This window comes from Bradyrhizobium monzae (genome assembly GCF_021458635.1).
Classification (GTDB): domain Bacteria; phylum Pseudomonadota; class Alphaproteobacteria; order Rhizobiales; family Xanthobacteraceae; genus Bradyrhizobium.
On the sequence record NZ_JAIRDQ010000001.1, the window covers coordinates 498,415 to 611,062 of the forward strand.

Annotated in this window: 114 protein-coding genes and 1 riboswitch (2 of these 115 running past the window's edge); of the genes, 56 read left to right on the forward strand and 58 right to left on the reverse strand. The window is 64.2% G+C overall.

What is annotated here, in order from left to right; genetic code table 11:
* From K3F49_RS02610 to K3F49_RS02625, 4 genes are all read right to left on the reverse strand, one after another.
* Positions 1–524: the 5' portion of a metallophosphoesterase family protein gene (locus tag K3F49_RS02610; RefSeq protein WP_234679292.1), read on the reverse strand. It extends 217 nt beyond the left edge of the window; 524 of the gene's 741 nt are visible here — the first part of the coding sequence; it begins with the start codon at positions 522–524; its stop codon lies off the left edge, out of view.
* 117 nt (positions 525–641) lie between these two features.
* Positions 642–1,247 (reverse strand): hypothetical protein, encoded by a 606-nt coding sequence (locus tag K3F49_RS02615; protein WP_234679294.1) that lies wholly within the window; start codon positions 1,245–1,247, stop codon positions 642–644.
* Positions 1,240–1,926: a hypothetical protein gene (locus tag K3F49_RS02620; RefSeq protein ID WP_234679296.1), complete on the reverse strand. Its 687-nt coding sequence runs from the start codon at positions 1,924–1,926 to the stop codon at positions 1,240–1,242. The genes K3F49_RS02615 and K3F49_RS02620 overlap by 8 nt, the downstream gene beginning before the upstream one ends.
* A complete protein-coding gene (locus tag K3F49_RS02625) occupies positions 1,923–2,693 on the reverse strand; it encodes a MotA/TolQ/ExbB proton channel family protein (protein WP_234679298.1) in 771 nt (256 codons plus the stop codon). The genes K3F49_RS02620 and K3F49_RS02625 overlap by 4 nt, the downstream gene beginning before the upstream one ends.
* A gap of 181 nt (positions 2,694–2,874) precedes the next feature.
* Between K3F49_RS02625 and K3F49_RS02630 the strand changes: the two genes are divergently transcribed.
* Positions 2,875–4,242, forward strand: coding sequence for a sensor histidine kinase (locus tag K3F49_RS02630; protein WP_234679299.1), 1,368 nt, complete (start codon positions 2,875–2,877; stop codon positions 4,240–4,242).
* A 7-nt stretch (positions 4,243–4,249) separates the two neighbouring features.
* Entirely contained in the window at positions 4,250–4,900 is a 651-nt protein-coding gene (locus K3F49_RS02635) for a response regulator (RefSeq protein WP_234679302.1), read from the forward strand.
* Positions 4,901–5,319: 419 nt separating this feature from the next.
* Here K3F49_RS02635 and K3F49_RS02640 read toward each other — a convergent pair whose 3' ends face one another.
* Positions 5,320–5,907: a TetR family transcriptional regulator gene (locus K3F49_RS02640; protein WP_234679304.1), complete on the reverse strand. Its 588-nt coding sequence runs from the start codon at positions 5,905–5,907 to the stop codon at positions 5,320–5,322.
* A 552-nt stretch (positions 5,908–6,459) separates the two neighbouring features.
* Between K3F49_RS02640 and K3F49_RS02645 the strand changes: the two genes are divergently transcribed.
* The gene (locus K3F49_RS02645) at positions 6,460–7,632 is read left to right on the forward strand and encodes a M20 aminoacylase family protein (RefSeq protein ID WP_234679306.1); all 1,173 of its coding nucleotides are present in this window, start codon (positions 6,460–6,462) and stop codon (positions 7,630–7,632) included.
* Positions 7,633–7,761: 129 nt separating this feature from the next.
* Here K3F49_RS02645 and K3F49_RS02650 read toward each other — a convergent pair whose 3' ends face one another.
* Complete coding sequence (locus tag K3F49_RS02650; protein WP_234679308.1) at positions 7,762–9,087, reverse strand: LVIVD repeat-containing protein; 1,326 nt, start codon at positions 9,085–9,087, stop codon at positions 7,762–7,764.
* A gap of 77 nt (positions 9,088–9,164) precedes the next feature.
* Positions 9,165–11,072: an acyl-CoA synthetase gene (locus K3F49_RS02655; RefSeq protein WP_234679310.1), complete on the reverse strand. Its 1,908-nt coding sequence runs from the start codon at positions 11,070–11,072 to the stop codon at positions 9,165–9,167.
* A gap of 249 nt (positions 11,073–11,321) precedes the next feature.
* Between K3F49_RS02655 and K3F49_RS02660 the strand changes: the two genes are divergently transcribed.
* Both K3F49_RS02660 and K3F49_RS02665 read left to right on the forward strand, forming a co-directional pair.
* Positions 11,322–12,401 carry a SecDF P1 head subdomain-containing protein gene (locus tag K3F49_RS02660; RefSeq protein ID WP_234679311.1) on the forward strand — a complete coding sequence of 360 codons (1,080 nt, stop codon included), beginning with the start codon at positions 11,322–11,324 and terminating at the stop codon, positions 12,399–12,401.
* A 262-nt stretch (positions 12,402–12,663) separates the two neighbouring features.
* The gene (locus K3F49_RS02665; protein WP_234679314.1) at positions 12,664–13,470 is read left to right on the forward strand and encodes a Crp/Fnr family transcriptional regulator; all 807 of its coding nucleotides are present in this window, start codon (positions 12,664–12,666) and stop codon (positions 13,468–13,470) included.
* 44 nt (positions 13,471–13,514) lie between these two features.
* Here K3F49_RS02665 and K3F49_RS02670 read toward each other — a convergent pair whose 3' ends face one another.
* Genes K3F49_RS02670 through K3F49_RS02680 form a run of 3 tightly spaced genes read right to left on the reverse strand, consistent with a single transcriptional unit; the run spans position 13,515 to position 15,835 of the window.
* The gene (locus K3F49_RS02670) at positions 13,515–14,258 is read right to left on the reverse strand and encodes an SDR family NAD(P)-dependent oxidoreductase (RefSeq protein WP_234679316.1); all 744 of its coding nucleotides are present in this window, start codon (positions 14,256–14,258) and stop codon (positions 13,515–13,517) included.
* Positions 14,259–14,304: 46 nt separating this feature from the next.
* Positions 14,305–15,051, reverse strand: coding sequence for an SDR family NAD(P)-dependent oxidoreductase (locus K3F49_RS02675; RefSeq protein ID WP_234679318.1), 747 nt, complete (start codon positions 15,049–15,051; stop codon positions 14,305–14,307).
* Positions 15,052–15,088: 37 nt separating this feature from the next.
* Positions 15,089–15,835: an SDR family NAD(P)-dependent oxidoreductase gene (locus K3F49_RS02680; RefSeq protein WP_234679319.1), complete on the reverse strand. Its 747-nt coding sequence runs from the start codon at positions 15,833–15,835 to the stop codon at positions 15,089–15,091.
* Positions 15,836–16,027: 192 nt separating this feature from the next.
* Here K3F49_RS02680 and K3F49_RS02685 point away from each other — a divergent pair, with 192 nt between their 5' ends.
* On the forward strand, positions 16,028–16,933 hold the full coding sequence (locus K3F49_RS02685) for a LysR family transcriptional regulator (RefSeq protein WP_234679321.1): 906 nt from the start codon (positions 16,028–16,030) through the stop codon (positions 16,931–16,933).
* A gap of 18 nt (positions 16,934–16,951) precedes the next feature.
* Here the strand turns inward: K3F49_RS02685 and K3F49_RS02690 are convergent, their stop codons facing one another.
* On the reverse strand, positions 16,952–17,593 hold the full coding sequence (locus K3F49_RS02690) for a glutathione S-transferase family protein (protein ID WP_234679323.1): 642 nt from the start codon (positions 17,591–17,593) through the stop codon (positions 16,952–16,954).
* A gap of 414 nt (positions 17,594–18,007) precedes the next feature.
* Positions 18,008–18,559 carry a cytochrome b gene (locus K3F49_RS02695; protein WP_234679325.1) on the reverse strand — a complete coding sequence of 184 codons (552 nt, stop codon included), beginning with the start codon at positions 18,557–18,559 and terminating at the stop codon, positions 18,008–18,010.
* A 170-nt stretch (positions 18,560–18,729) separates the two neighbouring features.
* On the opposite strand from K3F49_RS02695, the gene murI reads away from it, so the two are divergent.
* From murI to K3F49_RS02740, 9 genes are all read left to right on the forward strand, one after another.
* A complete protein-coding gene (gene murI, locus K3F49_RS02700; RefSeq protein WP_234679327.1) occupies positions 18,730–19,527 on the forward strand; it encodes a glutamate racemase in 798 nt (265 codons plus the stop codon).
* 61 nt (positions 19,528–19,588) lie between these two features.
* The gene (locus K3F49_RS02705) at positions 19,589–20,362 is read left to right on the forward strand and encodes an HpcH/HpaI aldolase family protein (RefSeq protein ID WP_234679329.1); all 774 of its coding nucleotides are present in this window, start codon (positions 19,589–19,591) and stop codon (positions 20,360–20,362) included.
* Positions 20,363–20,433: 71 nt separating this feature from the next.
* Complete coding sequence (locus tag K3F49_RS02710) at positions 20,434–20,817, forward strand: cupin domain-containing protein (protein WP_234679331.1); 384 nt, start codon at positions 20,434–20,436, stop codon at positions 20,815–20,817.
* 106 nt (positions 20,818–20,923) lie between these two features.
* Positions 20,924–21,691 (forward strand): acyltransferase, encoded by a 768-nt coding sequence (locus tag K3F49_RS02715; RefSeq protein WP_234679333.1) that lies wholly within the window; start codon positions 20,924–20,926, stop codon positions 21,689–21,691.
* 198 nt (positions 21,692–21,889) lie between these two features.
* On the forward strand, positions 21,890–22,507 hold the full coding sequence (rpsD, locus tag K3F49_RS02720) for a 30S ribosomal protein S4 (RefSeq protein ID WP_092228027.1): 618 nt from the start codon (positions 21,890–21,892) through the stop codon (positions 22,505–22,507).
* A 69-nt stretch (positions 22,508–22,576) separates the two neighbouring features.
* Complete coding sequence (locus K3F49_RS02725; protein WP_234679335.1) at positions 22,577–22,792, forward strand: hypothetical protein; 216 nt, start codon at positions 22,577–22,579, stop codon at positions 22,790–22,792.
* The gene (locus K3F49_RS02730) at positions 22,785–22,994 is read left to right on the forward strand and encodes a type II toxin-antitoxin system RelE/ParE family toxin (protein ID WP_234680608.1); all 210 of its coding nucleotides are present in this window, start codon (positions 22,785–22,787) and stop codon (positions 22,992–22,994) included. Before K3F49_RS02725 ends, K3F49_RS02730 begins: the two co-directional genes overlap by 8 nt.
* Positions 22,931–23,080, forward strand: coding sequence for a type II toxin-antitoxin system RelE/ParE family toxin (locus tag K3F49_RS02735; protein WP_234679337.1), 150 nt, complete (start codon positions 22,931–22,933; stop codon positions 23,078–23,080). The genes K3F49_RS02730 and K3F49_RS02735 overlap by 64 nt, the downstream gene beginning before the upstream one ends.
* Positions 23,081–23,095: 15 nt before the next feature.
* A complete protein-coding gene (locus K3F49_RS02740; RefSeq protein WP_234679339.1) occupies positions 23,096–24,163 on the forward strand; it encodes a threonine aldolase family protein in 1,068 nt (355 codons plus the stop codon).
* Positions 24,164–24,226: 63 nt separating this feature from the next.
* On the opposite strand, the gene K3F49_RS02745 is transcribed toward K3F49_RS02740, so the two are convergent.
* Genes K3F49_RS02745 through grxD form a run of 4 tightly spaced genes read right to left on the reverse strand, consistent with a single transcriptional unit; the run spans position 24,227 to position 27,705 of the window.
* Positions 24,227–25,489, reverse strand: coding sequence for a serine hydrolase domain-containing protein (locus K3F49_RS02745; protein WP_234679341.1), 1,263 nt, complete (start codon positions 25,487–25,489; stop codon positions 24,227–24,229).
* A gap of 1 nt (position 25,490) precedes the next feature.
* A complete protein-coding gene (locus tag K3F49_RS02750; RefSeq protein ID WP_234679344.1) occupies positions 25,491–26,777 on the reverse strand; it encodes a serine hydrolase domain-containing protein in 1,287 nt (428 codons plus the stop codon).
* 46 nt (positions 26,778–26,823) lie between these two features.
* Complete coding sequence (locus K3F49_RS02755; protein ID WP_234679346.1) at positions 26,824–27,375, reverse strand: O-acetyl-ADP-ribose deacetylase; 552 nt, start codon at positions 27,373–27,375, stop codon at positions 26,824–26,826.
* Between the two features lie 3 nt (positions 27,376–27,378).
* Positions 27,379–27,705, reverse strand: a complete 327-nt coding sequence (gene grxD / locus K3F49_RS02760; RefSeq protein WP_234679348.1) for a Grx4 family monothiol glutaredoxin — start codon at positions 27,703–27,705, stop codon at positions 27,379–27,381.
* Positions 27,706–27,944: 239 nt separating this feature from the next.
* Here grxD and egtB point away from each other — a divergent pair, with 239 nt between their 5' ends.
* Both egtB and egtD read left to right on the forward strand, forming a co-directional pair.
* Positions 27,945–29,243, forward strand: coding sequence for an ergothioneine biosynthesis protein EgtB (gene egtB, locus K3F49_RS02765; RefSeq protein ID WP_234680558.1), 1,299 nt, complete (start codon positions 27,945–27,947; stop codon positions 29,241–29,243).
* A 49-nt stretch (positions 29,244–29,292) separates the two neighbouring features.
* Complete coding sequence (gene egtD / locus K3F49_RS02770; RefSeq protein WP_234679351.1) at positions 29,293–30,264, forward strand: L-histidine N(alpha)-methyltransferase; 972 nt, start codon at positions 29,293–29,295, stop codon at positions 30,262–30,264.
* 198 nt (positions 30,265–30,462) lie between these two features.
* Here the strand turns inward: egtD and K3F49_RS02775 are convergent, their stop codons facing one another.
* Together K3F49_RS02775 and K3F49_RS02780 are read right to left on the reverse strand one after the other, a co-directional pair.
* Positions 30,463–31,656, reverse strand: a complete 1,194-nt coding sequence (locus tag K3F49_RS02775) for a low temperature requirement protein A (RefSeq protein ID WP_234679353.1) — start codon at positions 31,654–31,656, stop codon at positions 30,463–30,465.
* 39 nt (positions 31,657–31,695) lie between these two features.
* Complete coding sequence (locus tag K3F49_RS02780) at positions 31,696–31,932, reverse strand: BolA/IbaG family iron-sulfur metabolism protein (protein WP_014494139.1); 237 nt, start codon at positions 31,930–31,932, stop codon at positions 31,696–31,698.
* A gap of 199 nt (positions 31,933–32,131) precedes the next feature.
* Between K3F49_RS02780 and K3F49_RS02785 the strand changes: the two genes are divergently transcribed.
* Entirely contained in the window at positions 32,132–32,491 is a 360-nt protein-coding gene (locus tag K3F49_RS02785; RefSeq protein ID WP_234679355.1) for a DUF427 domain-containing protein, read from the forward strand.
* A 74-nt stretch (positions 32,492–32,565) separates the two neighbouring features.
* Here K3F49_RS02785 and K3F49_RS02790 read toward each other — a convergent pair whose 3' ends face one another.
* Positions 32,566–32,739: a DUF1328 domain-containing protein gene (locus tag K3F49_RS02790; protein WP_148742381.1), complete on the reverse strand. Its 174-nt coding sequence runs from the start codon at positions 32,737–32,739 to the stop codon at positions 32,566–32,568.
* Positions 32,740–32,928: 189 nt separating this feature from the next.
* Here K3F49_RS02790 and K3F49_RS02795 point away from each other — a divergent pair, with 189 nt between their 5' ends.
* A complete protein-coding gene (locus K3F49_RS02795; protein ID WP_234679357.1) occupies positions 32,929–34,119 on the forward strand; it encodes an acyltransferase family protein in 1,191 nt (396 codons plus the stop codon).
* Positions 34,120–34,134: 15 nt separating this feature from the next.
* Here K3F49_RS02795 and purL read toward each other — a convergent pair whose 3' ends face one another.
* Positions 34,135–36,345, reverse strand: coding sequence for a phosphoribosylformylglycinamidine synthase subunit PurL (gene purL / locus K3F49_RS02800; RefSeq protein ID WP_234679360.1), 2,211 nt, complete (start codon positions 36,343–36,345; stop codon positions 34,135–34,137).
* A 184-nt stretch (positions 36,346–36,529) separates the two neighbouring features.
* Here purL and K3F49_RS02805 point away from each other — a divergent pair, with 184 nt between their 5' ends.
* Positions 36,530–37,009, forward strand: coding sequence for a PaaI family thioesterase (locus tag K3F49_RS02805; RefSeq protein WP_234679362.1), 480 nt, complete (start codon positions 36,530–36,532; stop codon positions 37,007–37,009).
* Between the two features lie 129 nt (positions 37,010–37,138).
* Here K3F49_RS02805 and K3F49_RS02810 read toward each other — a convergent pair whose 3' ends face one another.
* A complete protein-coding gene (locus K3F49_RS02810) occupies positions 37,139–38,110 on the reverse strand; it encodes a tripartite tricarboxylate transporter substrate binding protein BugD (protein WP_234679364.1) in 972 nt (323 codons plus the stop codon).
* A complete protein-coding gene (gene purQ / locus K3F49_RS02815) occupies positions 38,107–38,808 on the reverse strand; it encodes a phosphoribosylformylglycinamidine synthase subunit PurQ (protein ID WP_234679366.1) in 702 nt (233 codons plus the stop codon). The genes K3F49_RS02810 and purQ overlap by 4 nt, the downstream gene beginning before the upstream one ends.
* Before the next feature lie 169 nt (positions 38,809–38,977).
* Here purQ and corA point away from each other — a divergent pair, with 169 nt between their 5' ends.
* Positions 38,978–39,994, forward strand: a complete 1,017-nt coding sequence (corA, locus tag K3F49_RS02820) for a magnesium/cobalt transporter CorA (protein WP_234679368.1) — start codon at positions 38,978–38,980, stop codon at positions 39,992–39,994.
* Between the two features lie 22 nt (positions 39,995–40,016).
* Here the strand turns inward: corA and purS are convergent, their stop codons facing one another.
* Entirely contained in the window at positions 40,017–40,256 is a 240-nt protein-coding gene (gene purS / locus K3F49_RS02825; RefSeq protein WP_148773046.1) for a phosphoribosylformylglycinamidine synthase subunit PurS, read from the reverse strand.
* Between the two features lie 12 nt (positions 40,257–40,268).
* Complete coding sequence (gene purC, locus K3F49_RS02830; RefSeq protein WP_172782948.1) at positions 40,269–41,036, reverse strand: phosphoribosylaminoimidazolesuccinocarboxamide synthase; 768 nt, start codon at positions 41,034–41,036, stop codon at positions 40,269–40,271.
* A gap of 321 nt (positions 41,037–41,357) precedes the next feature.
* Here purC and K3F49_RS02835 point away from each other — a divergent pair, with 321 nt between their 5' ends.
* Positions 41,358–41,681, forward strand: a complete 324-nt coding sequence (locus tag K3F49_RS02835; protein ID WP_234679370.1) for a DUF1476 domain-containing protein — start codon at positions 41,358–41,360, stop codon at positions 41,679–41,681.
* 92 nt (positions 41,682–41,773) lie between these two features.
* A complete protein-coding gene (purB, locus tag K3F49_RS02840) occupies positions 41,774–43,216 on the forward strand; it encodes an adenylosuccinate lyase (protein ID WP_234679372.1) in 1,443 nt (480 codons plus the stop codon).
* A gap of 58 nt (positions 43,217–43,274) precedes the next feature.
* Here purB and cynS read toward each other — a convergent pair whose 3' ends face one another.
* Together cynS and K3F49_RS02850 are read right to left on the reverse strand one after the other, a co-directional pair.
* Positions 43,275–43,766: a cyanase gene (gene cynS / locus K3F49_RS02845; protein ID WP_234679374.1), complete on the reverse strand. Its 492-nt coding sequence runs from the start codon at positions 43,764–43,766 to the stop codon at positions 43,275–43,277.
* 75 nt (positions 43,767–43,841) lie between these two features.
* Positions 43,842–45,386 carry an alpha/beta fold hydrolase gene (locus K3F49_RS02850; RefSeq protein WP_234679376.1) on the reverse strand — a complete coding sequence of 515 codons (1,545 nt, stop codon included), beginning with the start codon at positions 45,384–45,386 and terminating at the stop codon, positions 43,842–43,844.
* 136 nt (positions 45,387–45,522) lie between these two features.
* Here K3F49_RS02850 and mddA point away from each other — a divergent pair, with 136 nt between their 5' ends.
* The 4 genes from mddA to K3F49_RS02870 all read left to right on the forward strand — a co-directional run bounded on the left by mddA (position 45,523) and on the right by K3F49_RS02870 (position 51,211).
* Positions 45,523–46,290: a methanethiol S-methyltransferase gene (gene mddA / locus K3F49_RS02855; RefSeq protein ID WP_234679378.1), complete on the forward strand. Its 768-nt coding sequence runs from the start codon at positions 45,523–45,525 to the stop codon at positions 46,288–46,290.
* Complete coding sequence (locus K3F49_RS02860; RefSeq protein ID WP_234679380.1) at positions 46,287–47,264, forward strand: NADPH:quinone oxidoreductase family protein; 978 nt, start codon at positions 46,287–46,289, stop codon at positions 47,262–47,264. The genes mddA and K3F49_RS02860 overlap by 4 nt, the downstream gene beginning before the upstream one ends.
* A gap of 34 nt (positions 47,265–47,298) precedes the next feature.
* Positions 47,299–48,054, forward strand: a complete 756-nt coding sequence (locus K3F49_RS02865; RefSeq protein ID WP_234679382.1) for a PaaI family thioesterase — start codon at positions 47,299–47,301, stop codon at positions 48,052–48,054.
* A 481-nt stretch (positions 48,055–48,535) separates the two neighbouring features.
* Positions 48,536–51,211, forward strand: coding sequence for an autotransporter outer membrane beta-barrel domain-containing protein (locus K3F49_RS02870; RefSeq protein ID WP_234680559.1), 2,676 nt, complete (start codon positions 48,536–48,538; stop codon positions 51,209–51,211).
* Positions 51,212–51,313: 102 nt separating this feature from the next.
* On the opposite strand, the gene K3F49_RS02875 is transcribed toward K3F49_RS02870, so the two are convergent.
* Positions 51,314–52,513, reverse strand: a complete 1,200-nt coding sequence (locus K3F49_RS02875; RefSeq protein ID WP_234679383.1) for a TrmJ/YjtD family RNA methyltransferase — start codon at positions 52,511–52,513, stop codon at positions 51,314–51,316.
* 287 nt (positions 52,514–52,800) lie between these two features.
* Between K3F49_RS02875 and K3F49_RS02880 the strand changes: the two genes are divergently transcribed.
* From K3F49_RS02880 to K3F49_RS02895, 4 genes are all read left to right on the forward strand, one after another.
* Positions 52,801–54,528, forward strand: a complete 1,728-nt coding sequence (locus tag K3F49_RS02880) for an alpha/beta hydrolase family protein (protein ID WP_234680560.1) — start codon at positions 52,801–52,803, stop codon at positions 54,526–54,528.
* 218 nt (positions 54,529–54,746) lie between these two features.
* The gene (locus tag K3F49_RS02885; RefSeq protein WP_234679384.1) at positions 54,747–55,958 is read left to right on the forward strand and encodes an NADP-dependent isocitrate dehydrogenase; all 1,212 of its coding nucleotides are present in this window, start codon (positions 54,747–54,749) and stop codon (positions 55,956–55,958) included.
* 98 nt (positions 55,959–56,056) lie between these two features.
* Positions 56,057–56,563 carry a DUF3455 domain-containing protein gene (locus K3F49_RS02890; RefSeq protein WP_234679385.1) on the forward strand — a complete coding sequence of 169 codons (507 nt, stop codon included), beginning with the start codon at positions 56,057–56,059 and terminating at the stop codon, positions 56,561–56,563.
* A 122-nt stretch (positions 56,564–56,685) separates the two neighbouring features.
* On the forward strand, positions 56,686–57,720 hold the full coding sequence (locus K3F49_RS02895) for a hypothetical protein (protein ID WP_234679386.1): 1,035 nt from the start codon (positions 56,686–56,688) through the stop codon (positions 57,718–57,720).
* Between the two features lie 40 nt (positions 57,721–57,760).
* Here K3F49_RS02895 and alaS read toward each other — a convergent pair whose 3' ends face one another.
* Positions 57,761–60,442: an alanine--tRNA ligase gene (alaS, locus tag K3F49_RS02900; RefSeq protein ID WP_234679387.1), complete on the reverse strand. Its 2,682-nt coding sequence runs from the start codon at positions 60,440–60,442 to the stop codon at positions 57,761–57,763.
* 233 nt (positions 60,443–60,675) lie between these two features.
* Positions 60,676–60,764, forward strand: a riboswitch (glycine riboswitch).
* Between the two features lie 146 nt (positions 60,765–60,910).
* Between alaS and gcvT the strand changes: the two genes are divergently transcribed.
* The 3 genes from gcvT to gcvP are packed head-to-tail and all read left to right on the forward strand — an operon-like array spanning position 60,911 to position 65,324.
* Entirely contained in the window at positions 60,911–62,059 is a 1,149-nt protein-coding gene (gene gcvT / locus K3F49_RS02905; RefSeq protein WP_234679388.1) for a glycine cleavage system aminomethyltransferase GcvT, read from the forward strand.
* Positions 62,060–62,070: 11 nt separating this feature from the next.
* Positions 62,071–62,439: a glycine cleavage system protein GcvH gene (gene gcvH, locus K3F49_RS02910; RefSeq protein ID WP_234679389.1), complete on the forward strand. Its 369-nt coding sequence runs from the start codon at positions 62,071–62,073 to the stop codon at positions 62,437–62,439.
* A gap of 17 nt (positions 62,440–62,456) precedes the next feature.
* Positions 62,457–65,324, forward strand: coding sequence for an aminomethyl-transferring glycine dehydrogenase (gene gcvP / locus K3F49_RS02915; protein WP_234679390.1), 2,868 nt, complete (start codon positions 62,457–62,459; stop codon positions 65,322–65,324).
* 126 nt (positions 65,325–65,450) lie between these two features.
* Here gcvP and K3F49_RS02920 read toward each other — a convergent pair whose 3' ends face one another.
* The 4 genes from K3F49_RS02920 to recA form a co-directional block, all read right to left on the reverse strand.
* A complete protein-coding gene (locus K3F49_RS02920) occupies positions 65,451–66,428 on the reverse strand; it encodes a hypothetical protein (RefSeq protein WP_234679391.1) in 978 nt (325 codons plus the stop codon).
* 57 nt (positions 66,429–66,485) lie between these two features.
* Positions 66,486–66,974: a hypothetical protein gene (locus K3F49_RS02925; RefSeq protein WP_234679392.1), complete on the reverse strand. Its 489-nt coding sequence runs from the start codon at positions 66,972–66,974 to the stop codon at positions 66,486–66,488.
* Between the two features lie 10 nt (positions 66,975–66,984).
* Positions 66,985–67,965 (reverse strand): hypothetical protein, encoded by a 981-nt coding sequence (locus tag K3F49_RS02930; protein WP_234679393.1) that lies wholly within the window; start codon positions 67,963–67,965, stop codon positions 66,985–66,987.
* Between the two features lie 104 nt (positions 67,966–68,069).
* Positions 68,070–69,158, reverse strand: a complete 1,089-nt coding sequence (recA, locus tag K3F49_RS02935; protein ID WP_234679394.1) for a recombinase RecA — start codon at positions 69,156–69,158, stop codon at positions 68,070–68,072.
* A 1,031-nt stretch (positions 69,159–70,189) separates the two neighbouring features.
* Between recA and K3F49_RS02945 the strand changes: the two genes are divergently transcribed.
* Together K3F49_RS02945 and K3F49_RS02950 are read left to right on the forward strand one after the other, a co-directional pair.
* Positions 70,190–70,357: a hypothetical protein gene (locus K3F49_RS02945; protein ID WP_234679396.1), complete on the forward strand. Its 168-nt coding sequence runs from the start codon at positions 70,190–70,192 to the stop codon at positions 70,355–70,357.
* An 882-nt stretch (positions 70,358–71,239) separates the two neighbouring features.
* The gene (locus K3F49_RS02950) at positions 71,240–71,428 is read left to right on the forward strand and encodes a hypothetical protein (protein ID WP_148751438.1); all 189 of its coding nucleotides are present in this window, start codon (positions 71,240–71,242) and stop codon (positions 71,426–71,428) included.
* A 28-nt stretch (positions 71,429–71,456) separates the two neighbouring features.
* Here K3F49_RS02950 and K3F49_RS02955 read toward each other — a convergent pair whose 3' ends face one another.
* Positions 71,457–71,711, reverse strand: coding sequence for a hypothetical protein (locus K3F49_RS02955; RefSeq protein ID WP_234679397.1), 255 nt, complete (start codon positions 71,709–71,711; stop codon positions 71,457–71,459).
* A gap of 99 nt (positions 71,712–71,810) precedes the next feature.
* Complete coding sequence (locus tag K3F49_RS02960; protein ID WP_234679398.1) at positions 71,811–72,107, reverse strand: hypothetical protein; 297 nt, start codon at positions 72,105–72,107, stop codon at positions 71,811–71,813.
* 347 nt (positions 72,108–72,454) lie between these two features.
* On the opposite strand from K3F49_RS02960, the gene K3F49_RS02965 reads away from it, so the two are divergent.
* Positions 72,455–72,919: a PaaI family thioesterase gene (locus K3F49_RS02965; RefSeq protein ID WP_234679399.1), complete on the forward strand. Its 465-nt coding sequence runs from the start codon at positions 72,455–72,457 to the stop codon at positions 72,917–72,919.
* Positions 72,920–73,036: 117 nt separating this feature from the next.
* Here K3F49_RS02965 and K3F49_RS02970 read toward each other — a convergent pair whose 3' ends face one another.
* Entirely contained in the window at positions 73,037–73,330 is a 294-nt protein-coding gene (locus tag K3F49_RS02970; RefSeq protein ID WP_234679400.1) for an HdeA family protein, read from the reverse strand.
* 182 nt (positions 73,331–73,512) lie between these two features.
* Here K3F49_RS02970 and K3F49_RS02975 point away from each other — a divergent pair, with 182 nt between their 5' ends.
* The gene (locus K3F49_RS02975) at positions 73,513–73,755 is read left to right on the forward strand and encodes a PilZ domain-containing protein (protein ID WP_234679401.1); all 243 of its coding nucleotides are present in this window, start codon (positions 73,513–73,515) and stop codon (positions 73,753–73,755) included.
* Between the two features lie 44 nt (positions 73,756–73,799).
* Here the strand turns inward: K3F49_RS02975 and K3F49_RS02980 are convergent, their stop codons facing one another.
* Both K3F49_RS02980 and K3F49_RS02985 read right to left on the reverse strand, forming a co-directional pair.
* The gene (locus K3F49_RS02980; RefSeq protein ID WP_234679402.1) at positions 73,800–75,833 is read right to left on the reverse strand and encodes a pyrroloquinoline quinone-dependent dehydrogenase; all 2,034 of its coding nucleotides are present in this window, start codon (positions 75,831–75,833) and stop codon (positions 73,800–73,802) included.
* Between the two features lie 13 nt (positions 75,834–75,846).
* Complete coding sequence (locus tag K3F49_RS02985) at positions 75,847–76,080, reverse strand: hypothetical protein (RefSeq protein ID WP_234679403.1); 234 nt, start codon at positions 76,078–76,080, stop codon at positions 75,847–75,849.
* 152 nt (positions 76,081–76,232) lie between these two features.
* Here K3F49_RS02985 and K3F49_RS02990 point away from each other — a divergent pair, with 152 nt between their 5' ends.
* Positions 76,233–76,637, forward strand: coding sequence for a hypothetical protein (locus K3F49_RS02990; RefSeq protein ID WP_234679404.1), 405 nt, complete (start codon positions 76,233–76,235; stop codon positions 76,635–76,637).
* A 112-nt stretch (positions 76,638–76,749) separates the two neighbouring features.
* Positions 76,750–77,085, forward strand: a complete 336-nt coding sequence (locus K3F49_RS02995; RefSeq protein WP_234679405.1) for a hypothetical protein — start codon at positions 76,750–76,752, stop codon at positions 77,083–77,085.
* Positions 77,086–77,142: 57 nt separating this feature from the next.
* Here the strand turns inward: K3F49_RS02995 and K3F49_RS03000 are convergent, their stop codons facing one another.
* Together K3F49_RS03000 and K3F49_RS03005 are read right to left on the reverse strand one after the other, a co-directional pair.
* Complete coding sequence (locus K3F49_RS03000) at positions 77,143–77,610, reverse strand: YeeE/YedE family protein (protein WP_234679406.1); 468 nt, start codon at positions 77,608–77,610, stop codon at positions 77,143–77,145.
* A gap of 5 nt (positions 77,611–77,615) precedes the next feature.
* Complete coding sequence (locus K3F49_RS03005; RefSeq protein ID WP_276575357.1) at positions 77,616–78,077, reverse strand: YeeE/YedE family protein; 462 nt, start codon at positions 78,075–78,077, stop codon at positions 77,616–77,618.
* Positions 78,078–78,217: 140 nt separating this feature from the next.
* Here K3F49_RS03005 and K3F49_RS03010 point away from each other — a divergent pair, with 140 nt between their 5' ends.
* Positions 78,218–79,381, forward strand: coding sequence for a GNAT family N-acetyltransferase (locus tag K3F49_RS03010; protein WP_234679408.1), 1,164 nt, complete (start codon positions 78,218–78,220; stop codon positions 79,379–79,381).
* A 7-nt stretch (positions 79,382–79,388) separates the two neighbouring features.
* On the opposite strand, the gene K3F49_RS03015 is transcribed toward K3F49_RS03010, so the two are convergent.
* Both K3F49_RS03015 and K3F49_RS03020 read right to left on the reverse strand, forming a co-directional pair.
* A complete protein-coding gene (locus K3F49_RS03015; protein ID WP_131871351.1) occupies positions 79,389–80,054 on the reverse strand; it encodes a DsbA family oxidoreductase in 666 nt (221 codons plus the stop codon).
* Between the two features lie 83 nt (positions 80,055–80,137).
* Positions 80,138–80,959: a helix-turn-helix domain-containing protein gene (locus K3F49_RS03020; RefSeq protein WP_234679409.1), complete on the reverse strand. Its 822-nt coding sequence runs from the start codon at positions 80,957–80,959 to the stop codon at positions 80,138–80,140.
* Positions 80,960–81,059: 100 nt separating this feature from the next.
* Between K3F49_RS03020 and K3F49_RS03025 the strand changes: the two genes are divergently transcribed.
* From K3F49_RS03025 to K3F49_RS03045, 4 genes are all read left to right on the forward strand, one after another.
* The gene (locus tag K3F49_RS03025) at positions 81,060–81,290 is read left to right on the forward strand and encodes a hypothetical protein (protein WP_234680561.1); all 231 of its coding nucleotides are present in this window, start codon (positions 81,060–81,062) and stop codon (positions 81,288–81,290) included.
* Positions 81,291–81,338: 48 nt separating this feature from the next.
* Positions 81,339–81,737 carry a hypothetical protein gene (locus tag K3F49_RS03030; protein WP_234679410.1) on the forward strand — a complete coding sequence of 133 codons (399 nt, stop codon included), beginning with the start codon at positions 81,339–81,341 and terminating at the stop codon, positions 81,735–81,737.
* A gap of 865 nt (positions 81,738–82,602) precedes the next feature.
* Positions 82,603–82,773 carry a hypothetical protein gene (locus K3F49_RS03035; protein WP_234680609.1) on the forward strand — a complete coding sequence of 57 codons (171 nt, stop codon included), beginning with the start codon at positions 82,603–82,605 and terminating at the stop codon, positions 82,771–82,773.
* A 142-nt stretch (positions 82,774–82,915) separates the two neighbouring features.
* Positions 82,916–83,086 (forward strand): hypothetical protein, encoded by a 171-nt coding sequence (locus tag K3F49_RS03045; RefSeq protein ID WP_234680610.1) that lies wholly within the window; start codon positions 82,916–82,918, stop codon positions 83,084–83,086.
* A 61-nt stretch (positions 83,087–83,147) separates the two neighbouring features.
* Here K3F49_RS03045 and K3F49_RS03050 read toward each other — a convergent pair whose 3' ends face one another.
* Positions 83,148–83,714 carry an SET domain-containing protein gene (locus tag K3F49_RS03050; protein ID WP_234679412.1) on the reverse strand — a complete coding sequence of 189 codons (567 nt, stop codon included), beginning with the start codon at positions 83,712–83,714 and terminating at the stop codon, positions 83,148–83,150.
* 188 nt (positions 83,715–83,902) lie between these two features.
* Complete coding sequence (locus K3F49_RS03055; protein ID WP_234679413.1) at positions 83,903–84,640, reverse strand: TetR/AcrR family transcriptional regulator; 738 nt, start codon at positions 84,638–84,640, stop codon at positions 83,903–83,905.
* A gap of 106 nt (positions 84,641–84,746) precedes the next feature.
* On the opposite strand from K3F49_RS03055, the gene K3F49_RS03060 reads away from it, so the two are divergent.
* From K3F49_RS03060 to K3F49_RS03080, 5 genes are all read left to right on the forward strand, one after another.
* Positions 84,747–86,144, forward strand: coding sequence for a carotenoid oxygenase family protein (locus tag K3F49_RS03060; protein ID WP_234679414.1), 1,398 nt, complete (start codon positions 84,747–84,749; stop codon positions 86,142–86,144).
* 133 nt (positions 86,145–86,277) lie between these two features.
* Positions 86,278–86,760: an MAPEG family protein gene (locus K3F49_RS03065; protein ID WP_234679415.1), complete on the forward strand. Its 483-nt coding sequence runs from the start codon at positions 86,278–86,280 to the stop codon at positions 86,758–86,760.
* Positions 86,761–86,835: 75 nt separating this feature from the next.
* Positions 86,836–87,411, forward strand: coding sequence for a hypothetical protein (locus tag K3F49_RS03070; RefSeq protein WP_234679416.1), 576 nt, complete (start codon positions 86,836–86,838; stop codon positions 87,409–87,411).
* Between the two features lie 13 nt (positions 87,412–87,424).
* The gene (locus tag K3F49_RS03075; RefSeq protein ID WP_234679417.1) at positions 87,425–87,979 is read left to right on the forward strand and encodes an inner membrane-spanning protein YciB; all 555 of its coding nucleotides are present in this window, start codon (positions 87,425–87,427) and stop codon (positions 87,977–87,979) included.
* Positions 87,980–88,098: 119 nt separating this feature from the next.
* Positions 88,099–88,395, forward strand: a complete 297-nt coding sequence (locus K3F49_RS03080) for a hypothetical protein (protein WP_148751416.1) — start codon at positions 88,099–88,101, stop codon at positions 88,393–88,395.
* A gap of 130 nt (positions 88,396–88,525) precedes the next feature.
* On the opposite strand, the gene K3F49_RS03085 is transcribed toward K3F49_RS03080, so the two are convergent.
* A complete protein-coding gene (locus K3F49_RS03085; protein ID WP_234679418.1) occupies positions 88,526–90,181 on the reverse strand; it encodes a fumarate hydratase in 1,656 nt (551 codons plus the stop codon).
* A gap of 245 nt (positions 90,182–90,426) precedes the next feature.
* On the opposite strand from K3F49_RS03085, the gene K3F49_RS03090 reads away from it, so the two are divergent.
* From K3F49_RS03090 to K3F49_RS03100, 3 genes are all read left to right on the forward strand, one after another.
* Positions 90,427–90,906 (forward strand): hypothetical protein, encoded by a 480-nt coding sequence (locus tag K3F49_RS03090; protein ID WP_234679419.1) that lies wholly within the window; start codon positions 90,427–90,429, stop codon positions 90,904–90,906.
* A gap of 126 nt (positions 90,907–91,032) precedes the next feature.
* On the forward strand, positions 91,033–91,200 hold the full coding sequence (locus tag K3F49_RS03095) for a hypothetical protein (RefSeq protein WP_234679420.1): 168 nt from the start codon (positions 91,033–91,035) through the stop codon (positions 91,198–91,200).
* Between the two features lie 116 nt (positions 91,201–91,316).
* Positions 91,317–91,991, forward strand: coding sequence for a methyltransferase family protein (locus K3F49_RS03100; RefSeq protein WP_234679421.1), 675 nt, complete (start codon positions 91,317–91,319; stop codon positions 91,989–91,991).
* A 1-nt stretch (position 91,992) separates the two neighbouring features.
* Here the strand turns inward: K3F49_RS03100 and K3F49_RS03105 are convergent, their stop codons facing one another.
* From K3F49_RS03105 to flgB, 10 genes are all read right to left on the reverse strand, one after another.
* The gene (locus K3F49_RS03105) at positions 91,993–92,700 is read right to left on the reverse strand and encodes a glutathione S-transferase (RefSeq protein WP_234679422.1); all 708 of its coding nucleotides are present in this window, start codon (positions 92,698–92,700) and stop codon (positions 91,993–91,995) included.
* A gap of 186 nt (positions 92,701–92,886) precedes the next feature.
* Positions 92,887–93,567, reverse strand: a complete 681-nt coding sequence (locus K3F49_RS03110; RefSeq protein WP_234679423.1) for a lectin — start codon at positions 93,565–93,567, stop codon at positions 92,887–92,889.
* Between the two features lie 146 nt (positions 93,568–93,713).
* Positions 93,714–94,718 carry a Tim44 domain-containing protein gene (locus K3F49_RS03115; RefSeq protein ID WP_234679424.1) on the reverse strand — a complete coding sequence of 335 codons (1,005 nt, stop codon included), beginning with the start codon at positions 94,716–94,718 and terminating at the stop codon, positions 93,714–93,716.
* A 208-nt stretch (positions 94,719–94,926) separates the two neighbouring features.
* A complete protein-coding gene (cckA, locus tag K3F49_RS03120) occupies positions 94,927–97,506 on the reverse strand; it encodes a cell cycle histidine kinase CckA (protein WP_234679425.1) in 2,580 nt (859 codons plus the stop codon).
* Positions 97,507–97,660: 154 nt separating this feature from the next.
* Entirely contained in the window at positions 97,661–98,740 is a 1,080-nt protein-coding gene (gene flhB, locus K3F49_RS03125) for a flagellar biosynthesis protein FlhB (RefSeq protein WP_234679426.1), read from the reverse strand.
* Positions 98,741–98,749: 9 nt separating this feature from the next.
* Entirely contained in the window at positions 98,750–99,520 is a 771-nt protein-coding gene (fliR, locus tag K3F49_RS03130; RefSeq protein ID WP_234679427.1) for a flagellar biosynthetic protein FliR, read from the reverse strand.
* Positions 99,521–99,537: 17 nt separating this feature from the next.
* The gene (fliQ, locus tag K3F49_RS03135; RefSeq protein ID WP_234679428.1) at positions 99,538–99,801 is read right to left on the reverse strand and encodes a flagellar biosynthesis protein FliQ; all 264 of its coding nucleotides are present in this window, start codon (positions 99,799–99,801) and stop codon (positions 99,538–99,540) included.
* Between the two features lie 174 nt (positions 99,802–99,975).
* Complete coding sequence (fliE, locus tag K3F49_RS03140) at positions 99,976–100,284, reverse strand: flagellar hook-basal body complex protein FliE (RefSeq protein WP_200473261.1); 309 nt, start codon at positions 100,282–100,284, stop codon at positions 99,976–99,978.
* 17 nt (positions 100,285–100,301) lie between these two features.
* Entirely contained in the window at positions 100,302–100,727 is a 426-nt protein-coding gene (gene flgC, locus K3F49_RS03145; protein ID WP_234679429.1) for a flagellar basal body rod protein FlgC, read from the reverse strand.
* A gap of 18 nt (positions 100,728–100,745) precedes the next feature.
* Positions 100,746–101,150 carry a flagellar basal body rod protein FlgB gene (gene flgB, locus K3F49_RS03150; RefSeq protein ID WP_234679430.1) on the reverse strand — a complete coding sequence of 135 codons (405 nt, stop codon included), beginning with the start codon at positions 101,148–101,150 and terminating at the stop codon, positions 100,746–100,748.
* 363 nt (positions 101,151–101,513) lie between these two features.
* On the opposite strand from flgB, the gene K3F49_RS03155 reads away from it, so the two are divergent.
* Positions 101,514–102,464 carry a flagellar biosynthetic protein FliO gene (locus K3F49_RS03155; RefSeq protein WP_234679431.1) on the forward strand — a complete coding sequence of 317 codons (951 nt, stop codon included), beginning with the start codon at positions 101,514–101,516 and terminating at the stop codon, positions 102,462–102,464.
* Positions 102,461–103,237, forward strand: coding sequence for a flagellar type III secretion system pore protein FliP (gene fliP, locus K3F49_RS03160; RefSeq protein ID WP_148778219.1), 777 nt, complete (start codon positions 102,461–102,463; stop codon positions 103,235–103,237). The genes K3F49_RS03155 and fliP overlap by 4 nt, the downstream gene beginning before the upstream one ends.
* A 14-nt stretch (positions 103,238–103,251) precedes the next feature.
* Here fliP and K3F49_RS03165 read toward each other — a convergent pair whose 3' ends face one another.
* From K3F49_RS03165 to K3F49_RS03180, 4 genes are all read right to left on the reverse strand, one after another.
* On the reverse strand, positions 103,252–103,488 hold the full coding sequence (locus tag K3F49_RS03165; protein ID WP_234679432.1) for a hypothetical protein: 237 nt from the start codon (positions 103,486–103,488) through the stop codon (positions 103,252–103,254).
* A gap of 80 nt (positions 103,489–103,568) precedes the next feature.
* Positions 103,569–107,249 (reverse strand): tetratricopeptide repeat protein, encoded by a 3,681-nt coding sequence (locus K3F49_RS03170; protein WP_234679433.1) that lies wholly within the window; start codon positions 107,247–107,249, stop codon positions 103,569–103,571.
* Between the two features lie 265 nt (positions 107,250–107,514).
* Positions 107,515–108,378, reverse strand: a complete 864-nt coding sequence (locus K3F49_RS03175) for a tetratricopeptide repeat protein (RefSeq protein ID WP_234679434.1) — start codon at positions 108,376–108,378, stop codon at positions 107,515–107,517.
* Positions 108,379–108,464: 86 nt separating this feature from the next.
* Positions 108,465–109,157 carry a FecR family protein gene (locus K3F49_RS03180; RefSeq protein ID WP_234679435.1) on the reverse strand — a complete coding sequence of 231 codons (693 nt, stop codon included), beginning with the start codon at positions 109,155–109,157 and terminating at the stop codon, positions 108,465–108,467.
* Between the two features lie 346 nt (positions 109,158–109,503).
* Here K3F49_RS03180 and K3F49_RS03185 point away from each other — a divergent pair, with 346 nt between their 5' ends.
* Positions 109,504–112,648 carry the 5' portion of a VCBS domain-containing protein gene (locus K3F49_RS03185; RefSeq protein ID WP_234679436.1) on the forward strand. The gene runs 200 nt beyond the window's last position, so 3,145 of the gene's 3,345 nt are visible here — the first part of the coding sequence; it begins with the start codon at positions 109,504–109,506; its stop codon lies off the right edge, out of view.

Here is a 112,648-nt window from a genome sequence, read left to right on the forward strand (position 1 = left end):
GACACATCGGTCCTGGGCACGAGGCCCGTCATCTTCGCCGTCACCGACATCGAATAGAGCGCGGGACGGTGAATGTGGCCGCAGAAGGTCACGTGGGCGGGGGTCGATATCAGACTCTTGGCGGCGTCCGCCGTCGAGCGAATGTAATGCCAGCGCCGCGGTTGAGAGGCTTCCGCGTGCACGAACAGACGGTCGCCGTCCTCGACGAGTATCGGCAGCTCGGCGAGAAACCGGCGCTGCGCGACGTCGAGCCGCCCACGCGTCCACTCGATCGCAATCTGGGCCTCATTGTTCATGGTTTCGGACGAGGAGTTCACCGCCTGGTCGTGATTGCCGCGGACGGCGACGGCGCCCCGGGCCACCAGCTCCATCGCGGTATCCACGACCCATTCCGGATCGGCACCATAGCCGACGAAATCACCGAGCATGACGAACCGCTCCGCGCCCTTGGCGCGGGCCGCCTTCAGGCACGCCTCGAACGCCTGCCGGTTGCCGTGGATATCCGAGAAGACAGCGAGAAGCACGCACCCTCCACCCTCAAATTCTCAATTGACGCCGATAAAGCCAATTTGAGGGAGGCGGACAAGATGCGCCAGCGCGGGGCGGTTGACCAGCGCCACGCCAGCACAATGGTGAAGAGGCTATTGCTCGTCCTTGGGCGGCATCCGGGGCGGCGGCAGCGGCGTGAAGACCGCTCCTTGCGCGCCGGCCGGCGGGGCGTTGAACTCCCCGGTCGAGGAATCGCCACCGCTGGTTTCCAGGATGACCTTGGGCGTCACATATTCCCGGACCATGTCGATCAGGCTGCCCTCGCCGCCGCCGAAATCCGCCGCACGCCCGCCTTGCGCATGCCCCGCCGCGATCTCGTTCTCGGCTGCGTGGGTCTTGTCGGCCAGGGTGTCGTTGTAGGGGACGCGGAAGGCGCGTGGGATGCCGCTGGGCCGATGATCCTCGTCGAGTTCTTCGACCCACAGATAGATCGAGCCGGGATCGCCCTCCAGCGAATGCGGCTCGACGATGCGCGCCGCGAGCAGCTTGAACGCGGTCGGCATCCTGTCGGTGCTGGCCCAGCCCAGCAGCCCGCGCATTTCCGTGAAGCTAACGATATAGAAGGCGCTGGTCACGACCACCGCGATCGCCTTCAGCGACCAGTGCAGCCGCGCATAGACCAGCACGACCAGCAGCAGCCCGCCGATCACGGCATAGGCGACTGACAAAGTGAGGATGACCGTCTGCAGATTAATCACGGCGCACCCTCGTCGCGTTCTTGCTCACACCGGTCCTCGGGTCGAGATCGGCGCCGTTGCGCCAGGTGCTTCGGAAGGTCTCCAGCAGCGATTTCGGCCGCTGGTCCACATTGATCACCTTGCCTTCGGCGTCGAGCCGGAACCGCACCGCAGTCTTCTCGTCACCGGTGTGGTCGAGCGTGAATTTGTTGTCGAAGACCACCTGCGCGGTCGGATTGAGTTTCTGCACCTTCACATTGGCCGTCACCGGCTCGCCGGTCGTGGCGACGAAATGCGAGACGTTGACGGTGTATTCGCCGGCGACGATGCCGCGCACCGTCACGATCTCCTCGCGGATGGGCGAAGCGATCTTCTTGCCGTTGACCATGATGAAGTCGTTGGCCCCGCCGCGATCGTCGCGATCGAGCGTAAGGAATCCGGCCTCGCGGTGGCGGTACCAAGCGATGTTGCCGGCGGGATCCTGCACGAACAGGTCGAGATCGTCAGGATGATTGTCCGGCCAGTCCAGCGTGATCATAAACTCGGCCTTGGAGTCGATCTTGCCCTCCTTGGCATCGGGAGAAACCGCGAGCAGCGCGAGGAAGAACAGGAAGGCGACCACCTGGAGCGCCTTGAACAGCATCACGCCCAGCGGATCGAACGGCTCCTCGCGCGGATAGAGACCGAAATCATCCATCATGACGTCGTTCCAGCGCCCTTGCGCTCGAGAACCGGCGTCACGTAGGTCTCGGTAAGCACGACGGCATCCGAGAATACCCGCTGGGTCGCTGAATCCAGCATGTAGTACTGGATGCGGACCAGGATGGAACCGACGAGGCCCGCCAGTGTCGTGTACATCGCGACCGCCATGCCGTCGCTCATCAGTCCCATCGAGGAGCGCATCGCGACCTTGTCGGCGGCATCCAGTCCGGCAATCGGCGCCAGCATGATGATGAAGCCGATGATGGTGCCGAGCAGGCCGAGCTTCATCAGCGTATCGGAGACGAAGGCACCGAACCCGTTGGAGCCGCGCAGGCGGTCGGCCAGCGTCCGCAGCAGCAGCGTCTGGTCGACCGGGCGATAGTCCTGCGCGGCCGCTTTCGTCACGAGGCTGTCGATGTGATCCCGCACCAACCCACGCGGCAGCGCGGTCGCGCTCGCATCGAGCACCTTGCTGCCGTCGGGCGCCGCCAGCACCGCGCGGCAGCGCCGTGCAGCCGCCCCCTCACGCGCGATCGCCCGTGTACGCAGGAAGCAATGACCGCAGGTCAGGATGTAGAGCACCGCGATCACGCTCGAAATATAGGTCCGGTCGGAGGTCAGCATCAGATGGATCAGGCCGAATCGCCACAGCAGCACGACGGCAAAGATCGATAGCCCCGTAAAAATCATCCAGAACAGCAGCGCGCTGCGCTCGGATGGGTCGGTCGCGGTGGTCGCGATCGGTCCAATCGTCATCGAACTCATGCTGCACTGCTCCTGACCTGCAATTCCACCCTGATTAGATCAAAGCCGCCGCTCCCGGTCCAAAGACCCATGCCCAATCCGGCTTGGGAAATTTGCCCGAGCTGCGTTCCTGCCATTCCGTGCAATTGGCAAGGTGCGGCGACGTTGTTAGGCTGAGCTTACCAAACTTTGGGGTGATCGCATGCGCCTCGTGCTTCAGCTTGTCGCCCGTCTGCTTCTCATCGTTGCGCTGTGTCTGGGCGCGGCGACCGTGTGGGCTACGTTCGATGCCTATCGCAGCGTCGACCGGGCGACTGCGGCGTCCGCACAGCGGGTCGCGCAGGCGCTTCAGGGCCTATACTGGCACGAACTGTTGCTGCGCAGCAGCAGAACGCGTGAGCATCTCGTGCCGGTTCCGGAGTGGCGGACGCTGGAGACGATGAAGCTGATCTCGCCCGGTGTCTGTGTCGAGTTCCAGCCGGCGACCGCATTCGAAAAGCCGCTCTGCGGGCAGAGCCAGGGGATCGGCAGGACGCCGCCACGCTGGTTCGCCGCCGTCGTACCGACCTTCCTCGGCAGCCACGCCGAGGTGGTGCGGCCCGTCAGCCCCCGCGCCGCGGCCGCCGGAACGGTGGTCGCGACGCCGGATGAAGCGGCCGCAATCTCGCTCGCCTGGGAGTACATTCTCAACGTGATCGACGTCGCGCTGTTGATGGCGGCGGCGATCGCCCTGCTCGCTTCGCTCGCGATCGCGCACACGCTGGCGCCGGCGCAGGCCATTGTGCTTGCCCTGCAACGCGTGGCGCGCGGCCAGTACCGTACCAAACTGCCGCGCTTCCGCTCCATGGAGCTTGGGATGATCGGCGGCGCCGTCGAGAAACTCGGCAGCCGGCTGGAAGAATCCGTCGAACAACGCGCGGCGCTGACACGGCGCCTGATCGAGATCCGCGACGACGAGCGCCGCGCGCTCGCCCGCGAGTTGCACGACGAGTTCGGACAAAATCTGTCCGCGATCCTGGCTTTCGCCAACACGATCGAGACGGCGAGTACGAAAGGCGGGGATCATGGCATCGCGCAGGACGCGCGCATGATCTCGCAGGCCACGCACCATCTGATGGCCTCGCTGCGCGATGCGCTGGAGCGGCTGCGCCATCCCCTGCCCGAGGAGCTTGGGCTGGAAGCCAGCCTCGTCAACCTCGTCGACAGCTGGCGCTCGCAGAGCGCGACGCAGCCGACGATCCAGCTCGACCTCAAGGGCGATCTCACCGACATCAGCGGCCCGGCCGCCACGACCGCCTATCGCGTCGCCCAGGAATGCCTGACCAATGCACTGCGCCACGGTGCGGCGCGCGAGATCTCGTTGCACGTCGAGCGGTGCGCGGGCGAGGACGATGCGCTTCGGATCCGCGTCGAGGACGACGGTGGCGGCGATGCGGCACGCGTGGCGCGCTCAGCCGGCTTCGGCCTCACCGGCATCCGCGAGCGTGTCGCAGCCGCCGGCGGATCATTGTCGATCCTGCCCGCCAGTCGCGGGCTCAGCGTCGCCGCGACGATCCCTCTTGCTGCATGAGGCCGCCATGAGCGATGTCGCAGCAACAGGCATCTCGGTGCTGCTGGTCGACGACCATCCGATCGTCCGCCAGGGCTACCGGCGCGTGCTGGAGAGCCAGGGCGATCTCCACGTTGTGGCGGAAGCCGACAACGCCGCGGATGCCTACGGCGCCTTCAAGACGCATGACCCCGACGTCGTGGTGATGGACATCTCGATGCCCGGCGCCAGCGGCCTCGAGGCAATCCGCAACATCCGCGCACGCAATCCGCGGGCGCGGATCCTCGTCTTCACCATGCACAACGAGGCTGTGCTGGTGAAAGCCGCCTTCAGTGCCGGCGCCTCCGGCTTCGTCACCAAGAGCAGCGCCCCCTCCGCCGTCGTCAACGCCATCCGCAGCGTCGCCCGCGGCGAGCGCGCCATGAGCGACGACATCGCGCATGTGCTGGCCGAGGACAGCCTGTCGACAGGCTCAGCGCTGGATCAACTGGGCGAGCGCGAGATCGAGATCTTGCGCCAGTTCGCCGGCGGCGCCACCACCGAAGAGATCGCGACGCATCTCAATCTCAGCGTCAAGACGGTCCAGAACTACCACTATCTGATCAAGACCAAGACCGGCGCGCGCACGGATGCCCAACTCGTGCGGCTGGCCGCGACTTGCGGGTTGACGAAGATCTAGCAGCGTGGCTGTCGAAAATCCGGGGACTGCAATTTGCAGAACGGATTGGAACGCGGGGCATCCAACTCCGGTTAATAGCGGCGTGGAGGAGTAAAACGCCATGAGTAAGGCTCATCACAAAGCAGCCGACCATCCCCCGATCATCACGGTAGGTGAGCTCATCGACCAGCTTTGCCGCTTGCCTGACACGGCCGTTGTCCACTTTCGCTGTCCTGTGCTCGATCAGGAGCTGACATTCTACCGCCTTCGAAGGCGGTCGAAGGACGTCGTCGAAATCGCGGTCGGCGCATATCCGGATAGCCCGCCGGTCGTGCCCTCGTCCGACGGCGATCCTCACCCGCGAAAACACGCCACATCCTCGCCTGCGATTCGCGATGGAGCCGTGCTTCAAGGCAAGAGGGTAAGCTAGAAGGGGTGCTTTAGGCCGCCTTCAACCCGCGCAACAACAGCGCGAGCGTCGCATCGACACGCGCGGGCAGCTCGGTGTCCTTCCACTCGTCGGCATGGGCCGGATGATGGAAGCGGCAGGTGGCATCGAACAGCGCACGTGCCGTGGTCTTGACGTCGTCCACGGCGAATACGCCCTGCTTCACGCCGTCGGCCAGGATCGCCGCGATCTGGTCGATCATGGTGTCCTTGTGACACTTGACCGCCGCGCAAGCCTCGCGGGCCAGCGTCAGATAGGTCTCGAACATTTCGGGGTCGTCGAGCACGCGCGAACGCTTCGCCGCGAACAGCGTGCGCAACCAGCGATCGAGCCTGTCAGGCGCCGGGCCCTGCTCCCTAGCGATCGCCAGCAACGGCGCATCGATGCGGTCGAGCCAGCGTTTGGCGACGGCCTCGCGCAGCGAAGCCTTGCTCGGGAAATGGCGATAGACGCTGCCGTGGCTGACATCGAGCGCACGGGCAACGTCGACCACCGTGGCCTTGGCAAGTCCGTAGCGCCGCAAAACGTCCTCGGTCACTTCGAGGATCCGCTCCGGCGTCAAGACAACGGCTTCGTTCATGCCAGCACCATGTTCCCGTTCAGGGCCCAGTTACCCGGCGATGGATGCTTACCGAAGCGCCCATACCGGTCGGTTCGGAAAGCTCTCGCCTTAATGAGGCAGTTTTGCAGCCTGCGCCGCGATCTGGCGCGCAACCAGTAAATTGAGCCAATGCCCAATCGTCCCGGTGAGATGGATGATTTCGGTCGTCATTGTCGTAAGTCTCCAATCATTGGCGGTCCCCGTTGTTCAATTTCGGCCCTTGATCCCCATTTCCTGGGACGTCGGGCTTCCGGGATGCCGCCAGACGCCCAATCGGAGCGTCCGAGAACGGATATACACGTCTCGCTGACAGATTTCAATATCTGTTAGTCAACGATCCGTGATTGACAGCTAATATTTGTGGATGCCCCCGTCACCTTGCCGCGCCGCTTGTTTCACCCTCCCGCTCCGACAAATCCCGGCGTAAAAAGCATTCTGGCCGGCGCGCCCTCCCTAGGCCGCCGCCCTCCTCCTCCTCGGCGGGGCACGGCTGCGTCCACCCGCCCTACGAAGAAGAAACGGATCCTCTCCATGCCCATCGTCAACCGCATCGCCGCCCTCTCCGATGAAATGGCCGCCTGGCGCCATGACTTCCACGAGAATCCCGAGCTGCTCTACGAAGTCCACCGCACCGCCGGCATCGTCGCCGACAAGCTTCGCGAGTTCGGCTGCGACGAGGTGGTGACCGGCATCGGGCGGACTGGCGTGGTCGGCGTGATCCGCGGCCGCAAATCAGCCTCCGGCAAGGCCATTGGGCTCCGCGCCGACATGGATGCGCTGCCCATCATGGAAACCGCCGACGTGCCCTATGCCTCGAAGATCCCGGGCAAGATGCACGCCTGCGGCCATGACGGTCACACCGCGATGCTGCTGGGTGCCGCAAAATACCTCGCCGAGACGCGCAATTTCGACGGCACTGCGGTCGTGATCTTCCAGCCCGCCGAGGAAGGTGGCGGCGGCGGCAAGGCCATGGTCGAGGACGGGCTGATGACGCGCTGGAACATCGACCAGGTCTACGGCATGCACAACATGCCGGGCCTCGCCGAGGGCCATTTCGCGACCACGCCGGGTCCGCTGCTCGCCTCCTCCGACAACATCCGCATCACGGTGCATGGCAAGGGCGGCCACGCCGGTGCCACCCCTCACCAGGCGATCGACAGCGTCCTGATCGGCTCACAGATCGTCAACGCCTTGCAATCGATCGTCGCGCGCAACGTCAATCCGCTGCAGTCGGCGGTGATCTCGATCACGCAGTTCCACGCCGGCACCGCCTTCAACATCATCCCCGAGACAGCCGAGCTCAGCGGCACCGTGCGCACGCTCGATCCTGATGTGCGCGATCTCGTCGAGCGCCGGATCGGCGAAGTCGCCGAGAGCGTCGCCCGTGCCTATGGCGGCTCGGCGGAGACGAAATACACGCGGATGTATCCGGTAACCCTGAATCATGCGCGCGAAGCCGGCGTTGCTGCCGACGTCGCCCGTGACATCGTCGGCGCCGACCGCGTCAACGACAAAATCATCCCGATGATGGGCGCGGAAGATTTCTCTTTCATGCTGGAAGAGCGCCCCGGCGCAATGATTCTGGTCGGCATGGGCAACAGCCCAGCGTGCCACCACCCGGCCTATGTCTTCAACGACAACATCCTCGGCCACGGCGCCTCGTTCTGGGTGCGCCTGATCGAAACCGCGATGCCGGCGGGGTAACGTCGGTCTCGATCTCTCAAGGGTGGGCAAAGCGTAAGCGTGCCCACCGTCCGCAAATCGTGAGAGATGGTGGGCACGGCGCTACGCGCCTTTGCCCACCCTTGTATTAGCGTCGCCTCGGCTGACACTTCACCCCTGATATTGCAGCACGTGCATGCCGGCGTTCCAGTCGCTGACGAACATCATGCCGTCGGGCCGGACATAGGCGTCACACGTCTTCGCCGCGAGCGCGACGTTCGGGCGGGGGTCGACGAGCTTCTTCGGCGTCGGGGGCACCCAATAGGCGAGCTCCTTCGGCGCAAAGGCATCCCTCACGTCGAACACCCTCACGCCGGCATTGTTGTAGGACGCGAAGATCGTGTCCTCGCTCTGGAACGCGCCGGGGCGGTTCTCGTGCAGATTATGCGGACCGAAGGTGCCGTTCGTGCAGAAATCGCGATCGCGCGGCGTCGGCAGGGTTGCGATCGGCACCGGATTTTCCGGCGCGCGCACGTCGAGCACGAATGTGTGGAACAGGCCCTTGGCGCATTGGTCCGCGTTCGCTTCATCCGCGACGATCGCGAGCTGACGCTTCGGCAGCGGTAGCGGCGTATGCGTGCCGCCAGCGAAGGGCGGCGACCAGTTGATGTGCGACAGCAGCTTTGGATTGGTGGGATCGCTGATGTCGTGGATGGTAAAGCCGCCGTCGCGCCAGGCCGCATAGCCGCGATCGCCCGCCGTGATCATGTGATGCAGCGCGAAGCGCTTGCCCTTCGGCGTCGCCGGCTCGCCGCCCGCGCGGTTCATCCCCGGCAGCCACCATTTCGCGACGATCTCCGGCTTGGTGATGGTCTTGAGATCGACCACGCAGAGGATGTGATCGGTGAAGCCGTCGAAATGCGCCGACACATAGGCATAGCGGCCGCCCGGCCACCACAGACGGTTGATGCCGAAGCCCGGCATTTCGAGGAATGCGATCTCGCGCATCTCGCCGGGCTTGGAGATGTCGTGGATCGAGAGGCCCGAGCGGAATTTCTTCGCCTTGGTGATACTGTCGACCAGCGTGTTCTCGAAATAGCCGCGCATGTTGTCGTAGGACTGCATCGCGACGATATTGGCGCCGTTCGCCAGCAGCAGCGTGTCTTCCGCCACCTGGAGATGGTGGGTGCGGGTGTATTGCCCCGCGGTGAAGAAATTGACCGGCTTCAGCGCCCGCGGATCGGACGCGTCCAGAATCGTCACGCCATCGCTGAACATGTGGCCGACATAGATGTGCTGGCGATTGAACATCACCTGCACGCTGTCGGGCCGCCCGCCGATGTCGCTGTAGGAGATGTGCTGGATGCCCTTGCCGATGCCTTCAGGCGGAATGTCCGGCTCTGCGGCCCGCGCCGGTCCCGACCAGCCAGAGAGCGCGGCGGCTCCGAACACACCCGACAATTGCCGAAGGTGACGGCGGCGAGAGACTCCAGGCATCGCGTTTCCCCAAGTGTTTTTGGGGATGATGCGCGCTTGCGGCCAAGCACGCAAGCCGGGAGTCGCGCGCCCTTGAGCTATGCCTGCACCACCTCGTGCCGCATCACGAATGGCGCGAGCAGCGTGTGCACTTCGCCGGCGACGATGTCGCGCTGATCCGCGGGCAAGCCTGCGAGCGTCACGGTTGCGATCGAGCCGTGGCTGCCATGGGCACCGACCTTCACCTTGCAGTCGATGCCCCGCGCGACCAGCGGCGTCAGAACCTTGGTGAACACGCGCTGCGCCGCGTCCCAGCGCAGTTGCGGCTTGAACACCTTGCCGACGCCGGTCACCGGCATCGGATCGATCGGAATGACCTGCACCGGAACGGCAGCACGCTCCGGCGTGCGCTCGCGCACCCACGTCTCGAGTTCGCCGGGCTCGACGGACGCGCCGGGCTTCAACTGCACGTAACCCACCGGCAGCTCGCCGGCATAAGCGTCGGGCTGGCCGACTACCGCGGCGAAGCCGACGGCGGGATGACGGAACATGATCTCCTCGATCGGCGCCGGATCGATATTGTGACCGCCGCGGATCACGAGATCCTTGGCACGTCCGGTGATCCACAGATAGCCGTCGGCATCGAGCCGGCCGAGATCGCCGGAATTGACCCAGACCTCATCGACAAAAGCCCCCTTGTTGTGGGCGTCGTTGAGATAGCCGCCGAACACGCCGGGCCCGGCCATGATGACGACCCCGATCTCGTCGGGCTTGCAGTCGCGGATCAGGTTGCCGTCGGCGTCGAGCTGCACGATGCGGACACGCGCGTAAGGCATGGGCAGGCCGACCGAGCCGAGCCGGATCGGTCGGCTGGGATAGGCGAGCGTGTGCACGCTCGAGGTCTCGGTCATGCCGTAGACCTCGACCACCGGCAGCTTGAGTTTTTCCTGAATCGCCGATCCCACCGCGACCGGAATCGCCGAGCCGCCGCCGGCTGCATATTTCAGGCTGGAGATGTCGGCATTCCCGGGCGGCACCGCGAGCGTTGCCGCGAGCACCGTCGGCACGCTCGACAGCGCCTCCGGCTTGAAGCGCTCGACCAGGCCCCAGATGTTCTTCACCGCATTCGGGTTGCGCCAGCCGCTCGGCGACAGCACGACCAGCGAGCCGCCGGCGGACAGCGTCAGCAGCACCTGCGTCAGCGATCCGCCGACGTGAAACAGCGGCATGCCGAACAACATGTTCGCACCCGGCTTCGATCGCAGCATCAGATTGAGCGCCCAGGCCTGATAGACTTGGTTGGCGTGGGTGTGCCGCACCAGCTTCGGTGTGCCGGTGGTGCCGCCGGTGTGGAAATAGGCGGCGATGTCGCTGCCCAAAATCTTGCGCCCGCTGATAAGTCGGTCGGACGGCTGCTGCTTGATCAGGTCGTTGAACGCAAAAATTCCGTTGGCGGGATCGCCGCCGCCGGCCACCTGCACGATCGCCTTGAGGTGCTTGAGCTGCGGGCGGATCTGCTCGACCTTTTGCCAGATGTCGGTGCCCGGCATCGGCCCGAGCGCCACCAGGATTTTCGTGTTCGCCGCCTCCAGGATTTCCGCGATCTGGTGTGGCTCGAGCAGCGGGTTGACGGGATTGGCGATGCCGGCGGCCTCCGCACCGAACAGCGTCACGAAGGCATCGGGCAGCAGCGGCAGCATGAAGGAGATGACATCGCCCTTTTCCGCGCCGAGCGCGTGAAACATGTTGGCGGCCTGCGTCACACGCGCGATGAAGTCACGGTAGGTGACCACGAGCGGCGTATCCGATGGATCGGCATTCTGCAGAAACTGGATCGCCGGCCCGTCGGGATTGCGCGCAGCCCCGAGCTTGATGGCATCATAGGTGCTCTCGGCCGCGACACGGTCCGCGTAGGGGACCTGCTCGAAGGCCCGGACCTCCTCGTCCGTCAAAAGCTCCGGATAGTCGTTGCCGATGAGCCGATCGAGCGCGTGGATGCCCGCCATGGAATTCCGTCCTCCCTCAGATGCATTCCCTCGCCGCCTGTCTTTTTGACATTTTGGTTCGGCGAGACCCCGACCGGTAGCCGGTCGGGCGCGAACAGAATGATGGATGATTTGGCGTTCGTCCATGGCCTAACGGCTACGGTCGTAGCACTCGTATTCGAGGCCTTTGAACCTCCGCGCCCGATTCGGGGACCAAGAACATGCGTCGGATTCGCCCGCCAGCGTCCTGCCGCAAGACTTGAGGTGATCATGACCACCCCCCCGCGGGACCGCGCCACACGGCTGATCGTCGCCCTCACCATGGCAATGGTGATCGCCCATCCGCGCGCCGCGCTCGCCGACGACCAGTTCGACAAGATGCGTGCCAAGATCGTGGCCTTCGTCGGCGACAAGATGGAAAAGCTGGGCGGCTCACGCATCATCTACAAGGTGGACAGCTCAGGCCTGCGCGAGAGCGTCGTCGCGGATCTGCGCGACGACGTCTACAAGACCTTGCACGACGGCCATATCGCCTTCTCCAATCTTGCGATCCGCGACGGCGGGGTCGATGTGAAGATCGCGGACGCCAAAGGCCGTGATCAGCTCGGGCGCAAGCTCGCCTCAGCCGCGGACGGATTGCCCTCGCATGCGCTCGCCTTGACCGACGGCAGCGATGGAGCGGTCAGGCTCACGTCGACCGATGCCGCCTCCGCGGCACGGCTGAATGAACTCGTCGAAGATTCCATCGCCATGATCGAGCAGCGCCTCAAGGATTCCGGCGTCAAGCTCGTCAGCGTCGTCCCCGACGGGACCGACCGCATCCGCATCTTCCTGCCTGGCGTGACCGACCCCGAGCACATCACCGCGATCTTCGGCCGGAAGGTCAAGGTCAGTTTCCGCCTGGTCGATGCCTCGATGTCACCGGAGCAGGCGCAATCCGGCACGCCGCCCGAAGGCACCGAAGTCCTGCTCGGCTTCAAGGACAAGCGGCCCTATCTGGTCGCCAAGGACAGCGTGCTCGACGGCGACGACATCAACTATGCGGCGCCCGGCTTTGCGGCCGGCACCAAAGACCCGGTCGCCTCGTTCCGCTTCAACGGACGCGGCACGCGGCGCCTCGCCCATGTCACGGCAGAGAACGTAGGCAGATCCTTCGCCATCGTGCTCGACGAGAAGGTGATCGCCGCCCCCGTGATCCGCGAGCCCATCACCGGCGGCTCGGTCCAGATCTCGGGCAATTTCATCCTCGAGGAGGCCAACAGCGTGGCCATGCTGCTGCGTGCCGGCGCGCTCCCGGGGCACCTGACCCTCGTCGAGCAGCAGGTCATCCAGCCCGGCGCCAAGCCCTGAGGCGGAGATAGCTCCGGGCTCCCGCCGCACCCAAATCCGTCCAAGACGTCCCAGAAGATACCCGCCCGCGCCCCGACGGCCCCGAATCATGGCTCGCACCGAGGCCATACGCGCAACCAACGGGCAATTGCCGAAATGCCCGATCAGGCTAAAATTTGCCTCTTGCAGCCTGACGGCCGAAGGCTTCATTCAAGCGGTCGTCATTCGATTTCGGCTATACGAATACCGAGCAGGACTGAAAGCCTTACGCAGGGATAGTACCATGCCGTCCGGCAGCGCAGACATTTCCTCGATCCTCGACCGCATTCTGGACGCGGCCACGGATAACCTCAGGATCGCGAAGATCCTGGTCCAGATGGGCCTCGACCCCAACAATGTCACCTACGACGCGATCTTCAACCGGTTGCTGGAGATCTTCGTCCATAACATCACGCTGGCCAACATGTTCGCTACAGTCGGCGCCGGCTTCTTTGTCGCAACCTTGCTGATGCGGACGATGGTTCCGCTGCGCGTCGCCAACATGATCGGCTGTGCGTTCTTCGCCATTTTCGGCGCGCTCTCCGCAAATGTCTCGACGTTCGTCCTATATCTGCTGCTGTTGCCGATCAACGCCATCCGCCTCCGGCAGATGCTCAAGCTGGTGAAGAAGGCGCGCCATGCGGCCGAAGGCGACATGTCGATCGAATGGCTCAAGCCATTCATGACCGAGCGGAAATATCGCACCGGCGACACGCTGTTCAAGCTGGGCGACCCAGCCAAGGATATGCTCCTCACGGTCACCGGCAAGTTCCTGGTCAAGGAGATCAACGTCGAGATCGGGCCCGGCGCGTTGATGGGAGAGCTCGGTTTCCTCACGCCCGACAACCGGCGCACCGGAACGATCGAATGCATCGAAGACGGCCAGGTGCTGACGATCACCTATGACCGGCTGCTCGAGATCTACTTCCAGGACCCGCAGTTCGGCTATTATTTCCTGGTGCTGACCAGCCAGCGCCTTTTGCAAAACATCGATCGCCTGCAGAAGCAGCTGACCGCAGCGCGGGCGACGACCACGAACAGGACTGCGTGACCGGGCGGCGAATTCGGCCGCCCGATTTCCGATTTATCCCGCGGTCAGGCGTTGGTGCCGCCGTCCACCGTGAGATTCGCACCCGTGATATAGGACGCCTCCGGGCTGGCGACGAAGGCGACCAGTGCGGCCACCTCCTCCACCTTGCCGTAGCGGTTGAGTGCAGTCGCCGCCTTCTGGGGAGCCGCCCAGTCGCCGGCAGCGGGGTTCAGATCGGTGTCGATCGGCCCGGGCTGGACGTTGTTGACGGTGATGCCGCGGTCGCCGACTTCACGCGACAGCCCCTGCGTGAACATCCGGATCGCAGCTTTGGTCGCCGAGTAAGGCACTAGGCCGGGCGTCATCATGCGCTCGCCGACGCATGAGCCGATCGAGATGATGCGGCCATTGTCGTTCATCTGCTTCAGCGCGGCCTGCGTGGCAATAAACACGCCGCGGATGTTGAGGTTGATCACCTGGTCGAGCTCAGCCAGCGTGGTCTCCTCGAACTTCTTGGGGATCGCGGTGCCCGCATTGTTGACGAGCACGTCGAGCTTGCCGAGCGCGCCGACGGTCTTGTCGACCGCCGCCTGCACAGCCTTGGGGGCGGTGGCATCGGCCTGGATCGCGATGGCCTTGCCGCCCGCGCCCTCGATCGCCTTGACGATTGCGGCTGCAGCGTCCGCTCCCCTGCTATAGGTGATGGCGACCTTGGCTCCGTCAGCAGCAAGCCGCTTGGCGATGGCAGCGCCGATTCCGCGCGAACCGCCGGTGACGAGTGCAATCTTGCCTTCTAGTTTCTTTGACATGTTGGACTTCCTTTGTGAGGTCGGGAGAGAGACTACGGCGGCGGCCTCAGAGCCTTGAGCCGCCGTCGACGCGGATGGTGTCGCCGGTGATCCAGCGCGCATCGGGAGAAGCAAGAAAGGCGATGGCGTCGGCGATGTCGTCGGGCTCGGCGATCCGCTTCAAGGTCTGCATACCGAGCGTGTAGTCGCGCCCCGCGTCGGTCTTGGTGAAGGACGACATCTCGGTCCCCACCACGCCGGGCGCCACCGCGTTGACGCGCACGCCGCGCGCGCCGAGCGCTGCCGCAAAATGCTTCACCAGCGTGTCGATCGCTCCCTTGGTCGCGGCATAAGCCGGCAGCGTGCCGACCACCGCATGCGCAGCCAGCGAGGAGACCAGCACGACGCTGCTGCCCTCATGCAGGATGGGCAGCAATTGCTGCACCAGGAAGAACGGCGCTCGGACGTTGACGGCGAACAGCCGGTCGAAATCCTCGACCGTGGTCTCCTCGATCACGGCCGCCTTGGCGACACCGGCATTGGCAACAAGAATGTCGAGCCGGTCGCCGACGATGACGCGCGCGCGGCTCGCCAACTGATGCGGCCCATCAGGCGCGCCGAGATCGGCCCCGACGGCGTCGGCGCGGCCGTCGTTCTTGCGAATCTCGGCGACGACGGCTTCTGCCTCCTTGGCACCTTGGCCGTAGTGCACCAGTACCTGCGCGCCGCGCTTCGCGAGCGCCAGCGCCGAGGCGCGGCCAATGCCGCGCGAGGCGCCGGTGACGAGAGCGGTCTTTCCCTTGAGGTCAGTCATGGTTCTTTCTCTTTCTCTAAAGTGGTCTGGAAGCGACTTAGCTGGCGGTCTTGCCGCCGTTGACGCGAATGATCTGGCCGGTGACGAACGAGGCCTGCTCCGATCCGACGAACAGCACCGCGTTCGCGATCTCGTCCGGCCTTGCGCCCCGCTTGAGCGGCACGGCCGCGTAGAACGCCGCCTTCTTGTCCGGCGACCCGGTCAGGCGGTCGAGCATGGCGGTATCCGTCGGACCGGGGGCGACCGCGTTGACGCGCACGCCGAAGGCCGCAGCTTCCAGCGCCGCCGACTTGGTCAGGCCTTCGACGGCATGCTTGCTTGCGGAGTAGAGCGCCAGATTGGCCGCGCCTCGTTCGCCCATGGTCGAGGAGATGTTGACGATGCTGCCCGCGCCCTGCACCTTCATCACACGCAGCTCGTGCTTGATGCTGAGCAACGTCCCGAGCACGTTGGTGTTGAAGACGTCAGCGTAGCTTTGCTCGGTCTGCTCCCACACCGGGCCGGGAGTGCCTTCGACGCCGGCGTTGTTGACCGCGATCTCGAGGCGGCCGAACCGCCTGACTGTTCTGTCAACGAGATCGCGGATGTCGGCTTCATCGCGGACATCGGCCTTGACGAATTCGGCCTCCGCGCCAAGATCGCGCAGCTCGGCGACCAATGCCTTCCCGGCATCGTCCCGGCGGCCGGACACCACCACCCGGTGACCGGATCGCGCGAAGGAAACGGCGGTCGCCCGGCCGATGCCGGTGAGCGCGCCCGTGATCAATACGACCGGCAAGGTCATGGAAATCCCTCGTTTCGTGCTTCTTCGACGCCTCCCGATCGATCGGGTCCAGCAGCGTCGCTTCCGTGAGATAGGGAAAGGCCCTTTGCGTCGCCAAGACTTTGTTAGTTGCCCTTCATGCCTGATAGGTATGGGATGGTCGCAAGCGGCGCCTTTGCCATGGGCCGCAAACCTGTTGAGAGGCATTTGGTTATGGAGCTGCGCCACCTCCGTTACTTCGTCGCCGTCGCCGAGGAAGGCAGCTTCACGGTCGCTGCCGAGAAGCGGCTGCGCACCGCGCAGCCCTCGCTCAGCCGCCAGATCCGCGACCTCGAATATGAGGTCGGCGTGCCTCTGTTTGCGCGCAGCGTGCACGGCGTCGAGCTGACAGTTGCCGGAAAGACCTTCCTCGATCACGCACGCCTGGCGCTGACGCAGGCCGACGCGGCCATCGAGGCGGCGCGGCGCGCCGGCCGCCCCGAAAAGTCACGCTTTGCGCTCGGCTTCCTCACCGGGCAGGAGATCGACTGGTTGCCGGAGGCGATGCGCGTGCTGCGCGACGAGTTGCCGAACATCGACGTGACAGTGACGAGCGATTTTTCGTCCGTGCTGGCGGAGGGACTGACGCGCGGCAGACTCGACCTCGCCTTCATGCGGCGCGAAGCAGGCTCGACCGATCTCGTCTACCAGACCGTGATCAAGGAGACACTGGCCGCTGTGCTCCCGAGTGACCACCCCCTCGCCAAGCTCGACCGTGTCGAACTTGCAAAGCTTGAGGGAACGCCCTTCATCAACGTTTCCGACACCGCGCCTGCGCTTCTCGAGATCATCAACAACCATCTGCGCGAAGGCGGGTTCGGCATCGCTACGGCCCATGAAGCCGACAACATCGTCATGGCGGTGTCGATGGTCGCCTCCACCCATGGCTTCGCGCTGCTGCCGAGCTATGTGAAGAACTTTCTGCCCTGGTCGGTCGTCAGTCGCCCGCTCAAGGGCAAGGCGCCGACGATCGACCTCGTCGTGGGCTACCACAAGGCCAATGCCTCAACAATCCTGGCGAAATTCATCTCACGGTTGGGCGACCTGATCGAGCGCGCGACCAAGCATGTACCGAGGTGATCGCGGCCAGCGCGCAACTCAGCTCAGCAGCAGCGCCATGCCAGGATCGCCCTTCTCCATCGCGCGCCGGTAGGCCGATCGCGCACCGATACGGCCGAGATATTTGACCACGTTCGGGCAGCGCGCGAAATCGTAGGGCTGGAAATAACGCATCGTCGTGAGCGAGAAGCCTATCATGATGTCGGCCGTGGTAAAGCTGCTGCCCGCCAGATATTCCGCATCGCGCACGCGCGCATCGACCAGATCGAAGGCACGATCGACGCGCGTCCTGATCGCGGCCAGCATTGGATTGTCCTCGGCGAGCTTGAGCCGGTTCAACAGCATCAGCCGGCCCATGCCGGCTTGCAGCGTGCCGTTGGCAAAGTGAAACCAGTACAGGAATTGCGCGAAGTCGGGCGCGTCCGGGCCAAGCGCGAGGCGACCCTTGCCGTACTTGGCCATGATGTAGTCGACGATGGCGCCGGATTCGGCGAGCACGAGATCGCCGTCGACGATGACGGGCGCCGCCCCGATCGGGTGCAACGCCTTGTAGTCCGGCGGCGCCAGCATGGTGACGGAATCGCGTGCATAGCGCTTCAGCTCATAGGGAATCCCGAGCTCCTCGCAGAGCCAGACGATGCGTTCGGATTGCGATTTGCCAAGATGATGGACGGTGAGCATGAGCGTCTCCTGCGGGCAGAATTCCGCCCGTCTCTAGCATAGAGCGGAAGACGTGTCGGCTTGAAGACTGCGCGATGGAGGATGGAGCCTTCGCAGCCTGCCGTCAGGCGACCAGACTGCGTAGCGCCCCAATCATCTGGTCCGGCGCATAGGGCTTGTTGAAAGAAGCAGCTCCGCTCCGGAAGCTCAGCATGTTCGACCAGACCTGCGTCCTCGACGACGAGCACGACGAGCTTCGCTGTCACTTCAATCTGCCCCTCCACTGTACGCCTGCAAGGCCGCGAGGGCGCAAGCGGGTCACGGCGGCGTGACTCGAAGGACAAAATCACGCGCGAGTATGTCTGCGAGTTGAACGTGCATCGGAGAATCGCGATGCCGCTGCTTGCTCGGTCATTGCGGAGAGTGAGCTCCCCCCTACCCCACCTCGTCCGTCACCATGCGCGCCACGACGCGGTCGCGGCGGATGAAGTGGTGCCAGAGGGCTGCAACCACGTGGACCGCGATCAGCGCGAGCAGCACATAGGCAAAGAAGATGTGGCGGTCCTCAAAGGCATCCGCGGCCGCTTTGTCCGGAGCGGTGAATTGCGGCACGTGAAACAGGCCGAAGAAGTCCGAATAGTTGGTCGCGCGCGCGCCGGAATGCGCCCAGCCCAGCATCGCGACCAGGATGACGACGAGATAGAGCGCGCCGTGGCTGACATGGGCCGCGATCTTCTGCCAGCGCGAGGTCTCGGCCGGCAGCGCCGGCGTCGGGTTGATGGCGCGCCAGACCAGGCGCAGCACGGTGAGCAGCAGGATCACGTAGCCGATGTCGGCGTGGATCGAACGGTAGAAGAACCGATCGGGCCGTGCGGGAAAGTGGTTCATCCACCAGCCGAAGGCGATCATGCCGAGGATCGCCAGCGCCAGGCCCCAGTGAAACCACCGGGCAACGCTCCCCCAGCCCGATCTCGTGTTTCTGATCATGTCGGCTCCCGAAAATTTGCGGATGTCCCAACCGCAGCGCAGCACGGCTGCAAATAGCGGGAACATGCGACAAAGGTGAAATTGAATCGTTCCAAACTGGCCACCGGCCATCCCCGCCGCAAAACCGCCAAAAAAACCGAATGGTAACCATGGCGCCTTAAGGTAACGACGTGACCAATTCTCCGACGATCCTGGTATTCGACTCCGGCCTCGGCGGCCTCACCGTGCTGCGTGAGGTCGTGGCCGCGCGCCCGGACGCGCATTTTACCTATGTCGCCGACGACGCCTTCTTCCCCTATGGCCATCACAGCGAGGACGAGATCATCGCCCGCGTGGTGCCGCTGATGGGGGAGCTGATCGGCACCCATGATCCTGACCTCGTCGTCATCGCCTGCAACACCGCCTCCACCCTGGTCCTATCGCGTCTGCGGGCCGCTTATTCCGTGCCCTTCGTCGGCACGGTGCCGGCGATCAAGCCGGCCTGCGCGCGATCGAAGACCCGCCGCATCTCGGTGCTCGGCACCAAGGGCACGGTGAAGCGCGAATACACCAAGGCGCTGATCCGCGATTTCGCGCTCGGTTGCGAGGTCACGCTGGTCGGCTCGCCCGAGTTGGCCTCGCTTGCGGAGCGCGAGCTCAGCGGCCAGGCGATCAGCGACCGCGATGTCCTCGCCGAGCTCACCCCCTGCTTCGTCGGCGATGCCGCCGATTCGACGTCGCGGACCGACACGGTTGTGCTCGCCTGCACGCATTATCCGCTGCTGCTCGACCGGCTGGTGCGGCTGGCACCCTGGCCGGTCGAGTGGATCGATCCTGCACCGGCTATTGCTCGCCGCGTCTCGGATCTGCTCGGCCCGCACATCGACGGCGTCGCGCAATCCAGCGCCGAGATGATTTTTACATCAAATCGCGCACATGGGCTCGGGGCGATCCTGACGCCGTTCTTCGGCGGCCGCGCGCTAGCCTGACTTTTCGCAGACGCGGCGCGCTGCTAGGCTTGGCCGTCGTCATCTCGCGCAAGGTCATCACATGTCGGTCCCCGCAACGCCGCTCAATCGCCTCCGCCAATTGTGGAGCGAAGGCCGCCCCGCCTTCGGCGCGATCGCAACGATCCCGAGCGTGCAGCTGGTGCAGATCATGGCGCGATCGCTCGACTGGATCATCGTCGATCTCGAGCACGGCCCGATTGGATTGACCGAAGCCCATGCGATGATCGCCGCGACGACGGGCACGCCGTGCACGCCGCTGGTGCGGATCGCGGCGAACGAACCGTGGCTTGCGAAGGCGCCGATGGACATCGGCGCCTTCGGCATCAATTTCCCGATGATCACCAACCGCAGCGAGGCAGAGAAGGCCGTGCGCAGCGTACGCTATCCGCCAGGCGGCGATCGTCTGTGGGGCCCATTCCACGCGCCGTTCCGCTGGGGCCAGTCGATGCCGGACTACATGGCGTCAGCCGATGACGAGATGATCTGCATGATCACTATCGAGCATGTCGATGCCGTCGACCGCATCGATGAGATCATGGCGACGCCGGGCATCGACGTCGCCGTCATCGGCCCCGGCGATCTCGCCACCTCCATCAACAAGCGCGGACAGATGGACGATCCCGAGTTACTTGAGTTGGTCGCCCGCGCGGAAGCCGGCATCCTCAGAAGCGGCGTGCCGATCGGCGGCGTGGCCCGCACCGCCGACCAGGCCAACGCCCTGATCGACCGCGGCTACCGCGCGATCGCGCTGGGCTTCGACTGGTCGCTGTTCCAGCGCGGCATCATGGCGGCGTTCGACGGCATCAAGCGCTGAACAGGCCGATTGCCACCTTGTCGGGAACGGCGGCGCTGCTAGGGTCGGCCGTTCCAGGGAGGAAACAATCGATGCTCAAAAAGAGCCTGCTCGTTCTCGCTTTCACCAGCCTCGCCGTCGCCGCCTTCGCCCAGCAGACCGGCATCAAGCGCACCCCGCTCCAGAAGGTCGAGTTCCCGGATGGCTACAACACCATCACGGCCATCGCGGAAGTCCCGGCGGGCGGCGCGGCCGGACGCCACACCCATCCTGGGATCGAGACTGGTTACGTGCTGGAGGGCGAGCTCAATCTCCTGATCGATGGGCAGCCGGAAAAAACCCTGAAAGCAGGTGATTCCTACCAGATTCCAGCCGGCGTCGTGCATGACGCCAAAGCTCATGGCGATAAGGTTATGAAAGTGCTGGGAGTTTACATCGTCGACAAGACCAAGCCGCTGGCCTCGCCGGCACCCTGATCGGGCCGAACCGAGACGCCCCCAGGCGGTTGGTTCGTGCTAGAGCAGACGGCGAGCGGGCTCCCCTCGCCGTCGCTCATTTTCAATCCGCAGGAACGGGAGAACGATGCGCGGTCAACCTAAGAACATTTCGCTGCCGCGCCGCCTGATTATCGACCTCATGCGCGCCTCGATGGGCGTGCCGTTCGTCTCATTGTCCCGCCCGCTCGATATCCGGCCCCTGCTGGAGGCCCGCGCGGGCGCAATGGCGCCAGCCGGCTGGGCCGCGATGTTCGTCAAGGCGTTCGCCCTGGTCGCCAGGGACGAGCCGGTCCTGCGCACCGTCTATGCCAAATGGCCCTGGCCGTCGCTGTACGTGCTGCCGAAGAGCGTGGCGCTGATCGCCATCGCCCGGGTCGAGGACGGCGAGGAATGCGTGATGCCGCAGCGAATCGCGGCCCCGGAGACCATGGCGCTGGCCGCGGTCGACGCCGAAATCCGGCGCGCCAAGACCGCGCCGATCAACGACGTCCCGATGTTCCGCAAGATCATGCGGGCGACCCGCCTGCCGCTGCCGCTGCGGCGGCTGTCCTGGGCGGTGGGCTTGAATTTCGGCCGACAGCGGGGCAATTGGTTCGGCAGTTTCCAGGTGAGCTCCGTGGCGGCCTATGGCGGCGGTGAGCTCCACCCTGTGACGCCCGGCCCCTTCATCGTCAGCTACGGCCTGGTCGAGCCCGACCAGACCATCCATGTCGTGATCCGCTGGGATCACCGGGTCACCGACGCCGCCCCGATCGCCCGGGTCCTGACCCGGCTGGAACAGGTGCTGAACACTGAAATCGCTGCCGAATTACGGGCGGCCGGCTGCAAGGCGATCCGGGCCGTCGGGACCTGATTTCGGGGCCATTCGCATTGACAAATCGGCCCGAACTCTCCTAAAAGCCCCTTGCTCGCGGGCCGATTTCGGCCCGCGAAGCGTTTCGCGACCCGTGGTCCTCTCCCTTAAGCTTTGGGGATCGGACCTGTCAGTGCCGGGCTAGCCCGTCACCCAGGAGGGCGCGTTTCCTCAAACCATGCAACCGAAGAGGACGCGATGACTAAGCGCAGTGAGGCGAAGTACAAACTCGATCGCCGTATGGGCCAGAACATCTGGGGCCGCCCGAAGAGCCCCGTGAACCGCCGCGAATACGGCCCCGGCCAGCACGGCCAGCGCCGCAAGGGCAAGCTCTCCGACTTCGGCGTGCAGCTGCGCGCCAAGCAGAAGCTGAAGGGCTACTACGCCAACATTTCCGAGCGTCAGTTCCACGGCATCTATGTCGAGGCGAGCCGCCTCAAGGGTGACACCGGCGAGAACCTGATCGGCCTGCTCGAGCGTCGTCTGGACGCGGTCGTGTACCGCGCCAAGTTCGTCTCGACGATCTTCGCCGCGCGCCAGTTCATCAACCACGGCCACATCAAGGTGAACGGCCGCAAGGTCAACATCTCGAGCTACCAGATCAAGGTCGGCGACGTGATCGAGGTCAAGGAAGCCTCCAAGCAGCTCGCCCACGTTCTCGAAGCGAGCCAGCTCCCCGAGCGCGATACGCCCGACTATCTCGAAGTCGACCACGGCAAGATGACCGCAAAATACGTGCGCATCCCCGGCCTCTCCGACGTGCCGTTCCCGGTGCAGATGGAGCCCCATCTGGTCGTCGAATTCTATTCGCGCTGATAGTTTCGGCAGAACGACATTCAAAGGCCCCGGTTTCCGGGGCCTTTTTGTTGTGGTAAAGTCCTGTCGATGGCCCAGACGACCGATCAGCTCGCTAACATCACTCCATCGGCAACGCCTTCCGAGGCGGAGCTTAAGGCATGGGCCCAGCTGCCCCGCGACGAGCAGGTCCGCCGATATCAGGCACTATTCGCCCAGCCCGATTGCAACACTTTCACATCGGACACGCCGGACGAAATCCTCGCCGTCGCGCGCCAACGCGTTGCGCAGCGCCGCCATGGCTGAGTACCGGCTATCGGAGCGTACCCGAGCCGATCTCATCGACATCTACGACTTCACTGAGAGTCGATTCGGTAAATATCAGGCAGAGGCCTACTACGCCGGTCTGATCCGCTCCTTCGGGCTTATTGCCGACTTCCTCTCATGGGCCAGCAAGTGGATGAACTTGCAGTCGGCTATCGACGTTTCCGCTTCCAATCTCATCTGATTTTCTACACGGTGCAACCCGACCATGTTGAAATCCGTGCCATCCTTCACGGCGCGCAAGACATCAGACCGCAACTATTCGACTAGATGACGAGAACAGCCATGCTCTACACCCCTCCCCCGATCGATCCCAAGGCACCGCCGGTGCGCATCAATCTGCTCTCGGATACGCAGACCAAGCCGACGGCTGCAATGCGCGAGGCGATGGCGCGGGCCGAGGTCGGCGACGAGCAGGTCGGCGACGATCCGACTGTGAACGCGCTGTGCGAGCGCGTCGCTGAACTGATGGGTAAGGAGGCCGCCGTCTACATGCCCTCGGGCACGATGTGCAATGTCACCGCGACGCTGGTGCATTGCCGTCCCGGCGACGAGATCCTGGCACACGAGACCGCCCACATCATCGCCCGCGAAGGCGGCGCGCATGCTGCGATCGGCGGCTTCCAGGTGACGCAGCTCAAGGGCCCCGACGGCCAGTTCACGCCGGAGACGTTCCGGAAAGCTCTGCATCCGCGCACGCGCTACCAGCCGACGCAGACGGTGGTCAGTGTCGAGCAGACAGCCAATATCGGCGGCGGCACGATCTGGAAGAAGGCCGCGCTCGACGAGATCGTCGCGATCGCCAAGCAGCACGGCCTCGTCACGCACATGGATGGGGCGCGCCTGTTGAACGCCACCGTGGCAAGCGGCATCTCCCCGCGCGACATGACGGCGGGCTGGGATTCGGCCTGGATCGACTTCTCCAAGGGCCTGGGTGCGCCGATCGGCGGCGTGCTCGCCGGCACCCGCGAATTCATCGACGCAGTCTGGCAATGGAAGCAGCGCCTCGGCGGCTCGATGCGGCAGGCCGGCGTCTGCGCGGCGGCCTGCATCTACGCGCTCGACCATCACGTTGACCGCCTTGCCGACGACCACGCCAACGCGCGCACCCTCGCGCGCGGGCTGTCGCAGATATCGGGCGTCGAGGTGCAGGAGCCCGAGACCAACCTCGTGTTCTTCAAGCCCGATGGCGCCGGCGTTGCCGGTGACAGGATGGTCGCCGCGCTGCGCCAGCGCGGCGTGACGCTCGCGATGATGGACGGCCGCATCCGCGCCTGCACCCATCTCGACGTCAATGCGAGCCAGATCGAGGAGATGATCGGACACGTCAGGGAAATCGTGCGTGGGGCGTAGTCAGGGCGTTTTCGAGCGAAGTGGATACCGGTTCGCGTAAAGAAAACGCGTCAAAACCAAAATCTATCGCCCCATCGCCTCATAGATCAGCGTCTTCAGCGCCAGTTGAATCCGGCCGCGCTGTGACGGGGTCTGCACCATGAAGATCCCGAACAGGTCGTCCTCGGGATCGATGAAGAAGAAGGTGCCGCCGACGCCGTCCCAGCGATATTCACCGAGCGGCCACGACGTACCGGGCGGCACCGAGGTGCGCACGGCGACGCCGAGACCATAGCCGGAGTTCTCGCCCGGGTAATAGTTCCTGTCGCGCTCAACGTGGGTTTCGGGACCGACGTGATCCGACGCCATCAAGGCGATGGTTTCCGGCTTGAGATAGCGCCGGCCTTCATAACTGCCGCCGTTGAGCAGCATCTGTGAGAAGCGCGCATAGTCGCCGACGGTGCCCACCAAACCGCCGCCACCCGACTCCCACCTCAGCGGTTTTCGGGGATCGCGGACCTGCGTCATCGGACTGATCGCGCGATCCTCCGGCATCGGCTCGGCGATGCGCGGCCACTTGGCGCGATCGGCAACATAGAACGCGGTGTCCTTCATCCCGAGCGGATCGAGCAGCCGCTCCTTCGCAAATTGGAACAGCGGTTTCCCCGATATCACCTCGATGATGCGGCCGAGCACATCGGTGGAATGGCCGTAGTCCCAGATCGTGCCAGGCTGTTCGGCAAGCGGCAGCCCAGTGATCTTCGCGACCAGCTCGGCATTGGTCGAATCCTTGTTGTCGAACAGACCGGCGTCGGCATAGGCCTTGTTCACCAGGCCCCCGCCGTAATAGCCGTAGGGGATCCCGGCGGTGTGGCGCATCAAATCCTCGATCGTCACCGGACGCTTGAGCGGCTCCAGCTCGAGCGAAATCTTGTCGTCCTCGGCCTTCTTCTCGACACCGACCTTCATGTTGGCAAAAGCGGGAATGTATTTCGAGACGGGGTCGTTGATCGCAAGCCTGCCATCCTCGACCAGCATCATCGCAAGGACACAGGTGATCGGCTTCGACATCGAATAGAGCCGGAAGATCGTGTCCGCGCTCATCGAGATCTCGGTTGCGACGTCGCGCACGCCGAAATTCTCGTAATAGACCGGCTTGCCGTGCTGCTGGAGCAGCAGGATCGCGCCCGGAAACTTGCCGGTCGCGATCTCGTTCCTGATGTAGTCGGAGACTTTCGCCAGGCCCTCGGGCGTGAAGCTGCGCGCGCGGCCCTCGGAGCCCGCTCGCGCACCGACAACACCAAACAAAAGAACGAGCGCCGCGATCAGCGCGCGGCGCCCGCGCATGTCAATTCTCCATGGCTTCATAGACCAGTTGCTTCAATGTCCGCTGGATGCGCTGCCGTTCGGTCGGGGTCTGCTCCAGCAGCACAAAGAACATGTCCTGCTTGGGGTCGATGACGAAATAGCAGCCGGAAGCACCGTCCCACTTCAATTCCCCGAGATCGCCGGGTGGCGGCGGTTTTGCGTTGCCGGGATCGGTGCGGACTGCGAGCCCGAGGCCGAATCCGAAACCGTCGCCGGGGAAGTAGAAATAGTCACGATCGACGCCGGAACCAGGGCCGACCTGATCGGTCACCATCAGCTTGAACGTCTCGGGCTTGAGGATGGTCTTGCCGTCGAGCGTGCCGCCGTTGAGCAGCATCTGCGCGAAGCGCTCGTAATCGGCCATGGTCGTCACCATGCCGCCGCTGGCGAACTGGATCTTCTTGACGACCGTCGGATCGTTGATGCGGCCAACCCGGAAATCGCTGTCGTTCGGCACCGGTTGCGCCAGGAGCTTCTGCTTCTCGGGGTCGGTGACGAGGAAGCCGGTGTCGACCATGCCGAGCGGACCGAGCAATGTCTCCCGCTCGATATCGAGCAGCGGCTTGCCCGCCGCGACCTCCATCACGCGCGCCAGAATGTCGGTGGAATGGCCATACTGCCAGAGCGCGCCCGGCTGATTGTGCAGCGGCAGCTTTGCGATGCGCTCGGCGAACTCGGCGAGGTCGAAATCACCGGCATAGATATTGGCGTCGCGATAGGCCTTGCGGACCAGGGTATCGCCATAAAAGCCGTAGGTGACGCCCGATGTGTGCGTCATCAGGTCCTTCACGGTCATCGGCCGGTTTGGCGGCACGAGCTCGAGCGACTTGGTGCCGTCGTCGGCCTTCTTCTCGACGCCGACCTTCACATTGGCAAAGGACGGGATGTATTTCGAGACGGGATCGTCGAGCTTGATCTTGCCGTCCTCGAGCATTTTCATCGCGGCCACCGCGGTGATCGCCTTGCTCATCGAGAACAGGCGGAAGATCGTCTTGTCGGTGATCGGCGCCTTGCTGACCACGTCCTGCACGCCGAAGGCCTCGTGGTAAACCGGCTTGCCGTGCTGCTTGATCAGCACGGTTGCGCCCGCGATCTTGCCGGTCGCGACCTCGTTCTTGAAGAACTCGCTGATCTTGGCCAGCTTGTCCTGATTGAAATGCGCGCCGGCCGGAATCTCGTAGGTGCCTTCCGCGCGCACGAGCGACGTCGTGCCGAGCGAGACAAGCGCGCCGCAGAGCAATGCACATCGTCCAAAACGTAAAATCATATCCCCTCCCCGGAATATAGCCGGGCGGAGTGTACTGACGGCGCCATCAGGCACAAGGGCCGCCGTGTCGCGCGAGCGCCTCGGCATGGAGTTTGGCGCTTGGCTCGGAGAAGCAGCAGAAAATGACCCGACCAACGGATGGCACGGCGGGCAACATTTCGACCGTCGTACGGACGGCGATCTCGGCCGCCCGGTCGGCGGGAAAGTGATAGATGCCGGTCGAAATCGCAGGGAATGCCACCGAGGTCAGCTTGTGCTGTCCGCACAATTCCATCGCGCGGCGATAGCAGGAGGCGAGCATATCGTCCTCGCCGATCGTGCCGCCGTTCCAGACCGGCCCAACGGTATGGATCACATGCGCAGCCTGGAGCCGATACCCTTTGGTGATCTTGGCGTCGCCGGTCTTGCAGCCCTGAAGAACGCGGCATTCGGCGACGAGCTCGGGCCCGGCCGCCCGATGGATCGCGCCGTCCACGCCGCCCCCGCCAAGGAGCGACGCGTTGGCGGCGTTGACAATGGCGTCAACGCCGAGGGTCGTGATGTCAGCAACAGAGATGTCGAGCTGGACGGCGCCGATCCGGCGCGTCAGCACCGTCACCGATCAGGCCGCGACGGCGACGCCCTTCTCGGAGAAGAGCTGCTGCAATTCGCCGGCCTGGAACATCTCGCGGACGATGTCGCAACCGCCGACGAACTCGCCCTTCACGTAGAGCTGCGGAATCGTCGGCCAGTTCGAGAATTCCTTGATGCCGTTGCGGAGCTCGGCGGATTCGAGGACGTTGAGGCCCTTATAGCCGACGCCGATGTGGTCGAGGATCTGGACGACCTGGCCGGAGAAACCGCACTGCGGAAATTGCGGCGTACCCTTCATGAACAGAACCACGTCGTTCGACTTCACTTCGTTGTCGATGAATTCCGCGATGCTCATATCCGTGTCCTTCTGGGGCAGAGCCCTCACCTGTCATTCCGGGCCGGCTCAGCCGATCTAACCCGATACCTGGCTATATATGTAGCCCAAACCGTTGTGCATCCAAAGTAAAATGGCGGCGAACAGCCCCTGGGCGGCCCGGCCTGATGGCCCCGGCCCATTGCATGATGGGACGAATATCATCACCTGGGAGGACTTTCATACCGTAACGGAGCCCCTATCTAGGACGAACCTTGGTTTTGGAACCGGGTATCGCCAACAACGTTCTCTTGTCTTGTCTGGAGAAAAACGTGACGAAACAAGCCTCCGCTACGGCCAGTCCGCCGCTTTCGTCACCCTCCCTCGACCAGGGCAGCCTCGCCCAACGGCTCGAGGTTGCCTTTCTCGCGGTCCGCAACGAGACCGAGCGCCGGGCCGCGCCGCTCTCGCCGGAGGACCAGCAGATCCAATCCATGCCGGACGCCAGCCCGGCCAAATGGCACCGGGCGCATACCACCTGGTTCTGGGAGCAATTTCTGCTTGGTGAGCACGCTCCCGGCTACCGGCCCTTCCACCCCGACTTTGCCTTCCTGTTCAATTCCTATTACGTCAGCGCCGGCCCGCGCCATGCCCGCAATCACCGTGGTGACATCACCCGCCCCAGCGCCAACGAGGTCGGCGCCTATCGCAACCATGTCGATGCGGCGGTCGTCAAATTCTTCCGGAAGGCTGGCGAAGACAAGCTCCGCGCTCTGGCGCCACTGGTCGAAGTCGGGCTGAACCACGAGCAGCAGCATCAGGAATTGATGTTCGCCGATATCCTGCACGCCTTCGCGCAGAACCCGGTCTATCCAGCCTACGATTCCGACTGGCGCTTCCCGGCCGCGACGCGCACGGGTGAGGATTGGCTGACGCTGAACGAGGGCATCCACACCGTCGGCCATGTCGACGACACCTTTCATTTCGACAACGAGAAGCCCGCACATCGCGCCCTCGTCGGCCCCGTGAAAGTCGCCCGCAATCTCGTCACCAATAGCGAATGGCTCGCCTTCATGCGCGACGGCGGCTACCGGACCGCAACGCTGTGGCTGATGGACGGCTTCGCCGCGGCCAGCAAGGACGACTGGCAGGCTCCGGGCCATTGGCGCGAGGTCGATGGCGCATGGCAGGTGATGACGCTCGCCGGCGTCAAGCCGGTCGATCCCAACGCGCCGGTCTGCCACGTCAGCTATTACGAGGCCGATGCGTTCGCGCGCTGGGCCGGAAAGCACCTGCCGACCGAGATGGAATGGGAGGTCGCAGCCCGCGCGGGCCAGCTCAACGACGCCTTCGGCATCGTCTGGCAGTGGACGCGTTCTTCCTATTCACCCTACCCCGGCTACCGCGCGATCGAGGGCGCGCTCGGCGAGTACAACGGCAAGTTCATGGTCAACCAGCTGGTGCTGCGCGGCTCCTCGCTCGCGACGCCGGACGGTCACAGCCGTGTCACATATCGCAACTTCTTCTATCCGCACCACCGCTGGCAATTCACGGGGTTGCGGCTCGCCGACTACGAATAAAATTATCCGACGACAAATACGCGCCGGACAGCGCGTTCAGGAGAGTATCATGAATGTGCACGCCAGCGCTTTGGCCGAAGCCCATCTCCCCGACGAGCAGACGACCGCCTTTGCCCGCGAGGCCATCGAGGACCTCTCGCAGCAGCCGAAAAAACTGTCGCCGAAATATTTTTATGACGCGACCGGATCGGAGCTGTTCGAGGCAATCACGCGCCTGCCGGAATACTATCCGACGCGCACCGAGCTCGCGATTCTGAAGGAGCGCGGCAGCGAGATCGCAAAGATCATTCCCGAAAATGCCGCGCTGGTCGAGTTCGGCGCCGGCGCGACCACAAAGGTCCGTCTGCTGCTGAATCAGTCCAGGTTCGCGGCCTATGTCCCCGTCGATATCTCCGGCGATTTCCTGAAGGCACAGGCCAACGGGCTGAAGCGGGATTTTCCCTCACTCGGCATCTATCCGGTGGCCGCCGACTTCACCACGCCGTTCGAGCTGCCCAAGGCGGTGGCGACGATGCCCAAGGTCGGCTTCTTCCCGGGCTCGACCATCGGCAATTTCGAGCCGCATGAGGCGCAGGCCTTCCTGAAAAGCGCGCGCGCTATTCTGGGCCGGGGCGCGCAGATGATCATCGGCGCCGACCTTGAGAAAGAAGAGCGTCTGCTCCACGCCGCCTATAATGATGCGGCCGGCGTCACCGCACGGTTCAACCTCAATGTGCTGGTGCGGATCAACCGCGAGCTCGGCGGCAATTTCGATCTCTCCGCCTTCACCCATGGCGCGATCTACAATCACGATCGACACCGTATCGAGATGCACCTGATCAGCCGAAAGAGCCAGACCGTGCGCCTGCTCGGCACCAGCTTCTCGTTCAAGCCGGGCGAGAGCATCCACACCGAAAACAGCTACAAATACAGCCTCGAGCGCTTTGCCGCGCTGGCGAAGAGCGCCGGCTGGCGCGTGCGCGAGAGCTGGACGGATGCAGCAAAGATGTTCTCGGTGCACGCGCTGGAGGCGGCGGAGTAAGGCTCCGGCGCTTCGCGTTTCAGTGCCGTTTCGTGCGGCGCATCCTTCGAGACGCCCGCCTTAGGCGGGCTCCTCAGGATGAGGGCGGAGTATGTAGCGGCAGCTCTAGGGGGCACCGACAATGGTCAGCCTGATCCTGAGGAGACCGCGCAGCGGTCGTCTCGAAGGACGAGGCGGTTGCCCAGACTGCTCCCAGATTCAATGCTCCTCGGCCTCTTCCGGCTTCGATCCCAGCGACACCGACTCCCACGCCGCGACGATGATCATGATCACGCTCGTCGCGACCGACAGCCATAAGGGTGAGAGATCGGCGGCGAACCACCACAGCGCCATCAGCAGGATGATGCCGATGCCGTGGGAGAGCTGGAGGAAGCCGCGGATCGCGTGCTTGAACAGGATGGTGCCGACCAGAAACACCAGCGGGCCGCCGATCGTGCTCACGATGGTGCGGACGTCGGAATGGCCGGTCGGATGTTTCAGCACCAGTTCGTCCGAGACCGCGGTCAGGATGATGCCGGCGACGATCGGCATGTGCAGATAGGTGTAGGCGAGCCGCGCCAGCCGGCCCGATTCGGCGCTCTTCGAGATCCGCTCGGAGCCAGCTTCCGCGCCCTTGTGGAAGTAGACCCACCACATCGCGATGCTGCCGACCAGGCATGAGAGGAAGGCCAGGATGTTGTCTGCGGTCCAGTCCAGCTCGGCAAAGGTCGCGCCGTTGACGACGACGGCTTCGCCGAGCGCAATGATGATGAAGCCGGCGCAGCGCTCCGCCATGTGGTTGCCCTCGACCGCCCAGGCCTCCACCGACGAGAAGCCCAGCTTCGGCACCCAGAAGCGCACCGCGGGCGAGACGTATTCGATCGTCAGCGCCACGATCCAGAACCACAGCCTCTCCTCGCCATGGGCCAGACCACCGAGAATCCAGAAGATTGCGGAGCCGCAAAGCCAGACCAGAATGCGCATCGCATTATGCCGCACGGCGGTGCGATGGCGCGGGGTCGCGAACAGCCAGAAGGCGGTGCGTCCGACCTGCATGACCGCATAGGCGATCGCAAACCACAGGCCGCGCCCCTCGAACGCGCCCGGGATGGTCGTCGACAGCACGAGGCCGCCGAGCATCATCAGGAAGATCAGGATGCGGACCGGCGTCAGCTCGGGGTTGAGCCAATTGGTGACCCAGGCCGTGTAAACCCACACCCACCACACCGCCAGGAACAGCAGTGTGACCTCGACCGCCCCGAGCGGCGTGAAGTGGTGCAGCAGCGTGTGTGAAATCTGGGTGACGGCGAAGACGAAGACGAGGTCGAAGAACAGCTCGGCATTGGTGACGCGGCTGGGCTGGTTCGGCAGGATGACACGAAACAACGCACCGCGCTGACTATCCGCAGCCATCATCGTCCCCGTCGCGCGGTCAGGTCAGGTGCCCGCAGGTCAAGCGCCCGGCACACCGGTTTGCAGTGCCAGCGCGTGCAGCACGCCGCCCATCTGGCCCTGCAGCGACCGATAGACGATCTGGTGCTGCTGGACGCGGGATTTACCGCGGAAGGATTCCGAGATCACGGTCGCGGCATAATGGTCGCCATCGCCGGCGAGGTCACGGATGGTCACCTCGGCATCGGGGATTGCGGCCTTGATCATCGCCTCGATATCGTGGGCGTCCATGGGCATTCGGGTCTTGCTCCTTGTGTCGGCTGCGATGCAGCCTCGGCCGGGGTCCGGATCTGTAAAGCCAAACCTTGCCGGCAGGCCAAACTTAGCGTGAACGGCCTTCTACGTCACGCCTTCAGGCACTATATCCCTGATCCCATCAGGATAAAGGCACGACAAAGTGCCGCGCGCGGCGGATTGAACGAAAAGGCGTGAAATCATGAAGCTTCCCGGGCCAGACCACCCCATCACCATCACCCAAAACCCCCGGCGCGTCCGCGTCACGGCGGGCGATATCGTGATTGCCGAAAGCACCAAGGCGCTGACGCTCAAAGAGGCCAAATATCCGGCGGTGCAATATGTACCGCGCGCGGACGCCAACATGGCGCTGCTGGAGCGCACCGACCGCACCACCCATTGCCCCTACAAGGGGGACGCCAGCTATTACAGCATCAAGGCGGACGGCAAGACGCTCGACAACGCAATCTGGACCTACGAGACGCCCTTCCCCGCGATGACGGAGATATCAGGCCATCTCGCCTTTTACCCGGACAAGGTGAAGATCGAGGAAGTGGGGTAGGCTCGCGCTCTACGTCACCGTCATGGCCGGGCATGTCCCCGGCCATGACGATTGAGGATGCTGACGGCGCTCGGCTACGCCCGGAAGATCGTGAGCCCGAGTATCAGCAGCACCAGGAAGATCACGACGAAAATATAGAACAGGAAGCGGGCGACGTCGGCGGAGGCGGCCGAGATGCCGGTGAAGCCGAGCACGCCGGCCACGATCGAGATCAGCAGGAAGATCAGTGCCCATTTCAAGATTGTCATCGCCAGCTCCGACGCGTCTATGCCGCCTTTTGGCGGGCGGCCCTCAACCATTTCGTGAACGCTAACTTGGCCACACGGAACTGGTTCCTGAGGACGCCGGTCGGTGCAACGAATGGCATAAACTGCGCTTGCTGAATTCGGTTCCTGGCAGCAGAGTCGTGCAGGGACAGAGGCACAACCGGGGCAACCATGAGCACGATGTCACATTCTGCGACGATGGGCGCAGAGGCGCATACCCAGCCGAAGGCCAAGGTGCGCAATTTATCGCTCGACCGCGCCCGCACCTTCCTGACGCTGGTGGTGCTGCTGCACCATGCCGTTATCCCCTATACCTATTTTGGTCACACCGACCCGAAGTACTTCTTCGGCTTCGACATGATCGTGCTCGCCACCGACAGCTTCTTCATGGCGATGTTCTTCTTCCTGTCGGGCTTGTTTGCATGGTCAGGCATCGCCCGAAAGGGAGCGCCGAGCTATTTGGCAGATCGGCTGCTGCGGCTTGGGCTGCCGTTCGTGATCTGCGCATTCACGATCATTCCGCTCGCCTATTACGCGATCTCGCTCCGGCACAATCCCGAGATCGGCTTCTCGGAATACTGGTGGAATATGGTCACGAAGGGCCCGTGGCCGAGCGGGCCGATCTGGTTCCTCTGGGTCCTGTTCGCCTTCGACGTGGTTGCCTGCATCCTGCATCGACTGTCACCCAACCTGCTCGATCCGATCAATCGCCTGTCGCTGCACGGCCGCCGCCGGCCGGCGGTGTTCTTCGCGGTCATGCTTGCCATCACTGCAGCGTTCTATGTTCCCGGACTGATGTACTTTGGACCAAGCAGCTGGTTCGAGTTCGGGCCCTTCTCGGTGCAGCACGGGCGCGTGATGCTTTACGCGAGCTACTTCTTTTTCGGGGCCGGCATCGGCGTCGCGAATATGGACCGCGGACTGCTCGCGGCTGACGGCCGAATGGCGAAGGTCAGTTGGGACTGGATGGTCTTGGCGATCGTTCCGTATTGCCTGCTCTGGGTACTGATCTTCATCAAGCGCGAAATACTGGGAAATCCATCACCGCTGCCCAACTGGTATGAGGGGCTCTATGCCATCTGCTTCGCTGTCTTCAGCGTGGCCATCATGTTTCTCATCCTGGCCTTCTTCCAGAGGTTCAAACAATCGGGTTCGGCCAGGCTACTCGATCCGATGCAGGCGGACGCCTTTGGCATGTTTCTGGTGCACTACCCGATCGCGCTTTGGCTGCAATACTGGCTGTTCGACTATAACCTGCCAGCGATCGTCAAGGCGACGATTGTATTCGTGCTGACGGTCGCGTTGAGTTGGGCGCTGACGCGCGCCTTGCGCCAAATCCCCGGGGCAACGAAGGTGCTGTGAGTTTGTGAAGGCGGCTTACGCCGCCTTGCCGCCCATATAATCCGGCAACCAGCGCTCGTGCGACGTGCGCAGCGCGTCGATCGTAACTGGCGTCTCGCCCGCGATCGCGATCGCATCGCCACCGGTGGTGCCGATGCGCACGCAGGGCACCTCGCAGCCGCGCATCTTGGCGAGCACGCGGCCGGCTTCCGTTTCCGGCACGGTGACGAGATAGCGCGCCTGGTCCTCACCGAACCAATAGGCCTGCGAGACAAGCGAGGTGGGCGCCGCCAGCAGCTTGGCGCCGATGCCGCTCGCCATTGCCATCTCGGCCAGCCCGATCAGCAGGCCACCGTCGGAGAGGTCATGCACGGCGGTCGCGGTGCCCGCATGGATCATGCCGCGCACGCAGTCGCCGTTGCGCTTCTCGGCAGCAAGGTCGACCGGCGGCGGCGCGCCCTCCTCGCGACCGCAGATGTCGCGCAGATAAACCGACTGGCCGAGCCAGCCATGGGTGTCGCCGATCAGCAGGATCGCCTCGCCCTCGGCCTTGAAGGCGAGCGACGCGGACTTGGTGAAGTCGTCGAGCAGGCCGACGCCGCCGATCGAGGGCGTCGGGAGGATCGCGCGGCCGTTGGTCTCGTTGTAGAGCGAGACGTTGCCGGAGACGACCGGGAAGTCGAGCGTACGGCAGGCTTCCGAAATGCCCTTTAGGCAGCCGACGAACTGGCCCATGATCTCGGGCCGCTCCGGATTGCCGAAATTGAGATTGTCGGTGATGGCGAGCGGCTTGCCGCCGACCGCGGTGATGTTGCGCCAGGCTTCCGCCACCGCCTGCTTGCCCCCCTCGAACGGATCGGCCTCGCAATAGCGCGGCGTGACGTCGACGGTCAGCGCCAGGCCCTTCGGCCCGTCCTGCACGCGTACGACCGCGGCGTCGCCGCCGGGGCGCTGCATGGTATTGCCGAGAATGACGTGGTCGTACTGCTCCCAGACCCAGCGCTTGCTGCACATGTCGGGTGTGCCGATCAGCTTCTCCAGCGCCGCACCGAGCGGCATCGGCGCCGGCACGTCGCGCGCATGCACGGTCGGCAGCGCGACGGAAGTAACATGCGGACGGTCATAGAGCGGTGCCTCGTCGCCGAGCTCCTTGATCGGCAGATCGGCCATGACGTCGCCGCCATGCTTGACCACGAAGCGCTTGCTCGGCGTGGTGTAGCCGACGACGGCGAAGTCGAGGCCCCATTTCTCGAAGATCGCCTCGGCTTCCTTTTCCTTCTCGGGCTTGAGCACCATGAGCATGCGCTCCTGGCTCTCCGAGAGCATCATCTCGTAGGCGCTCATGCCGGTCTCGCGGGTCGGCACCGCGTCGAGATCGAGGTCGACGCCGAGGTCGCCCTTGGCGCCCATCTCGACCGCCGAGCAGGTCAAGCCCGCCGCGCCCATGTCCTGGATCGCGATGACACAATCGGCTTCCATGATCTCGAGGCAGGCCTCGAGCAGAAGTTTTTCGGCGAAGGGATCGCCGACCTGCACGGTCGGACGCTTCTCCTCGGACTTGTCGTCGAATTCGGCCGACGCCATCGAGGCGCCGTGGATACCGTCGCGGCCCGTCTTGGAGCCCAGATAGACGATCGGCATGTTCACGCCGGAGGCAGCCGCATAGAAGATCTTGTCGGCATCGGCGAGGCCCACGGCCATCGCATTGACGAGGATGTTGCCATCGTAGCGGGTGTGGAAGCGCATCTGGCCGCCGACCGTCGGCACGCCGAAGGAATTGCCGTAGCCGCCAACACCGGCGACGACGCCGGACACGAGATGCCGGGTCCTGGCGTGCTCGGGTGCGCCAAAGCTCAGCGCGTTCAGGCAGGCGATCGGGCGCGCGCCCATGGTGAAGACGTCGCGCAGAATGCCGCCGACGCCGGTGGTCGCGCCCTGATAGGGCTCGATGTAGCTCGGGTGGTTGTGGCTCTCCATCTTGAAAACCACCGCCTGGCCATCGCCGATGTCGATCACGCCGGCATTCTCGCCGGGACCCTGGATCACCCAAGGCGCCTTGGTCGGCAGGCCCTTCAGATGGAGGCGCGAGGATTTGTACGAGCAGTGCTCGTTCCACATGGCCGAGAAGATACCGAGTTCGGTGAAGGTCGGCTCCCGCCCGATCAGCTTCAGGATGCGCTCGTACTCGTCGGGCTTGAGCCCGTGGGCGGCGATCAGCTCGGGGGTGATCTTGGGTTCGTTCTTCATGGATTCGGGGCTTTCGGCGGGCGTTTGGCCGTTCTTAGGAACATCGGAGGCTCACGAAAAGCCCTTTATGACGCATTTTCCCGCTGTCCCACGTTTTGCAAGGAGGGTCGGCGGGAACGGGAATTGCAAGGCGCTGACGGATCGGATTTAAGAGCTAAAGACCCGTAATTGAAGGCCCATTTCCTTGCACGAATTGACCAAAGTCCCCTCCACCCGCCGCCCAGACCTGCACGTCGCCACCGAGGGCGAGTTTAAGGGTTGGCGGACATGGATTCGCGACAGTTTTGAGAGCCATATCGGCCCGTTCTGGCACAAGATCGAGGATGACGGCAGCGTCCGCTCGGCGTTCCGGGTCGAGAAAAAGCACCTCAACGGCTCCGGGAACGTCCATGGCGGCTGCTTCATGGCCTTCGCGGACTATTGCCTGTTCGCAATCGCCACCCACGAGCTGGACGGCCCGGCCGTGACCACCAATTTCGCCTGCGATTTCCTCGACGCGGCGCGCGAGGGCGAGCTGGTCGAATGCACAGGTGAAGTCTCCCGCGCGGGCGGCTCGCTGATCTTCCTGCGTGGCAAGCTGACCTCGGCCGGCCGGCCGCTGTTCACCTTCTCCGGCACGATCAAGCGGGTGAAGCGGAAGCCGGCATTGCAGGCAAACGCATAGCCCCGCAGCTTCACGTTTGGTGCGTTCTCGCTTGGACTTCCGACAAGCGCTGTCGCACCGAGGACGACGACGAGGAGTCAGTCGCGTCGGACGCAATGCAGGTTCAAGACCCCCAGCCAAACGCTGCTGCTACTTGGCATCGTCCGCCAGCATCTTCCGGTATTTCTCGACGTCGCGCGTCACGAGCTTTTGCAGAACCTCGGGCGTGTGCTCGTCGGGATCGGGCGCGACGGTCGAGAGGTCAGCAAAGCGCTTCTTCACCGCGTCGGTTTCCACCGCCGTGCGTGCGGCTGCATTCAGCTTGGCGATGATGGCCGGCGGCGTCCCCTTGGGCGCAAACAGGCCGTTCCAGCCCTGCGCCTCGAATTCCGGCAGGCCCGCTTCGGCGGATGTCGGCAGATCAGGCAACGTCGTGAGCCGCACGGTCGAGCCGACCACGAGCCCCCTCACCAGCTTTTCGTTGATCGACTGCGATACCGAGGCCGCCGCGTCGCAGACGCCATCGATCTGGCTGCCGATCGCGTCGGTGAGCGCGGGCGAAGCACCACGATAGCCGACCAGCGTCGCGTCGACGCCGGCAGCCGTGACAAAGCTCTTGCAGATGAGATAGTTCGACGAGCCGACGCCGGCGTGGCCGAGATTGATCTTGCCGGGATTGGCCTTGGCGTAGGCGATGAACTCCTTCAGATCCTTCGCCGGAAAATCCTTGCGGATCGCAATGATACCGAAGGTCTTGGCCACCATGCCGATCGGCGCGAAAGAGTCCGGCGTGAACGGCAGCTTCGGATAGATCGTGTAGGTCGCAGCATTGGTGCCGGCATTGCCGATCGCGATCGTATAGCCGTCCGGCTCGGCGCGGGAGGCGCGCGCAAGCGCAGTCGAGCCGCCGGCGCCCGCAACATTCTCGATCACGATGGACTGGCCAAGCGCCACGCCCATCTGCTCGGCCACCGTGCGCGCGATCACGTCCGACGTGCCGCCGGCTGCGAACGGCACGATCATGGTGATCGGATGCTTGGGAAAATCCTGCGCGAATGCAGCGCTCGTGAGCGACAACGCTGCGAACGCAGCGAGCGCACGCTTCACCACGAAGGAGATCACGCGGCCTTTTCCAGATGCGCGGTGAGGCCTGCGAACAGGTCGCGGCCATCGGTGCAGCCCATGATGTCTTCGACGTGGTTTTCCGGGTGCGGCATCATGCCGAGCACATTGCCCTTGTCGTTGAGAAGGCCCGCGATGGAATGCGCCGCGCCGTTGATGTTGTGGCTCTCGTCGACCGCACCATCAGCCGAGCAGTAGCGATAGAGCACGCGCCCCTCGCCTTCGATCCGCTTGATGGTCTCTTCGTCTGCCTCGTAATTGCCCTCGCCATGCGCGACCGGCACGCGGATCACCTGGCCGGCATTGTAGCCGCGGGTGAACGGCGTATCGGAGCGCTCGACGCGCAGATGCACGTCCTTGCAGATGAATTTCAGCCGCGCATTGCGCATCAGCACGCCCGGCAGCAGGCCGGATTCGCAGAGGATCTGGAAACCGTTGCAGACGCCGAGCACGAGGCCGCCCTTGGCCGCATAATCGCGCACCGCATCCATCACGGGCGCCCGCGCCGCAATGGCGCCACAGCGAAGGTAGTCGCCGTAGGAGAAGCCGCCGGGCACGACCACGAGATCGGTGCCTGATGGCAGCGAGGTCTCGGCGTGCCACACCATCGCCGGCTCATGGCCCGAGATCAGCCTCAGGGCGCGCGCCATGTCGCGCTCGCGGTTGATTCCGGGAAAGACGAGGATGGCGGCTTTCATGATTCAGGTTCCGACGGGGTGGCAGGAATCGGGTTGGCCCACGGGCCAAATCGTGAAGAGACATAGCCATTTGACGGGAATTTTACCAGTGCTAGCCTCGCCGGGCGGCCTTGTACACAGGCCATAGCCACGGCTGTTTTGCCGAACGATTTTGCCCGGGATTGAAGCCATGAATGTCCCGTCGCGACCCGCATCCCAGTCCGAACCGGTGTCCGCCGCGGGCGTCGTCGCGGCCGGCGCCTATGTCGATGGCCGGCGCGTCGCCAACATCGCCATCAGCGAGGCGTCGAGCTGGCGGGCCAAGCCCGGCCATGTGGTCTGGATCGGGCTGCACGAGCCCGACATGACGCTGCTCGGCGCGGTGCAAAAGCAGTTCGACCTGCATGAGCTCGCCATCGAGGACGCCAACAACGCCCATCAGCGGCCCAAGATCGAGCAATATGGCGAGGCCCTGTTCATCGTCGCGCGCACGGCACAATTGATCGAGGGCCGCATCGCCTTCGGCGAGACCCACATCTTCATCGGGGACGGCTATCTGGTGACGGTCCGTCATGGCGCCTCGACCTCCTACACGGCGGTGCGCGAACGCTGCGAGAGCTGCCCGCGGGCGCTGGCGCGCGGCGAGGACTATATCCTCTATGCGATCCTCGATTTCATCGTCGACAACTACTCTCCCGTGCTCGAGAGCATTCACGAGGAGGTCGAGGAGATCGAGGATTACGTGCTCGCGAATGCCATCACCAAGGCGCAGATCGAGCGGCTGTACATGCTGCGCCGCGACCTGTTGCGCCTCCGCAATGCCATCGGGCCCCTGGTCGAAGTCTGCCGCCGGCTGGAGCATGACGAGCTGTCGATGGTGCGACCGGCAATGCAGACCCTGTTCCGCGACGTCACCGATCACGTCCGCAACATCCAGGAGCGCATCGATTCCATGCGCGAGGTGCTGGCCTTCGCCTTCGAGGCGAGCCTGCTGGTCGGCCAGGCGCAGGAGACGGCGGTGTCGAAGAAGCTCGCCTCCTGGCTCGCGATCCTCGCCGTGCCCACCGCAGTCGCCGGCATCTACGGGATGAACTTCAAGTACATTCCCGAGCTGCAATGGGAGTACAGCTATTTCGTCGTCATGGGGATGATGGCGCTCGCCTGCCTTGCATTGTACTGGCGCTTCCGCCGCGTCGGGTGGCTCTGACGCCAGCGCCGGCGCGCTGACGTCAGACGATCTCGACCCGATAGTTCTCGATCACAGTGTTGGCGAGCAGCTTGTCGGCGGCGTCCTTCAGCGCGGCTTCCGCCTTGGCCTTGTCGGCGCCGGCGAGCTCGATGTCGAACACCTTGCCCTGGCGGACGCTGGCGACGCCGTCGACGCCGAGCGACTTCAGCGCGCCTTCGATGGCCTTGCCCTGCGGATCGAGGATGCCGGTCTTCAGGGTAACGGTAACACGTGCCTTCACGTCAAATCCCTCTTAGCTCTTCACCAGCACCGGACCGGTGCCCTGCGGACGCTCGTTCTCCATGAGGATGCCGAGACGTTTTGCAACTTCCGTGTAAGCCTCGAGCAGCCCGCCCAGGTCGCGGCGGAAACGATCCTTGTCGAGCTTCTCGTTCGACTTGATGTCCCACAGCCGGCAGCTGTCCGGCGAGATCTCGTCGGCGACGATGATGCGCATCATCTCGTTCTCGAACAGCCGGCCGCACTCCATCTTGAAGTCGACGAGGCGGATGCCGATGCCGAGGAAGAGGCCGGTGAGGAAGTCGTTGACACGGATGGCGAGCGCCATGATGTCGTCGATCTCCTGCGGCGTGGCCCAGCCGAAGGCGGTGATGTGCTCTTCCGACACCATGGGGTCGTTGAGCTGGTCGTTCTTGTAGTAGAATTCGATGATCGAACGGGGCAGCTGGGTGCCCTCCTCGATGCCGAGGCGCTGCGACAGCGAGCCGGCGGCGACGTTCCGCACCACCACCTCGAGCGGCACGATCTCGACCTCGCGAATCAACTGCTCGCGCATGTTGAGGCGGCGGATGAAGTGGGTCGGCACCCCGATGTCGTTGAGGTGCTGAAACAGGTACTCCGAGATCCGGTTGTTGAGGACACCCTTGCCCTCGATGACCTGATGCTTCTTCGCATTGAACGCGGTGGCGTCATCCTTGAAGTGCTGGATCAGGGTACCGGGCTCCGGACCTTCGTAAAGAACCTTTGCCTTGCCTTCATAAATGCGACGCCGACGGCTCATTGGGATGTACCGTGTTTTGTTGAAATCCATGTATTTGGTGTGCTCCGGTTACCAGGTTACGACCCACAGCGGAGCTGCCGTGAACGGCCTGGAACCCCATCCGAATCCTTGGAAACAGAACGGGAACCAAGCCTTTAGGCAACCTATCCGATTGGCTGTCCCAGCACAATCGATCCGGCCCATCCGACGCTGACTTATACCATCTTGCCTGCGGCTTTACGGCTCGTTGTTTCACCGATTCGTGCCCCCTATCTAGGCATGCGCCGGGCCTCTCGCAACGAGGGCGCCACGCCCCAGTCAGCTTAAGGAATTGGAAGACGCATGAGCGAATTCGACAAGCGCGAGGAAGGCTTTGAGAAGAAGTTCGCCCTCGACGAGGAGCAGAAATTCAAGGCGGGGGCCCGCCGCAACCGGCTGCTGGGGCTGTGGGCGGCCGAAAAGCTCGGAATCACCGGCGAAGCTGCCACCGCCTACGCCAAGGAAGTGGTCGCGGCCGATTTCGAGGAAGCCGGCGACGGCGACGTCCTGCGCAAGGTCATGACCGATTTCGCCGCCAGGAACGTCGCCCTCACCGAACAGGCGATTCGCGCCAAGATGAGCGAATTGATCGCGGTCGCGGCCGCCGAGGTGAAGGCCGGGAAGTAAGCTTAACAGCGGGCGGTGGATGGCCTTGGAAGGCCTCCGCCGCTCGCCCTCTCGGGCTTGCAGCCGGCTCCTGGCAATGCCAAATGGGCGGCATGTCCCAAGAAAACCGCCAAGATCACATTTCCAACGTCCTCGCCCAACGCTATGCCTCGCCCGCCATGCGCGCCATCTGGAGCGGTGAAGGCAAGGTTCGCCTCGAACGCGACTACTGGATCGCCGTGCTGAAAGGCCAGCGCGATCTCGGTATCCCGGTGCCCGATGGCGTGATCGAGGCCTACGAGCGCGTGAAGGACCAGGTCGACCTGGACTCCATCATGCGGCGCGAGCGCATCACCCGCCACGACGTCAAGGCGCGGATCGAGGAGTTCTGCGATCTCGCCGGTCACGAGCACCTGCACAAGGGCATGACCAGCCGCGACCTCACCGAGAACGTGGAGCAGCTGCAGGTCTATCGCGGGCTGCAGCTGATCGAAACCAAGAGCATCGCCGCGCTCATTCGCTTTGCGAAGCACGCCAAGCAATTACGCGACATGCCTTTCACGGCGCGCACGCACAACGTGGCCGCGCAGGTCACGACGCTCGGCAAGCGTATCGCCATGTTCGGCGAGGAGATGCTGGTTTCGCATCAGAGCCTGGTCAACGTGCTCGACACCTATCCCGCGCGCGGCCTGAAGGGCGCGGTCGGCACCCGGCTCGATCAGATCACGCTGTTCAATGGCGATGCCGGCAAGGCGCGCGCGCTCGAACAGCAAATCCTCAAGCACCTGGGTCTGCCCAAGAGCTTTGATGCGGTCGGCCAGGTCTATCCGCGCAGCCTCGACTTCCGCGCGGTCAGCGTCCTCACCGAGCTCGCCAGCGGTCCCGGCAATTTCGCCAAGACCATTCGCCTCATGGCGGGCCACGAGCTCGCCAGCGAAGGCTTTGCCAAGGGCCAGGTCGGCTCGTCCGCGATGCCGCACAAGATGAACAGCCGCTCCTGCGAGCGCATCAACGGCCTGCATGTCGTGCTGAAGGGCTATCTCGCCATGGCCGCAGGCCTCGCCGGCGATCAATGGAACGAAGGCGACGTCTCCTGCTCGGTGGTCCGTCGCGTGATGCTGCCGGATGCCTTCCTCGCCATGGACGGCCTGCTCGAGACCCTGCTCTCCGTGCTCGACCAGATGGAAGTGTTCGACGCCGTCGTCGCGACCGAGCTCAACCGCTATCTCCCTTTCCTGCTGACCACCACGGTGATGATGGAAGCGGTGAAGAAGGGCTCGGGGCGCGAAGGCGCGCACGAGGCGATCAAGGAGCACGCGGTCGCCGCCATTCGCGACCTGCGCACCGGCAAGATCGCGCAGAACGATTTGCTGCAGCGACTCGCCGCCGATCAGCGTCTCGGCTTGAGCGAAGCCGAGCTGCAGCGCGTGCTCGATCACGGTCGCGCCAATTCCGGCGATGCCGGCGCCCAGGTCGACTACTTCGCCGAGCAGGTTGACGCGCTGGCGAAAGCGAAGCCTGAAGCGGCCAAGTACACGCCGGGCGCGATCCTGTAAGCGAATGGTGAGCAGCGAATAGCGAATGGAGCTGATTCCATTCGCTACTCGCAATTCGCTATTCGCCCTCTTTGAAGCCGTACTCCGGCACGTTGCCGCTGGCGCCGTAATATTTGTACGGCAGGAATTTGCCTGACATCGTGATCTTGACGCGATCGCCCTTCGGGTTGGCGACGCGCTCGATGGCCATATCGAAGTCGATCGCCGACATGATGCCGTCGCCGAACTCTTCCTCGATCAGCGCCTTCCAGGCGGGGCCGTTCACCATCACCATCTCGTAGAAGCGGTAGATCAGGGGATCGGTCGGCGGCATCGGCGTGCCGGTGCCGCGCATGGGCACCTCGTTGAGCATCGCAGTCTCGGTCTTCGACAGGCCGAACAGCTCGCCGGCATTCGCAGCTTGCGGCTTCGTCAGCTTCATCTGCCCCATGATCGCGCCGACGATCAGCACCTCGGAGTAACCGCCGATCTTCTCGCAGATGTATTTCCAGCTCCAGCCCTTCTCGCGCTTGATGTCGAGCAGCTTCTCGGTGAGGTCTTCGCGTTTCATGTCAGGGTCTCCCTTGGTCAGGCATGTGACGGGCCTGCCGCTTTCGGAGGCACGAAACGTGCCAATAAATGAGGCTTAGGGTTTCAGAGTTTCCGTAAACCGCCTGATCGCCTTCAGCACCGGCTGCTGATCGCCGGCAAAGAACCAGTGATCGTTGCCGTCGAGCTCGACGAATTGCGCATCCCTGATCCGGCTCGCCACGTCGCGGCCGGCCGCGATGCGCACGGCCTTGTCGTCGCGCCGGTGCAGCACCAGTGTCGGCACGGCGATTTGCGGCAGCAGAGCACGCACGTCGGCGTCGCGAAATGCCTCGAGCACAGCCGAGATGCCGCCGGGACTGGATGCGGCGCGCAACAGCCCCGCCCACCAGGCGCGCGCCTGCGGATCGCCTGCAAGGCTCGGCGCAAAGGCTTCGATCCCGACCGGGCCGCCCCATTGCGCGATGAGATGCTTGCACCAGGCATCATATTGGCTGGCGCGCAGCGCATGCGGATAGTCTTCTGCCCAGCAGCCTTTTGCCAATGCGCCGAACAGAATGAGCCCGGCGACGCGGCTGGGATCATCGACCGCAAATTTGATGCAGGCCGGCCCGCATTCGGAGGCGCCGAACAGCACGACGCGGCGCGAATTCACCGCGCTCAGCACCGTTCCTATATCCTCCGCAGTGACATCGATATTCGGCGCCGAGCCGACGCGGTCGGACAGCCCGATGCCGCGGCGATCGAACACGATGAGGCGCCCGAGCTTCATCAACGATGCCAGGAAGGTCCGGCTCGCGGGATGCTCCCAAGCACGCTCCACATGCGAGACGAAGCCGGGCATGACCAGGATATCGAGCGGACCGCTGCCGTAAGTCTGATACGCCAGGTGCACGCCCGCGCCCTTGACGTAGCGCGTCGTCGGAACCGCATGCGGTGCAGCCGCGCGGCTCATCAGCGCTTCGGTCTCGGCTTCCGGCGCAACGCCAAGCTCGTCGCGCAGCCGCTGCGTCAGCGCCGCGTGGTGCCGTTCCGCCGCGCTGCGGTCGCCGGCCAGCAGCAGGCTGCGGATCAGGTGCCGGCCATAGACTTCGCTGAGCGGATCGAGCTCGACCAGGCGTCCCGCATGCGCGGTCGCCGCAAAATGATCGCCGGCGGCATTCTTGTCCTGCACGAGCCGCTCCAGCGCATGCACGAGTCGCCCCCGCAGCGCCTCGCGGCGAAAGAACGCCCAATCGTCGAATTCGGCAGAGTCCTCCGGCGAGAAGCCCGCCAGGAAGTCGCCGCGATAGATCTGACAGCCTTCTTCAAACGCACCGCGGTCGCAGGCGTTCTCGAACAGATGCGTGTCGACCTTCAGCTCGATGTCCGGCGACCATCGCACGCTGGTGCGGTCGGTCTCGAAAACTGGCTGGCCGAGCGCAAGCTCGATGCGATGAAGCAAGCGCCGCAATCGTGCCAGCCCGGTCTCGCGGTCAGCCTCGGGCCACAGCCACGTGGCCATGACATCCCGCGCAACGGCGCCCCTGGCCTCCGCGAGATAGACCAGCAGCGCGAGCCCCTTGCGCAAAGCCAGCTTGATCGGTCGACCGTCGGCATAGACCTCGGGGAACCCGAACGTCCCAAGCAAGAAAGCCGTCATGGAATCCTTCCTCCGCTCGGGGGACGCACAGGGGACGGTCGCGCGTTAGCCATCGGCCCAGATCGAGTCCCTTCGCCTGCGGGCGGTTCAAGCTCCTGCATGCGGCCCCGCTGCTTCAGGCACAATAGGAAAAAACATGGTCTCGCGCGCCCTGATCCTGCTCTACGCCCTCGTGAGCTACGCTCTGTTCACGATCTCATTTCTTTATTCGCTCGGTTTCGTCGGCAATTATGTCGTGCCCAAGTCAATCGACAAGTCGATCGACGCCGGCCCCCCCTCGAATTTGGCCGCGGCCATCATCGTCAATTTGCTGCTGATGAGCCTGTTTGCCATCCAGCACAGCATCATGGCGCGTCCTGCGTTCAAACGATGGTCGGCCAAATTCCTTCCCGCTTCCTGCCAACGCAGCACCTATGTGCTGCTCTCCAGCCTGATCCTCCTTTTGCTGTTCTGGCAGTGGCGCCCGATCCCGACACCGATCTGGCAGACGAGCGGACGTGCGGCCTGGTTGCTGATCGCCGTGCATTGGCTCGGCTGGCTGATTGCGTTCGCCTCGACCCACATGATCGATCATTTCGATCTATTCGGCCTGCGCCAGGCCCTTGTCGCGTGGCGCGGGACCGAGATGCCAAGCCAATCGTTCAGAACGCCGCTGCTCTACAAGATCGTGCGGCATCCCCTCATGCTGGGCTTCCTGCTCGCGTTCTGGGCCACGCCCGAGATGACAGCCGGCCATCTCTTGTTCGCGCTCGCCAATACCGCCTACATCCTGGTCGCGCTCCAGTTTGAAGAGCGCGATCTGATCGCCGAGTTCGGTGCGACCTACCAGGACTATCGCCGGCACGTTCCCATGCTGGTGCCGCGTCTGTTCGTGCGCCGCCAGACGGAAGGAGCGCCGCGATGAGAGCGATTCTTTGCAAGTCTTTCACCGGACCGGTTGACCTGCGCGTCAGCGAGATCGACGAGCCGAAGCCGGCCGATGACGAGATTCTCATCGAGGTCCATGCAGCGTCGGTGAGCTTCATGGACCAGCTGCTGGTTTCGGGCCTTTATCAGATGCGGCCGCCTCTGCCGTTCGTGCCGGGCACGGAGGCCTCCGGTGTCGTCGTCGCCATCGGCGGGAAGGTCACTCGATTCGCCCCCGGCGATCGTGTGGCGTGCAGCAGCTGGACCGGCGGCTACGCCGAACGGATGATCGCCAAGGAGTCGAAGAGCGTACGTTTGCCTGATGGCGTCGCGTTCGAGGCAGCCGCGACGGTGCTGCACAATTACGGCACCGCCTATTACGCGCTGGTCGAGCGGGCACGGGCACAACGCGGCGAGACCGTTTTGATCACAGGCGCCGCCGGCGGTGTCGGGCTCGCTGCCGTCGACCTCGGCCGTCATCTCGGCCTGCGCGTCATCGCTGGCATCGGCTCCGACGACAAGGCCGCGCTGGTGCGCAGCTATGGCGCCAGCGAGGTCATCAATTATCGCAGCGAGGATCTGCGCGACCGGATCAAGTCGATCACATCTGGACAAGGCATCGATGTCGGCTTCGACAATATCGGCGGCGCGATCCTCGAGCAGATGGCCCGGCTGATGAACTGGGGTGGGCGGCTGATGCCGATCGGCTTCACCAGTGGCATTATTCCGTCGATCCCGATGAACCTGCCGCTTCTCAAGAACTATGCCATCATCGGCGTCTTCGTCGGCGCCTGGGCGGAGAAATTTTCCGCAGAGGCCGCGCGCATGAACGACACGTTGATGCAATTGCTGGCCGACGACCGCATCCGCCCGCACCTCGACCGCATCCTCCCTTTGGAGGAGGCCGCCGAAGCCATGCGCGCCGTGGCCAATCGAACGGTTCAGGGAAGAATTGTGCTCAAGATCCGATAGAATGCGCGTGAACGAGCAAGACAGGAAGACAGGTTTGACCGAGATCATCATCGACAAGCGGTTTTGCGGTCCGCCAAACTCCGGCAATGGCGGCTATGTCTGCGGCCGGCTGGCCCAGCATATTCCTGGCGGCGCCGAGGTGACGTTGCGCGCGCCGCCGCCGCTGGACACGCCGCTCGCTGCGATCGCAACGGACGACGGCACATGGGAGCTTCGCGATGGCGCCAAAGTCGTCGCGACCGGACGGGCGGTGAGTGTCGAGCTTGTTCGGCTGGAAACCGCCAGTTTTGATGAGGCCTGCGCCGCCGAACTGCTGACGCCGGTCAAGCCGCACGAGCATCCGCTGCCGACCTGTTTCGTCTGCGGCCCTGCCAGAGCGAAAGGAGACGGCCTGCGCATTTTCGCCGGACCGCTCGGACGCCATTCGCAGAGCCCAGTTCTCGCAGCGAGCTGGACGCCGGATCCAAATCTCGCCGCGGAGGACGGCCTGGTTGCGCCCGAATTTCTGTGGTCCGCACTCGACTGCCCCACCGGCTTCGCCTGCAATTGCGACCCGCAGAGTAATGCCGTCGACAAGACGCCACTCCTGCTCGGCCGGATGTCAGCGCGGATCGAAGCCCGCCCGCGCCCCGGCACGCGCTGCATCATCACGGCATGGCCAACCAGCCGCGACGGCCGCAAGCGCGCCGCCGAGGCCGCGCTGCGCGATGAAGGTGGAAGGTTGCTGGCCGTCGCGAAGACGACATGGATTGCAGTCGAGCGTGACGTGCAGCTGGGGCACCCTTCGTAGGGCCCTACGGCATGTGTCGTATGGCAACAGCGCGTGGGGCGGGTTAGCGTCGCGTAACCCGCGCCCTCCGTGCAACACGGTGATCCTGAATGGCGGACTACGCTGCTCATCCGCCGCCGCCGTGAGGCGGCGCATGCCGGCGATGTGCCGTTTCGTCCCTACGACAAGGCCTCTTTGCTGTGGACCTCTTGCAACAGTCATTCGCAAAAACACAACCTGAAGGCGCTGTCTGCCCATCGACGAGGCAATACGCGCTTCGTTGGGCACACGGTGTCATGGAATCCTGCTATCCGTGGCCATCCGGGCGCCCGCAGGACGGCATATGGCGGGCATTCCCTGATATCGACGACAGCGTGAACCGGTCCGTTGCGAACAAGGCCGGGCGCTGCAGAGCGGGTGGGCGGGCATGCTGTTTGGCTTGAGGTCGCTGCGGCGGCAAGCGGTTGGATCGGCGTCCGCAGGTTTTTTCATCTTGATCGCAATGGCCTCGGCCCATGCGGATTGTACGCCGGCCTCCGCCAATGGCGTGACGGCGAGCTGTACCGGCACCACCACCAACCAGGGCGGCGGCGCACCGGGCACGAGTGCCGGCACCGCCGGCTACGGCACTGGCAACGAAACCGGAATCACCGTCAATGTCGGCAGCGGCGCCAGCGTCACCGGCACCGTCAACCATGGCATCTGGATCGCGGCCGGAACGGTCACCAACAACACCGGGGGCAGCATCAGCGGCGCGGACGGAATTCTTGCCGCCACCGGCTCCGCCGACGTCACCAATTCCGGCAGCATCACCGGTACGAGCAACACCGGCATTGGCGCCACCACCGCCGCGAAGGTGGTCAACAACGCCGGCGCCAGCATCACCGGCAGACAGTACGGAATTCATGCCCTCGGCACCGCCAACGTGACCAATTCCGGCAGCATCACCTCCCAGTCGCTTTCACCCGTTACTGCCGCCATCAGTGCCGCCAGCGGCGCGACGGTGATCAACAACGCAGGCGGCGTCATCACCGGCGGGAGATTCGGCGTTACGAGCCACGGCGTCATCGATCTCACCAACTCAGGCACCATCTCCGCCAGCGCTGGCGGCGTCGGCTACGCCGTTTCTGCTGACAGCGGCGTAGCAGTGACCAACAATGCCGGCGCCAGCATCGCAGGCTTAACGTACGGGATTTTCAGCAGTGCCGGCGGCTCGTCGGTCGTCAACGCGGGCACCATCAGCGGCGGCACGGCGGCGATTGCGTTCGCCGGCACCGGCAACACGCTGACGCTGCTGCCCGCCTCGGTCATCTCGGGCCTCGTGCTCGGCACCGGCAGCGATACGTTCCAGCTCGGCGGCACGGGGGCGGCAAGCTTCGACATCTCGCAACTCGGCGCAGCCGCGCAGTATCAGGGCTTCGGCACCTTCAACAAGATCGACAGCTCGGTGTGGACGCTCACCGGCACCAGCACCTTTGCAGGGCCCCTCAACGTCAATGGCGGCATTCTAAGCGTCAACGGCGATCTCACCTCGGCGTCGAGCCTGACGGTGAACGCGGGCGGCACGCTTGGCGGCAACGGTACGGTCGGCACCACGCTGATCAATGGCGGCACGCTGGCGCCGGGCAATTCGATCGGCACCTTCACCGTGAGCGGCAGCCTGACGCTCACCGCGGCCTCGACCTACCTGGTGCAGGTGTCGGGCAGCAGTGCCGACAAGACCATCGTCACCACCACCGCCAATCTCGCCGGCAAGGTGGTGGTGGATCCGCTGGCGCGGGTGTCGGCGACGACGACCTATACGATCATGACGGCGGGCGCGGTGAACGGCGCCTTCTCCGGCGTGGACTTCCTCACCGCCTCCAGCTTTGCGCGCAACGCGCGGCTGACCTATGTCGGCAACGACGTGCTGCTGACGCTCGATGCCGGGCTGCTGTCGCCGGCCCTGCTAGGCAACGCCAACATCAATCAGAGGAACGTTGCCGCGGGCATCGACAACGCGCTGACCGGCGGCGCGACCATGCCGGCCGCCTTCAACGCGCTGTTCGCGCTGTCGGGTCAACCTCTGCTCAATGCGCTGACGCAGGCCTCGGGCGAGACGGCGACCGACACGCAGCAGACCACCTTTGATGCGATGAACCTGTTCATGGGCGTGCTGACCGATCCGTTCGTGGCCGGGCGTGGCGACCCGCGTTCGTCGTCCGGTGGCGCAACGGGTTATGCGGCCGACGAAAGTGATGCGCTCGCTTATGCCGGCAACCGCAAGCGTGCCGGCGCCGAGCGCGAGGCCTATGCCGCGATATATCGCAAGACGGCTCCGCTCTCCGAGTCACCCTGGAACGTCTGGGCGGCTGGCTTCGGCGGTTCGCAAACCACCGACGGCAACGCGACGCTCGGCTCCAACTTTGCCACCAGCCGCATCGCCGGCGGCACGGCCGGTGCGGATTACTGGTTCTCGCCCTATACCGTCGCGGGCTTCGCGCTCGCCGGCGGTGGCACCAGCTTCTCGGTGGCGAACGGCGGCACCGGCCGCTCCGATCTGTTCCAGGCCGGCGCCTTCGTCCGCCACAACAGCGGCCCCGCCTATGTCACCGCGGCGCTGGCCTATGGCTGGCAGGACGTGACGACCAATCGCACCGTCACCATCGCCGGCATCGATCAATTGCAGGCGCGCTTCAACGCCAACACCTGGTCCGGTCGTCTCGAAGGCGGCTACAGATACATCGCGCCGTGGACCGGCGGCGTTGGCCTGACGCCTTATGCCGCGGCCCAGTTCACCACCATCGACCTGCCGGCCTATGCGGAGCAGGCGCTCTCCGGCACCAATGCCTTTGCGCTAAGCTACGCTTCGAAGAGCGTCACCGCCACGCGCTCCGAGCTAGGCCTGCGCGCCGACAAGTCGTTCGCGTTCACCGATGCAATCCTGACCCTGCGCGGCCGCGCAGCGTGGGCGCACGACTTCAACGCCGACCGCGCCGTCGCCGCGACCTTCCAGGCGCTGCCGGGCGCGAGCTTCGTGGTCAACGGCGCGGCGCAGGCACACGACGCGGCGCTCACCACTGCATCGGCGGAGGTGAAGCTCGCAAACGGCCTGTCGCTCGCAGCCACCTTCGAAGGCGAATTCTCCGACGTCACCCGCAGCTACGCCGGCAAGGGCACCGTGCGCTACGCCTGGTGAGGGGCGTGCAACGGAGCAGGCCCTGCAATGGATGAGCTCTGAGGCGTGGTGTCGACAGCAAGACAATTCAGCGCATCGGGGTAGTTAGTTGCGGGTCCGGGCTCAGGTCGATTGCGCAATCACCCCCTCGAGCCGCACCAACTCGGCCTCGATATCTCGCTCGACATCGGCGGCCCGGATCTCCATCACCCGATAGTCCCGCGCCTCCAGCCACGTCCGCCTTGCCGCACGATCAGCAGCAATCGTCTCACCTTCGCCCGGGTTGACCAGCTCGATCGCGATCCGGTGCGGGAAGGAAACGAAGTCCGGGATGTGGCGGCCGACCGGGGTCTGGCGCTTGAACCCACCTGCGAAGCGGCGATCACGTGTCAGTGCCTGCCAGAGCAGGCGCTCGGCATCGGTCGGGTTGCGACGGAGCAGGCGCGCGAGCCCGCGCACGGTCGAGCCGCTGTCGGGCACGCCGCCGCCCTGCCCGTGCTCGGCCAGCAGCGCGCGCAGACGCGTGGCCTGCTCGCCGTCGAGCACGCCGCCCTTGGCCGGGCCCTTGCGGCCTTCCGCGATCGCCATCACCACCCCGTGGAGGGTGTGCATGTCCTGTTTGGTCGGCTCCATCCGGCTAAAGATGTTGCGCAGATTGACGAGCATGGTGTCGCGCTTCTCTGCGGGCCGCAAAAACTCGACGCGATCAAGCTCGCGGATGAGGTTGTCGAAGAAGGCCTGCATCTGATGTTGCGAGGCGCGTTCGGAACGCTCCGGCATGGCGTGCGGCAGCTCGCCCGAGGTCGCCCGCTTGAACCATTCGTAGCCGACCAGGAGCACGGCCTGGGCGAGGTTGAGCGAGGCAAAGCCGGGATTGACCGGGAATGTGATGATGCGGTTGGAGAGCCCAACCTCTTCGTTGGTCAGGCCCCAGCGCTCGCGGCCGAACAGGATGCCGGCCTTGCCGCCGGTGGCGACGTGCCCCGAAATCTCGGCCGCGGCGGCCTCGGGCCCCACCACCGGCTTGGCCTGGTCGTGGGGGCGCGCGGTCGTGGCGAACAGCAGATCGAGATCGGCGACGGCCTCGCCGACCGTGTCGAACAATTCCACCTTTTCCAGAATGTGGTCGGCGCCGGCGGCCGCCCGCTGGGCGGCGATGTTGGGCCAGCCGTCGCGCGGGTTGACGATGCGCAAGCGGCTCAGGGCAAAATTGCCCATGGCGCGCGCAGCCATGCCGATGTTTTCCCCGAGCTGCGGCTCGACCAGGATCACGATGGGACCGTCGAGGGCGAGGCCCGCCTTGGTCTTGTCGGTGCCGGACATCTCATTCCACTTTCTGCTTTAGCCTTCGGCTTCCGAAGAGCTTGAACGTCTGTCCGAAGACGCTGATCCAGACCTTCATCGATGCGGCCCGCCCGTCTTCCGCGCGGCGCAATTTCTCAAGGGAGATAACAGGGTTAGCGCCGTTTGCGAAACCGCAATCGCACCTCAATTGGGGACGATTTCACCGCTCGGCTTGCGCGCGCATTGCTTTCGGATATGGCTATCAACCACAACTAAAGCGAAGCCGAAAGAGCAGAGCTAAAGTCGCAGTTCAGGGGGGAATCGTGATGCGCGGTCGATGGACGTTGGCAATTCTGGGAGCGGTCTTGATCGTGGTGGGCGGCCTCGTCGCCCATCTGACGCAGACCGCCGGCGGCATCCGGATCCAGGATGTCAGGTTCAAGGGCGCCAAGGGCAACACCATGAGTGCCCTGCTCTACATCCCCCAAAATGCCACCGCGCAGACCCCGGCACCGGGCATCCTCGCCGTTCACGGCTATATCAACTCGCGCGAGACCCAGGACGGCTTCGCCATCGAATTCGCCCGCCGCGGCTATGTCGTGCTGGCGCTGGACCAGACCGGCCATGGCTATAGCGACCCACCCGCCTTTGCCAACGGCTTTGGCGGCCCTGACGGCCTCGCTTATCTGCGCAGCCTCGACATCGTCGACAAGGCCAATATCGGCCTCGAGGGTCACTCGATGGGCGGCTGGACGGTGCTGGCCGCAGCCACCGCGATGCCAAATGACTACAAGTCGATGGTGCTGGAGGGCTCCTCGACCGGCAAGCCATTTGCGGCCGACGGCACCACGAGCTGGCCGCGCAATGTGGCGCTGGTGTTCGCCCAGTACGAGGAATTCTCCATCCTGATGTGGGGTGTCGATCTCGCCCGCGATGTCACCAAGAGCCCCAAGCTCTGGGCAATGTTCGGCACGCAGGGGCCGGTCGAGCCGGGCAAGGTCTATGGCGACCTGGCGGCCGGGACCGCGCGGGTGCTGTACACGCCCGCGATCACGCACCCGGCCGAACACATCTCGCACGAGGCGATCGGCTACAGCCTCGACTGGTTTGCCAACACGCTGCAGGGCGGCACGCCGCGGCCGGCCGACGACCAAATCTGGTTCCGCAAGGAGCTCGGCACACTGATCGCGTTTGCCGGTTTCGTCGCGCTGTTGATCGGCACTTTCGACGGCCTGCTCGAGGCGCAGATGTTCTCCCGTCTGCGCCTGCCCACGGTCGCCGACGGCACCATGCCGCCGCATCATGCCGCCACCGGCCAGCGCTGGGTCGCGGCGTTCATCCTGTCCGCCTTCATCCCGGCGCTGACTTACTACCCGGCCTTCGCGCTGGGCGGCAGCTTCGTGACGCCGACGGCATTCCTGCCGCAGGGCATCACCAATCAGATCCTGGTCTGGGCCATCATCAATGGCCTGATCACGCTGGCGCTGATGCGCTTGGCCCCGAAGCGCACTGCCCGGACCGGACTGGTTGGCCAATCATTGGCGATCGCGATCGCTTCGGTCGCAGTCGGCTATGCCGCGCTGTGGCTCGCCGACCTCGCCTTCAAGATCGACTTCCGCTTCTGGATCATCGCGCTGAAGCTGATGAACCCGAAGCAGTTTGTGATCTTCCTGATCTACTTGATTCCGTTCACGGCGTTTTTCGTCGTGGCGCTGCACGTGCTGCACCGGAATTTCTCGACCATGGAGGCGCCGCGGCTCGCGCTCTATGTGACCAATATCCTGGCGCTGACGTTCGGCTTCATCGTGCTGCTGGTCCTGCAATACGGCACCCTCTGGCTGACCGGAAAGCTTTTCAACCCGCTCCCCGACCCCGGCTTCGTGCCGCTCTCGACCATCGTCGCCATCCAGTTCGTGCCGCTGCTCGCGATCGTCGCCGTGATCGCGACCTTTACCTGGCGACGGACCGGATCGAGCCTGCCGGGTGCCTTGATGTCCGGCCTGTTCGTGACCTGGTACATCGTGGCGGGCACGGCCACCCAGGCCGCCTTTTAGAGGCGTTCTCGAACGGCGCCGGTTCGCTCGCGGGACAGGTGCCCAAACAAGGCGCGACAACCGTCATTCCGACCTCAGGGAATGGCGGTTCTCGGCGAAAAGATGGGCTGAAACTGCATAACCGCTCCGCTTCCGCCCGCCCCCGGGCGGTGCTATAGGCGCGGGAGATTTCCACCGCGGCCGTCAAAAGCGCCGTTCCCAAGAAGGCTTCCCCGATCATGGCAAAAATCAAGGTATCCAATCCCGTCGTCGAGCTCGATGGCGACGAGATGACCCGGATCATCTGGCAGTACATCAAGGACAAGCTGATCAACCCGTTCCTGGATGTCGAGCTGCAGTATTTCGACCTGGGCATGGAGTACCGCGACCACACCAACGATCAGGTGACCATCGACGCCGCCGAGGCGATCAAGAAGGTCGGCGTCGGCGTCAAGTGCGCCACCATCACCCCGGACGAGGCGCGGGTGAAGGAGTTCAACCTCAAGCAGATGTGGAAGTCGCCGAACGGCACCATCCGCAACATTCTCGGCGGCGTGATCTTCCGCGAGCCGATCATCTGCAAGAACGTGCCGCGCCTGGTTCCCGGCTGGACCAAGCCGATCATCATCGGCCGCCACGCCTATGGCGACCAGTACCGCGCCACCGACATCAAGTTCCCGGGCAAGGGCACGCTGTCGATGAAGTTCGTCGGCGAGGACGGCACCGTGATCGAGAAGGAAGTGTTCAAGGCTCCGGGCGCCGGCGTCGCCATGGAGATGTACAATCTCGACGATTCCATCATCGACTTCGCCCGCGCCTCGCTGAACTATGGCCTGCTGCGCAACTACCCGGTCTATCTCTCGACCAAGAACACGATTCTGAAGGTCTATGACGGCCGCTTCAAGGACATCTTCCAGGACATCTACGACCGCGAGTTCAAGAAGGAATTCGAGGCCAAGGGCTTGACCTACGAGCACCGCCTGATCGACGACATGGTGGCCTCGGCGCTGAAATGGTCCGGCGGCTACGTCTGGGCCTGCAAGAACTACGACGGCGACGTGCAGTCCGACACGGTCGCGCAGGGCTACGGCTCGCTCGGCCTGATGACCTCGGTGCTGCTCACCCCGGACGGCAAGACCGTGGAAGCCGAAGCCGCCCACGGCACCGTGACCCGCCACTACCGCGAGCACCAGAAGGGCAAGGAGACCTCGACCAACTCGATCGCGTCGATCTTCGCCTGGACCCGCGGCCTGTCACACCGCGCCAAGCTCGACAACAATCCGGCGCTCGCCAAGTTCGCGAACACGCTGGAGAAGGTCTGCGTCGACACGGTCGAGGAAGGCTACATGACCAAGGACCTCGCGCTCCTGGTCGGCGCCGACCAGCGCTGGCTCTCGACCACCGGCTTCCTCGACAAGGTCGCGGAGAATCTCACGAAAGCGTTGGCGTAAGCCTCCGCATTATTCTCGCCCGATCGGGGTTAGACATGATTATGGGCCGCGCGCAGGCGCGGCCCATTCATTTTGACCCCATCGTGCGGAGGCCTCCCATGACCATCACCAAGTTCGCCGTCCCCTGCCTGTTGCTGCTCGCCGCCATGGCCGGGCCCGCCTCCGCGGCCGAGGCGCTGCCCGACGCCATCACTGCCGCCGGCGAGAGCGTCGTCCTGAGCGTCCACGCCGAGGGCGCGCAGGTCTATGAGTGCAAGCTAGGCGCCGACGGCAAGCTCGCCTGGGCGTTTCGCGAGCCGATCGCGACGCTGCTCGTAGAGGGCAAGACCATCGGCCGGCACTATGCCGGGCCGAACTGGGAGTACGCCGACGGCAGCGCCGTGGCCGCCAAGGCCTCAGGCAACGCGCCGGGTGCAACGGCTGCCGATATTGCCTGGCTGAAGCTGGAGGTCACCACCCATCGCGGCAGCGGCGTGCTGACGCCGGTCACCACGGTCCAGCGCATCAACACCCATGGCGGCAAGCTCGACGGCGCATGCGACAAGGCCGGCGAGTTCAAAAGCGCGCCGTATTCGGCCGAGTACGTCTTCCTGAAGAAGGGCTAGGGCCGCCATCAGCCGGTTGGTAAACGCATCCTATCGGCAGGCCGGGACAACCGCGCCTGCCTCTTTACCGCGCTCTCATGAACTACATCTAAGAGTTGTCCCCAGGTTCAAGGAACAACTCCGTGACGGCCAATCTCCTTCTCTTCTTAACTGCCGTTGCCCTGATCCCGTACGCGATCCCCGCGCTGATGCCGACGTGGCGCTGGTGGCTGGGCGTGACGTGCATCTTCGGCGCCATGATAGCCGCATTGTGGATCGAGCATTGGATCGTGTCGTCCCGCCTCGACTACAACGAGGGCCCCGGCGGCGGAATCGGAGTGGCATTCTGGGCGCTCGTGACCACCGGATTCGCAACCGGCGTTGTCGTCCGCGGCTGTACCCTGCTGTTCGCGGCTTACGGACTCCGGTTGCGCTACCTGCTCGCGATCGGCATTTTGGGATTTGCGATCGTGCCCGCCCTCATCGTCGTCCCGACCTGGTGGTATGACTGGAAGATGCGGCCCGCCTCCGAGGCTTGCCGCAGCACAACGTTCCACGTGACGATTGCCAACGGTGTTCTTTCAATTCCTGCCGCATCCTTTTGGAACATCTATCTCGGCAGGACTTCCAGCCGTGATGCGTACTACCTCGAGCAGAAGGTCAGCCTGCGGGAGTTCTGCGACGTGAACGATGATGGCAAACGTCCCGTCAAGGCCACGAACATGTGGCTCAAATTGCGCAACTTCGGCCTGGTGACACCAGCGCTTTGCACGGGCGCAGTCGCGGATTGGGCCAAGACCTATTGCGATGCTCACGCTGCTGCCAAGCGTGGCGGAGACAACAAGCTCGACTTCCCGACCAACATCTATGTGTTTGCGCCGGACGAGGTGATCCTAGGTGAGTTCGGAGGGACACGCTCGACCTACCAGGATTCCCTCAAGACGGCATCGCAGTCAGGCGACGTCTACATCACGTCGGACGCGCCTTCCGGGAAGGAGCCCCTCACCTTTCGCTGCCGCCAAATTAACCCCGGCTATTGGTGTGGCGCATTCTATCCGTGGCGCGACGGCGCACATCTCGGCTACACGTTCCAGTCGGCTCGTGAGGAGATTGCCGCGCGCGGAGGCCGGATGGACGCTGAAACACGCAAGTTCCTGTCGGGCTTTGACTCGCACTGACTTATCGGAGCGGAGCCTTCAGGCCGCTCCGCATGCATCCTTACGCGCCTGCCATGGCTTTTTCGATCGCCGCGAGCGCCTCGGACGCCTTGGCGCCGTCGGGGCCGCCGGCCTGCGCCATGTCGGGCCGTCCGCCGCCGCCCTTGCCGCCGAGCGCTTCGGAGGCGACCTTCACCAGATTGACCGCATTGAAGCGCGAGGTGAGATCGGCGGTCACGCCAACCACGACGCCGGCCTTGCCGTCCTCGGTGACGCCGATGATCGCGACCACGCCGGAGCCGATCTGCTTCTTGCCGTCGTCGGCCAGGCTCTTGAGATCCTTCATCTCGATGCCCTCGACCGCACGCGCCATCAGCTTCACGTTGCCGACCTCGCGCACACCGGAAGCTGCACCATTGCTACCGGCCGACGCGCCGCCGCCCATCGCGAGCTTCTTGCGGGCGTCGGAGAGCTCGCGCTCGAGCTTCTTGCGCTCCTCCATCAGCGCGGTGATGCGCGCCGGGACGTCTTCGATCGAGGTGCGGAGTTCGCTCGCCGCCGTCTTCGCCAGCGCCATGGTCTCGTTGGCGTGTTTTCGCGCGTAGTTGCCGGTTAAAGCCTCGATACGGCGGACGCCCGAGGCCACCGCGCTCTCGCCGGTCAGCGTGATCAGGCCGATATCACCGGTGCGCCGCACATGGGTGCCGCCGCAGAGCTCGACCGACCAGCCGAGCGCATTGACGCCGCGCTCGCGCGCGGTCTTGCCCATCGAGACGACGCGGACCTCGTCGCCATACTTTTCGCCGAACAGCGCGCGCGCCCCGGCCTCGCGGGCCTCGTCGACGCCCATGACGCGGGTGGTGACCTCGTCGTTCTCCAGCACCACGTCGTTGGCGATGTCCTCGACGCGGGCAAGCTCCTCTGCCGTGATCGGCTTCGGATGCACGAAGTCGAACCGCAGACGATCCGGCGCAACCATCGAGCCGCGCTGGGCGATGTGATCGCCGAGCACCTGGCGCAGCGCCTCGTGAATGAGATGCGTCGCCGAGTGATGCGCGCGGATCGACGAACGCCGGCCGTGATCGACCTCGAGCTGCAGCGCCGTGCCGACCTTCAGTTCGCCGCTCTCCAATGTGCCGACGTGTACGAAGAAATCGCCGAGCTTCTTCTGCGTGTCGGTAACGCGGAACTTGATGCCGCCCTCACCCGTCAGCACACCGGTGTCGCCGACCTGGCCGCCGGACTCCGCGTAGAATGGCGTCTGGTTCAACAGCAGCGCGCCGGTGTCGCCAGCTTTGAGGTGGGCTACTTCATGGCCGTCCTTCACCAGCGCGGAGACCACACCTTCGGCGCTCTCGGTCTCGTAACCCAGGAATTCGGTGGCCCCGAGTTTTTCGCGCAGCGGGAACCAGATCGCCTCGGAGGCCGCTTCACCGGACCCCTTCCAGGACTCGCGCGCCTTGGCCTTCTGCCGCTCCATGGCGTCAGTGAACGAGGCCTGGTCGACGCCGATGCCGCGCGACTTCAGCGCGTCCTGGGTCAGGTCGAGCGGGAAGCCGTAGGTGTCGTACAGCGTGAAGGCGACGTCGCCGTCGAACATGTCGCCCTTCTTCAGGGACGCGCTCTTCTCGTCGAGGATCGCGAGGCCGCGCACCAGCGTCTTGCGGAAGCGGGTCTCTTCCAGCCGCAGCGTTTCCTCGATCAGGTTTTCCGCGCGCATCAAATCCGGATAGGCCTGGCCCATCTCGCGAACCAGCGCCCAGACCAGGCGATGCATCAGCGGTTCTTTCGCGCCCAGCAGCTGCGCATGGCGCATCGCGCGGCGCATGATCCGGCGCAGCACATAGCCGCGGCCCTCGTTCGAGGGCAGCACGCCATCCGCAACCAGGAAGGCGGAGGAACGTAAGTGGTCCGCGATGACGCGGAACGAGGCGACGGTCTGCTCGTTCGGCCCGTGGCCCAGCGCCGACGACGTCGCATCGATCAGGTGACGGAACAGATCGGTCTCGAACACGCTGTCGACGCCCTGCATGATGCAGGCCATGCGCTCCAGTCCCATGCCGGTGTCGATCGAGGGACGCGGCAGATCCACACGCTCCTCTTTCGTCACCTGCTCGTATTGCATGAAGACGAGATTCCAGAATTCGAGGAAGCGGTCGCCGTCCTCGTCCGGCGAGCCCGGAGGGCCGCCCCAGATGTGATCGCCGCGGTCGATGAAGATCTCGGAACACGGGCCGCACGGACCGGTGTCGCCCATCGCCCAGAAATTGTCCGAGGTCGGGATCCGGATGATGCGGTCGTCGGAGAAGCCTGCGATCTTCTTCCAGAGCCCGTGCGCCTCGTCGTCGGTGTGGTAGACGGTGACGAGCAGCTTGTCCTTGTTCAGCCCAAAGTCCTTCGTGATGAGCTTCCAGGCCAGCTCGATCGCGCGCTCCTTGAAATAGTCGCCGAACGAGAAGTTGCCGAGCATCTCGAAGAAGGTGAGATGGCGCGCGGTGTAGCCGACATTGTCGAGGTCGTTGTGCTTGCCGCCGGCGCGCACGCATTTCTGTGACGTGGTGGCGCGCTGATAGGGCCGCTTCTCGACGCCGGTGAAGACGTTCTTGAACTGCACCATGCCGGCATTGGTGAACATCAACGTCGGATCGTTGCGCGGCACCAATGGCGAGGACGACACGATCTCGTGGCCGTTCTCGGCAAAGAAGTTCAGAAAGGTCGACCTGATCTCGTTGACGCCGCTCATGTTCATCCAATCGGGTGTGCTTGGACCCGCTTCCCAGCCATCCAAACCGCGCGTTTGGGCTGATATCTGCGGGCCAGAGCGCTTTTAGACAAGGCCAGCTTCGCTGTCCAGAAACTGTGCAGAGAGATCAGAGGGTTGCCGCAGTCGCGCAATCCCGCTGCAATCCCGTTGAAAGCCGCAAAGGGCGCGTTGACAGGCTTGGCCGGGCTGTGGTCTGTACCCATCTGTATCGTACGGCCACGTCGGGAGAGACCGGCTTCACTGCCGGCGCCGAAGGAGCAACCGCCCCGGAAACTCTCAGGCAAAAGGACCGCGTGGCTTTGACGACATCTGGAAAGAGGCGCCGACGGGCTTAAGGTCCGGACTGCGTCCGCCGACGGGATAATACTCTCAGGCACAGCGACAGATGGGGCTTCGACTGGTGTCCGCCGGGGAATCGTCCCCGGGGAACCGCCGAGGACCCCTGCGATGCCAGTGCGCGACGACGATAAGTCCCTTAGACGTACCCCCCTCTACGACCTTCATGTGACGCTGGGCGGCAAGATGGTGCCGTTCGCGGGCTACGACATGCCCGTCCAGTACCCCGCCGGCGTCCTGAAAGAGCACCTCCATACCCGCAGCCAGGCCGGCCTGTTCGACGTCTCCCACATGGGCCAGATCGCGCTTCGTCCGAAATCGGGCAAGGTCGAGGACGCCGCCCGCGCGCTGGAGCGGCTGGTGCCGCAGGACATCGTGGCGATTGCACCGGGGCGGCAGCGCTACGCCCAGTTCACCAATGCAAATGGCGGCCTTCTGGACGATCTGATGGTCGCCAATTTCGGCGATCATTTGTTCCTGGTCGTCAATGCCGCCTGCAAGGAAGAGGACGAGGCGCATCTGCGCGCAAATCTCTCCGAGACCTGCATCATCGATTCGCTCGCCGATCGTGCACTGATCGCGCTGCAGGGCCCGAAGGCCGAAGCTTCGCTGGCGAAATTGTGTGCAGAGGCGCCCGCCATGACGTTCATGGATGCCGGCCCGCATGTGGTCGCCGGTCTCGCCTGCTTCGTCTCGCGCTCGGGCTATACCGGCGAGGACGGCTTTGAGATTTCGGTGCCCGCGGCCGATGCCGAGCGCCTTGCCAGGACGCTGCTGGACAATCCCGACGTGATGCCGATCGGCCTCGGCGCCCGCGACAGCCTGCGGCTGGAAGCCGGGCTCTGCCTCTACGGCCACGACATCGACACAGAAACCACGCCAGTCGAAGCCGCGCTGGAATGGTCGGTGCAGAAGAGCCGCCGCACCGGTGGCGCCCGCGCCGGCGGTTTTCCCGGCGCCGAGAAAATCCTGGCTCATTTCGATCACGGCGCATCCCGCCGCCGCGTCGGCCTGCGCACCGAGGGCCGCGCGCCGGTGCGCGAAGGCGCGCTGCTGTTTGCCGATAGCGCGGGCGGCGAGCCGATCGGCAAGGTCACCTCGGGTGGTTTCGGCCCGAGCCTCAATGCGCCGGTCGCGATGGGCTATGTGCCCACAGGCTTAAGCGCGCTCGACACAAAACTCTTTGCGGAAGTGCGCGGGCAACGCTTGCCCGTCACCGTCGCCGCCATGCCCTTCGTGAAAAACACCTACAAACGCTGAGGACCTAAGAAATGACCACGACGCTGTACACCTCTGACCACGAATGGCTGGCGATCGACGGCGATGTCGCAACCGTCGGCATCACCGATTACGCGCAGTCGCAGCTCGGCGACGTCGTGTTCGTCGAGCTGCCCAAGGTCGGCCGCAGCCTGAAGAAGGCCGAAGCCGCCGCCGTCGTGGAATCGGTGAAGGCCGCCTCCGACGTCTATGCGCCCGTGACCGGCGAAGTGCTCGAGACCAACGACGCGCTCGCCGCCGAGCCCGCGCTGGTGAACTCGGACGCGCAAGCCGCGGCCTGGTTCTTCAAGATCAGGATTGCCGACAAGAGCGAGCTTGGCGGCCTCATGGATGAAGCCGCCTACAAGGCCCACACGGCTTAAAGACGATGGAGCAAGCGATGACCGCGCACCGTAAATCCAGCGGCGACACCGCCGCCACTTTCGTTCGCCGCCACATCGGCCCCTCGGCGCGCGATGTCACCGCAATGCTCGAAACTGTCGGCGCCAAGAGCGTCGACGCGTTGATGTCGGAAACGCTGCCGGCCTCGATCCGGCAGGCCGCCTCGCTCGATCTCGGCAAGGCGCTGAGCGAGACCGAGGCGATTGCACATATGGCCGAGCTCGCGCGCCAGAACCAGGTCTTCACCTCGCTGATCGGCCAAGGCTATTCCGGCGCGATTTTGCCTGCGGTGATCCAGCGCAACATCCTGGAAAACCCCGCCTGGTATACGGCCTACACGCCCTACCAGCCAGAGATCAGCCAGGGCCGGCTGGAAGCGCTGTTCAATTTCCAGACCATGATCTGCGATCTCACCGGGCTCGACGTCGCCAACGCCTCGCTGCTCGATGAGGCGACTGCCGCGGCCGAAGCCATGGCGCTCGCAGAGCGGCACTCGAAGGTCGAAGCCAAAGCCTTCTTCGTCGACAAGGACGTGCATCCGCAGACGCTCGCGGTGATGCGCACCCGCGCCGAGCCGCTCGGCTGGTCGCTGGTCGTCGGCGATCCCCTCACCGATCTCGACAAGGCCGACGTGCTCGGCGCGCTGCTGCAATATCCGGGCTCATCGGGCGCTGTGCGCGACCTCAGGCCCGCGATCGCGGCCCTGAAGGCCAAGGGCGCGCTCGCGATCGTGGCCGCCGATCTGCTGGCGCTGACGCTGATCGCCTCGCCCGGCGAGCTCGGCGCCGACATCGCGATCGGCTCGGCGCAGCGTTTCGGCGTGCCGATGGGCTATGGCGGACCGCACGCCGCCTATATGGCGGTGCGCGATGCGCTGAAGCGCTCGCTGCCCGGCCGCATCGTCGGCCTCAGCGTCGACTCCCGCGGGATGCCTGCCTATCGCCTTGCGCTGCAGACCCGCGAGCAGCACATCCGCCGCGAGAAGGCGACCTCCAACATCTGCACCGCGCAGGTGCTGCTCGCCGTGATCGCGTCGATGTATGCGGTCTATCACGGGCCCGAGGGCCTTGCGCAGATCGCGCGCAATGTGCATCGCCGTACCGCCGTGCTCGCGGCCGGCCTGCGCAAGCTCGGCTTTGCTCCGCCCAGCGAAAGCTTCTTCGACACGCTCAGCGTCGATGCCGGCGCCAGGCGCGCCGAGATCGTCGCGCGCGCGACCGCCGAGACAATCAATCTCGGTGTTGGCCAAAGCGCGTTGCGCATCGCGCTCGATGAAACTACGACCCCCGCGACGGTCGAGGCAGTCTGGCGCGCGTTCGGCGGCCAGCTTTCCTATGCAGAAATCGACGCGACCACGCGCGAGGCCCTTCCGGAGTCTCTGAAGCGCACCACAGCGTTCCTCACCCATCCGGTGTTCCACGCGCATCGCTCGGAGACCGAGATGCTGCGCTATATGCGCAAGCTCAGCGACCGCGACCTCGCGCTCGACCGCGCGATGATCCCGCTCGGATCCTGCACGATGAAGCTGAACGCCACCACCGAGATGATGCCGCTGACCTGGCCGGAATTCGGTAGCCTCCACCCGTTCGCCCCGCGCGAGCAGGCCGCCGGCTACCACGCGTTGTTCGCGCGGCTGGAAAAATGGCTGTGCGACATCACCGGCTATGACGCGATCTCGCTGCAGCCGAATTCGGGCGCGCAAGGTGAATATGCCGGGCTGCTCGCAATCCGCGGCTATCACGCCGCACGCGGCGAGATGCACCGAAAAATCTGCCTGATCCCCTCCTCCGCCCACGGCACCAATCCGGCTTCGGCCGCGATGGTCGGCATGGACGTGCTGGTGGTTGCGTGCGAGGCCAACGGCGACGTCGATGTCAATGATCTCCGCGCCAAGGCGGAGAAGCACTCGAAGGACCTCGCGGCGGTCATGATCACCTATCCCTCGACGCATGGCGTGTTCGAGGAGCACATTCGCGAGATCTGCGACATCGTGCATGGCCATGGCGGCCAGGTCTATCTCGACGGCGCCAACCTCAATGCGCAGGTCGGCCTTAGCAGGCCCGGCGATTACGGCGCCGATGTCAGCCATCTCAATCTGCACAAGACCTTCTGCATCCCGCATGGCGGCGGCGGTCCCGGCATGGGCCCGATCGGCGTAAGAGCGCATCTTGCGCCGTTCCTGCCCGGTCATCCGGCAACGCAGGCGGATGCCCCGGTCGGCCCGGTCTCGGCCGCACCGTTCGGCTCGGCCTCGATCCTGACCATCTCCTACATCTACATTCTGATGATGGGCGGCGAAGGCCTGAAGCGCGCCACCGAGATCGCGATCCTCAACGCCAACTACATCGCGGCCCGGCTCGATGCCCATTTCCCGGTGCTCTACAAGAACGAGAAGGGCCGCGTCGCGCATGAGTGCATCGTCGATCCCCGGCCGCTGAAGACAACGTCCGGCGTCACCGTGGACGACATCGCCAAGCGCCTGATCGACTACGGCTTCCACGCGCCCACCATGAGTTTCCCGGTGCCGGGCACGCTGATGATCGAGCCGACCGAGTCGGAATCGAAGGCGGAGCTCGATCGTTTTTGTGACGCCATGATCGCGATCCGGAAAGAGATCGCCGAGGTCGAGGCCGGCCGCTTCAAGATCGAAGCGTCACCGCTGCGTCACGCCCCGCACACCGTACACGACATCGCCGATGACGACTGGAAGCGCGCCTATGCCCGCTCCGAGGGCTGCTTCCCCGCGGGCTCCTCGCGCACCGACAAATATTGGTGCCCGGTCGGCCGCGTCGACAATGTCTACGGCGACCGCAATCTGGTGTGCTCCTGCCCGCCGGTGAGCGATTACGCGGAAGCCGCGGAGTAAGGCGACGGAGGTTTCGTAGTACGTAGGATGGGTAGAGCGAAAGCGAAACCCATCACTGCCCCGTCCGCTGGCGATAGAAAAACGATGGGTTTCGCTGCGCTCTACCCATCCTACAGTACGCACGCATTACTCAGGCGCAACCAACGATCGGCTTTCGCGATCCCATCGCCACAGCCGTTCGTTGGTGAGTTCGGTACCACCCCACCAGCGATAAATCCGGTTGTGGCGCCACATATCGTCCTCGCGCGCAAAAATTGAACGCCCGAGTTCAGTCAGCGCGACCTTCCACTCGCTCCTGCCGAAGTAGCGGTCCTCATTGTCGAACGCCGGATCGCCCAACAGGACCGCCGGCGCCGAATGTGCGCCCAATTCGAGCAAAGCATCGCACGCGTCGTTTTCATCGAATACATCGCGCATCCACCTCGCCTCGGTGACACGCCTTGGGTCGGTATGCCCCTCGTTCACAAAGTCCAGAATATCCATTTCGGTGGCACCGAGTCCCGTCACACTGTCTGGAAGTTCTTCAAGCAACGCAATGAGCGCCGATCGAAGTCTCGGCAGGATCGCCAGATCCGTCATCAACAGATCGAAACAGGGTTTTGGCGTTTCAGCCCGATAGGCTTGCCAAACGCGGCTCGCCATCACCAAATGGTTGTCGGTCACCTTGAAGGCCGGCAGCTTCCATTTCGCGACAGACTCCGGAGCATAGTTCGCTACCTTGTCATCCGCATGCACCAGGCTCAGCTTCGTCGTGATGTCCTTGTAGGGGCGAAGCAGGTCGAGTAGCCAGACCAGCACGAGTTCATCATTGGGGAGCGGATCGACCCACACTTCGATCGAATCGAACTTTGCACACAGCTCGAAGAAGCCGATATCGCGCGTGCCGAAACCGTCCAACGCGCCGTGACAAACATCATCGAGCCAATGATCCCCAGAATTGCAGTGCTTGGCCGATCGCCGCTCCAGCCCCACCAAGAGCCGCTCCTTGGAAGGCAATTTTGTCCAGACGAAGCGTGGATAGAATCCGAGCGCGATGTTCGCCAAACCCGACTGGCGAAGCGTGTCCTCCGCACGATCGTTCGTTGCCAAGATCAGATGTGACACGACTGCCCCTCAAAATTGATACGCAATACGGGAACATGTTGAGCGAACACGCAGGCATCAGCCAGGCGCGACCAATGAGCGGCCTTCGTGATCCCACCGCCAGAGCCGTTCATTGGTCAGTTCAGTACCACCCCACCAGCGATGGATCGGGTTGTAGCGGAGAGCATCCGCGTTTCCCGCCAGCACCGCCTTCCCGAGTTCAGTCAGCAACAGGCGAGATTGCTTGTACTGGGCGAGACGAACGGAATCGTTGTGCATTTCGAGCGCGAATGGACCTTCCTCAAGCCCATCAGACTCGGACAAAAGCTCGACCAATCCGCGATCCTTCACACCCCATTCTTCGAGGCGCCAGGATGGTGTATCGGCCAACCAATGAACTCCAGGTGGCTGCGTTGTGCGTGCCGCAAAAAATGCATCAAGCTCGGCGTCGGACGGCAGCGGTCCCCAAACAAGCCGGCGCTCGATGGCGATGACGAGATCGGCGAGGCCGGCATGTTGTATCGCCCCGGCGGCGGACGTGTCTGTTGTCAACATGAGGCGCGTCATGCCGGTGACCTCAAGGCTTCGTCAAAGCCGCGCCGTAGCGCCACAGTCGGTCGTTGGTCAGATGCGTACCACCCCACCAGCGATCGATGGGATTATGACGACTGAAGTCTTCCTGGTGAGCCAGGACAGCCTTCCCGAACTCGGTCAGCGAGAGGCGGCTTCGGAGATAGACTTCGTGCCGAGATCGCAAATTCTGAGGATCGATCGTACGAAGTTCGTCGCCCAGACCGGCTACTGCGGGCTTAGGACCGAGTGCGAGCCCTTCCAGCAACGAACCCAAATCGAACTCACCGAACACGTATGTGCGCCGTTGCGAGCGGAGATGGAACAACGCATTCGTGTTGGCATACCAGGCGAGCATCTCCAGAAATCGCATCTCGGTCGCACCGAGTCCTGTCAGAGGAGACGGGAGTTCTGCCAGGAGTTCGAGCAAGGCTGGCCGCAACATCAGCAAGGCACTCAGATCACTCTGAAGGAGATCAATGCAGGCCTCCGGGGTCGGCGCGCGGTAGGCCGACCACGCCAACTTGGCAGTCTCGAACTCCGCTGCACGGACGTCCACGACTGGGATATGGGGCTCGCACTTGGCGAGATCATAATCAGGATCGAACATCAGATCGGAATCCAGCAATCGCAGCCCGAGCTTCTGCGCGAGCGCAGGACAGCTGCTGAGGTGATCGAGCAACCAGACCAGTTGCAGCTGGTCTCGGGGAGTCGCTGCGAACCAGAGTTCGATCGTGTCATACGGCTCGCAAAATTCGGCCAGCGATAATTTGCGACCCTTGGCACCCCGTGGCCAACGAACCCAATCCGACCAGTGTTCGGCCGGGCCAAGATCTGTCGTGTAGGCAGCGAAATAAGCCGAGAGCTTTTCCGCCGGCGGGAGTGGCCCCCACTCAAATTGAAAATGAAACGGTATGACGATCTCGGCCAGACCCGATCGAGCAAGCTCACTGCCGCCGCCCCAGCCAGTCAAGATCAGACGCTTCATCGCACCACCCGACCGCTACAACGCAAAAAGAAACGGGCACTGACGACGTCGGCAACTCAACGTCCTCAGCGCCCGCTCCTCGCGAAAACTTTTGCCGGTCGAGCTTACTCGTCCGCCGGCTCCTCGCCGTCGGCGTCGCGCTCGGGCGCGCCGGCCAGGATTTGCTCGGCGATCAGGCCGGAGTTCTGGCGGATCGAGGTCTCGATCTTGGCGGTGATGTCGGGATTGGCCTTGAGGAACGCTTTCGAGTTCTCGCGGCCCTGACCAAGACGCTGGCTGTCATAGGAGAACCAGGCGCCGGACTTTTCGACAATGCCGGCCTTGACGCCGAGATCAAGGATCTCGCCCATCTTGGAGACGCCTTCGCCGTACATGATGTCGAACTCGACCTGCTTGAAGGGCGGTGCCAGCTTGTTCTTCACCACCTTGACGCGGGTGGTGTTGCCGACCACTTCGTCGCGCTCCTTGATCGCGCCGATGCGGCGGATGTCGAGGCGGATGGAGGCATAGAATTTCAGCGCGTTGCCGCCGGTCGTGGTTTCCGGCGAGCCGTACATCACACCGATCTTCATGCGGATCTGGTTGATGAAGATCACCATGGTGTTGGACTTGTTGATCGAGGCCGTGAGCTTGCGCAGCGCCTGGCTCATCAGACGGGCCTGCAGACCCGGCAGCGCATCGCCCATCTCGCCTTCGAGCTCGGCCTTCGGCACCAGCGCTGCGACCGAATCGATCACCAGCACGTCGACCGCGCCCGAACGCACCAGCGTGTCGCAAATTTCCAGCGCCTGCTCGCCGGTATCCGGTTGCGAGATCAGGAGTTCGTCGATGTTGACCCCGAGCTTGCGGGCATAGACCGGATCGAGCGCGTGCTCGGCGTCGATGAAGGCGCAGATGCCGCCCTTCTTCTGGGCCTCCGCCACCGTATGCAGCGCCAGCGTGGTCTTGCCCGAGGATTCCGGCCCGTAGATCTCGACGATACGGCCCTTGGGCAGGCCGCCGATGCCGAGCGCGATATCCAGCCCAAGCGACCCGGACGACACCGCCTCGACATCCATCGAGCGGTCGTTCTTGCCAAGCTTCATCACCGAGCCCTTGCCGAACTGGCGCTCGATCTGGGAGAGCGCGGCAGCCAGAGCTTTACTCTTGTCCATGGAGGATCCTTCGACGATACGCAGGGCAGTGGTGGACATTGGGTCGTGCTCCTTATGGCGAGGATTCGGGTGCGGGACAAACGATTGGCGGCGGATCGTCGATAAAATCAACGTACACTATTTGTTCTCAGTTCGCAATATGTTCTTTGTGGAATTTGGGCCTCGGCCTATTTCCGAGCGCCGTGGCCTAGTTCGGATTTGCGAGCGGCCTGATTTGCGAGTGTCCACTACGGAACCGACGGACGCTAATCGGCATATTAAAATCAGAAATTCGAACCCACGGTTAGGACCCGAGGTAGCGTCATGCAGACACGCCGACGATTTAAACAGATCGTGTCCCTTGAAGATCGCCTTGCCGAAGAAGCCAGACGTCTCCGCGAAGAAGCCGAGTCACTCCCGCATGGGCCAGTCCGAGATGAGGCCCTGCGCAGGGCTCGCCAAGCCGAAATCGGCTCGCAGATGAGCGAATGGCTGCGGTCCCCAGGGCTCCAGCCCCCAAAGTGACTGATTAGAAACAAATCTCATCTGTGCTAGTTTGTTTCCATCACCGTCCATGATCCCGGGCAACGGTGGCTGAGAGTACTTCAGGCTCCCGCCTGGTTTGAGTGGCGAGCCATGTGTGAGAAGTGCACAGAACTAGATAGTCAGATCGCCCGGTATCGACGGATCAAAGCGAACATCAGCGACCGGCAGATCGAAGCTGCCACGGCCCAGATGATGGCAGAGCTTGAGCTGCAGAAGGTCGCACTTCACCCGCCTGAGAAGTAAGGCCACTCGCTGAAGTGATGCCACTCGCTGACGCGGCCATCCCGTGCATTGAACCTTGGCACGGCGCGCTCAGACACACCGGTATCGGGATTTTACAATCTCCCTCCCGGGGCTGGACAACCGCCGCCTGCGCTTCGTTTAAGCGGGCGGCGTTTTTGTAAGCGGGCGGCGTTTTTGCTTTGCTTGGCCCTCGAAGATGACGCGCATCAAAGACGCGCCGTCATCATTCCGTAATCTTGTGGCACCGAACCTTTCCGCAGGCCCGGACTTGAAACGGAGCCGCCACAATGGGGGATTGGGTCATGACGAAAAATACGCAGCACGATGCTGGCAGGCGCAATTCTCTGCTGGAGGCGGCGCTCGAGGAGATGCGCAAGTTCGAGCGCAAGGAAATCGAGTTCCGCAAAAAGGACCGCGCGGAGCGTGCCGCCGATCTCCGTCTGCCGCTGGACGAGATTAAGGTGCATTAGGAAACGCCAGCCGAAACAGGCTGTTGCCTACTGTGCATGGGGTTGTTTTCGCAAGCTTTGGCGGCACGTGCCGCCAAAGCTGCCGTTACATCAGCGCCAGCAGCACGATGCCGATGACCGCCACCACGAAGCCAGCCGCCGTCGCGGCGGCGAATGACCGCTCTACCTTGTCCATGATGCCACCCCGTTCGCAGCGCGCCACGTTTCCCCCATGGCTTCGCCGCCCGCCAAGTGTCGCCAACGGATGTGTCTGAAGTTGTGCGGGGGGATGTCTGAATTGGGACGCGAGAGCGGCTCTAAACTTAGTTGCCAGCTTCGCACGAGCTTGCGTAAGGCGCCTGTCAGCCGAATGCTCTAGCGTCGCCTTGCCCGGTGGACCAACACCGGGCCTCCATACCCAGTCGACCCCGCTCGGCCCCGAGCGGGGTTTTCTATTTCCGGCGACCGATTGCGCAGCCGATTCATGGAATTCGACTTGTGATCCGATCCGTCCCGGCCTGTCAGGCTGTCGTAAGCTGAACCGGCTACGGTCGTCTGGCTATGGTGTTGCAGCCCAGCACCTCAGCCTCCAATAACCTCCTACCCCGCCCGGCTCTCCCCTGGCGGGGTTTTTTCTTGCGCGCATGGATCCATCGCGCCTGCTCCGCGTATTTGTCCGTGGTTCTCCGACCACGAACAGAGTTCCTGGTTGGGGGCTGAGGCGTGGGAAAACACGTCCATCGGTTCCATCTTTCGGAATCCAATTTCGCTTGTTTCGCGCCACGCGCGTTTGCTGAATTCCGATGAACTATCCACGGCTTAACAGCAATTTTTGCTTGTCGATGGAATATCGCGAGACCCAACATGTTACCCGACATGGCAAGGTGAATCGTGGAGGTGACCATGAATCACAGGGGCGTTGAGTTCACGGTTGCAAAGACGGCGATCCCGGGCGTCTGGCAATGGCAGTTCCGGATCGGCGACGAGACCAAGACGGGCAAGACCGAGACGAAGATCGACCTGCTGGCGATCCGTCGCGTGCAGCTGCGCATCGATCGGGAGCTGAAGGCCATCGGCCGCAAGACGGCCTGAGTCGGCAGGCTGAGAGGCCGGACCAGGGCTAGTCGGCGCTGGGCAGCCGCCGCATGGTGAACTCGATGTCGCCGCCGGGCAATTCGCGCCAGTTCTCGACTTCGCTCATATAGCCGGCCTTGGGATAGCGCGCGAAGAAGGCCTGTGCCCTTGCCCGTGCAGCCGCGCGCGGCAACGTAAAACTCTCGCGCAGATAGCCGTCGCCGCCCTTGCCACCCGCGCCAGCGGCCGGCTTGCGCCGGCGCGCCATCCGCTCGGCCAGATCCCGCGGGCGATCCGCCATATCCTGCCTCCTCAACGCAATACTGCCAGGGAATGTAGGATCAGGGCCGGGCCAAGGGGAGTCCCGAAAAGAGGCGTCGCCCGCCTCCTGGGACCGCGATCAATTGGCGGCCGTACCTGCCTTGGTCTTCTTGGGCGCGCTGGTGGCGGCTGCGGCCTTCGGCGCGGGTTGCTTCGGCGGGTCGGCGCGCATGCCGCCCCAGGGATCGTTGGACGCCTTGGCGTCTGGAATCTTCTTCAACGTATCCTTGTAGGCCCTCTCGCGCGCGGCATCCGCCGCCTTCTCGTCTTCGGTCTTGGAGGGGCCGTCCGCCATCAGATTGATATGGGGCGACTCCTGCGCGAAGGCCGGTCCAGCCACCAGCGCCAGCACCGCCACCATACGGAAAAGCTTCATCATTCACTCCTTGATCATCGATAGAGGGGGCGGACGCTGCCCCCTGACCTTCTTCACGGCTCCGGGCGCCGCTTCAATCCGCTACGGCCGATCCGATCTGCACGATTTCGGCCCGTGGAGCCAGTCGTCCCAGATCGGGCCGCACCTGGTGCAGCCGTTCAACGCCAGGCCAAACGCGGCCAAGCAAATCACAAGGACGCATCGACGCAACATCGTCCACCCGCTCCCAAGCGTGGCATCATATCGGGCGAAGTCGGGCATTTTCAAGCCGACGGCCCCGTGACTTTGCCGCGCCCAAGCGGGCAGAATGAGCGAAACATCCGGCAACGCAGGAGGGAACAACAACCATGCCACCGCAGCCAGACGCCGAGTTCGGCATCACTGAGGCCAGACGCATCCTCGGCGAGGTCTTTGCGCCCTGGGTCCAGGACCTCAACCTCTCCGTCGAGCGCATCGAGCACACCCCGCCCGGCGACGCACCGGACTGGCAGCCGGGCGCGCTGCTCCGCATGCCGTTCTCGGAACGGCTGTGCCGCAATGGCGGGCTGGTTTGCGGCCAGGCGCTGATGGCGCTCGCCGACACCGCGATGGTGATCGCGAACCTCGCCGCCAATCGCGGCTATCGTCCGATGACGACGGTGGACCAGACCACGCATTTCATGCGCGCGGTCTCCTCGTCCGACGTGCTGGCGGATGCGCGCGTGGTGCGGCTCGGACGCACCATGAGCTTCGGCCGCGTCACCCTGCTCTCCGCCACCGACAACAAGGAGGTGGCGATGGTGTCGAGCGCGTTCGCGATGCTGCCCGGCTGAGCATCATCCGAAAAGAAGAGAGCCGCGTGGGCGCAAAGCGCACCGCGGCTCTCGATGACGATCGCATCGAAGCGAGAGACGAGGCGCGATCACGCCTCAGCCGGCACGCTTCCGGAATTACTTGCCGAGAACTTCATCAGCCGCGGTGACGATGCTGACGCTCGGATTCTTTCCGCAATAGGCACCGAACTTCTTGGCATTCTCGATGAATACGTCGGTATCGATGATCGCGTTGTCCTCGTCGCCCTTGTACCAGCCGTCCATCCAAGTCAGCACGACCTGGATGTTGTCTTCGCCGCTCTCGAGGAATTGCTTGCAGGTCATGGTCGAGAGGTCCCACTTGACGGCGTGGGCGGGCATCGACGACAGCGAGAGCGCTGCGGCGAACAGAATCAAAGGCGTGGTCTTCATCGGAATCTCCATCGGCATAACGCCATAAAGGAAGGGCTTGCGGGTAAACGCGGCGGGAGGTGACTCGCCGCTTCAACGTCGTAAACGAAGTCTGAAGCGCCGTGCAAGTAGCGCCAGTATTGAGTTTAGATCAACGCAATTTCTATGCACTATTTTACGATCGTTGTTATGGATTAACGCGGATGATCGAGAAACGTGCAGCGCAACGTCACCGGGTTTTCAAGGGTGGCACGATCACCTTTGAAAATTGCGGCATCGCGTGCACCGTGCGAAACATGTCCGGCAACGGCGCCGCTATTGATCTCGAAAACCCTATCATATTGCCGCAATCGTTCACGTTGTCGATTTCACGCGACAATTTCGTGCGGAATTGCCGCACTGTGTGGCGCAACGACAAGCGCATCGGCCTCGCCTTCGTGCAATAGCGCACACGGTGTGAATGACGGTTCGCAGCACATGCACGCGAACATCACATCGACCTGATACGACGACGTCGACGCCGCCAGCGCAGCCCCGCGACGACCAGCGCGACAACCGCGAGCGCGATCGCCGACGATGCCGCAAGGAATCGCCCTCCGGGGCGATCGATCGTGCGCGACCACAATGACGGCGCTTCACCCGGGCGCGCGAGACGAAACGCGACAAGGCTGTCGCCAATCGAGGTGCCGGCTTCGGAATGACCGCCGGCGCCGATCGCGACATATTGCTCGCCCTTCCAGACATAGGTCATGGGGTTGGCGACGCCGGGCACGGGCAGCCGTCCCTGCCACAACTCTCGTCCATTTCGCGCATCGAAGGCGCGCAAGTAGGCATCCATCGCGCCGGTGAAGACGACACCGCCTGCGGTCACCGCGAGCCCGTTCACCAGCGGCGCACCAAAGGGCAGCGGCACGCCGAGCGGCGCCACATCCTCGGTGGTACCGACGGTCGAACGCCAGAGGATCCTGCCGGCCTTGAGATCAACCGCGACCATTTCGCCCCAGGGCGGCTTGTTGCAGAGCAGGCCGAGCGGCGACATCACCACCGAACGCGACATTGCATAGGGCGCGCCTTTTTGCTGGCCGAAATCATGACCGGGCGGCGGGTTGAATCCGGCCGCCTCAGCGCGCGGGATCAGCTTGACGAGATGAACGGCGCGGCTGGTGTTGGCATAGAGGATCTGGTTGACGGGATCGAACGCCGCACTGCCCCAGTTCACCCCGCCGCCGGTGAAGGGAAACACCAGCGTGCCCTGCGTCGAAGGCGGCGTGAAAAGACCATCGTTGCGTGCCTCTGCGAACTGACGTTCACAGGACGAGCGCCGCAGGCCGGGCAACAGCGAGAGTGCATCGTCGGTCGAGATCGTCTGCGACGTCAGCGCCGGCACATGCGTCGGGAACGGCTGCGTCGGCGAAAGTCGTTCACCCTCGGCACCTCCTTGCGGCACCGCGCGCTCCTCGACCGGCCACACCGGCTTGCCGGTGTCGCGGTCGAGCACGAAGACAAAACCTTGCTTGGTCGGCTGGATCACGACATCGCGCGAGCCCTCACCCGTGTCGATGCGCGCGAGCGTCGGCTGCGCCGGCAGATCGTAATCCCAGACATCGTGATGCACGGTCTGAAATGCCCATCCGAGCTCGCCGGTCTCGATGCGCAGCGCGACAACCGAATTGGCGTGCTCGTTATTGCCGGGCCGCCTGCCGCCCCAGAAATCCGGCGACGGCGAGGACGTCGGCAGGAAGACGAGCCCGCGCGCTGCATCGATCGACATTGCCGCCCAGACATTGGCATGGCCGGCCTCGATGCCGTCGCGCTTGAGCGGCTCGAAGGTCCAGCGCGGCTCGCCGCTGCGCGCGTCGAACGCGCGCACCACGCCGCTCGGCGCATCGACGCGGCGGTTGTCACCGATCGAGGAGCCGACCACGACAACACCGCGGCCGACCGCCGGTGGCGACGTGATCTGGAATTCGCCGGGCCACTCCAGCGGCATGCCGATATCGAGCTTGATCTCGCCGCCCTTGCCGAAATCCGCACAGGGAAGACCTGTCTTCGCATCGAGCGCGATCAGGCGAACATCGTTCGTTCCCATGAAGATGCGCGATCGACACGCGGCGCCTGGAGGTGCGGTGTCGTCGACCCAGTGGGTGACGCCACGGCAGACATAGCGATTGGCTGGACGCTGGTTGATGGCGATCTTCGGATCGTAACGCCACTTTTGCGCTCCCGTGCCGGGATCGAGCGCAATCACCTCGTTGAAGGGCGTGCAGAAGATCAGGCTGTCCTCGACGAACAGCGGCGTCGCCTCGAACTTGGTTCGCCGCATCACCTCGGGCGGACGTGCCGTAACATCGCCTGTGTGAAATTCGAAAGCGCGGATGAGCTGGCCGACATTGTCGGACGTGATCTCGCGCAATGGCGAGAAGCGCGAACCGCCGGGATCGCCACCCCAGCTCTCCCAGGCGACGCAAGGCCGCGCAACCAGCAGAACGACGAGGCCAACCAGATATCGCAGCCGGCCGGCCATCACGCGCCTCGCGCTATTTCGGATTGTTGGCGGGATCGCTCGGACGCGCCCCGCCCCACGGATCATACTTTTCCTTGGACGCCGGAATGCGCTCGAGCGCGGCCTTGTAGGCCTTCTCGTCGACCTTGGGCTTGTTGTCAGCCTTCTGGCCGCTGTCCTCCTGATGGCGCCGACCGCCGCCCATCTGCGCCTGCGCGGGAGCAACTGCCAGTGCCAGCACCGCGGCGGCTATGACCAAACTTCTCATCGGTGCAATCCCCGTTATCCGGGGTACAAACTAGCCTGCAATCCCGTAGTAGCCAATGCGGCGGGTTCTACCCCTTCAGCAAATGTTGATCGGCCGGGACTTCGTCCGGTCGAATTCGCGCCTATGTGTTGGCCGGCAGGGGACCTTCACGAATGTTGCGGATTGTTGCACATGTAGCGCTGTTCGCCGGCGCGCTCGCGCTCGGCGCGTGCGGCTTTGCCGACAGCCGTGCGCCCGTGCCCGACTTCATGCGCCTCAAGGAAGCCGAACAGCCGCCGCCCGAACCGCCGCCTGACGTCAAGCGCGTGGTCCGTGAGCAGATCGAAATGGTCTTCCTCAACACCTCCTATCCGCACGAGGTGCAAGTCGCCCTGCCCCATCACGAGGTCCGCGGACCGGGCTGGACCGCCTGTGTCCGCGCGCAACTCACCTCGGCCACCGGCTCGGCGCTTGGCACCCAGACCTACATCGTGACGATCAACGGCGGAAAGGTCATCGACAGGCGCCGCGCGGAAGCCGATGACATCTGCGGATCGGAAGCCTACGAGCCGATCTAGCGATCGATCGCAACACATGACGATAGGTTCCGGGAAAAACCTGTAATTTTGCCGGAACGATCGTCGCCCCCCATTCTTGTTACCGCCAAGGGCAGTTTCGGAGGAGGACAGGATGAGGACGTTCACGATTGCACTGCTGGCTGGCATCGGAGCCCTCGCTGCGGCGAGCGGCGCGAAGGCCGCGGATTTTTACACGACCCGCGAATACACCAGCCCCAATCTCATTCAGGAGGTCCGGCTGGTCTGCGATGACGCTGGCAATTGCTATCGCACCCGCGGCGGCGCGCGCGTGATCGTGCGCGACTCCTATGACGCCATGCCGCGCGAGCGCTATTACGAGCGCCGCACCTATCGCGATCACGACTGGGATGACGGTCCGCGCGGTGGCGTCGGCATTCGCGCGCCCGGCGTTAGCGTGGGCGTCGGTGTCGGCGGCGACCGCTGGTAAGCGAAACTGTGTGACCGAATGGGACCGGACGAGATCGCTCGTCCGGTCCTGCCTACGTCAGGACTCGAGCGGGTGAACCGGCGCAGCGACGCGCGTCGTTGATGGCAGCTGCGCGATGAAGCGGGCAAGCACCATGCCGGCGCACATCGCGGCGACGAAGATGACGGCTGAGGTCGAGCCGAAACCGAGCGAGGTCAGCGCCGGTCCCGGACAGAAGCCGGCCAATCCCCAGCCGATGCCAAAGATCGCGGGGCCAACGATGATTTTTGGATCGATGTCGCTGCGCGTCGGCACGTGGAAGCGTTCGGCGAAGAAGGGATGTGCCAGCTTCAAGACATGCCTGAAGCCGACGAAGGTCACGGCGACCGCGCCGGCCATCACGAAAGCGAGGCTCGCGTCCCATGTCCCCGCCGGAATGCCGCCGAGGTCGAGGAAGTTCAGCACCTTTGCCGGATTCGACATGCCGGAGACAATGAGCCCGAGGCCGAACAGCAAGCCGATTGCGAATTGGACGAGAATGGTCATTGCCGTCAGCTCCAGTGCCGGATCACGAAGACCGTGGCGACGCCCGTCGCCATGAAGGTGATGGTCGCGACCAGCGAGCGCACCGACAGTCGCGAGAGGCCGCAGACGCCATGGCCGGAGGTACAGCCGCTTCCCCACACCGCACCGAAGCCGGTCAGCAGCCCCGCGACAATCAGCACCGGCGTTCCCGCCGCGATCGTCTGCGCCGGCAGGCTTCCGGTCACGAGCCGCACCAGCACGGGGGCGGCAATGAGGCCCGCGACGAAGACGAGCCGGCCGGCGAATTCGCCGTCCTCATACGGCGGAAACAACCGTGCCGCGATGCCGCTGACGCCGGCGATCCGTCCCGTCGCCCACATCAGGAGCACCGCGGACAGGCCGATCAGCGCGCCCCCGAAGAGCGAGGCAATCGGCGTGAAAGTCGTGGTGACCATTTTGATCCTCCGGATCGAGACAGCATCCGCCAGCGCAGCCGGCCGAATGCTTAATGAGACGTTAACAATACCACTCGAATTGAAGCCGCGCCCCAACGGGATTTTCCAATCTTTGCGCTTAGCATGACCGTATGACGCAGGGCTTCTGCCCGCGTGAACGGGGACGACGGGACGTGGTCGACATCGCGCATCAGGCTGCGATCAATCCGGCATCGGCGAAGGATGCAACGCCCGCGCTCGTCCCGCTGACGGCCATCGAGCCCGGGCAATGGCGCGCGCTGGCGCAGCGGGCGGTCGAGCCGAACGGCTATTACCTGCCCGCCTGGGAGCTCGCCGTCAGCGCAACCGCGCGCGATCGTGTCGGCGCCTCGGCGCTGTCCGTCTGCGGCGGCTCCTCGACGCGGCTGATCGCCTTGATGCCGGTGGTCTCGCTTTGGCAGGCCTGGAAGATCCCCCTGCCCGCGCTCGTGAGCGCGCATCCCTATGGCACGCTGTGCAGCCCGCTGATCGACCGCGACGCTTCGCTCGAGGCCGCGACGCGCCTGCTGCAACGGGCCCGCGAGGCCGGAGCGCATGCGCTGGTCCTGCGCGACGTCGCGCTCGACGGCGCTGCGATGGCATCGCTCAAGGAAGCCCTCGGCCAAGCCGGCCTGAAGCCGCGCGTGCTCGGCTCTTACGTCCGCGCCAGCCTCGATGCGACACAGGATGGCGACAGGGTGCTGCACGAGGCGCTCGGTGCCAAGAAGCTCAAGGAGCTGCGCCGGCAGCGCCATCGCCTGGAAGAGCATGGACCGGTCGCTTTCGAAATTGCACGCAAGCCAGACCAGATCAAGCCCGCGCTCGAGACGTTCCTGCAGCTCGAAGCCAGCGGCTGGAAGGGCAAGCGCGGCACCGCGCTGATTCAGGCTGCAGGCGATGCGACCTTCATTCGCCGCGCCGTCCCCGCGCTCGCCGAGACCGCGCAGTGCGAGATCGTCGCGCTCCGTGCCGGCGCGACGCCGATTGCCGCCGGCATCGTGCTGCGCCATCAGGATCGCGCGTTTTTCTTCAAGCTCGGCATCGACGAGCGTTTTGCAAAATATTCGCCGGGCGTGCAGCTCACGCTCGATCTGACGCGTCATCTCTGCGCCGATCCGTCTCTCGCGAGCGCCGATTCCACCGCGAGCGCCGATCATCCCATGATCAATCCGATCTGGCGCGGCCGCTTTGCAATCGGCGACGTACTGATCCCGCTGCGGCGCAACGATCCGATGGTGGCACTCATCCATGCCGCGCTGACCGCGCGCGGCTTGGCGCGAGAAGCGGCGCGCCGCGCGCTTCATCTTCTCCGCAAGTAGGCGCGCGCTACTCCGCCGCCTGCGCATTGATCTCCGCCGAGACCTGGCGGATGGCGCGGGCGAGCAGGTTCGGATCCTGCGCGCCGGAGACGGCGTATTTCTGCGCGAACACGTAGGTCGGCACGCCGGAGATGCCCTTCTCGGCGGCTTCCTGCGCGTCGGCCGAGACACGCGCGACGTCCTCGTCGGTGGCAAGGCGCTTGCGCACGTCGTCGGCATCGAGGCCGACATCGGCCGCCGCCTGGACCAGCACGTTGACGTCGGTGAGATCGCCGCCATCGCGGAAATACAGCTCCATCAAACGCTGCTTCATCTCGGGCGCCTTGCCGATCGCTTCCGCCCACAGGATCAGGCGGTGGCAGTCGGTCGTGTTGGGCTGGCGCGCGACCAGCTCGGGCTTGTAGACGAGGCCCTCTTCGCCGGCGGCCGCGACGACGCGGCCGGCAATGCCCTTATATGCCTCCACCGAGCCGAACTTCTGGGTGAGATAGTCCTCACGGCTGATGCCCTCGCGCGGCACCCAGGGATTGAGGAAGAACGGGCGGAAATTCAGCTTGACCGGAACGTCGGGCACGAGCGCGAGCGCGCTCTCGATCCGGTGCTTGCCGATATAGCACCACGGGCACACGACGTCGGAGACGACATCGATCTGGAGCGGCTTGAGGGTGCTCATTGGCGCCTCCTTTGGGCGGCAAGTTTTTGGGGCGGGTGCGGTTTTGTCGGAAGATAAGCCGAACGCCGCACGAGGCAAGGGTGCTAGGCCACTTTTGCGGCCGTCTGTCTCAGCCATTCGGCGGTGCGTTCGTCCGCCGGAAAGAACGTCTCCAGCGCCAGCTCCGACAGGGTGATGTCGACCGGCGTGCCGAACACCATGGTGGTGGAGAAGAAACTTAGTATCCCTCCGTCATGGCGCAGCTTGAACGGGATTGCGACATTGTCGCTCGACAGCGGGCCCGAGCGCGCCGGAATGGGGTAGCTCTTGAGGTCGTGATAGAGCTTGACCAGCTCGGGATCGGCCGTCGCCTCGCATTGCCGGTGCAAGCGCTCGAGCAGATGCGCGCACCATTCCGCGAGATTGACGGTGCGCGGCGCGAGCCCCTCGGGATGAAAGGCGAGCCGCAGCACGTTGAAGGGCTGGCCGAGCAGCCGCTCCGGAACGCCTGTGAGCAACGGCGCCACCATGCGGTTGGCGGTCACCAGATTCCAGTGCCGGTCATAGGCCAGCGCCGGATTGGGCTCGTGGGCTCTGAGCACGAGATCGATCGCCTGACGGGCTGACTTCAAGGCCGGATCCTCCAGCGGGCGCTGCGGAAAGGCCGGCGCGTAGCCGGCAGCGACCAGCAGCACGTTGCGTTCGCGCAAGGGCACGTCGAGGCGCTCGGCGAGCCGCATCACCATGTCGCGCGATGGCGCGGCGCGGCCGGTCTCGACGAAGCTCAGATGCCGCGCGGAAATCTCCGCTTCGCCCGCGAGATCGAGCTGACTCATGCGGCGGCGCTGCCGCCATTCGCGCAAATGGTCGCCGATATGGACCGGCTGGCTGGGCTCAGTGCGTGCCGTGGATGCATGTGCGTTCATGGTCGAAAACCTAGCATGCGGATTTCAGCCCTTCCATTACCCCTGAGGTAATCGAAGTGGGTCCCGGACCGGCGCATCTTCCCGAGCACAGGAGATGACCATGATCGCGCTGCTGCTCTACCGCACCCTCGCAGACCACCTTCTTCCCTGGGCGATGACGCTTGCGACCCGCATGCTGGCGCGCAGCCTCAACATGCCGGAGCCGCTGGTGCATTCGACCGGCGACTACGTCGTCGCGCAGGTCACGGCCTTCGAGCACAGCGTCGGCAGGAGCCTCTGCCCGTTCCGCCTCGCCCGCCTGCTCCGCGCCTGGTGGCGCGAACTGCATTGAGTTCATCCCAAGTTCACTCAAAGCCCAACCCAACCATGGAGACTTCTGATGATTGACGCATCCACCTTCCTGCGCCGTGCCCTGCTCGCCGACGCCGTGTTCAGCGGCGTCGCCGCACTCGGCTTGACTTTTGGCGCCGGCGCGTTCGCGACGCTGTTCAACCTGCCCGAGGCGCTGTTGCGTGAAACCGGCCTGTTCCTGATCGCCTACACCGCACTGGTCGGCTGGCTCGCCTCGCGCACAGTGGTGCCGAAGCCGCTCGTGCTGCTGGTCGTGGTCGGCAACGCCGCCTGGACGGTCGGCAGCATCGCACTTCTGTTCTCGGGCGCGGTGTCGCCGAACCTCACCGGCGAGCTCATGGTCGTCGCGCAGGCAATCGCAACCGGCGTGTTCGCCGAGTTGCAATATGTCGGCTTGCGCAAGAGCGGGAGCGTGGTGGCGGCTTAACGCGGCGCTGATTGCCGAGACGTTAGTTCCGTCATCCTGAGGTGCGCCCTTGCGCGCCTCGAAGGATGAACGGCCCGGATGCAGACGGGCTGTCGCGCTTCGAGGGCCGCCGAAGAGACGGCCACCTCAGGGTGACGGGATAGGTTCTCGTGTGCGGCACGATTTCAAGTTGCCCTCAAGCTAAGACACGCTTCCCCGTCCTCGCGGCGCGCTTCGCCCGAGCTTTGCTTCGACTTGCCGCCCTTTTCGAAAAAAGGGCGCAGGGAAGGCCGGGCGCCGGCTGGCACCCGAGATCCGTGCGCTTTGGAAATGCACACGGGGTGGATCACAGGTGATGCCGGTCGCCCGGCCTTCCCTGCGCGGCTGGTTTTAACGGTGTCCTTCGTGCTCTCCCCGGGGAGCGATGCACTATTGCCCCCGTCGCCTTGCGGATGGCTGATGCGCGCGCCCGGTCGGACCGCCACATCACCGCAACGCTTGACGCACAGGCTCCGGGCGTCAGGACCACACGACTTCTCCGTCCGCGGACGTCCTCGCCGGACTTTCAAGGGCTGGCGTGTGCTCACCCCCGATGCCAACGAGGCCGCTGTTACGGCGCCGTGTCGTGCCGCGGATCGTAACGTCTCACGGGGTCTGCCCGCCCTGTCGTCACGTCGCGCGCCGGCGCTGCCGCGTCCACCGCATCCCGGCCTGCGTATCGTGACGATCGCGAACGCCCCTTTGACGAGCCGGGATGGGCACAGCGATACTACAAAACCGAAATTCGGTAAACAGGAATATTTCAGCCTGCGCTTCTTGACAAGGTGTTTTGCCCGACCGGCGCGCGCAAGCGAGGCGACAGCCGACCTGCAAAGGGAAGACCACGATGGCCGTCAACAAACCGGTCACAACGCACGCGAAGAAATTCGACGGCGCTATCGCCGTATTTATTGTGGCTGCCTACTTTCCGGCGGGTGAAGCGCGACCTTCTTCGATTCGAGATCACAGGGAAGTTGGAGCAGTGTTCACCTCGGCGGCTGTAACCCGGGCGACCTGACCCAATCGTCCAAATGGGTCGCCACTTCGGCTTGGCGTGCCTTCCTGACGAGCGCTTCTCGCTCGGGGCCAGGTGGGAGAGCGCTTGCGCGCTCCTGGGCCTGTTGTGCCCATGCCGCGAGTCGATCCCGCAGGGAGAGCTGTTGCTTGAAACGACGCCGCTTGAACATGGCGCGCTCCTTTCCAGCAGAGGAAGGCGGGAGCGCAAACTGGCGTTCTCATCACCCGCAAACGCCACGGGCCGCCCGGTGAATAACTACCACGTCGCGGAAGCGGTTTCCCCAACAAATAGCAACTTCTCGATCGACCGCTAAACCAGGTCAGCGGTGCTTCCATGACCCGATGACGCTTACGAACATCCGACGCGACGGGAAGCTACGCCTTCGCGCGGCCGACCTTGCCGGCAAAATGCTTGCCGTTCAGCTTCTTCTTTTTCGCCGCGGTGGTTTTCGCGCCGGCTTTCTGGGCCCTGCGCTCCGCGCGCGCCTTCACCTTGGCGCGTTCGGCGCGGGCCTCGGCGCGCTGCTTCTTGCGCTTGTTCTCGCAGGAAGGGCACTTGCAGCCGATCGGCTTCAGATAGGCTTTGAAATAGTCGGTGCCGTAATCGTAGTTGATCTCGTCGCCCGGTTCGATGTTCTTGATGGCGCGGATGAACACCTTGCGCTCGCGCGGACGGACGTCCGACTCGGCGTTGGGCCGGCAGGAATGGTTGATGTAGCGGGCGACGTTCTTGCGCACCGAGCCGTCGATGGTCCAGCGGCCGTTGAGTTCGAACAGATATTTGTTCTCGATGTCGTCCTGCGCGGGAATGCGGCAGTCCAGGATCGGTCCGAAATAACGGATGATCCGGGTGCCCTTCTTGATCGGCATAGTGGCGAAGAGGCCAAGTCCGGTCTTGGAACGGCCGACGCGATAGGATTTGCGGGAAGCGATGACTGGCATGATCAGGTGTATTGAGGACGCGAACCAGGCTGCATGAGCCCAAGCGAAGCCGCCCTTCTAGAACGATTCCGCGCCGCTGTCAGGTCCATCCGGACTGCGTTTGAACCTTGCCCACAGTGAAGATGCACGAAGTCACGAGTTCCGCAGCACAACCACCACACATCGCAAACATTGCGATCAGTTGCTGATCAACGAGCGGGCAGCTTTCCCGCCACCGTCGACTTCAGGATCGCTTCGAGCAACTGCTCGGCGGTCGTGCCCGCGGGCAGCCGCTCCAAAATGTCCTCGAGCCGCCCGTCGAGCAGCAGCATGGTAAAGCCGTGCACCATCGACCAGGCCCGCGCAATCGCAGCGCCCTGCTCGATGGTCAGCGCGTTGCCAGTGATCGGCTCCTGCCGCATCGCGCCGATCGCATTGGCAAGTCCGGCAAACGACGATTCTGCCGCCTCGTGCAGCGAGGGCCTGGAATAGTCGAGCCGCTCGGTGCGGAACATCAGACCGTACATGCCGGGATGGGCCTGGGCATAGGCGACGTAAGCTTTGGGTCGCGCCAGCGCCCGCTCCAGAGGCGAGGTCGCGGCGCCACAGGCCGATGCCATCGCCGCATTGAACTGGCGGAAGCCGATTGCGGCGAGTTCGCTGACGAGGCCGGTGAGATCGCCGAAATGATGGGTCGGTGCGGCATGCGAGACGCCCGCCTCGCGCGCCACCGCGCGCAACGTCAGGCCGGCGAGCCCGTCGCGCTCCAGCACCCGCTCAGCCGCCTGCAGCAGCGCCTCGCGCAAGGCGCCGTGGTGATAGGGCGTCTCGGTCTTTGCGCTCACCGCGCGGCGCGCCGGCCGAGGTGCTGGCGATGTCTTTTTCGGGGTGCGCAAGCTTCGCGCTGTTTCGCTCTTGGTGTCGCTCTTGGTGTCGCTCTTGGCCATTTACAAGCTATATGACGCAATATTGACAGTGTAAAGATTTCACTTGACGGCAGCCGAGCTCGGCCCTATTCCATCTTGACGATGTAAAGATAGGGAGGGATACGCCGTGCAGCAGGACGCCGTCACCGAGCGCCGCAACAACATCGCGCCGATTCCGTTCGAGGCGGACGCGCCTTTCCTCAAGATCGTCGGGGAATTGCCAGGCGAGCTGAACGGCACGCTCTACCGCAACGGCCCCAATCCGCAGTTCGACGCGCCCGGCGCACACTGGTTCGTCGGCGACGGCATGCTGCACGCCTTTCATCTCGAAAACGGCCGTGCCAGCTACCGCAACCGCTGGGTCCGCACGCCGAAATGGCTCGCCGAGCACGATGCCGGCCGCGCCCTGTTCGGCGGCTTCGGCCGCAAGCTACCGGATGCGCCCGCCCATCTCACCGACGGCGGCGTCGCCAACACCAACATCGTCTTCCATGCCGGCAAGCTGCTCGCGCTGGAAGAGGGACATCTGCCGACCGAGATCGAGCCGGGCACGCTCGCAACCCGCGGCTATCAGAACTATCAGAACCGCATCGTCGGCGCCTTTACCGCGCATCCGAAGGTCGATCCGATCACGGGCGAACTGGTGTTCTTCGGCTACAATGCCGCGGGCCCGCTGACACCCGCCCTCTCCTACGGATCGATCGATGCGAGCGGCAAGGTGACGCGCTTCGAGCGTTTCGAGACGCCCTATGCCAGCATGGTGCACGACTTCATCGTCACCAAGAACCACGTGCTGTTTCCGATCCTGCCCATCACCGGCAGCATGGAGCGCGCGATGAGCGGCAAGCCCCCCTATGCCTGGGAGCCGGAGAAAGGCTCTTATGTCGGCGTGATGAAGCGCAGCGGCACGGCGAAGGACATCGTCTGGTTCCGCGCCGAGGCCTGCTATGTCTTCCACGTCATGAACGCGTGGGAGGACGCCGACCGCATCGTCGCTGACGTCATGCAGTTCGAGGAAGCCCCGCTGTTTCCGCATCCCGACGGCCGGCCGACGGATCCGGACAAATCGCGCGCCCGCCACTGCCGCTGGACCTTCGATCTCTCCGGCAATACCGACCGCTTCCAACAGACGTATCTGGACGACCTCACCGGCGAATTCCCGCGCATCGACGATCGCCGCGCCGGCTTGAAAAGCCGTCACGGCTGGTACGCCTGCGCCAACCCAAGGCTGCCGATGTTCGGCGCGCTGTCCGGCATCGTTCATGTCGACGGCACGGGCAAGCGGCTCGGCCAGTATCTGCTGCCGGCGGGCGACACCATCTCCGAGCCGGTCTTCGTCGAGCGATCGAAGGATGCTGCGGAAGGTGACGGCTGGCTGCTGGCGGTGATCTGGCGCGCGCGGGAGAACCGCAGCGACCTCGCCGTGTTCAATGCCACCGACATCGAGGCCGGCCCCGCCGCGCTGGTGCAGCTCGGCCATCGCGTGCCCGACGGCTTTCACGGCAATTGGGTGGGCGCGCAGTAGCTCCCTCCTCTCGTCATTCCGGGGCACGCGAAGCGTGAACCCGGACTCCATTTCGCCACCGAACTTGCCGCCCGATGGATTCCGGGCTCGACGCTTCGCGTCGCCCCGGAATGACGGATAGAGGAGACTTGGGATGCACGCTCCCACGATCACCGCGAACTATCTGGCCGTTCTCGCCCTGATCTACTCCGCGCTCGCGCTCGAGGTCATCCGGCTGCGACGGAGCAGCAAGGCGCCCTTCAGCGACGGCGGCAACGAAAGCCTGCGCAGCGCGATCCGCTCCCATGGCAATTTCATGGAATACGTTCCGATCATCGCGCTGATGGTCGCGTTTCTCGAAATGTCCGGCGCATCGCCCCTGCGCGTTCACCTGCTGATGGGCGCGCTGGTGCTGTCTCGGCTGTTGCATCCGCTCGGCATGTACGCGGCGCCGGGCTCGCTCAAATTCAGGATCGGCCGCGGCGGCAGCATCTTCCTGACCATCGGCCTGCTGATCAGCACCGCGCTGACCATCCTGTCGCGCCTGCCCTGGGCGGCCTTCGCCGATGAGATATCGGATCAAGCCATTGCAACAATTGAATTTTTTCAAGTCATTCATATCATTTTGACACTGTAAAGATTTCGCTTGACCCCGTCACTGCCCTGAATTATCAATCTTGACATCGTAAAGATTGGTTCGACCGAGGCGACCATGACGATCTTTCTGATCCTTGCCCCCTACGGCGTCTACACCTTCCTGATGATGGTCACGTCGGCCACGAGCAGCGTGTTCGTGGCCTCCGCGATCTGCCTCACGACCATCGCGATCGACGTGGCTCGCGGCCGCTCGGTGAAGATTCTGGCCGCGGGCTCCGCGATCCTGTTTGCAGGCATCGGCCTCTCGCTCGTGCTGTTCGATCCGAAGCTCAGCGCGCTCGGCGTCAAGCTCTCGGTCGATATCGGCATCTTCATCATCTCGCTCGGCTCGATGCTGGCGCGCCGGCCCTTCACGCTGCAATACGCGGTCGAATCCGTGCCAGCCGAAACCGCGGCAATGCCCGGCTTCCTCACCGCCAATTACATCATCACCGCCGCATGGACGGTGGCCGCCCTGCTGATGATGGCCGCCAACATCGTGCTGCTCTACTTCCCGGGCCTGCCGGTATGGCTCGGCCTCGCGGTTGCCTTCGCCGCCCGCAACAGCGCGATCTATTTCACCAAGTGGTATCCCGAATATCGCCAGATCAAGTATGGTGCGCCGGCCGGCGCGCTGCCCGAAGCCAAGTGAGACAGGACCGACCATGAAGGACGTATTCGCCCGCCTCGCCTCCGACTTCCTCTCGGCCATCGTCTTCCTGGTCATTTATCTGGTCACCGACAACGTCATCCTGGCGACATCGGTGGCGATTGCCGGCGCGATCGCGCAGGTGATCTACGCCCGCGTGAAGGGGCGCGAGCTCGGCTACATGACCTATGCGAGCGTCGCACTCGTCATCGTTCTCGGCACTGTCACGCTGCTGACCAACGATCCCCGCTTCATGCTGGCCAAGCCTGCGATCGCGCATTTCGCGATCGGCGCGATCATGCTCAAGCGCGGCTGGATGCTGCGCTACATGCCGCCGATCGTGGCCGAGACCGCGCCGGAATATGTCACTGCTGCGGGCTATGCCTGGGCCGCGCTGATGTTCGTTCTCGGCGCCGGCACGATCGCGGTCGCTGCCACCGGCGACCTCAAGCTTTGGGCGTTCTACATCTCGGCGGTCGCGGGCGGCGCCAAGGCCCTCGCCTTTGCCGTGCAGTACGTGGTGTTCAGGCTCGTCGTCACCAGCCGCCGTCGCGCCGCCGCCCGCGCCTGAATGCCGGCCAAGAAGCGTTAAAGGCCGGTTAGGCAGCCGCAACGAGTTGCGCTATACGCTCCACCCAGGACTGGCTGCGGATCATCGCAGCCCGCCGGGATAGTGTTCGGGAGACGCGAATGGCCGTGGACGGCAACTGGAATCTGACCATGACAACGCCGATGGGCGAACGCCAGGCGACGCTGAGCCTGAAGGAAGCGGGCGGCACGCTCACGGGCACGCAAGGTGCGGAAGGCAATACCGCCGAGATCTTTGACGGCACCGTCAGCGGTGACGCCGTCAACTGGAAGGTCTCGATCACCAATCCGATGCCGTTGACCCTCGAGTTCATCGGAACGGTCTCCGGCGACAGCATGAGTGGCGAAATGGGCATCGGCCCGATGGGCAGCTTCCCGTTCACGGGCGCGAAGGCGTAGGGCTCCTCTCGTGTCCCGGACGCGGTGCAGCGTGTAACGCTGCTCCGCAGAGCCGGGACCCATGCCGCCACATGGACCCCGGATCAGCAGCGCGCCGCTTCGCGCTGCGCAGCGTCCGGGGAAAGTGGAGCTAGCCCAGGTTCAACTCCTTGAAGAAGTCGTTCCCCTTGTCATCGATGATGATGAAGGCCGGGAAGTCCACGACGTCGATGCGCCAGATCGCTTCCATGCCGAGCTCCGGATATTCGAGCACCTCGACCTTCTTGATGCAGTGCTCGGCGAGGTTCGCCGCCGCACCGCCGATCGAGCCGAGATAGAAGCCGCCATATTTCTTGCAGGCCTCGCGCACCGCAGGCGCGCGGTTGCCCTTCGCCACCATCACCATCGAGCCGCCGGCGGCCTGGAACTGGTCGACAAAGGAGTCCATGCGGCCTGCGGTGGTCGGGCCGAACGCACCGGAGGCGTAGCCTTCGGGTGTCTTGGCGGGGCCGGCGTAATAGACCGGATGGTTCTTGAAATAATCCGGCAGCGGCTCGCCCTTCTCCAGTCGCTCGCGCAGCTTGGCATGCGCGCTGTCGCGCGCGACGATCATGGTGCCGGTCATCGAGACCCGCGTCTTGGTCGGGTATTTCGAGAACGTCGCCAGAATGTCCTTCATCGGCTGGTTGAGGTCGATCTTGACGACCTCGCCGCCGAGCGACTCTTCGACCTGCGGCAGATACTGCGCAGGGTTGTGCTCGAGCTCCTCGAGATAGACGCCGTCCCTAGTGATCTTGCCGAGCACCTGGCGGTCGGCCGAGCAGGACACGCCAAGCCCGATCGGCAGCGATGCGCCGTGACGCGGCATGCGGATCACGCGCACGTCGTGGCAGAAATATTTGCCGCCGAACTGCGCGCCCACGCCCAGGCTCTGCGTCATCTTGTGGATTTCCTTCTCCATCTCGACGTCGCGGAAGGCGTTGCCGTCAGGCGAGCCGTGGGTCGGCAGCGCATCGAGATAGCGGGCCGACGCCAGCTTGACCGTCTTCATGCAGAGCTCGGCCGAGGTGCCGCCGATCACGATCGCAAGGTGATAAGGCGGGCACGCCGCGGTGCCCAGCGTCAGGATCTTTTCTTTCAGGAAGGCCAGCAGCCGGTCCTTGGTCAAGACGGAAGGCGTGGCCTGAAACAGAAAACTCTTGTTGGCGGAGCCGCCGCCCTTCGCCATGAACATGAACTTGTAGGCATCATCACCTTCGGCGTAGATCTCGCACTGCGCCGGCATGTTGTTGGCGGTGTTCTTCTCCTCGTACATCGAGAGCGGCGCGACCTGCGAGTAGCGCAGATTGCGGCGCAGATAGGCGTCGCGCGCGCCTTCCGACAGCGCCGCCTCGTCGTCACCGTCGGTGATGACGTTGCAGCCCTTCTTGCCCATGATGATCGCAGTGCCGGTGTCCTGGCACATCGGCAGCACGCCGCCGGCCGCGATGTTGGCATTCTTGAGGAAGTCCAGCGCCACGAACTTGTCGTTCGGGCTCGCCTCGCCGTCCTCCAGGATGGCGCGGAGCTGCTTCAGATGTCCGGGGCGCAGATAGTGGTTGATGTCGCCGAAAGCCGCCTCCGACAGCGCCCGCAGCGCCTCGCGCGACACCACCAGCATGTCCTTCCCCAGGACCTTCTCGACTCGGACGCCCTCGGCCGTGATCTTCTTGTACGGCGTCTCGTCCTTGCCCAGCGGGAACAGCGGGGTGTGCTTGTAGGGCGGGACGGGTTTTGAGGCGTCGGGGAAGGCGGTGGGAGCGTTCATGGAGCAATTCTCGGGGTTTTGGAGCCCTCGCGGGCCTCTGAGCATAGAAGCGTTCTAAGCTTTTTTGCCGCAAAGGGAAGGCGCTCCGGCGCGGCCGGGGCATCCCGATTCGGTGCCATGGCGGCCATTTTCCGGTCCCCTCTTCGACCAACGTGGACTGTGGTTGTGCCCATCAAGCCGGGTTGCACCCCTTGCACTTCGCGCGCGGCGACGGTTGAATGCGCGCCCTCAAGGGGCTTTCCATCATGATTTTCAAACTGCACGTCCGCGGCGCGATTGTCGCCGCCGCCGCCATTACCGGCCTTGTGACCCTCGCCGCGCCTGCGCGCGCGGACCAGTGCGACGATATCGCCAGGCAGCTCGCCGGCGGCATCGACGGGCTGAAGGTCAACTTCAAGGCCGCCAACATCATCTACCTCACCCACCCGGCGGCGAAGGAGCTGTCGCTCGGCTGCCGTTCGCAGGGGCAGACCTATTCCAACGAGCTCTATGCCAAGGGCGACCGCAAGCCGACGCCGCAGTTCTACAATCTGGTCGCATCCGCGGCCGCGATCATCTTTACGGTGACGAAGGACGACACCACGACCGGCGCGACGCGCTGCCTGAAGCGCATGGGACTCTTGCGCGGCGACAAGGTCACGATGCGCTACAAGCGTCTCAACATGGAATGCACGCGCACCAAGACGGACGCCGCGATCTCGATCACGCGACCGAAGGACGAATAGGCGGGGCTTGCCACCACACGCTCGGCACTTTTCGCACCAAACGCCTCGCATTTTAACGATTGCCTTGACGGAGCTTTGGTCCCTCACGGGGCAGGGTCAATTGTTTCAATCTGTGAGGGTTTGTGGATGAGCGTTTCCAGCGTTGCGCCGCCGCCTGTGACGATCGTGGTCCCGAGCTACGACGCGACCAAGCAGCCGGACGACCAGACCAAGGACAACGACCCGACCTATCAGCCGACGCCGCCCGCGCCGCTGCCGCCGGGCCAGGGCACGCGGATCGATCAGCTCGCCTGATCCGGCTTGCCTGCGATGGATCGCCCGGTCCGGTTGACCGGGCTTTTCGCGCGTCCGGCCGCAGCTTTGCCGGATAGCGCGGCTATACTGGTGCGAGACTGTCCGGGGAACCGCGCATGATCGCACGCCTGCTTTTGCAGAACACTGTTCTCACCGCCGGGATGGGGGCGCTGCTGTTTGCGGTCGCCGGCACGCTGCATTGGCCGGGCGCGTGGGTGTTTCTCGTCACCTCCGTCCTGCTCGGCCCACTGTGCGGCTGGTGGCTCTACCGGATCGACCCGGCGCTTCTCGCCGAACGTCTGCGTCCCGTTCTTCAGAGAGATCAGCCGACCGCCGACAAGCTCTTCATGGTCGCATTCATCGCGGCAATGTTGGGGTGGCTCGTCGCGATGGGGCTCGACCGGCGCCATCTTGCGTCCCACATGAGTGTCGCATGGCAGGCGCTCGGCGTCGTGCTGTTCCTCGCCTCGACACTGTTCACGCTGTGGGTCTTTCGCGAGAATTCGTTCGCAGCACCGGTGGTAAAGTTACAGACCGAGCGCGCGCAGCGCGTGATCTCGACCGGCCCCTACGCCTATGTCCGCCATCCCATGTACAGCGGCATGATCCTGTTCTTCGCCAGCGTACCGCTGATCCTCGGCTCGTGGTGGGGATTGGCGATTGCGCCGCTCTTCCTCGTCCTGCTTGCGGTCCGTATCCGCATCGAGGAGCGCACGCTGATTGCGGGCCTGCCCGGCTATGCCGATTATGCGGCACGAGTGCGCTACCGCGTGCTGCCGGGCGTATGGTGAGTCACGCGTCCAGCTCCCTGTAGCGCCGGAAGATGCCCTGCTCGTTGAAGGGAATCCGGCGCCCGCTTGCGAGATAGGCCTTGATGTTCGGCCTCGCGGCGACACGGTCGCGCAGGGCGACGAGGCCGGGAATGTTTTTCTCGAACGCCTTCATCCGCTTCGGGAACGCATAGCGCAGGCCGTCGACAATCTGGAACAGCGAGAGATCGACGTAAGTCAGACGCCGACCGGTGACATAGGCGCCGCCATTGTCATCGAGAAGCTGCTCGAAATAGCCGAGATATTTCGGCACGCGCTCGTCCCAGAAATCCGCCGTGCGCTTCTTCGCCGGCGGCTTCTGGTCTTCGTAGTACATCGAAGGCCCCAGCGGATGATGGGTGTCGTGGATCTCGACCACGAGGTCGGTGATCGTCAGTTGAAGCTGGTGCAGCCAGAGTTTGCCGGCTTCGGTCTTCGGCGCGAGGGCGTGCCGGGCGCCGAGATAGAGCAGGATGTTGGCGGTCTGACCGATGACGAGCTTGCCGGCTTTGAGGAACGGCGGCGCAAAGGGGGGCGTGCCCTTGTGGGCTTCCATCATCTTCGTCATCGCGGCCGAGCCACGCGGGCCGCGTGCGACGTCGTCGTAAGCCGCCCCCGCCTCCTCCAGCGCCAGCCGCACATATTCACCGCGGCCCTGGATCTCGGGCCAATAGTAGAGCTCGTATTTCATGGGAGGGGTCCGTAAGCGTGGAAGCGACGGAACCAATGTAGCACGCAGCCGAAGGTTCCGTGAGCGTGTGACGGAGCGCTCGCGCTCAATACCCCGTCATACGAGCTCAGCGAAGCAATCCAGACTGTCGCCGCTGAGGGACTCTGGATTGCTTCGTCGCTACGCTCCTCGCAATGACGGAGTGCCTCAATTCGCCGCGAAGCAATACAGCAGGCCGTCGCCGCCGGTGGTCTTCAGATCGGCCTGCGAGCAGCCACCATCGGGACCGCGTGAGGGGTGTGAACTGTTCCAGGATTTTGACGGCTCGTCATCGCGCAGGCCTTGACGGTCCGCATGGCCGAGCATCGCCGCGCCTTGCGTGCTCGACGTCCAGTTCTTGCAGGTCTTGTCGTCCCCCGCGGCAAAAGCGGTGCCGTCGGCTTGCGATCCCGTGAGGATGTCATGGCGGTTCGGCGTGTCGCCGCGGCCGTTGATGACCTCGCCCTTCTCGCTGAGCGCGGTCTGCTTGGTGAGATTGTTGGCCGCGCCATGCAGGTCGGCAACGTCCTTGGCGACCACCACGCCCTTGGCGTTCTGCCACGGTCCCTTGCCGATGCGATCCTTTGCGTTGACGGCCGGCTTGCCGTCGGCCGCTTGCGTCGAGAGATAGGCGCGCCAGGTCTTGGTGCCGGCACCGCCAGCCTGCGCCAGCTTCTGGCACTGTGCGTCGGCGCCATCGAGGCCGCCGAGATCGGCGCCCTTGCCGGGCCCGTTGGAGGTTACGAAGAAAGTCATATCGGCCGACTGCGCTTGCGCCGACGGCGCTGCAAGCAAGGCTGCAGCGAGCGCGAGTCCTGACATCGTCACGGATCTTGCGATGCGGATCATCCTGTCCTCCCAGTTGTGCTTGTATTTGGTCGCCTGATGTCAACCCGACGCGCGGCCGCTTATTCCGATGCCGCGATGCGAGTCGTCCAAAAGAAAAGGGCGCCGTGCCGGAAGCACGACGCCCTGGTTTCTCAGGTCAGGCGCGATCAGTTGGTCTGCTGGATCGCCGACAATTCCCAGGCGCTGCCCGGGCGGCGGGCGAACGTCCAGACTTCGGTGACTTCGCCCGGCTGCTCGCTGCCGGCGACGAGCGCGCCGGTGTTGCGGTCGACCGTCTTGTCGGTGAGCGCGAAGCGCATCGCCACCGTCGCGTAATCGGTTTCGCCTTCGCGCCAGGCTTCTGCGAGGTCGCCCTGCAACAGCTTGACGTTGGTCACCTTGTTGAGGGCATTGCGCGCGCGGTTCTCTGCGAGATCCCTTTCGAAGTAGGAGACCATTTCCGGCGTCGCGAGCGTGTGGAGTTTTGCAACGTCCTCGTTCGACCAGGCGGCCTGGATGTCGCCGAGCAGACGCTCAAATGCTTCGTAGTCGTCCGGCTTGATCTCGAGCGGTGCATTGTTGGCGCCGAAGCCGAAGCCGCCACCAAGACCCGAACCAAGACCACCACCGAGGCCGCTGCGATAGTTCGCCTGCGGTCCCGGACCGGCGTCGGCGCCGGCATAGGCCGCCTGCGGCGCGTTGCGGCGCTGCCACCAGGACATCGCCAACCGCACCACGAATACGACGAGCACGATCTGGATGATCAGACCCAGGATCGACGAGAGCCCGCCGAGGCCGCCAAACAGGCCACCGCCGAACAGCATACCCAAAAGGCCAGCGCCGAGGAAGCCGGCGGCAAGACCACCCAGGAAGCCGCCGCCGCGGCCGAACAGGCCGCCGCGCGCGGGCGCAGCCGTGTTCATGCCGGCGCCTGGCTGGCTGTAGGTGCGGTTGAACTGCGAAGTCGAGCCCGGCGCGGTCGTGGTCGACGGCGGAGCCGAGAAGGTCCGCGAACCGCGCGAGCCCGAAGAGACGCCGCCGCCAACGCGGGCGTCAGCCGACGAGATCGCAAGCGCCGTCGGCAGCGCGAGCGCCAGAACGACGGCAATCGTCTTCACGAGAGTGCGGGACCATTGCGAGAAATTCATGTTCGTTTCCCAAATCCCCGGCATGGGGATGTGCCAGTAAGATGGGCAGCCTTTACCAAAAGGGAAGCCGGTTTCGGAACCCCCGGCTGCGGCCCTCAGTCGCGGGGATGTGGCAAAAGCCCATATTTGCCGAAGGTTTGGCCGGATGCCGCCGGGAACCGTGGTCGCCGGTTACCGGCGGTTTAAAGCGGAATGCCGCTCCCTGCCCGTCGTTGCTGACAGCGTGGAGCAGCTAGCCCTGCTTCGTCATCGTCTCCTTGACCGCCGCCACGAGCTGGCTGAGCGTGAACGGCTTTGGCAGGAAGTCGAACTGCTGCCCCTCGGGCAGGCTCTTCTCGAAGGCGTCTTCGGCGTAGCCGGAGACGAAGATGAAGCGGATGTCGGGGTTCTTCTCCCGCATCGCCTTGAGCAGCGTCGGCCCATCCATCTCCGGCATCACCACATCGGAGACGACGAGATCGATGCCGCCGCTCTGCTCGTCGAGCACCTCCATCGCCTCAACGCCGTTCTCGGCCTCGACCACGGTGTAGCCGCGCGAGCGCAGGCCGCGGGCGTTCAGCGCGCGCAGGCCCTCTTCGTCTTCGACCAGCAGGATGGTGCCCTGCCCGGTGAGATCGGTACGAGGCTTCGCCTCCACGGCAGCGGGCGCGGCATCTTTCGCAGCGCCATTCGTCGCGCTTGCTGCGGGTTGCTCGAGCTGCACTTCCGGTTCGGCGTGATGGCGCGGCAGGAAGATGTGGAACGACGTGCCCTGCCCCGGCTCGGAATCGACGTAGATGAAGCCGCCGGTCTGCTTGACGATGCCGTAGACGGTCGAAAGGCCAAGGCCGGTGCCCTTGCCGACTTCCTTGGTCGAGAAGAACGGCTCGAAAATCTTGTCGCGGATGTCGGCGGGGATGCCGGTGCCGGTGTCGGCGACCTCGATCCGTACGTAGTCCGCCGCCGGCATGCCCTTGTAGGCGAGCTTGCCCGCCTCGTCGGTCGCGACATTGGCGGTGCGGATAATCAGCTTGCCGCCGTCGGGCATGGCGTCGCGCGCGTTCACCGCGAGATTGACGATGACCTGCTCGAACTGAGAGACGTCGACCTTGACCGGCCAGAGGTCGCGGCCGTGGATCAGGTCGAGCTTGACCTTCTCGCCGATCAGCCGGCGCAGCAGCATGGTGAGGTCGGACAACGCATCGCCGAGATCGAGCACCTGCGGCCGCAGCGTCTGCCGCCGCGAGAAGGCGAGCAGCTGCCGCACCAGCGTCGCGGCACGCGTCGCGTTCTGCTTGATCTGCATGATGTCCTGGAACGACGGATCGGTCGGCTTGTGCGCGTTCAGCAGGAAGTCGTTCGCCATCATGATGGCGGAGAGCACGTTGTTGAAGTCGTGGGCGATGCCGCCGGCGAGCTGGCCGACCGTCTCCATCTTCTGCGACTGGTTGATCTGGTTCTCCAGCGCGCGCCGCTCGGTGGTCTCGAGCATGTGCACGATCGCGGCTTCAGCGTCGTTCTCGCCCGCGTCGACCGGCGTGACGAAGAACTGGCCCCAGCGATCCTTCGCGCCCTCCAGCGCCACCTCGACCGGCACGATGTCGGCCTGGTTTTCGGCGGCCTGGTTAATGGCTGCGATGAGCAAATGCCGGTCGCGCGCATTGACTGCGCGGAAGATCGACTTGCTGGCGCTGTCGAGCCCGAGGCCCTGCGCAAGCTTGGCGTAGCGCGCGTTCGACCGCACCACGTTGCCGCCGCGGTCGACGGTCGCGATCGCCATCGGCGTGTGGTCGAAGAAGCGCATGAAGCGCACTTCGGCGGCGCGGTCGGGATCGCTGCGCTCGTCGCGGGCACGGCTGATGACGAGCGTGCGCGACGGCCCCGGTGCGCCGTCGGCACCGAAGGCGAGCTTGTGATAGAGCCGGACCGGCATGGTCTTGCCGGTGCGCATGCGGAGATCGATGTCGAAGACTTCGGTCTTCACCTCGCCCGGCACCGCCACGATCGAACTCAGCAGCGAAGCGCCGTCGCCGGAGACGATGTCGGCGAGCTTCAGGCCGCCGGAGCCGATCTCGGCGAGATCATAGTCGAGCCAGTTCGCCAGCGTCGCATTGACGTAAGCGAGTTCGCCGGCGGGATTGACCGAGAAGAAGCCGCACGGCGCGTGATCGAGATATTCGATCGCGTGCTGGAGCTCCTGGAACACGTCCTCCTGGCGCTCGCGGTCACGCGTGATGTCGGCGATCGACCACACCGCATATTTGGCTTCGCGCTTTCCGGTGCCGAGCGGACGCACGCGCATGCGCAGCCAGCGGCCGTGGCTGCCGTCCTGGCCGGAAATGCGCACTTCTTCCTGCTGCCGTTTTCCTTCGCGCGCGGCTTTCAGCAGGCGGAACACGGCTTCCGAAACGTCCGGATTGCCGATGAAGACGCGTTCGACCGGCCGCACGTCCTGCGGACCGGAGGCGCCGGTCAGTGTCAGATAGGCCGCGTTGGAATAGACCACATGGCCGCGCGGATCGGTCACCGCGAGGCCGTCGAAGGCGTGATCGGCGATGCGTCCCATCACGGGATCGTCGAGGTTGCGGTCGACGAAGCGGATGATGCCGGCCGCGAAGGCGAACAGATTGAACAGGCCGACCATCGCCAGCACGGCGAGGATTCCGAGGATATAGGGCTGCGCCTGCGCGCGCCCGAGCGTCATCAGCCCGATGGCGACCGCGACGAGGCCGGTGGCCACCAGCAGCACCAGCGCAATACTGCCCGAGCGCGGCGACGGCTCATGCGCCGCAACGGGCTCGCGTGACAGGTCGTGGTCGGTCTCGGCAGTCATTTCACGCTGGCATGGCCTGTCGGCAGAGAATCAACGCGCCGCGGGGCACGTGGGGTCCTCCCTGCCTGAATCGGACCCGCGGACGCAAGGGCGGCAGGGGCGAAAGGTACGCTGATTCCCAGTTTACAGCCATTTCCGGTACTTTTCGGGGGTTTTATTGCTGCGCGGCGCTGAAACCGCGCTTCAGCCGGATGACGTAGCCGATGACTTCGGCGACCGCATGGTAGTGCTCGACAGGGATTTCCTTGTCGATTTCGGCGGTGGCGTACAGCGCGCGGGCCAGCGGCACGTTCTCGACGATCGGAATGTCGTGCTCGCGCGCGATCTCCCGGATCTTGAAAGCGAGGTTGTCGACGCCCTTGGCGACGCAGATCGGGGCCGACATGCCGCGCTCGTAGGACAGCGCCACCGAATAGTGGGTCGGGTTGGTGATGATCACGGAGGCCTTGGGAACCGCGGCCATCATGCGCTTCTTGGAGCGCTGCTGCCGCAACTGCCTGAGCTTGCCCTTGATGTGCGGGTCGCCTTCGGACTGCTTGAACTCTTCCTTGATCTCCTGGAGCGACATCTTCTGTCGCTGGAACCAGCTGCGATACTGGAAGAAATAGTCGCCGATCGCGATGATCGCGAGTGCGGCGACCACTGCGCCGAGCAGATGGACCGTCAGGCTGGTAATGGCGCCCATCATCGCGGCCGGATCGAGCTTGACCATCGCCTCCATGCGATGCCGCTCCGGCCACAGGATGGTGGTCATGACCACCCCGAGCACGACGAGCTTGCCGATACCCTTGAGAAAATTGGCTCCCGCCTGCTTGCCGAAGATGCGCTTGAAGCCGGCCGCGGGCGAGAGCTTGCTGAATTTGGGCGTGAGGGATTCCGCCGACCATACCAGCCGGTGCTGCAGCATGTTGCCGACAATGGCCGCTATCACAAGCATCAGGAGCGGCACGCCGACCGCAGCTAACACCGCGACCTCGATCTGCTGCATCAGCGCGAGCAGGTTCCCGCCGTCGGTCTTGATCATCCAGGAATTGGCGAGCAGGTTGCGCAACGGCGTCATAAGGCCGCTGCCGACCGAGCCGGAGAAGGTCGAAACCACGAGCGTGCCGCCCGCGATCATGAACCAGGTGTTGATCTCCTGGCTTTTGGCGACGTCGCCGCGCTCGAGCGCCTGTTCGAGACGCTTTTGCGTCGGGTCTTCTGTTTGACTCTCCGGATCGTTGTCTTCGGCCATCGATCCCTCTTATTTCAGCGGCAGCATCTGGTGCATGACACCGATGAAGTAGTCGAGATAGGTGCCCATCATCGCCGTGAGCACCAGTGCCAGCACCATGAAACCCACGAAAATCGAGAGCGGCACGCCGACGAAATAGACCTGCATCTGCGGCATCAGCCGCGCCAGCACGCCAAGCCCGATATTGAAGACGAGACCGAACACCAGGAACGGCCCCGACAGCTGCAAGCCGAGCAGAAACGCGGCGGAGAAAGCCCGCGTGGCGAGCGACGCGACGTCGCCGCTCGACATGGTCTCGCCCGGCGCGAAGATCGCGTAGCTGTCGTTCAACGCCGCGATCACCAGATGATGGCTGTCGGTGGCGAACAGCAACGTCACACCCAGCATGGTGAGGAAATTACCGACCAGAATGCCCTGCTGCCCTTGCGTCGGATCGACCGAGGTCACGAAGCCCAATCCCATCTGCTGCGCAATCACTGCGCCTGCGACCTGGAGCGCCGACAGCGTCACGCGCGCGGTTGCGCCCAGCACGATCCCGATCACGATCTCATGCAGCATCAGCACCAGCATCGGCGCGAGCGAGCCCATGTCGACCTGATAGGCGTTGCGATGCAGCGGCAGGATGATCAGCGTCAGCAGAAGCGCGATCGACAGCTTCACCCGCGTCGGGATATTGGTCTCGCCGAGCCCCGGCAGCAGCATCACCATCGCACCGACCCGGGCGAAAGCGAGCATGAAGGCCGCGGCGAGCGCCGGCAGCAGCGAGACGTCGATGCGCATGGTAAGCGCATTGTGCCTTACCCGCCGATGATTCGCGACGAGATCCGCATCATGTGGGAATGAAGCGCGTCGGCCATGAACGGTAGCGCCAGCAGCATTGTGGCGAAGATGGCCAGGATCTTCGGCACGTAGACCAGCGTCTGCTCCTGGATCTGGGTCAGCGCCTGGAACAGCGACACGATGACGCCGACGACGAGGCCGACCACCATGGGCGGCGACGACACGATCACGATGGTCCAGATCGCATCGCGGGCGACGTCGAGCGTCTCGGGTCCGGTCATTTTAAACTTCCCTTTCATTTTCGCCTCCCCACCGCTATCCGCGCGATGCGAAGCCCTATATCCCCTCGTCATTGCGAGCGAAGCGAAGCAATCCAGAGTCTTTCTGCAGGCGGGAGTCTGGATTGCTTCGCTTCGCTCGCAATGACGATTGGGGCGAGCGCCAGCGCCAAAAAATCAGATCGGCATCTTCATGATGTCTTCGTACGCGGCGATCACGCGGTCGCGGACCGAGACCAGCGTGGACACCGCAACGTCGGTGTCGGCGACCGCCGTCACCACGTCCATCACGTTGGCCTTGCCGGAGGCCATCGCCACGGTCTGGGCGTCCGATTTGCGGCCGGATTCCATGACGCTGCCGACGGCGTCCTTCAGCAGCGAGGCAAATGACTGCCCGCTCGCCTCGCTGCCCTTGCCAGCACCGGTGTTTTCCAGCACGCGGGCAAGATTGGCGTAAGCATTGGCCGCGATTGTCGGTGTTGCCATGGCCTGGGGTTTCCTGTTCAGCTCTTGAGGATGTCGAGCGTGCGCTGGATCATCCGGCGCGTTGCACTGATGATGTTGACATTGGCCTCGTAGGACCGCTGCGCGTCGCGCATGTCGGTCATCTCGACCACCGAATTCACGTTGGGATATTTGACGTTGCCTATGGCATCCGCTGCCGGATTGCTCGGCTCGTATTTGACGCGGAAGTTGGACTGGTCGGGCTTGATCTTGCCGAGCGTGACGACCTGCGCGTCGAGCGTACGATCGAGCGCCGCGGAGAACGTCGGCACCTTGCGCCGATAGGGATCGCCGCCCGCGGTCGGAGCGGTCGAGTCCGCATTCGCGATGTTTTCCGAGATCACCCGCATCCGCCCGGCCTGCGCCCGCAACCCGGAGGTTGCGATCGCCATCGAGCGGGCAAAGTCACTGCTGTCATTCGCCATGATGCGCCTCTCTTACCTCTAGCCCTTGCCGATCGCGGTCTTCAGAAGATGCAGGCTCTTCGAATAGAGCGAGGTGACCGCCGCATAATCCATCTGGTTGCTGGCGGACTTCATCATCTCCTCTTCGAGATTGACGGCATTGCCCGCAGGACGGGTCTCGAAACCCGCATTCTTGTTCTGGTCGAAGCTCGACGCCGCACCTGATGGCGTCATGTGCGAGGCGCTGGTGACGGTCATCGCCAGCGGCCCCATCGAGCCCGCGGGAGCGCCGGCCTTGTCGAATTTCGGCTCGACCAGTTCGCGCGGCCGGAAATTGGGCGTGTCGGAATTGGAGACGTTCTCGGACAGGACGCGCTGGCGTTCCTGGTGCCACTGCATCTTGGTGCGAAGCGCCGACAGCACCGGAAGATCGTTGATGGACATCGTCGCGGCTCCTTCCGCCTCTTCCGGACCCACGTGCGAGCCTGGGTCCGAAGCTAGGCAGAATTTGCCGCGTGTATGGTTAACAGGTGGTTAAGGCACGGCAGATGCATGTTTCTGACTGAGACATGCAATGCTCCCCCCGTGATTCTACGCGTTCCAAAAATCGCATTAACCCAACCGCTTGGCGGCCCCTGCACAGGCCAAGAAGTCGTTTTGGATCGGGCGATTCATAGGTTATTAAGGGTTGGGGACGGCAAAACTTGCCGCGGGACGTTAAGAAATCGCAGTTTTTGGGGCATCGCACGCCGGTGGTCGGCGCTCCGACCATAGGCACGAGAGAAGCGCCATTTACCGGGGACAGGTATGAACGGTAGCCCTATCACTTTCATCGTCGCGTTCATCGTCGTGCTCGCGTTGATCGGCGTCGCGGCATGGCTGGTCCGCCGATTCGCGACCACCCGGCTCGGCGCAAACACCCAGCGCGGCAGGATGCCCCGGCTTGCGGTGATCGACGCGGCCGCAGTCGATGGCCGCCGGCGCCTGGTGCTGGTGCGCCGTGACAATGTCGAACATCTCCTGATGATCGGCGGCCCGACCGACATCGTCGTCGAACCGAATATCGTGCGCGCCGCAGCCGGCCGCGATCAGATTCCGCAGCGTCCCAGCGCAGCCGAACCGCCGCGGCTCGCCCCGATGCCCGATGCCGGCAGCTGGGCAGACGAAGCGCCGCGCCCCGAAGTGCTCGATCATCCCGAGCCGCAGATGCCCGAGCCGCCGCCGCGGCCTGCACGTCCATCCTTCGCCGACGAAGTCCGCCGGCCGGCGCCCGCTCTGGCCGAACGCCGCGGCGAACCGGCGCTCGGCGGCTTTTCACCCGAACCGATGTCGCCGCGCGTTGCACGCAGCGAGCCGCCGCTGATGCCGCGTCCGCCGCGCCAGAGTGAGCCGGTGAAGGTGCCGCCGGTGCGTGCCGAGCGCGCAGCCGCGCCGCCACCCCCGCCCGTGCCGCAGGCCCCGCCGGGACTGCAGGCTCCGCCCGTTCCGCCACCAGCCGCTGCCGCCGCGCCGTCGAATGCCGAGCAAAATCTCGCCGAGATGGCCCAGCGCCTCGAGGCGGCGCTCCGTCGTCCGGGCGGCGAGACCATCGCCCCGCCGGTTGCACCGGAGCCGCCCGCCGCTCCGCCGCGCGCCGCGCGCGCCGAACCGCCGTCCCCTTCGGCGCCGCCGGCCAGGCCGGCTCCGGAAAAGACCAGCTTTGAAAATCTCGAAGACGAGATGGCCTCGCTGCTCGGCCGTCCGAAGCCGTCTTCGTGAGGCTGCCGTCCTTCCCGCGTAGAGTTCTTGTCCCTTCTGTCCTGATCGCCGCGGCCTTGCTCGCCACGGGTTTGCTTGCCTCCCCTGCGCATGCGCAGGACATCAGCATCAATCTCGGCGGCGGCGGTGCGGGCGGTGGCGGTGTCACCGAACGTGCGATCCAGCTGATCGCGCTGCTCACGGTGCTGTCGATCGCGCCGTCGATCCTGATCATGATGACGTCGTTCACGCGCATCGTGGTCGTGCTGTCGCTGCTGCGCACCGCGATGGGCACGGCGACCGCGCCGCCCAACTCGGTGATCCTGGCGCTGGCGATGTTCCTCACCTTCTTCGTGATGGGGCCGGTGCTGCAAAAATCCTACGACGACGGCATCCGCCCGCTCGTCGCCAACCAGATCGGCGTCGAGGACGCGCTGCAGCGCGCCTCGGTCCCCCTGCGTGGCTTCATGCAGAAGAACGTGCGCGAGAAGGACCTGAAGCTGTTTCTCGATCTCTCCGGCGAACCGCCGCCGGCGACGCCCGACGAGCTCGCGCTGCGCATCCTCGTCCCCGCCTTCATGATCTCCGAGCTGAAGCGCGCCTTCGAGATTGGCTTCCTGCTGTTCCTCCCCTTCCTGATCATCGACCTCGTCGTCGCCTCGGTGCTGATGTCGATGGGCATGATGATGCTGCCGCCCGCGACGATCTCGCTGCCGTTCAAGCTGATCTTCTTCGTGCTGGTCGACGGCTGGTCGCTGGTGGCGGGAAGCCTGGTGCAGAGTTACGGGGGGTAGTGGGGCCGCCGCCCCTACCCCTTCAAGTCATACTGCCTGCTGAGGTGATCGCCGATCTGCACCAGCATGGCGACGCTTTCGGGGAAGCCGGGCTTGTCGCGTGTCGCCCGGTCGGCATCGGCGCGGAACTCCCAGCTGTCGCCGTCGCGGACGATCGAGATGGACATGCCCTCGGGGCCGTCGGCATGGACCTTCAACTCGGCGCGCGCCATGGCGATGAGTTCGGCTTCGGTCTTGGCAGGCTTGCTCATATCGTCGCTCTCCCGGCATGAAGGTGCACAGGTTGCCGTCTCGTTCGGCGCCTGTCGAGAGGCCAGACGTAGCAGGGTTCCTACCGCGTCATCTTGATCTGCCGCACGACGGGGATCGTCGGCAGCGAGCCGGTATGATCGGTCTCGTCCTTGGCCTGCGGGGCGGCGGGTGCGCGCGCGGTGGCGTCGGGGAAGCGTTGCTTCATCTCGCGGAGGAAGCCGTCGAGCGTGTCGACGCTTGCGGCGAGCTTTGCGATGTCGGCGAATTCGGCGCTGGAGCCGGCCGCCGGCTTGCTGGCGATGTCGAAGGCGAGCCGGTCGGCGCTCTCACTCATCAGAGGGGCATATTTCTCGCGGAAGCGCGACAGCCCGATGGAGTCGTCGGCCAGCGCATAGCCGACGGCGGCGCGGATGATGTCGCTCTTCTCCACCGCATTGAGCGGTTTGAAATCGCGGAAGCGCTCACCGTAATAGAGCTCGATCTGCTCGGCGGACTCGCGCCAGCGCCGCGCGGCCCAGAAGATGTCGGACCGCAACCGCAGCACCTCGCGACCACTGACGTTGGAGACGATGTCGAGCGCGAGGTCATGGCGGCCGACGTCGCTCTGTGCGCGCGCCTCGAGCAGCAGGCGCTGCTGCCGCAATTCGCCGGAGAGGTCGCTGATGCGGCTCGCGCGCAGCGCCGTGATAGCCATGTCGGGCTTGCGGTTGGCGAGATAAATCATGGCAAGGCGCGCGGCGACCTGCGCGCGCGCTGCACCTTCGAGACGGTGGTCGACCTGGTATTGCAATAGCTCGGCTGCCTGGTCGAGCAGATCGATCGAGGCGAGACGATCGGCCAGGCGGCGGATCAGCTCGTCGCCGCGGCGGCCGATCGGTGTCAGTTCGCGGAACTCGTAGAACATCCCGAGCGCCTCGACCGGCGGCAGTTCGTCGCCCTTCGGCCCCAGGAATATCTGCGTAAACAGATCCGACGCCAGATCCTGCGCCTGGCGCGAGGCTTCCGCGTTCGGCTGCAGCTTGGTCGCGGTACGCGCGGCGGTGAGCGCGTCGCGATAGCGCCCGTTCTCGGAATAAAGCTGCGACAGCATCTGCAGCGTCTTGACCTCGATCGCGTCGCCGCGCCAGGTCATCGACAGCGTCTCGAGCTCCTTCAGCGCGTCTTCCTTGCTGATCTCGTCGCGCTTCTGCCGCAGCGCGACCTCGAGCTGCTTGGCCTCTGCGGCCGCCGGCCGGTCGTCCGAGGCGACGGCGAATTTGTAGTCGTCGAGCGCATCCTTGTCGTGACCGAGCGCCTCGGCGAGGCGGCCGCGCAGCACGGCAAAGCCGGGCGCAGCCTCCGGCGACACGCCGACCACCTCGATCTCGCCGCGGCGCTTCGAGGCGCCGGCATAGTCCTTGACCTCGAGCGAGGCGCGCATCGCATCCATCGTCACGATGCGCTGGATGTCGAGCGGCAGCGAGGCGATGGCGAATTCGACATTCTTGAATTTCTCGCGCGCTTCGGCCCATTTGCCCTGGCGCGCATAGGCAAGTGCCTTCCAGAGCAGGGAATCGTGGCTGTTGCCGATCACGGGATTGGCGAGATCCTTCAGGCCCAGCGCCGGCCGCCCGATCAGGATGCTCGAGATCGCATGCATGATCAACGCGCTGCTCTCCTCCTTGTTGAGAGGATCGCTCAGCATCAATTCGGTCACGGACTTGGCTTCGTGATACATCGCGCGCGACATATAGAACTGGGCGAGGTCGAGCCGCGGCAGCGAACGCTGCGCCGGCTCGACGGCCGAGATCGCCATGATCAATTCGCTCTGGCGCGTCCAGAAATCTTCCGACTGGCCCTTGCGCCAGCCCTCGGGATTGAAGACCGGCCGCACCGCCGTCGGTGCGCGCTCGGCCGAAACGTCGACCGGCGACAGCGTCAGGCCGCCCTTCTTGCCGAGAATCACCTTGTCCGATCCAATCTCGACGCCGACCTCGTCGGAGTTCGGCCGGATCGCGATGCCGTGGGCGGATTCCAGCAGCGAGAGATCGACGAGATCCTGCCGCTTGATGAAGCCGCGGACCGGCCGCTGCGCGGTGACGACATAGAGCATGTCGCCGGCATCGGGGTCGGTCAGCTTGTGCAGCAGGCCCGGATTGGCAAAGGGGATGGCGATGTTGGCGAGCGCGGGATCGGTGATGTTGCGCGACATCATCAGCGGCAGCGGCGTTGCCTGGATCTTGTCGGCGAGCGTCAGCAGCCAGTTGGTCTCCTTGCCGACCTCTTCGCTGCTCAGCGAATAGACCAGCGGACGGGTGAGACGGATGCGCACCGCCTGCCCTTTTTCGAGCGGCGTGCGGCTGACCTCGCCGATCATCGCCCCGCCTTTGGTGCGGATCGCCTCGACGTCGATCGGCTTTGGCGTGTCGAACACCAGCCACACCGTGTCGCCGCGGCGGAACGCGGCGGCCGGCGTTGAGACCTGAAGCGGGAACGTCACGCGCAGGCCGTCGCTGTCGCGGCGCGCATCGACGCTGGCCGCCGCGGGCGGTGGCGCAGCCTGGGCTTCGACGGGCGCTTCCTTGGGCGCTTCCTTAGGCTCTTCCTTGATCGGCTCCTTAGCTTCCTTCACGGGCTCTTTGGGCGCTTCCGTGACGTGCGGAGCTTCGGTCGAGGTGATTGCCGCCGCCGGTTTCGGCGCCTCGGCAACCGGCATCGCAGCGGGCGCTTCCGGCTTCGCCTCCGATTTCACCTCGGGCGTTACCTTGATCTTGGCTTCGCGCGCGATCGCCTCCGAGGTCGGCGGCTTGATCTCGCCATGGGCGTCCTTCGGCTTCGCGGCCGCCGGCTTTTCAGCGGCCGGCGCCGGCGCGTGACCGCCGGCTTCGGCCTTCGCGATCGCGGCTTCAGGCGTTGCGGCCGTCTTGCCCTTGTCGGGCTGGAAGGCGATGTCGACGACGTAGTTCTTGTCGTCGCGGAAGGAGTGCACGTCGGAATCGCCGATCAGCGCGATTTCGATGCTGGTCTGGTCGATATCGGACTTCTGCTTGATCGACGCGACGTTCGGCGGCGCTGCTACGACGGCATCGGCGAGGTCGAAGCTGAGATTGGCGTTGAAGGCGAGCGTCAGCTTCTGCTCGTTGAGCACGGAGGAGACGCCGACGCCGTCGGGCATCTCGAACGCGAAGCGCACGAAGGTCGGCTGTATCGAGGCGCGCACACGGATCGGCGGACGCTTCTTGCTCTCGGCTGCGGCGCGCTGGGCGCGCAGCGCACGCTCGGCGGCACGCGCACGCTCGGCAAGTTCCTTGACCACCTCCTGAGGCAGGCTCGGCGGCGGCCCCTTCCAGCCTTCCGGCATCAGATCGATGAAAGTGCGCTCGCCGGCATTCATGGTGTTGACGGTGACGCGCCGCGCCAGCGACAGCCGGATCGCGCTGCCGTCGGGGTCGCGCCGGGCGGAGTTGACGTAATCGGGGGCGCCTTCCGGCACGCGATCGACGGGAACGTCGACGGGGCGCTCGAAGCGGATGACGAGGATGGAGCCCGCGGTCGTGACCTCGGAGGGAACGTCCTCGCCGAGCTTGATCACGAGACGGGCAAAGCCGCCGCTGGCCGAAAAGCTCGCCTCGCCCCGGACCGTATCGGCGGCATGGGCAGCAGTATTAAGGCCGATCAACGCGCAGGCGCCTAGTAAGACCGCCTTGTGGACATGGCGCCACAGCCCCAGCGCCAAGGCGCGGGCTCGCGACACAAATCCAGCGGCAGCCTCTCGCGCCATTGGCGGCATTTCTTCCGGTTCGACGGGTCTACGCCGGCACTGGTGCCGGCCCACACCTTCGAATGTAGATTTTCGCAATTAAGGACTTGTTAATGCTGTATTGATGACTTGGGCTACCGCGGCGCGCCGAGAGACTTGGCTCGAGAGCTGAGACCGAATCTGGGTGCAAGCGGTTAATGAGCTACTAACACTCTGACCGCCCGTCCGGCGATCACCGTCGTCTCAACGATAATCGAGGTGCGGAAGGCGGAGCCAGGTCGCGAACTCAGTCGTAACCGACGCCATAACGCGCGAAGTCGTCGCCGATATTGCCTTGAATCGTCTTGGCAGACGAAATGTCGGAATCGCCGCCAATCCGGTCGCCTTGCTTCAGCTTAGCAAGCCCCCGTCCGAACAGCGCACTCGCCAATTCGGGGGCGGCTCGTAAAGCAGAATTATAATCATCGATCGCCGCACCGAACTCGCCCATCTTCAGATGAATCAGCCCACGCGAGTCGTACACGGCAGCGCTGGTCGACCCCGATTGAAGCACTCTGTCGCAGTCCTCCAGCGCCGCCGGCCCCGCGCCGAGAACGGCCCGAACCCAGCATCGTCCGCTCCATGCGGCTTGCAAGTCGGGCTGGAGACGAATCGCCTCGTCGTAATCGTGCGCCGCGCGCCGGTAATCATTTTTCTTCAGGTAGGCCGCGGCGCGATTGACGAAGGCACCTCCGTAGTGAGGGTCGAGCTTGATCGCATCATCAAAGGCGCCGATCGCGCGCTCATAGTCGCCTTTTCTCAAGTGAGCCACACCACGGTTGTTGTAGGCCTTTGTGTATGCCGGATTGAGCTCGATCGACTGGTCGAAATCGCGGATGGCTTTGTCGAGATCGCCCATCGCGGTGTAGGCATTGCCACGATTGTTATAGGCGATGGCAAAGGCTGCCGTCGTACCTTGATGCGCCGTGATGAAGGCCGTGCAGGCGCCGATTCGCGCATCAGGCGGAATGGTATCACGCCCGTTGCACAGCTCGATATTCCCGAGATAGCTGCCGCCCACCTTGGAATCCTGAGCCGCGACCGGCAAGCCAAACAACAGCAGGATGGCAACCGGCACTCCGCCTTTGCCAACGGACAATCCTGGTTTCATGTCAGGCCCCCGATCTTCCGAGATCCGGCGCTTGCGCGGGCTAGAACCAATCCTAGAGCCCGGTTTTGATGAAGCTGAAAAACGCTCTAGCACCCTCGGCAGATGTTCAGATTGAGTCTGTGCTCGGCCTTTTGCTCGGGTCGTGGCGATCCGGCCGCTCCGGACTTCTTGGTATATTTGCTCTTGCCCTCTTCGATGAGGGTGGAAAACCTGGTGGCGCCGTCATCTGAAATTTCGACGTGAGGCGTGGTGCCCCGAATGCCCATCGTGGCGACTGGCGTGTCGACCTTCATATCGCCGGTTTTCGCAACCGCACCGGCGACAAAAACGAACGTGCCCCTGGTCAGGTTGATGACGCTCGAGTTGGACTTGCCATTTGGATCGTAGACGAATTCGTCCAACTTCATGCGGGCATTGCTCGCCAGGTTGAACGAAGTTCCATCGACAAAGTTGATGCCGACCCGTCCATCGACACCGGTGCTGACCACATCGCCGATATAGACGGGATCGCCAATCTTGGTCTGGATGGGTTCGCCCGGGGCGTTCGCCTGGACTATGACAGCGCCAGCATGCTCGATGGCGACCGGCCCGGTGGCTGCCACAACTTTCCCAATTGGCTTCGATGCCGAGTCCAGAACGGCAGGCCGCGGAGAATCGCTCTGCGCATGAGCTGGATAGGGTGAAGAGCCGGCCAGCACGGCAACGAGGCCTGCAGCTAAGATGTTCATCCCATGCATGCCCATGACTCCCCATTTTCTGAAGATATTGTCCTTGAGCATTCGAACGGCTGCGACATCGTCGGCGAAAGCCGTCGCACATATTGGCAGAGCCCGCGCGACTCGCCACCTAGCCAAATTGGGTACCCCGAATGGCTAACCCCAGGCGCGAAAGAACCACTATCCGAGCTCGGCAATTTCAAAGATTTTTTTTGCGGGAAAGCCGTGCCGCCCGGCGAAACGACAGCAATTCTGTCGTGACCAACCGGGGCGGAACTCTTGGACACCAGGACCTTCAGCGGCACTGGCCGAGGTTGCCTGCGCAAATTGCTCCTGATCGCGTAACGCGGCAAGCCAGCAAAGATGCGGCAACGCCGAGGCCCGACCGCTTGGCTGTCGAGGTTGAACAATGCCGGTCACGTCCGCTGCAGGGCACGGGGACGAGCGCGAGGCCACTACGGTCCGGCATTCCCGACCAAAGATGGCAAAGCGCGGTTTCCTCGGTGGAACGATCGCAAACATTCGTGAGCGGGCTCCGGCGGGCAGCTTCTGGACGCTGTCGCTCACGGCGTTGCTCTTCTCCGCTCTCAAAGAGGCGAAGGCCTCAGACCCGAACGTAACGCTCCTCGATGACGATACGCTTTCCTACAAGGATCTGGCCCACGGCGTGTTCGAACTCACGACCAAGGAGGCTGTCCCGCGGCACATCATTGTCGAGGACCCCGGACAAACGGTCATCCTGAACAAAGTCGGCTCCGGGCTTTCCGTAAACCAGCTCGAGAACAGCCCGTTTCGCATGGAGGAGCTGCGAGCGGCCCAACAGGAGGCGCTCGCCAATTTCGCAAAGGGGTATGGCACGAACGGATCCGGCACTCCTCCGTTCGTCGAATCTCTGCCACTGGAGCCGATCCATTTCATACCGCCCGATGCGCCCGCGGCGCCAAACGCGCTGCCACCGATTCAGCCGATCGTCATTCCCGAGATCTTGATCATACGGACGCCGCCAACTCTGAACGCTCAGGCTGGACCGCTCGAGCTCGACACTGCCGTGTTTGATACCTTCACCGCGACGAGCGGAACATTCAGCGCCAGCAGTCCAAGCTCCAACGTCACGCTGACTTTTTCCATCAGCGGAGGCGCCAGTGGCAATACCGTGCTGGATGGAGTGACCTATGACGTATCGAAAACCGGTCCTTACGGCACGCTTTTCCTGAATGGTGCGACTGGCGCCTATACTTTCGTTCCCGATAGTGCTGCGATCAACGCGCTGAAGGCCCCGACCTCCGAAGCTTTTTCAATCATCGCGACGGACGGGTCGCTCTCGGCCAACCAGATTTTCACGATTGCCATCAACGGAGCCAACGACGCGGCGATCATCGCTGGCACGACAACCGGTTCTTCGCTCGAATCCGGCGGCGTCGCCAATGCGGCATCGGGCGGACCGGCCGCAACCGGCAAGCTCTCGGCTGCCGACGTCGACGATCCCGCCAACACCTTCGCGGCAGTCAATTCGCCGACGCAGAGTGCACACGGCTACGGCACCTTCACAATAACCGCGGATGGCGTCTGGACCTACACGCTGGATCAGTCCAACAATTCCGTACAGGCCTTGAACGTTGGCCAAACGCTGACCGATACCTTCACGGTGACCAGCATCGACGGCACCCCACAGTTGATCACCATCACGATCAATGGCGCCAACGATGCGGCCGTCATTTCCGGCACAGCGACCGGCACGGTGACGGAAGCCGGGCATGAGAAGTGCGAGCCGTCAATCGCGACCGGCCAGCTTACCGATACGGATGTCGACAATATTCCGAACAGCTTCACACCGGTGACCTCGCCAAGGGCGAGCGATCACGGCTATGGCTGTTTCAAGATGACGGCCGACGGCGTCTGGACCTACACGCTCGACGACAACAATTGCACCGTGCAGGCGCTGAACGTCGGCGACACGCTGACCGACACCTTCACGGTGACCACCATCGACGGAACCGCGCAGTTGGTGACGATCACCATCCACGGCACGAACGATCCGGCCATCATCCGCGGCTGCACCACTGGTTCGGTGACCGAGCCCGACTGCGAACACAACGGCAGGCCGGCGGCGAGCGGCAGACTGACTGACACCGACGTCGACAATCCGCCCAACACGTTCACGGCAGTGGCCTGCCCGACACGGAGCGCGGGCGGCTACGGTACGTTCACGATGACCGCGGCAGGCGTGTGGACCTACACGCTCGACACGGCAAATTGTGCCGTGCAGGCGCTTCATTCCTGCGAAACGTTGACCGACACCTTCACAGTGACCTCCATCGATGGCACGGAACAGTCGATAACGATCACAATCCACGGCGCCGACGATCGCGATGACTTCGGCCATGGGGCCGCATCGGCGTTCTATACCGCCGATCGGTCCCACGTCTCCGCGACCTCGGACAACGATACGGCAGCGGGAGATGCTGCCGTCAACCAGGCGGCGGATGCCAGCAGTCGCGACGGCGCCGTCAGCGATCTCAGCGGTGGTACGCCGCTGCGTGAAGTCTCAGCGGAGAGCACTGATGGTATCGCCGTCTCCGCAAAAAGCCCGGATCATGACAAGATCGGTACAAAAGACGATTGCAATACCTGTCTCGGCGGATACGCACACGATAGTCTTGTAGGCAGCTATAATGCTGATCATTTCGTCTTTGCCTCGATATCGGGTTCCCGAGAAGCTCGACCGGACTTCGCCCCCAGCTCCAAATCGGAATCTGATCGGACCGACCTCACGGCTCTCGGCGCGCTCACATTCGTCGTTCTGGCCCTCGACCCCTCCAGCACGACGGTTCCGGCCCATACGATCGCCTGGCTCTATGACAGCTCGGCAAACCAAACCATCGTCTACGTCAATCCGACCGATCAACCCCTGAGCATCGGCGACTCCAGTCTCGTGGAAATCCATCAAACTGGTTTTTCCACCGTTCAGCTATCCGATTTCGTAGTCGCGCCAGAAACGTCGGCTCACGCGATCGGAGCCGAACCGGCCAATCTGGACCCGGGCGCCGGCAACGAGGCGACGAGTAGCGCGCCGACGACAAGCGACGTCTCATCGGGCGAGATCCAGATCCTCCGCGATCGCGCCGTCCCGATCGGCGGGCACGACAACGTACAATTCGCGAAAGCGAGCGGCTGCGCATCCGATGCCGGTTGCGAACGAATTGTTCTGATCGAGCACACTCGGTTCGTTCACTCCGACGAGGCGAAAGCGCATTTGAACGAAGCCGGCGACGGGAACACTGCGGGATCCCCGCCGAGCAAAGACCCGCCCGTCGACCAGCTTCATCACACAGCATCACCTCCGGAGGACAAGTTTGTCTTCGGCCAGCCGCCGACGCCCGGCAGCGGCAACGAGACCGCGCCCGCTGAGGAACGTCCTGTCGTGGCGAGCGGCGAAGGCTCGATCACTTCGCCGGAGGCCGTGTCGGCGACGCCTATCGAGGCGTCACATCACGGTCTTGCTTCGGTTCACGTTGAGGGCTCATTTCGCTTCAAACACCCCGGCTCTCACGGGT

Coding starts and splice junctions, on each gene's coding strand:
- K3F49_RS02620 (WP_234679296.1), bottom strand. CDS start 1,926: ATGATGGATGATTTCGGTCTCTATCCGCGCGAGGAGCCGTTCGATCCG.
- K3F49_RS02625 (WP_234679298.1), bottom strand. CDS start 2,693: ATGAGTTCGATGACGATTGGACCGATCGCGACCACCGCGACCGACCCA.
- K3F49_RS02630 (WP_234679299.1), top strand. CDS start 2,875: ATGCGCCTCGTGCTTCAGCTTGTCGCCCGTCTGCTTCTCATCGTTGCG.
- K3F49_RS02635 (WP_234679302.1), top strand. CDS start 4,250: ATGAGCGATGTCGCAGCAACAGGCATCTCGGTGCTGCTGGTCGACGAC.
- K3F49_RS02640 (WP_234679304.1), bottom strand. CDS start 5,907: ATGAACGAAGCCGTTGTCTTGACGCCGGAGCGGATCCTCGAAGTGACC.
- K3F49_RS02645 (WP_234679306.1), top strand. CDS start 6,460: ATGCCCATCGTCAACCGCATCGCCGCCCTCTCCGATGAAATGGCCGCC.
- K3F49_RS02650 (WP_234679308.1), bottom strand. CDS start 9,087: ATGCCTGGAGTCTCTCGCCGCCGTCACCTTCGGCAATTGTCGGGTGTG.
- K3F49_RS02655 (WP_234679310.1), bottom strand. CDS start 11,072: ATGGCGGGCATCCACGCGCTCGATCGGCTCATCGGCAACGACTATCCG.
- K3F49_RS02660 (WP_234679311.1), top strand. CDS start 11,322: ATGACCACCCCCCCGCGGGACCGCGCCACACGGCTGATCGTCGCCCTC.
- K3F49_RS02665 (WP_234679314.1), top strand. CDS start 12,664: ATGCCGTCCGGCAGCGCAGACATTTCCTCGATCCTCGACCGCATTCTG.
- K3F49_RS02670 (WP_234679316.1), bottom strand. CDS start 14,258: ATGTCAAAGAAACTAGAAGGCAAGATTGCACTCGTCACCGGCGGTTCG.
- K3F49_RS02675 (WP_234679318.1), bottom strand. CDS start 15,051: ATGACTGACCTCAAGGGAAAGACCGCTCTCGTCACCGGCGCCTCGCGC.
- K3F49_RS02680 (WP_234679319.1), bottom strand. CDS start 15,835: ATGACCTTGCCGGTCGTATTGATCACGGGCGCGCTCACCGGCATCGGC.
- K3F49_RS02685 (WP_234679321.1), top strand. CDS start 16,028: ATGGAGCTGCGCCACCTCCGTTACTTCGTCGCCGTCGCCGAGGAAGGC.
- K3F49_RS02690 (WP_234679323.1), bottom strand. CDS start 17,593: ATGCTCACCGTCCATCATCTTGGCAAATCGCAATCCGAACGCATCGTC.
- K3F49_RS02695 (WP_234679325.1), bottom strand. CDS start 18,559: ATGATCAGAAACACGAGATCGGGCTGGGGGAGCGTTGCCCGGTGGTTT.
- K3F49_RS02705 (WP_234679329.1), top strand. CDS start 19,589: ATGTCGGTCCCCGCAACGCCGCTCAATCGCCTCCGCCAATTGTGGAGC.
- K3F49_RS02710 (WP_234679331.1), top strand. CDS start 20,434: ATGCTCAAAAAGAGCCTGCTCGTTCTCGCTTTCACCAGCCTCGCCGTC.
- K3F49_RS02715 (WP_234679333.1), top strand. CDS start 20,924: ATGCGCGGTCAACCTAAGAACATTTCGCTGCCGCGCCGCCTGATTATC.
- rpsD (WP_092228027.1), top strand. CDS start 21,890: ATGACTAAGCGCAGTGAGGCGAAGTACAAACTCGATCGCCGTATGGGC.
- K3F49_RS02725 (WP_234679335.1), top strand. CDS start 22,577: ATGGCCCAGACGACCGATCAGCTCGCTAACATCACTCCATCGGCAACG.
- K3F49_RS02730 (WP_234680608.1), top strand. CDS start 22,785: ATGGCTGAGTACCGGCTATCGGAGCGTACCCGAGCCGATCTCATCGAC.
- K3F49_RS02735 (WP_234679337.1), top strand. CDS start 22,931: ATGGGCCAGCAAGTGGATGAACTTGCAGTCGGCTATCGACGTTTCCGC.
- K3F49_RS02740 (WP_234679339.1), top strand. CDS start 23,096: ATGCTCTACACCCCTCCCCCGATCGATCCCAAGGCACCGCCGGTGCGC.
- K3F49_RS02745 (WP_234679341.1), bottom strand. CDS start 25,489: ATGCGCGGGCGCCGCGCGCTGATCGCGGCGCTCGTTCTTTTGTTTGGT.
- K3F49_RS02750 (WP_234679344.1), bottom strand. CDS start 26,777: ATGATTTTACGTTTTGGACGATGTGCATTGCTCTGCGGCGCGCTTGTC.
- grxD (WP_234679348.1), bottom strand. CDS start 27,705: ATGAGCATCGCGGAATTCATCGACAACGAAGTGAAGTCGAACGACGTG.
- egtD (WP_234679351.1), top strand. CDS start 29,293: ATGAATGTGCACGCCAGCGCTTTGGCCGAAGCCCATCTCCCCGACGAG.
- K3F49_RS02775 (WP_234679353.1), bottom strand. CDS start 31,656: ATGGCTGCGGATAGTCAGCGCGGTGCGTTGTTTCGTGTCATCCTGCCG.
- K3F49_RS02780 (WP_014494139.1), bottom strand. CDS start 31,932: ATGCCCATGGACGCCCACGATATCGAGGCGATGATCAAGGCCGCAATC.
- K3F49_RS02785 (WP_234679355.1), top strand. CDS start 32,132: ATGAAGCTTCCCGGGCCAGACCACCCCATCACCATCACCCAAAACCCC.
- K3F49_RS02790 (WP_148742381.1), bottom strand. CDS start 32,739: ATGACAATCTTGAAATGGGCACTGATCTTCCTGCTGATCTCGATCGTG.
- K3F49_RS02795 (WP_234679357.1), top strand. CDS start 32,929: ATGAGCACGATGTCACATTCTGCGACGATGGGCGCAGAGGCGCATACC.
- purL (WP_234679360.1), bottom strand. CDS start 36,345: ATGAAGAACGAACCCAAGATCACCCCCGAGCTGATCGCCGCCCACGGG.
- purQ (WP_234679366.1), bottom strand. CDS start 38,808: ATGAAAGCCGCCATCCTCGTCTTTCCCGGAATCAACCGCGAGCGCGAC.
- corA (WP_234679368.1), top strand. CDS start 38,978: ATGAATGTCCCGTCGCGACCCGCATCCCAGTCCGAACCGGTGTCCGCC.
- purC (WP_172782948.1), bottom strand. CDS start 41,036: ATGAGCCGTCGGCGTCGCATTTATGAAGGCAAGGCAAAGGTTCTTTAC.
- K3F49_RS02835 (WP_234679370.1), top strand. CDS start 41,358: ATGAGCGAATTCGACAAGCGCGAGGAAGGCTTTGAGAAGAAGTTCGCC.
- purB (WP_234679372.1), top strand. CDS start 41,774: ATGTCCCAAGAAAACCGCCAAGATCACATTTCCAACGTCCTCGCCCAA.
- cynS (WP_234679374.1), bottom strand. CDS start 43,766: ATGAAACGCGAAGACCTCACCGAGAAGCTGCTCGACATCAAGCGCGAG.
- K3F49_RS02850 (WP_234679376.1), bottom strand. CDS start 45,386: ATGACGGCTTTCTTGCTTGGGACGTTCGGGTTCCCCGAGGTCTATGCC.
- mddA (WP_234679378.1), top strand. CDS start 45,523: ATGGTCTCGCGCGCCCTGATCCTGCTCTACGCCCTCGTGAGCTACGCT.
- K3F49_RS02860 (WP_234679380.1), top strand. CDS start 46,287: ATGAGAGCGATTCTTTGCAAGTCTTTCACCGGACCGGTTGACCTGCGC.
- K3F49_RS02870 (WP_234680559.1), top strand. CDS start 48,536: ATGGCCTCGGCCCATGCGGATTGTACGCCGGCCTCCGCCAATGGCGTG.
- K3F49_RS02875 (WP_234679383.1), bottom strand. CDS start 52,513: ATGTCCGGCACCGACAAGACCAAGGCGGGCCTCGCCCTCGACGGTCCC.
- K3F49_RS02880 (WP_234680560.1), top strand. CDS start 52,801: ATGCGCGGTCGATGGACGTTGGCAATTCTGGGAGCGGTCTTGATCGTG.
- K3F49_RS02885 (WP_234679384.1), top strand. CDS start 54,747: ATGGCAAAAATCAAGGTATCCAATCCCGTCGTCGAGCTCGATGGCGAC.
- K3F49_RS02890 (WP_234679385.1), top strand. CDS start 56,057: ATGACCATCACCAAGTTCGCCGTCCCCTGCCTGTTGCTGCTCGCCGCC.
- alaS (WP_234679387.1), bottom strand. CDS start 60,442: ATGAGCGGCGTCAACGAGATCAGGTCGACCTTTCTGAACTTCTTTGCC.
- gcvT (WP_234679388.1), top strand. CDS start 60,911: ATGCCAGTGCGCGACGACGATAAGTCCCTTAGACGTACCCCCCTCTAC.
- gcvH (WP_234679389.1), top strand. CDS start 62,071: ATGACCACGACGCTGTACACCTCTGACCACGAATGGCTGGCGATCGAC.
- gcvP (WP_234679390.1), top strand. CDS start 62,457: ATGACCGCGCACCGTAAATCCAGCGGCGACACCGCCGCCACTTTCGTT.
- K3F49_RS02925 (WP_234679392.1), bottom strand. CDS start 66,974: ATGACGCGCCTCATGTTGACAACAGACACGTCCGCCGCCGGGGCGATA.
- K3F49_RS02930 (WP_234679393.1), bottom strand. CDS start 67,965: ATGAAGCGTCTGATCTTGACTGGCTGGGGCGGCGGCAGTGAGCTTGCT.
- recA (WP_234679394.1), bottom strand. CDS start 69,158: ATGTCCACCACTGCCCTGCGTATCGTCGAAGGATCCTCCATGGACAAG.
- K3F49_RS02945 (WP_234679396.1), top strand. CDS start 70,190: ATGACGAAAAATACGCAGCACGATGCTGGCAGGCGCAATTCTCTGCTG.
- K3F49_RS02950 (WP_148751438.1), top strand. CDS start 71,240: ATGAATCACAGGGGCGTTGAGTTCACGGTTGCAAAGACGGCGATCCCG.
- K3F49_RS02955 (WP_234679397.1), bottom strand. CDS start 71,711: ATGGCGGATCGCCCGCGGGATCTGGCCGAGCGGATGGCGCGCCGGCGC.
- K3F49_RS02960 (WP_234679398.1), bottom strand. CDS start 72,107: ATGAAGCTTTTCCGTATGGTGGCGGTGCTGGCGCTGGTGGCTGGACCG.
- K3F49_RS02965 (WP_234679399.1), top strand. CDS start 72,455: ATGCCACCGCAGCCAGACGCCGAGTTCGGCATCACTGAGGCCAGACGC.
- K3F49_RS02970 (WP_234679400.1), bottom strand. CDS start 73,330: ATGAAGACCACGCCTTTGATTCTGTTCGCCGCAGCGCTCTCGCTGTCG.
- K3F49_RS02975 (WP_234679401.1), top strand. CDS start 73,513: ATGATCGAGAAACGTGCAGCGCAACGTCACCGGGTTTTCAAGGGTGGC.
- K3F49_RS02980 (WP_234679402.1), bottom strand. CDS start 75,833: ATGGCCGGCCGGCTGCGATATCTGGTTGGCCTCGTCGTTCTGCTGGTT.
- K3F49_RS02985 (WP_234679403.1), bottom strand. CDS start 76,080: ATGAGAAGTTTGGTCATAGCCGCCGCGGTGCTGGCACTGGCAGTTGCT.
- K3F49_RS02990 (WP_234679404.1), top strand. CDS start 76,233: ATGTTGCGGATTGTTGCACATGTAGCGCTGTTCGCCGGCGCGCTCGCG.
- K3F49_RS02995 (WP_234679405.1), top strand. CDS start 76,750: ATGAGGACGTTCACGATTGCACTGCTGGCTGGCATCGGAGCCCTCGCT.
- K3F49_RS03000 (WP_234679406.1), bottom strand. CDS start 77,610: ATGACCATTCTCGTCCAATTCGCAATCGGCTTGCTGTTCGGCCTCGGG.
- K3F49_RS03015 (WP_131871351.1), bottom strand. CDS start 80,054: ATGAGCACCCTCAAGCCGCTCCAGATCGATGTCGTCTCCGACGTCGTG.
- K3F49_RS03020 (WP_234679409.1), bottom strand. CDS start 80,959: ATGAACGCACATGCATCCACGGCACGCACTGAGCCCAGCCAGCCGGTC.
- K3F49_RS03025 (WP_234680561.1), top strand. CDS start 81,060: ATGATCGCGCTGCTGCTCTACCGCACCCTCGCAGACCACCTTCTTCCC.
- K3F49_RS03030 (WP_234679410.1), top strand. CDS start 81,339: ATGATTGACGCATCCACCTTCCTGCGCCGTGCCCTGCTCGCCGACGCC.
- K3F49_RS03035 (WP_234680609.1), top strand. CDS start 82,603: ATGGCCGTCAACAAACCGGTCACAACGCACGCGAAGAAATTCGACGGC.
- K3F49_RS03050 (WP_234679412.1), bottom strand. CDS start 83,714: ATGCCAGTCATCGCTTCCCGCAAATCCTATCGCGTCGGCCGTTCCAAG.
- K3F49_RS03055 (WP_234679413.1), bottom strand. CDS start 84,640: ATGGCCAAGAGCGACACCAAGAGCGACACCAAGAGCGAAACAGCGCGA.
- K3F49_RS03065 (WP_234679415.1), top strand. CDS start 86,278: ATGCACGCTCCCACGATCACCGCGAACTATCTGGCCGTTCTCGCCCTG.
- K3F49_RS03070 (WP_234679416.1), top strand. CDS start 86,836: ATGACGATCTTTCTGATCCTTGCCCCCTACGGCGTCTACACCTTCCTG.
- K3F49_RS03075 (WP_234679417.1), top strand. CDS start 87,425: ATGAAGGACGTATTCGCCCGCCTCGCCTCCGACTTCCTCTCGGCCATC.
- K3F49_RS03080 (WP_148751416.1), top strand. CDS start 88,099: ATGGCCGTGGACGGCAACTGGAATCTGACCATGACAACGCCGATGGGC.
- K3F49_RS03085 (WP_234679418.1), bottom strand. CDS start 90,181: ATGAACGCTCCCACCGCCTTCCCCGACGCCTCAAAACCCGTCCCGCCC.
- K3F49_RS03090 (WP_234679419.1), top strand. CDS start 90,427: ATGATTTTCAAACTGCACGTCCGCGGCGCGATTGTCGCCGCCGCCGCC.
- K3F49_RS03095 (WP_234679420.1), top strand. CDS start 91,033: ATGAGCGTTTCCAGCGTTGCGCCGCCGCCTGTGACGATCGTGGTCCCG.
- K3F49_RS03100 (WP_234679421.1), top strand. CDS start 91,317: ATGATCGCACGCCTGCTTTTGCAGAACACTGTTCTCACCGCCGGGATG.
- K3F49_RS03105 (WP_234679422.1), bottom strand. CDS start 92,700: ATGAAATACGAGCTCTACTATTGGCCCGAGATCCAGGGCCGCGGTGAA.
- K3F49_RS03110 (WP_234679423.1), bottom strand. CDS start 93,567: ATGATCCGCATCGCAAGATCCGTGACGATGTCAGGACTCGCGCTCGCT.
- K3F49_RS03115 (WP_234679424.1), bottom strand. CDS start 94,718: ATGCCGGGGATTTGGGAAACGAACATGAATTTCTCGCAATGGTCCCGC.
- cckA (WP_234679425.1), bottom strand. CDS start 97,506: ATGACTGCCGAGACCGACCACGACCTGTCACGCGAGCCCGTTGCGGCG.
- flhB (WP_234679426.1), bottom strand. CDS start 98,740: ATGGCCGAAGACAACGATCCGGAGAGTCAAACAGAAGACCCGACGCAA.
- fliR (WP_234679427.1), bottom strand. CDS start 99,520: ATGCGCATCGACGTCTCGCTGCTGCCGGCGCTCGCCGCGGCCTTCATG.
- fliQ (WP_234679428.1), bottom strand. CDS start 99,801: ATGACCGGACCCGAGACGCTCGACGTCGCCCGCGATGCGATCTGGACC.
- fliE (WP_200473261.1), bottom strand. CDS start 100,284: ATGGCAACACCGACAATCGCGGCCAATGCTTACGCCAATCTTGCCCGC.
- flgC (WP_234679429.1), bottom strand. CDS start 100,727: ATGGCGAATGACAGCAGTGACTTTGCCCGCTCGATGGCGATCGCAACC.
- flgB (WP_234679430.1), bottom strand. CDS start 101,150: ATGTCCATCAACGATCTTCCGGTGCTGTCGGCGCTTCGCACCAAGATG.
- K3F49_RS03155 (WP_234679431.1), top strand. CDS start 101,514: ATGAACGGTAGCCCTATCACTTTCATCGTCGCGTTCATCGTCGTGCTC.
- K3F49_RS03165 (WP_234679432.1), bottom strand. CDS start 103,488: ATGAGCAAGCCTGCCAAGACCGAAGCCGAACTCATCGCCATGGCGCGC.
- K3F49_RS03170 (WP_234679433.1), bottom strand. CDS start 107,249: ATGGCGCGAGAGGCTGCCGCTGGATTTGTGTCGCGAGCCCGCGCCTTG.
- K3F49_RS03175 (WP_234679434.1), bottom strand. CDS start 108,378: ATGAAACCAGGATTGTCCGTTGGCAAAGGCGGAGTGCCGGTTGCCATC.
- K3F49_RS03180 (WP_234679435.1), bottom strand. CDS start 109,157: ATGCTCAAGGACAATATCTTCAGAAAATGGGGAGTCATGGGCATGCAT.